The 110,691-nt window shown below is 67.3% G+C and carries 111 protein-coding genes, 1 other RNA gene and 1 riboswitch (2 of these 113 cut by a window edge); of the genes, 53 read left to right on the top strand and 59 right to left on the bottom strand.

The annotated features are described in order from the left end of the window. The 5 genes in view from ROZ00_15080 to ROZ00_15060 are tightly spaced (at most 9 nt apart) and all read right to left on the bottom strand, a layout consistent with a single transcriptional unit that may run on beyond the window. A protein-coding gene (locus ROZ00_15080) for an acyl-CoA dehydrogenase family protein (GenBank protein ID MDT3737550.1) crosses the window boundary here: on the bottom strand, positions 1-472 show its 5' portion. The gene continues 680 nt to the left of window position 1, outside the view; only the first 472 of its 1,152 coding nucleotides appear in the window; the start codon lies at positions 470-472; its stop codon lies off the left edge, out of view. Beyond that, positions 469-2,421, bottom strand: a complete 1,953-nt coding sequence (locus tag ROZ00_15075) for a biotin carboxylase N-terminal domain-containing protein (protein ID MDT3737549.1) — start codon at positions 2,419-2,421, stop codon at positions 469-471. Before ROZ00_15075 ends, ROZ00_15080 begins: the two co-directional genes overlap by 4 nt. Before the next feature lies 1 nt (position 2,422). After that, the gene (locus ROZ00_15070; GenBank protein MDT3737548.1) at positions 2,423-3,571 is read right to left on the bottom strand and encodes an acyl-CoA dehydrogenase family protein; all 1,149 of its coding nucleotides are present in this window, start codon (positions 3,569-3,571) and stop codon (positions 2,423-2,425) included. 9 nt (positions 3,572-3,580) lie between these two features. After that, positions 3,581-5,200 (bottom strand): acyl-CoA carboxylase subunit beta, encoded by a 1,620-nt coding sequence (locus ROZ00_15065; GenBank protein MDT3737547.1) that lies wholly within the window; start codon positions 5,198-5,200, stop codon positions 3,581-3,583. After that, the gene (locus ROZ00_15060) at positions 5,200-6,066 is read right to left on the bottom strand and encodes an SDR family oxidoreductase (GenBank protein MDT3737546.1); all 867 of its coding nucleotides are present in this window, start codon (positions 6,064-6,066) and stop codon (positions 5,200-5,202) included. Before ROZ00_15060 ends, ROZ00_15065 begins: the two co-directional genes overlap by 1 nt. 149 nt (positions 6,067-6,215) lie before the next feature. Between ROZ00_15060 and ROZ00_15055 the strand changes: the two genes are divergently transcribed. Together ROZ00_15055 and ROZ00_15050 are read left to right on the top strand one after the other, a co-directional pair. Further along, a complete protein-coding gene (locus ROZ00_15055) occupies positions 6,216-7,223 on the top strand; it encodes a hypothetical protein (protein ID MDT3737545.1) in 1,008 nt (335 codons plus the stop codon). Next, positions 7,220-7,771: a histidine phosphatase family protein gene (locus ROZ00_15050; GenBank protein ID MDT3737544.1), complete on the top strand. Its 552-nt coding sequence runs from the start codon at positions 7,220-7,222 to the stop codon at positions 7,769-7,771. The genes ROZ00_15055 and ROZ00_15050 overlap by 4 nt, the downstream gene beginning before the upstream one ends. Before the next feature lie 4 nt (positions 7,772-7,775). Here ROZ00_15050 and ROZ00_15045 read toward each other — a convergent pair whose 3' ends face one another. The 3 genes from ROZ00_15045 to ROZ00_15035 all read right to left on the bottom strand — a co-directional run bounded on the left by ROZ00_15045 (position 7,776) and on the right by ROZ00_15035 (position 10,382). Beyond that, a complete protein-coding gene (locus ROZ00_15045; GenBank protein ID MDT3737543.1) occupies positions 7,776-8,597 on the bottom strand; it encodes a nitroreductase family protein in 822 nt (273 codons plus the stop codon). A 78-nt stretch (positions 8,598-8,675) separates the two neighbouring features. Beyond that, positions 8,676-9,431, bottom strand: a complete 756-nt coding sequence (locus ROZ00_15040) for a helix-turn-helix transcriptional regulator (protein MDT3737542.1) — start codon at positions 9,429-9,431, stop codon at positions 8,676-8,678. A gap of 78 nt (positions 9,432-9,509) precedes the next feature. After that, positions 9,510-10,382 carry a dienelactone hydrolase family protein gene (locus tag ROZ00_15035; GenBank protein MDT3737541.1) on the bottom strand — a complete coding sequence of 291 codons (873 nt, stop codon included), beginning with the start codon at positions 10,380-10,382 and terminating at the stop codon, positions 9,510-9,512. Between the two features lie 85 nt (positions 10,383-10,467). On the opposite strand from ROZ00_15035, the gene ROZ00_15030 reads away from it, so the two are divergent. The 3 genes from ROZ00_15030 to senA are packed head-to-tail and all read left to right on the top strand — an operon-like array spanning position 10,468 to position 13,231. Further along, complete coding sequence (locus ROZ00_15030) at positions 10,468-11,046, top strand: peroxidase-related enzyme (protein MDT3737540.1); 579 nt, start codon at positions 10,468-10,470, stop codon at positions 11,044-11,046. A gap of 32 nt (positions 11,047-11,078) precedes the next feature. Then, on the top strand, positions 11,079-12,074 hold the full coding sequence (gene egtD, locus ROZ00_15025) for an L-histidine N(alpha)-methyltransferase (GenBank protein MDT3737539.1): 996 nt from the start codon (positions 11,079-11,081) through the stop codon (positions 12,072-12,074). Next, positions 12,071-13,231 carry a selenoneine synthase SenA gene (gene senA, locus ROZ00_15020; GenBank protein MDT3737538.1) on the top strand — a complete coding sequence of 387 codons (1,161 nt, stop codon included), beginning with the start codon at positions 12,071-12,073 and terminating at the stop codon, positions 13,229-13,231. Before egtD ends, senA begins: the two co-directional genes overlap by 4 nt. A gap of 1 nt (position 13,232) precedes the next feature. Here the strand turns inward: senA and ROZ00_15015 are convergent, their stop codons facing one another. Genes ROZ00_15015 through ROZ00_14965 form a run of 11 tightly spaced genes read right to left on the bottom strand, consistent with a single transcriptional unit; the run spans position 13,233 to position 21,474 of the window. Further along, a complete protein-coding gene (locus tag ROZ00_15015) occupies positions 13,233-14,693 on the bottom strand; it encodes a 1-acyl-sn-glycerol-3-phosphate acyltransferase (protein MDT3737537.1) in 1,461 nt (486 codons plus the stop codon). A gap of 14 nt (positions 14,694-14,707) precedes the next feature. Then, positions 14,708-16,192, bottom strand: a complete 1,485-nt coding sequence (gene rng, locus ROZ00_15010; protein MDT3737536.1) for a ribonuclease G — start codon at positions 16,190-16,192, stop codon at positions 14,708-14,710. 13 nt (positions 16,193-16,205) lie between these two features. Next, positions 16,206-16,667: a CZB domain-containing protein gene (locus ROZ00_15005; protein ID MDT3737535.1), complete on the bottom strand. Its 462-nt coding sequence runs from the start codon at positions 16,665-16,667 to the stop codon at positions 16,206-16,208. A 17-nt stretch (positions 16,668-16,684) separates the two neighbouring features. Continuing rightward, positions 16,685-17,302, bottom strand: coding sequence for a Maf family protein (locus tag ROZ00_15000; GenBank protein MDT3737534.1), 618 nt, complete (start codon positions 17,300-17,302; stop codon positions 16,685-16,687). Then, positions 17,299-17,769, bottom strand: a complete 471-nt coding sequence (gene rlmH / locus ROZ00_14995) for a 23S rRNA (pseudouridine(1915)-N(3))-methyltransferase RlmH (protein ID MDT3737533.1) — start codon at positions 17,767-17,769, stop codon at positions 17,299-17,301. The genes ROZ00_15000 and rlmH overlap by 4 nt, the downstream gene beginning before the upstream one ends. Next, on the bottom strand, positions 17,769-18,125 hold the full coding sequence (gene rsfS / locus ROZ00_14990; GenBank protein MDT3737532.1) for a ribosome silencing factor: 357 nt from the start codon (positions 18,123-18,125) through the stop codon (positions 17,769-17,771). Before rsfS ends, rlmH begins: the two co-directional genes overlap by 1 nt. A gap of 1 nt (position 18,126) precedes the next feature. Beyond that, entirely contained in the window at positions 18,127-18,777 is a 651-nt protein-coding gene (gene nadD / locus ROZ00_14985) for a nicotinate-nucleotide adenylyltransferase (protein ID MDT3737531.1), read from the bottom strand. Next, positions 18,770-19,552 (bottom strand): BPSS1780 family membrane protein, encoded by a 783-nt coding sequence (locus ROZ00_14980; GenBank protein ID MDT3737530.1) that lies wholly within the window; start codon positions 19,550-19,552, stop codon positions 18,770-18,772. The genes nadD and ROZ00_14980 overlap by 8 nt, the downstream gene beginning before the upstream one ends. Before the next feature lie 43 nt (positions 19,553-19,595). After that, positions 19,596-20,354 carry a BPSS1780 family membrane protein gene (locus ROZ00_14975; protein MDT3737529.1) on the bottom strand — a complete coding sequence of 253 codons (759 nt, stop codon included), beginning with the start codon at positions 20,352-20,354 and terminating at the stop codon, positions 19,596-19,598. Positions 20,355-20,385: 31 nt separating this feature from the next. Then, positions 20,386-20,718 (bottom strand): DUF2782 domain-containing protein, encoded by a 333-nt coding sequence (locus ROZ00_14970; protein MDT3737528.1) that lies wholly within the window; start codon positions 20,716-20,718, stop codon positions 20,386-20,388. A 33-nt stretch (positions 20,719-20,751) separates the two neighbouring features. Beyond that, positions 20,752-21,474 (bottom strand): TIGR00730 family Rossman fold protein, encoded by a 723-nt coding sequence (locus tag ROZ00_14965; GenBank protein MDT3737527.1) that lies wholly within the window; start codon positions 21,472-21,474, stop codon positions 20,752-20,754. 34 nt (positions 21,475-21,508) lie between these two features. Between ROZ00_14965 and polA the strand changes: the two genes are divergently transcribed. Beyond that, positions 21,509-24,220 (top strand): DNA polymerase I, encoded by a 2,712-nt coding sequence (gene polA / locus ROZ00_14960; GenBank protein ID MDT3737526.1) that lies wholly within the window; start codon positions 21,509-21,511, stop codon positions 24,218-24,220. Here the strand turns inward: polA and ROZ00_14955 are convergent. From ROZ00_14955 to ROZ00_14895, 13 genes are all read right to left on the bottom strand, one after another. Beyond that, on the bottom strand, positions 24,217-24,975 hold the full coding sequence (locus tag ROZ00_14955) for a Mut7-C RNAse domain-containing protein (protein MDT3737525.1): 759 nt from the start codon (positions 24,973-24,975) through the stop codon (positions 24,217-24,219). The genes polA and ROZ00_14955 overlap by 4 nt on opposite strands. A gap of 23 nt (positions 24,976-24,998) precedes the next feature. Beyond that, entirely contained in the window at positions 24,999-25,880 is an 882-nt protein-coding gene (rfbA, locus tag ROZ00_14950; protein ID MDT3737524.1) for a glucose-1-phosphate thymidylyltransferase RfbA, read from the bottom strand. Between the two features lie 4 nt (positions 25,881-25,884). After that, positions 25,885-26,943, bottom strand: coding sequence for a dTDP-glucose 4,6-dehydratase (gene rfbB, locus ROZ00_14945; GenBank protein MDT3737523.1), 1,059 nt, complete (start codon positions 26,941-26,943; stop codon positions 25,885-25,887). After that, positions 26,940-27,929, bottom strand: a complete 990-nt coding sequence (rfbD, locus tag ROZ00_14940) for a dTDP-4-dehydrorhamnose reductase (protein ID MDT3737522.1) — start codon at positions 27,927-27,929, stop codon at positions 26,940-26,942. Before rfbD ends, rfbB begins: the two co-directional genes overlap by 4 nt. After that, positions 27,926-28,471 (bottom strand): dTDP-4-dehydrorhamnose 3,5-epimerase, encoded by a 546-nt coding sequence (gene rfbC / locus ROZ00_14935; GenBank protein MDT3737521.1) that lies wholly within the window; start codon positions 28,469-28,471, stop codon positions 27,926-27,928. Before rfbC ends, rfbD begins: the two co-directional genes overlap by 4 nt. Positions 28,472-28,482: 11 nt before the next feature. Next, entirely contained in the window at positions 28,483-29,040 is a 558-nt protein-coding gene (gene cobC / locus ROZ00_14930) for an alpha-ribazole phosphatase (GenBank protein ID MDT3737520.1), read from the bottom strand. Further along, complete coding sequence (locus tag ROZ00_14925) at positions 29,025-29,792, bottom strand: adenosylcobinamide-GDP ribazoletransferase (protein ID MDT3737519.1); 768 nt, start codon at positions 29,790-29,792, stop codon at positions 29,025-29,027. Before ROZ00_14925 ends, cobC begins: the two co-directional genes overlap by 16 nt. Next, complete coding sequence (gene cobT / locus ROZ00_14920; GenBank protein ID MDT3737518.1) at positions 29,773-30,843, bottom strand: nicotinate-nucleotide--dimethylbenzimidazole phosphoribosyltransferase; 1,071 nt, start codon at positions 30,841-30,843, stop codon at positions 29,773-29,775. Before cobT ends, ROZ00_14925 begins: the two co-directional genes overlap by 20 nt. A 13-nt stretch (positions 30,844-30,856) precedes the next feature. Then, a complete protein-coding gene (gene cobU / locus ROZ00_14915; protein MDT3737517.1) occupies positions 30,857-31,360 on the bottom strand; it encodes a bifunctional adenosylcobinamide kinase/adenosylcobinamide-phosphate guanylyltransferase in 504 nt (167 codons plus the stop codon). Further along, positions 31,357-32,865: a cobyric acid synthase gene (locus ROZ00_14910; protein MDT3737516.1), complete on the bottom strand. Its 1,509-nt coding sequence runs from the start codon at positions 32,863-32,865 to the stop codon at positions 31,357-31,359. The genes cobU and ROZ00_14910 overlap by 4 nt, the downstream gene beginning before the upstream one ends. A gap of 948 nt (positions 32,866-33,813) precedes the next feature. Continuing rightward, positions 33,814-34,584 carry an ABC transporter ATP-binding protein gene (locus ROZ00_14905; protein MDT3737515.1) on the bottom strand — a complete coding sequence of 257 codons (771 nt, stop codon included), beginning with the start codon at positions 34,582-34,584 and terminating at the stop codon, positions 33,814-33,816. Continuing rightward, the gene (locus tag ROZ00_14900; GenBank protein ID MDT3737514.1) at positions 34,581-35,573 is read right to left on the bottom strand and encodes an iron ABC transporter permease; all 993 of its coding nucleotides are present in this window, start codon (positions 35,571-35,573) and stop codon (positions 34,581-34,583) included. Before ROZ00_14900 ends, ROZ00_14905 begins: the two co-directional genes overlap by 4 nt. Positions 35,574-35,585: 12 nt before the next feature. Continuing rightward, positions 35,586-37,550 (bottom strand): TonB-dependent receptor, encoded by a 1,965-nt coding sequence (locus ROZ00_14895; protein ID MDT3737513.1) that lies wholly within the window; start codon positions 37,548-37,550, stop codon positions 35,586-35,588. A 127-nt stretch (positions 37,551-37,677) separates the two neighbouring features. Then, positions 37,678-37,887, bottom strand: a riboswitch (cobalamin riboswitch). A gap of 143 nt (positions 37,888-38,030) precedes the next feature. On the opposite strand from ROZ00_14895, the gene ROZ00_14890 reads away from it, so the two are divergent. From ROZ00_14890 to ROZ00_14870, 5 genes are all read left to right on the top strand, one after another. Further along, entirely contained in the window at positions 38,031-38,225 is a 195-nt protein-coding gene (locus ROZ00_14890; protein MDT3737512.1) for a hypothetical protein, read from the top strand. After that, complete coding sequence (locus ROZ00_14885) at positions 38,222-38,533, top strand: cell division protein ZapA (protein ID MDT3737511.1); 312 nt, start codon at positions 38,222-38,224, stop codon at positions 38,531-38,533. The genes ROZ00_14890 and ROZ00_14885 overlap by 4 nt, the downstream gene beginning before the upstream one ends. Positions 38,534-38,565: 32 nt before the next feature. Continuing rightward, positions 38,566-38,745, top strand: a non-coding RNA gene (gene ssrS, locus ROZ00_14880) — 6S RNA. 50 nt (positions 38,746-38,795) lie between these two features. Continuing rightward, complete coding sequence (locus tag ROZ00_14875; GenBank protein MDT3737510.1) at positions 38,796-39,251, top strand: EVE domain-containing protein; 456 nt, start codon at positions 38,796-38,798, stop codon at positions 39,249-39,251. Continuing rightward, a complete protein-coding gene (locus ROZ00_14870; protein ID MDT3737509.1) occupies positions 39,248-40,048 on the top strand; it encodes a sulfite exporter TauE/SafE family protein in 801 nt (266 codons plus the stop codon). The genes ROZ00_14875 and ROZ00_14870 overlap by 4 nt, the downstream gene beginning before the upstream one ends. A gap of 7 nt (positions 40,049-40,055) precedes the next feature. Here the strand turns inward: ROZ00_14870 and ROZ00_14865 are convergent, their stop codons facing one another. Together ROZ00_14865 and ROZ00_14860 are read right to left on the bottom strand one after the other, a co-directional pair. Then, positions 40,056-40,514, bottom strand: coding sequence for a DsrE family protein (locus ROZ00_14865; GenBank protein ID MDT3737508.1), 459 nt, complete (start codon positions 40,512-40,514; stop codon positions 40,056-40,058). Between the two features lie 37 nt (positions 40,515-40,551). Then, positions 40,552-40,977 carry a hypothetical protein gene (locus ROZ00_14860; GenBank protein MDT3737507.1) on the bottom strand — a complete coding sequence of 142 codons (426 nt, stop codon included), beginning with the start codon at positions 40,975-40,977 and terminating at the stop codon, positions 40,552-40,554. A gap of 158 nt (positions 40,978-41,135) precedes the next feature. On the opposite strand from ROZ00_14860, the gene ROZ00_14855 reads away from it, so the two are divergent. Next, on the top strand, positions 41,136-41,675 hold the full coding sequence (locus ROZ00_14855; GenBank protein ID MDT3737506.1) for an RNA polymerase sigma factor: 540 nt from the start codon (positions 41,136-41,138) through the stop codon (positions 41,673-41,675). Further along, on the top strand, positions 41,672-42,370 hold the full coding sequence (locus ROZ00_14850; GenBank protein MDT3737505.1) for a DsrE family protein: 699 nt from the start codon (positions 41,672-41,674) through the stop codon (positions 42,368-42,370). The genes ROZ00_14855 and ROZ00_14850 overlap by 4 nt, the downstream gene beginning before the upstream one ends. Here ROZ00_14850 and ROZ00_14845 read toward each other — a convergent pair. The 5 genes from ROZ00_14845 to ROZ00_14825 form a co-directional block, all read right to left on the bottom strand. After that, positions 42,355-42,519 (bottom strand): hypothetical protein, encoded by a 165-nt coding sequence (locus ROZ00_14845; protein ID MDT3737504.1) that lies wholly within the window; start codon positions 42,517-42,519, stop codon positions 42,355-42,357. The genes ROZ00_14850 and ROZ00_14845 overlap by 16 nt on opposite strands. 114 nt (positions 42,520-42,633) lie before the next feature. Next, a complete protein-coding gene (locus ROZ00_14840; GenBank protein ID MDT3737503.1) occupies positions 42,634-44,136 on the bottom strand; it encodes a malonyl-CoA synthase in 1,503 nt (500 codons plus the stop codon). Then, complete coding sequence (locus ROZ00_14835) at positions 44,133-45,434, bottom strand: malonyl-CoA decarboxylase (protein ID MDT3737502.1); 1,302 nt, start codon at positions 45,432-45,434, stop codon at positions 44,133-44,135. Before ROZ00_14835 ends, ROZ00_14840 begins: the two co-directional genes overlap by 4 nt. 8 nt (positions 45,435-45,442) lie before the next feature. Next, positions 45,443-46,228 carry an enoyl-CoA hydratase-related protein gene (locus ROZ00_14830; protein ID MDT3737501.1) on the bottom strand — a complete coding sequence of 262 codons (786 nt, stop codon included), beginning with the start codon at positions 46,226-46,228 and terminating at the stop codon, positions 45,443-45,445. Next, a complete protein-coding gene (locus tag ROZ00_14825) occupies positions 46,221-46,889 on the bottom strand; it encodes a GntR family transcriptional regulator (GenBank protein ID MDT3737500.1) in 669 nt (222 codons plus the stop codon). The genes ROZ00_14830 and ROZ00_14825 overlap by 8 nt, the downstream gene beginning before the upstream one ends. A gap of 163 nt (positions 46,890-47,052) precedes the next feature. Here ROZ00_14825 and scpA point away from each other — a divergent pair, with 163 nt between their 5' ends. The 7 genes from scpA (at position 47,053) to ROZ00_14790 (ending at position 58,073) form a co-directional block, all read left to right on the top strand. Beyond that, entirely contained in the window at positions 47,053-49,209 is a 2,157-nt protein-coding gene (scpA, locus tag ROZ00_14820) for a methylmalonyl-CoA mutase (protein MDT3737499.1), read from the top strand. 145 nt (positions 49,210-49,354) lie between these two features. Beyond that, on the top strand, positions 49,355-50,365 hold the full coding sequence (gene meaB, locus ROZ00_14815) for a methylmalonyl Co-A mutase-associated GTPase MeaB (protein MDT3737498.1): 1,011 nt from the start codon (positions 49,355-49,357) through the stop codon (positions 50,363-50,365). A gap of 17 nt (positions 50,366-50,382) precedes the next feature. Further along, entirely contained in the window at positions 50,383-51,915 is a 1,533-nt protein-coding gene (locus tag ROZ00_14810) for an acyl-CoA carboxylase subunit beta (protein MDT3737497.1), read from the top strand. Positions 51,916-51,932: 17 nt separating this feature from the next. Beyond that, positions 51,933-53,918: an acetyl-CoA carboxylase biotin carboxylase subunit gene (gene accC / locus ROZ00_14805; GenBank protein ID MDT3737496.1), complete on the top strand. Its 1,986-nt coding sequence runs from the start codon at positions 51,933-51,935 to the stop codon at positions 53,916-53,918. Positions 53,919-53,989: 71 nt separating this feature from the next. Further along, a complete protein-coding gene (locus ROZ00_14800) occupies positions 53,990-55,117 on the top strand; it encodes an alanine--glyoxylate aminotransferase family protein (GenBank protein ID MDT3737495.1) in 1,128 nt (375 codons plus the stop codon). 4 nt (positions 55,118-55,121) lie between these two features. Beyond that, positions 55,122-55,769: a VOC family protein gene (locus ROZ00_14795; protein MDT3737494.1), complete on the top strand. Its 648-nt coding sequence runs from the start codon at positions 55,122-55,124 to the stop codon at positions 55,767-55,769. 66 nt (positions 55,770-55,835) lie between these two features. Next, positions 55,836-58,073, top strand: coding sequence for an EAL domain-containing protein (locus tag ROZ00_14790; protein MDT3737493.1), 2,238 nt, complete (start codon positions 55,836-55,838; stop codon positions 58,071-58,073). Here the strand turns inward: ROZ00_14790 and ROZ00_14785 are convergent. After that, complete coding sequence (locus ROZ00_14785; GenBank protein MDT3737492.1) at positions 58,060-58,452, bottom strand: hypothetical protein; 393 nt, start codon at positions 58,450-58,452, stop codon at positions 58,060-58,062. The genes ROZ00_14790 and ROZ00_14785 overlap by 14 nt on opposite strands. A gap of 14 nt (positions 58,453-58,466) precedes the next feature. Beyond that, the gene (locus ROZ00_14780; protein ID MDT3737491.1) at positions 58,467-58,940 is read right to left on the bottom strand and encodes a VOC family protein; all 474 of its coding nucleotides are present in this window, start codon (positions 58,938-58,940) and stop codon (positions 58,467-58,469) included. Between the two features lie 72 nt (positions 58,941-59,012). Between ROZ00_14780 and pyrF the strand changes: the two genes are divergently transcribed. The 7 genes from pyrF to ROZ00_14745 all read left to right on the top strand — a co-directional run bounded on the left by pyrF (position 59,013) and on the right by ROZ00_14745 (position 67,393). Further along, on the top strand, positions 59,013-59,840 hold the full coding sequence (gene pyrF / locus ROZ00_14775) for an orotidine-5'-phosphate decarboxylase (protein MDT3737490.1): 828 nt from the start codon (positions 59,013-59,015) through the stop codon (positions 59,838-59,840). Continuing rightward, positions 59,815-60,207, top strand: coding sequence for a hydrogenase expression/formation C-terminal domain-containing protein (locus tag ROZ00_14770; GenBank protein ID MDT3737489.1), 393 nt, complete (start codon positions 59,815-59,817; stop codon positions 60,205-60,207). The genes pyrF and ROZ00_14770 overlap by 26 nt, the downstream gene beginning before the upstream one ends. Positions 60,208-60,264: 57 nt before the next feature. Further along, positions 60,265-61,359 (top strand): hydrogenase small subunit, encoded by a 1,095-nt coding sequence (locus tag ROZ00_14765; GenBank protein MDT3737488.1) that lies wholly within the window; start codon positions 60,265-60,267, stop codon positions 61,357-61,359. Further along, complete coding sequence (locus ROZ00_14760) at positions 61,356-62,015, top strand: hypothetical protein (GenBank protein ID MDT3737487.1); 660 nt, start codon at positions 61,356-61,358, stop codon at positions 62,013-62,015. Before ROZ00_14765 ends, ROZ00_14760 begins: the two co-directional genes overlap by 4 nt. Beyond that, complete coding sequence (locus ROZ00_14755) at positions 62,012-63,283, top strand: (Fe-S)-binding protein (protein MDT3737486.1); 1,272 nt, start codon at positions 62,012-62,014, stop codon at positions 63,281-63,283. Before ROZ00_14760 ends, ROZ00_14755 begins: the two co-directional genes overlap by 4 nt. Then, entirely contained in the window at positions 63,276-65,039 is a 1,764-nt protein-coding gene (locus ROZ00_14750; protein ID MDT3737485.1) for a nickel-dependent hydrogenase large subunit, read from the top strand. The genes ROZ00_14755 and ROZ00_14750 overlap by 8 nt, the downstream gene beginning before the upstream one ends. 269 nt (positions 65,040-65,308) lie before the next feature. Continuing rightward, positions 65,309-67,393 carry an ATP-binding protein gene (locus ROZ00_14745; GenBank protein MDT3737484.1) on the top strand — a complete coding sequence of 695 codons (2,085 nt, stop codon included), beginning with the start codon at positions 65,309-65,311 and terminating at the stop codon, positions 67,391-67,393. Positions 67,394-67,603: 210 nt separating this feature from the next. Here ROZ00_14745 and lgt read toward each other — a convergent pair whose 3' ends face one another. Then, complete coding sequence (gene lgt / locus ROZ00_14740; protein MDT3737483.1) at positions 67,604-68,395, bottom strand: prolipoprotein diacylglyceryl transferase; 792 nt, start codon at positions 68,393-68,395, stop codon at positions 67,604-67,606. Between the two features lie 77 nt (positions 68,396-68,472). On the opposite strand from lgt, the gene ROZ00_14735 reads away from it, so the two are divergent. The 13 genes from ROZ00_14735 (at position 68,473) to ROZ00_14675 (ending at position 80,364) form a co-directional block, all read left to right on the top strand. Beyond that, the gene (locus ROZ00_14735) at positions 68,473-68,754 is read left to right on the top strand and encodes a hypothetical protein (protein MDT3737482.1); all 282 of its coding nucleotides are present in this window, start codon (positions 68,473-68,475) and stop codon (positions 68,752-68,754) included. 5 nt (positions 68,755-68,759) lie between these two features. Further along, positions 68,760-69,050 (top strand): type II toxin-antitoxin system RelE/ParE family toxin, encoded by a 291-nt coding sequence (locus tag ROZ00_14730; protein MDT3737481.1) that lies wholly within the window; start codon positions 68,760-68,762, stop codon positions 69,048-69,050. 49 nt (positions 69,051-69,099) lie between these two features. After that, positions 69,100-70,953 carry a dihydroxy-acid dehydratase gene (ilvD, locus tag ROZ00_14725; GenBank protein ID MDT3737480.1) on the top strand — a complete coding sequence of 618 codons (1,854 nt, stop codon included), beginning with the start codon at positions 69,100-69,102 and terminating at the stop codon, positions 70,951-70,953. A 4-nt stretch (positions 70,954-70,957) separates the two neighbouring features. Next, entirely contained in the window at positions 70,958-72,052 is a 1,095-nt protein-coding gene (locus ROZ00_14720; protein MDT3737479.1) for a saccharopine dehydrogenase NADP-binding domain-containing protein, read from the top strand. Next, a complete protein-coding gene (locus ROZ00_14715; protein MDT3737478.1) occupies positions 72,052-72,519 on the top strand; it encodes a DUF2269 domain-containing protein in 468 nt (155 codons plus the stop codon). The genes ROZ00_14720 and ROZ00_14715 overlap by 1 nt, the downstream gene beginning before the upstream one ends. A gap of 4 nt (positions 72,520-72,523) precedes the next feature. Further along, positions 72,524-72,952: a hypothetical protein gene (locus ROZ00_14710; protein ID MDT3737477.1), complete on the top strand. Its 429-nt coding sequence runs from the start codon at positions 72,524-72,526 to the stop codon at positions 72,950-72,952. A gap of 66 nt (positions 72,953-73,018) precedes the next feature. Continuing rightward, positions 73,019-75,061 (top strand): thioredoxin domain-containing protein, encoded by a 2,043-nt coding sequence (locus ROZ00_14705; GenBank protein ID MDT3737476.1) that lies wholly within the window; start codon positions 73,019-73,021, stop codon positions 75,059-75,061. Positions 75,062-75,105: 44 nt separating this feature from the next. Further along, entirely contained in the window at positions 75,106-75,417 is a 312-nt protein-coding gene (locus tag ROZ00_14700; GenBank protein MDT3737475.1) for a c-type cytochrome, read from the top strand. Between the two features lie 123 nt (positions 75,418-75,540). After that, a complete protein-coding gene (locus tag ROZ00_14695) occupies positions 75,541-76,845 on the top strand; it encodes a branched-chain amino acid ABC transporter substrate-binding protein (protein MDT3737474.1) in 1,305 nt (434 codons plus the stop codon). Between the two features lie 60 nt (positions 76,846-76,905). Then, complete coding sequence (locus ROZ00_14690; GenBank protein MDT3737473.1) at positions 76,906-77,829, top strand: branched-chain amino acid ABC transporter permease; 924 nt, start codon at positions 76,906-76,908, stop codon at positions 77,827-77,829. Then, a complete protein-coding gene (locus ROZ00_14685; protein MDT3737472.1) occupies positions 77,826-78,887 on the top strand; it encodes an ABC transporter ATP-binding protein in 1,062 nt (353 codons plus the stop codon). The genes ROZ00_14690 and ROZ00_14685 overlap by 4 nt, the downstream gene beginning before the upstream one ends. Continuing rightward, positions 78,884-79,654 carry an ABC transporter ATP-binding protein gene (locus ROZ00_14680; GenBank protein ID MDT3737471.1) on the top strand — a complete coding sequence of 257 codons (771 nt, stop codon included), beginning with the start codon at positions 78,884-78,886 and terminating at the stop codon, positions 79,652-79,654. Before ROZ00_14685 ends, ROZ00_14680 begins: the two co-directional genes overlap by 4 nt. Further along, positions 79,651-80,364, top strand: a complete 714-nt coding sequence (locus ROZ00_14675; protein MDT3737470.1) for an ABC transporter ATP-binding protein — start codon at positions 79,651-79,653, stop codon at positions 80,362-80,364. The genes ROZ00_14680 and ROZ00_14675 overlap by 4 nt, the downstream gene beginning before the upstream one ends. A 7-nt stretch (positions 80,365-80,371) precedes the next feature. Here the strand turns inward: ROZ00_14675 and ROZ00_14670 are convergent, their stop codons facing one another. Beyond that, entirely contained in the window at positions 80,372-80,809 is a 438-nt protein-coding gene (locus ROZ00_14670; GenBank protein MDT3737469.1) for an Rrf2 family transcriptional regulator, read from the bottom strand. Positions 80,810-80,915: 106 nt separating this feature from the next. Between ROZ00_14670 and ROZ00_14665 the strand changes: the two genes are divergently transcribed. The 3 genes from ROZ00_14665 to ROZ00_14655 are packed head-to-tail and all read left to right on the top strand — an operon-like array spanning position 80,916 to position 82,586. Continuing rightward, on the top strand, positions 80,916-81,239 hold the full coding sequence (locus ROZ00_14665; GenBank protein ID MDT3737468.1) for a metal-sulfur cluster assembly factor: 324 nt from the start codon (positions 80,916-80,918) through the stop codon (positions 81,237-81,239). A 34-nt stretch (positions 81,240-81,273) separates the two neighbouring features. Beyond that, positions 81,274-81,516: a DUF2249 domain-containing protein gene (locus tag ROZ00_14660; protein ID MDT3737467.1), complete on the top strand. Its 243-nt coding sequence runs from the start codon at positions 81,274-81,276 to the stop codon at positions 81,514-81,516. Positions 81,517-81,521: 5 nt separating this feature from the next. After that, a complete protein-coding gene (locus tag ROZ00_14655) occupies positions 81,522-82,586 on the top strand; it encodes a hypothetical protein (GenBank protein ID MDT3737466.1) in 1,065 nt (354 codons plus the stop codon). Here the strand turns inward: ROZ00_14655 and ROZ00_14650 are convergent. Both ROZ00_14650 and ROZ00_14645 read right to left on the bottom strand, forming a co-directional pair. Further along, complete coding sequence (locus ROZ00_14650) at positions 82,579-83,718, bottom strand: HDOD domain-containing protein (protein MDT3737465.1); 1,140 nt, start codon at positions 83,716-83,718, stop codon at positions 82,579-82,581. The two genes, ROZ00_14655 and ROZ00_14650, sit on opposite strands and share 8 nt — an antisense overlap. Further along, positions 83,715-84,743 carry a CDP-6-deoxy-delta-3,4-glucoseen reductase gene (locus tag ROZ00_14645; GenBank protein MDT3737464.1) on the bottom strand — a complete coding sequence of 343 codons (1,029 nt, stop codon included), beginning with the start codon at positions 84,741-84,743 and terminating at the stop codon, positions 83,715-83,717. The genes ROZ00_14650 and ROZ00_14645 overlap by 4 nt, the downstream gene beginning before the upstream one ends. A gap of 42 nt (positions 84,744-84,785) precedes the next feature. Here ROZ00_14645 and ROZ00_14640 point away from each other — a divergent pair, with 42 nt between their 5' ends. From ROZ00_14640 to ROZ00_14630, 3 genes are read left to right on the top strand one after another with little or no spacing between them, the layout of a single operon-like run. Beyond that, positions 84,786-85,664 (top strand): SDR family oxidoreductase, encoded by an 879-nt coding sequence (locus ROZ00_14640; protein ID MDT3737463.1) that lies wholly within the window; start codon positions 84,786-84,788, stop codon positions 85,662-85,664. A 1-nt stretch (position 85,665) separates the two neighbouring features. After that, positions 85,666-86,079, top strand: a complete 414-nt coding sequence (locus tag ROZ00_14635; GenBank protein MDT3737462.1) for a CopD family protein — start codon at positions 85,666-85,668, stop codon at positions 86,077-86,079. After that, positions 86,079-87,236 carry a THUMP domain-containing protein gene (locus ROZ00_14630; protein MDT3737461.1) on the top strand — a complete coding sequence of 386 codons (1,158 nt, stop codon included), beginning with the start codon at positions 86,079-86,081 and terminating at the stop codon, positions 87,234-87,236. Before ROZ00_14635 ends, ROZ00_14630 begins: the two co-directional genes overlap by 1 nt. On the opposite strand, the gene ROZ00_14625 is transcribed toward ROZ00_14630, so the two are convergent. Next, positions 87,233-88,369 (bottom strand): PilT/PilU family type 4a pilus ATPase, encoded by a 1,137-nt coding sequence (locus tag ROZ00_14625; GenBank protein ID MDT3737460.1) that lies wholly within the window; start codon positions 88,367-88,369, stop codon positions 87,233-87,235. The two genes, ROZ00_14630 and ROZ00_14625, sit on opposite strands and share 4 nt — an antisense overlap. Positions 88,370-88,442: 73 nt before the next feature. Further along, positions 88,443-89,486 carry a type IV pilus twitching motility protein PilT gene (locus ROZ00_14620; GenBank protein ID MDT3737459.1) on the bottom strand — a complete coding sequence of 348 codons (1,044 nt, stop codon included), beginning with the start codon at positions 89,484-89,486 and terminating at the stop codon, positions 88,443-88,445. Positions 89,487-89,565: 79 nt separating this feature from the next. Here ROZ00_14620 and ROZ00_14615 point away from each other — a divergent pair, with 79 nt between their 5' ends. Genes ROZ00_14615 through ROZ00_14600 form a run of 4 tightly spaced genes read left to right on the top strand, consistent with a single transcriptional unit; the run spans position 89,566 to position 91,945 of the window. Then, on the top strand, positions 89,566-90,255 hold the full coding sequence (locus ROZ00_14615) for a YggS family pyridoxal phosphate-dependent enzyme (protein ID MDT3737458.1): 690 nt from the start codon (positions 89,566-89,568) through the stop codon (positions 90,253-90,255). Continuing rightward, on the top strand, positions 90,252-91,064 hold the full coding sequence (gene proC / locus ROZ00_14610; GenBank protein ID MDT3737457.1) for a pyrroline-5-carboxylate reductase: 813 nt from the start codon (positions 90,252-90,254) through the stop codon (positions 91,062-91,064). The genes ROZ00_14615 and proC overlap by 4 nt, the downstream gene beginning before the upstream one ends. Before the next feature lie 3 nt (positions 91,065-91,067). Then, positions 91,068-91,643: a YggT family protein gene (locus ROZ00_14605; protein ID MDT3737456.1), complete on the top strand. Its 576-nt coding sequence runs from the start codon at positions 91,068-91,070 to the stop codon at positions 91,641-91,643. Next, positions 91,640-91,945 (top strand): DUF167 family protein, encoded by a 306-nt coding sequence (locus tag ROZ00_14600; GenBank protein ID MDT3737455.1) that lies wholly within the window; start codon positions 91,640-91,642, stop codon positions 91,943-91,945. Before ROZ00_14605 ends, ROZ00_14600 begins: the two co-directional genes overlap by 4 nt. Here the strand turns inward: ROZ00_14600 and ROZ00_14595 are convergent. The 11 genes from ROZ00_14595 to ROZ00_14545 form a co-directional block, all read right to left on the bottom strand. Continuing rightward, positions 91,942-93,222 carry a dihydroorotase gene (locus tag ROZ00_14595; GenBank protein MDT3737454.1) on the bottom strand — a complete coding sequence of 427 codons (1,281 nt, stop codon included), beginning with the start codon at positions 93,220-93,222 and terminating at the stop codon, positions 91,942-91,944. The two genes, ROZ00_14600 and ROZ00_14595, sit on opposite strands and share 4 nt — an antisense overlap. A gap of 4 nt (positions 93,223-93,226) precedes the next feature. Next, the gene (locus ROZ00_14590) at positions 93,227-94,186 is read right to left on the bottom strand and encodes an aspartate carbamoyltransferase catalytic subunit (protein ID MDT3737453.1); all 960 of its coding nucleotides are present in this window, start codon (positions 94,184-94,186) and stop codon (positions 93,227-93,229) included. Further along, the gene (pyrR, locus tag ROZ00_14585; GenBank protein ID MDT3737452.1) at positions 94,179-94,673 is read right to left on the bottom strand and encodes a bifunctional pyr operon transcriptional regulator/uracil phosphoribosyltransferase PyrR; all 495 of its coding nucleotides are present in this window, start codon (positions 94,671-94,673) and stop codon (positions 94,179-94,181) included. Before pyrR ends, ROZ00_14590 begins: the two co-directional genes overlap by 8 nt. Continuing rightward, a complete protein-coding gene (gene ruvX / locus ROZ00_14580) occupies positions 94,660-95,127 on the bottom strand; it encodes a Holliday junction resolvase RuvX (GenBank protein ID MDT3737451.1) in 468 nt (155 codons plus the stop codon). Before ruvX ends, pyrR begins: the two co-directional genes overlap by 14 nt. A gap of 34 nt (positions 95,128-95,161) precedes the next feature. After that, positions 95,162-95,764 carry a YqgE/AlgH family protein gene (locus ROZ00_14575; protein ID MDT3737450.1) on the bottom strand — a complete coding sequence of 201 codons (603 nt, stop codon included), beginning with the start codon at positions 95,762-95,764 and terminating at the stop codon, positions 95,162-95,164. Positions 95,765-95,776: 12 nt separating this feature from the next. Next, complete coding sequence (locus ROZ00_14570; GenBank protein MDT3737449.1) at positions 95,777-101,356, bottom strand: Hpt domain-containing protein; 5,580 nt, start codon at positions 101,354-101,356, stop codon at positions 95,777-95,779. A 24-nt stretch (positions 101,357-101,380) separates the two neighbouring features. After that, positions 101,381-103,534, bottom strand: coding sequence for a methyl-accepting chemotaxis protein (locus ROZ00_14565; protein ID MDT3737448.1), 2,154 nt, complete (start codon positions 103,532-103,534; stop codon positions 101,381-101,383). 50 nt (positions 103,535-103,584) lie between these two features. Continuing rightward, positions 103,585-104,103, bottom strand: coding sequence for a chemotaxis protein CheW (locus tag ROZ00_14560; protein MDT3737447.1), 519 nt, complete (start codon positions 104,101-104,103; stop codon positions 103,585-103,587). A gap of 14 nt (positions 104,104-104,117) precedes the next feature. Further along, positions 104,118-104,483: a response regulator gene (locus ROZ00_14555; protein MDT3737446.1), complete on the bottom strand. Its 366-nt coding sequence runs from the start codon at positions 104,481-104,483 to the stop codon at positions 104,118-104,120. A 25-nt stretch (positions 104,484-104,508) separates the two neighbouring features. Next, on the bottom strand, positions 104,509-104,871 hold the full coding sequence (locus tag ROZ00_14550) for a response regulator (protein ID MDT3737445.1): 363 nt from the start codon (positions 104,869-104,871) through the stop codon (positions 104,509-104,511). Positions 104,872-105,041: 170 nt separating this feature from the next. Continuing rightward, positions 105,042-105,224, bottom strand: coding sequence for a rubredoxin (locus ROZ00_14545; GenBank protein MDT3737444.1), 183 nt, complete (start codon positions 105,222-105,224; stop codon positions 105,042-105,044). 70 nt (positions 105,225-105,294) lie between these two features. Between ROZ00_14545 and ROZ00_14540 the strand changes: the two genes are divergently transcribed. Next, on the top strand, positions 105,295-106,128 hold the full coding sequence (locus ROZ00_14540; GenBank protein MDT3737443.1) for a hydroxymethylpyrimidine/phosphomethylpyrimidine kinase: 834 nt from the start codon (positions 105,295-105,297) through the stop codon (positions 106,126-106,128). Continuing rightward, complete coding sequence (gene thiE / locus ROZ00_14535; GenBank protein MDT3737442.1) at positions 106,118-106,762, top strand: thiamine phosphate synthase; 645 nt, start codon at positions 106,118-106,120, stop codon at positions 106,760-106,762. Before ROZ00_14540 ends, thiE begins: the two co-directional genes overlap by 11 nt. Here thiE and ROZ00_14530 read toward each other — a convergent pair. Continuing rightward, positions 106,737-110,435, bottom strand: coding sequence for a CheR family methyltransferase (locus ROZ00_14530; GenBank protein MDT3737441.1), 3,699 nt, complete (start codon positions 110,433-110,435; stop codon positions 106,737-106,739). The genes thiE and ROZ00_14530 overlap by 26 nt on opposite strands. Positions 110,436-110,633: 198 nt before the next feature. Here ROZ00_14530 and hemL point away from each other — a divergent pair, with 198 nt between their 5' ends. Further along, positions 110,634-110,691, top strand: the 5' portion of a protein-coding gene (gene hemL, locus ROZ00_14525) for a glutamate-1-semialdehyde 2,1-aminomutase (protein ID MDT3737440.1). It continues 1,223 nt past the right edge of the window; only the first 58 of its 1,281 coding nucleotides appear in the window; the start codon lies at positions 110,634-110,636; its stop codon lies off the right edge, out of view.

Below are 110,691 nucleotides of genomic sequence, written 5' to 3'. Positions count from 1 at the left end.
CGTTCACCACGTAATGATCGCCGTCGCGGCGCGCGGTCGTGGAAAGCTGCGCGACGTCGGAGCCGGCGCCCGGTTCGGTGACGGCCAGCGCGCTGATCTTCTCGCCGGCGAGCACGCCGGGAATCACGCGCGCCTTGAGTTCATGGGTGCCGCCCGCCACCAGCGGCGGCAGGCCGATGGTATGGCTCATCAGGCTGGCGCAGGTGCCGCCGCTGCCGGAGCGGCCCATCTCCTCGGCGAGGATGAGGCGGTAGAAATGGTCGGCCGGCGTGCCGCCGTATTCCTCGGGGAAGCCGACGCCGAGCAGGCCCGCCGCGGCGGCCTTGCCGTAGAGTTCGCGCGGGAAGCCGCCGGCCTCGTCCCACCCGGCGGCGTGCGGCAGGATTTCGCGCTCGACGAAGCGGCGCACCGTGGCGCGGAAGGCCGCGTGGTCGGCGGTGTAGTGGCGGGGGTTGGGTTGCGTCAGCATCATGCCGCCTCGACGCGCGCCAGCAGTTTCCCCGGCGCCACCTGCTCGCCGACCGCGCAAGTCAGTTCCGCCAGCACGCCGTCGCAGGGCGCGGCGAGGGTGTGTTCCATCTTCATCGACTCCAGCACGATGAGGCCCTGGCCGCGCGTCACTCTGGCGCCGGCCTCGGCCAGCACGGCGACGACGCGGCCGTTCATGGGCGGCGTGATGCGGCCGCTGCCGGCCGCGGTTTCGCGTGCCTGCGCCGGCTGCATGGTGAGGTCGGTGACGACGGCCTGCGCGCCGTCGACTTCCAGGTGCAGGCGGCCTTCCGAATCGAAGGCGTGGCGCACCGCGAGCTGCAGGCCGGCGAAGGCGATGCGCCAGGTTTCGCCGGTGCAGTCGATCAGTTCAATCTCGTTGCGCGCATCGCCGACGGCGGCCTCGAAGCGGCTATCGCCTAGAGAAGTCAGTCGCAGCGATGCGGCGCGCTCGCCCAGCCCGAGCGTGAAATGCGTCGTCGCGCTGCCGCTGGAGCGCCAGAAGGCCAGCTCCGGTTGCGGCAGGCGGGCGGCGCTCGTCTGCGCGAAGACCAGCGCGGCGGCGGCGAGCAGCTCGCTGCGCGGGTCGGCATCCGCCTGCGGCGTGAAGTGGGCGGCGATGAAGTCGGTGGTGGCGCCGCGGGCCGTGAACTCCGGATGCTCGAGGCAGCCGACGAGGAAGGCCTTGTTGGTGGTAACGCCGAGCGCCATGGTGTCGCGCAGGGCGGCGATGAGCTTCTGTTGCGCCTCCTCGCGCGTTTCGCCGCGGGCGATGATCTTCGCCAGCAGCGGGTCGTAGTGGGAGGTGATCTCCGTGCCGCTGTCGACGCCGGCGTCGACGCGCACGCCGGCGGGCGCCTGCCAGCGCAGCAGCGTGCCGGTCTGCGGGATGAAGCCGGCGTCGGGGTTCTCGGCGTAGAGCCGCGCCTCGATGGCGTGGCCGTCGAGGCGCACGTCCGCTTGCGACAACGGCAGCGGTTCGCCGGCGGCGACGCGCAGCTGCAGGTCGACGAGATCCAGCCCGGTGACCAGCTCCGTCACCGGATGCTCGACCTGCAGGCGGGTGTTCATCTCCATGAAGACGAAATCGCCTTCGGCCAGCAGGAACTCGATGGTGCCGGCGCCGACGTAGCCGATCGCCTTCGCCGCCCGCACGGCGGCCTCGCCCATGCGGGCGCGCAGTTCCGGGCTTACTGCCGGAGAGGGCGCCTCCTCGATGACTTTCTGGTGGCGGCGCTGGATGGAGCAGTCGCGCTCGCCGAGGTGGACGACGTTGCCTTGCGTGTCGGCGAAGACCTGGACCTCGACGTGGCGCGGCGCCGTCAGCGCGTATTCGAGGATCAGCTCGCCCGAGCCGAAGGCCGACTGCGCCTCGGAGCGCGCCGAGGCGAGCGCCGCCGGCAAGTCGGCGAAGGCCGTCACGCGGCGCATGCCGCGCCCGCCGCCGCCGGCCGCCGCCTTGATCATCAGCGGCAGGCCGATCTTCTCCGCCTCCCGGATCAGCGTGGCGTCGGACTGGTCGCTGCCGTCATATCCCGGGATGCAGGGCACGCCGGCCTCGCGCATGCGGCGCTTGGCCGCGGCCTTGTTGCCCATCAGGCGGATGGCCTCGGCCGGCGGGCCGATGAAGACGAGGCCGGCCGCGGCGCAGGCCGCGGCGAACTCGGCGTTCTCGGAGAGGAAGCCGTAGCCCGGATGCACGGCCTGCGCGCCGGTGGCCTTGGCGGCGGCGATGATCCGCTCGATGTTCAGGTAGGACTCGCGCGGCGGCGCGGCGCCGATCTCATGGGCCTCGTCGGCGAGGCGCGCGTGCAGGGCGTGGCGGTCGGCGGCCGACACGACGGCCACCGTGCGCAGCCCGCGCGCGCGGCAGCTGCGGATGACGCGGCAGGCGATCTCGCCGCGGTTGGCGATGAGGACCTTGGTGAACATCTCAGCGCCGCGGCAGCGTGCCCATGTACTTCGCGATGATGCCGAGCATCACCTCGTCGGCGCCGCCGCCGATGGAGGAGAGGCGGATGTCGCGGAACAGGCGCGAGACGCTGCTCTCCCAGACGTAGCCCATGCCGCCCCAGAACTGCAGACAGGAATCGGCGACCTCGCGGCCGAGGCGGCCGACCTTCAGCTTGGCCATCGAGGCGAGCATCGTCACGTCCTCGCCGGCCACCAGCTTGGTCGCGGCGTCGTGCACCAGCGCGCGCAGGGCCTCGATCTCGGTCTTCAGCTCGGCGAGGCGGAAGTGCACGTACTGGTTGTCGAGGATGGACTGGCCGAAGGCCTGGCGCTCCTTGGTATAGGCGACGGTCTCGCGCAGGATGCGGTCGAGCGCCGTCCACTGCGCGGCGGCGAACAGGCGCTCCTCCTGGAACTGCTGCATCTGGTAGGTGAAGCCCATGCCCTCCTCGCCGATGCGGTAGCGCTGCGGCACGCGCACCTCGTCGAAGTAGAGCTGCGCCGTGTCGGAGGACCACATGCCGAGCTTCTTCAGCTTCTTCGCCACGGAGACGCCCTTCGATTTCATCGGCACGCAGATCAGCGTCTTGTTCTTGTGCGCGGCGCCCTCGGAGGTGTTGGCGAGCAGGCAGATCCAGTCGGACTGGGTGCCGCTGGTGATCCACATCTTGGTGCCGGTGATGACGTAGTCGTCGCCGTCCTTTTTGGCGAAGGTCCTGATCGAGGCGACGTCGGAGCCGGCGCCCGGCTCGGAGACGCCGATGCTGCAGACGAGGTCGCCGGCGATGGTCGGCGCGAGGAATTCGCGGCGCAGTTCGTCGGAGCCGAAGCGCGCCAGCGCCGGCGTGGCCATGTCGGTCTGCACGCCGATGGCCATCGGCACGCCGCCGCAGCGCACGTTGCCGAGCGCCTCGCCGAAGGCGAGCTGGAAAGAGTAGTCGAGGCCCATGCCGCCGTATTCCTGCGGCTTGTTGATGCCGAGGAAGCCGGCATCGCCCATCTTCTTGAAGAGTTCGTGGGCCGGGAAGATTTCCGCCGCCTCCCACGCGTCGACGTGGGGATTGATCTCGGTCTCGATGAACTTCTTCACCGAACGCTGGAGTTCCTGGTGTTCCTGGGTGTACAGCATGGTCGCTCCTTAATGTCGGGCCACGGCGAACTGCACCGGGCGCAGCGCGCGCGCATCGGCCTCGCGGCAGATGGAGAGCACGTAGGCCAGCACCTTGCGCGTGTCGCGCGGATCGATGATGCCGTCGTCGAGCAGCCGGCCGCTGGTGTAGTAGGCGGACGACTGCCGGTCGAAGGTGTCGACGATCTGTTTTTCCAGCGCGTCGAGCTGGGCGGTGTCCACGTCACCTCCGCCGCGCTTCAATTTGGCCTCCATCACCAGGCGCATGGTCATGGCCGCCTGCTCGCCGCCCATCACCGCCGTCTTCGCGTTGGGCCAGGAGAAGGCGAAGCGCGGGCCGTAGGCGCGGCCGCACATGCCGTAGTTGCCGGCGCCGAAGCTGGCGCCGATGTGCAGGGTGATCTGCGGCACCGTGGCGTTGGCCACGGCCTGGATCATCTTGGCGCCGTGCTTGATCATGCCGGCCTGCTCGCTGGCCTTGCCGACGATGTAGCCGGTGGTGTTCTGCAAATAAATGATCGGCGTGCCGGACTGGCAGCAGGCCTGGATGAAGTGCGAGGCCTTGGTGGCGCCGGCCGGGTCGATCGGGCCGTTGTTGCCGATGAGGCCGACCGCGTGGCCGTCGAGCACGGCGTGGCCGCACACCGTCGGCACGCCGTAGCCGGGCTTGAAGTCGAGGAAGTCGGAGCCGTCGACGAGGCGGGCGATGACTTCGCGCACGTCGTAGGGCTTCTTCGTGTCGAGCGGCACCAGGCCGAGCAGCTCGTCGATGTCGCGCCGTGGCGCACGGACTGACTTTTGCTCCGGGCGCAGGTCGCGGTTCCAGTCGAGCTTGGCCAGCACCTCGCGGGCGAGGCGGATGCCGTCGGCGTCGTCCTCGGCGAGGTATTCGCACAGGCCGGAAGTGCCGGCGTGCATCTCGGCGCCGCCGAGTTCCTCTTCGGAAGCATCTTCGCCGGTGGCGGCCTTGAGCAGCGCCGTGCCGGCGAGGAAGGCTTTCGCCCGGCCGCGCACCATCACCACATAGTCCGACATGCCGGGCATGTAGGCGCCGCCGGCGGTGGAGGAGCCATGCACCACCGTCACCACCGGGATGCCTGAAGCGGAAAGGCGCGTCAGGCCGCAGAACAGGCCGCCGCCGTGGATGAAGTCCTCGACGCGGTACTTGAGCAGGTTGGCGCCGGCGGACTCCACCAGATGCAGGAAGGGCAGCTTGTTCTCCTTGGCGATTTCCAGCACGCGCAGGATCTTCTCCAGGCCCATCGGCTGGATGGCGCCGGCGTCGATGCCGGAATCCGAGGCGGCGACCATGCAGCGCACGCCGGAGACGTAGCCGATGCCGGCGACGAGGCCGCCGCCGGGCACGGTCTTCGCCGGATCGGGATTGTCCATGCACCAGCCGGCGACGGTGGCGAGCTCGAGGAAGGGCGAGCCGGCGTCGAGCGCGCGCGCCACGCGCTCGCGCGGCAGCAGCTGGCCGCGCTTGTCGAAGACGGGTTTCGCCTTCGCCGAGGCGTCGCGCACGCGCTGCTCGAGCGCGCGGAAGTCGGCGATGAGCGCCAACCAGGCCGCGCGGTTGGCGGCGCAGGCGGGCGAGGCGGTGTCGATCGCGCTTTCGAGGATAGGCATTACTCGTCCACCATGAACTTCGGCGGCGCATACAGCGGGAAGCCGTTGTAGGGCTTCGAGCGCTTGTGCGCCACCAGCTTCCAGGTCGGCCGCGCGTTGAGCACGCCGCCGTCGATGCGGAGGGTGGTGCCGGTGATGAAGGAGGCGGCCTCCGAGAGCAGGAAGACGATGGCGGCGGCGACCTCGGATTCGGTGCCGAAGCGGCGCAGCGGCACCTTGTGCTTGAGCGTCGCGGCGAGCTGCTGGAATTCCTCGGGGTAGGTCTCGAAGCCGGATGAGGCGATCCAGCCCGGCGCGACGGCGTTCACGCGCACGCCGGAGACGGCCCATTCGCAGGCGGCGGTCTCGGTGAAGTTCACCATGCCGGCACGCGCCGCGCCGGAATGGCCCATGCCGGGCATGCCGCCCCACATGTCGGCGCTCATGTTGACGATGGCGCCGCCGTTGGCCTCCATGCAGCGCCGGTAGCACTCGCGCGCCATGAGGAAGCCGCCGGTGAGGTTGGTGCGCACCACGGCGTCCCAGCCCTTCAGCGAGATGTCGCGCAGCGGCGCGGGGAACTGGCCGCCGGCGTTGTTCACCAGGCCGTCGATGCGACTGTGCGCGGCAAGGACGGCATCGACGGTGGCGCAGACCTGCGCCTCGTCGCGGATGTCGCAGGCGTGGAAGGTGGCGGCACCGCCGGCGTCGGCGATCTCGCGCTGCACGGCCTCGAGCTTCTCGGGCTTGCGGCCGACCAGCGCGACGCGGGCGCCGAGGGCGGCGAGCTCGTGGGCGGTACAGCGGCCGATGCCGCTGCCGCCGCCGGTGACGACGACGCTCTGGCCGGCGAACAGGCCGGCGCGGAAAACCGAACGGTAGTGCATGGAATCTCCCGAGGCCGGCGCAGCCGAAAACACACGCCAACCAAGCAGTTGCTTGGTTGGATTATGGCCGGGCGCGGCGCCGAGCGCAAGCGCCTTGCGCACCCCCCTGCCCGGGCATAGACTGGAGCGCCCCGACGGAGACCCCGACAATGAAAAAATTCATCCTGATCCTGGCCGCCTGCGCCGGCCCGGCAGTGACGGCCCCGGCCTTTGCCGGCGGCTCCAACTACGGCATCGTCCCCGGCGCCCTGCCGCAGGTGCAGGGCAAGGTGACCGAATGGCCGGTGCCGACGCCGAAGTTCGCGCGCGACCCGGCGCCCGGGCCGGACGGCAACATCTACATCGCGGTGATGAGCGGCAACCGCATCGCCCGCTTCGACACGAAGACGAAGACCTTCAAGGAGTGGGACCTGCCCGACGGTGCGCGGCCGCACGGCCTGCTGGTCGACGCCGAGGGCATCGTCTGGTACACCGGCAACGGCAACGGGTCGATCGGCCGCCTCGACCCGAAGACCGGCACCGTCATTTCCCATCGCGCGCCCTCGGGCGGCGACCCGCACACGCTGGTCATCGACGAAACGGGAGGAAAAGCGGGAACCATCTGGTTCACCGTGCAGAACGGCCAGCGCATCGGCCGCCTCGACCGCGCCACGGGCAAGATCGCCGAGTACAAGACCTCGGGCAATCCCTACGGCCTGGCCATCGACAAGACCGGCGCCGTCTGGTTCTGCCGCATCGGCGAGGAGAGCCTCGGCCGCCTCGATCCGGCCACCGGCCAGATCACGCACCTCGACACCGGCAGCGGCTCGCGCCCGCGCCGCATCGCCACGGCGCCGGACGGCATGCTCTGGGTGACGCTCTACGGCAACGGCAAGCTGATCCGGGTCGATCCGCAGGCGCGCAAGATCGTCAAGGAATACGCCATGCCGGCCGGCCGCGGCGGCGGCCCCTACGCGGTGACGGTGGACGGCGCGGGGCGCGTCTGGGCCAACGAGATCGACACCGACACGGTGGCGCTGCTCGATCCGAAGACGGAGTCGTTCCGCGTCATCGCCCTGCCCTCGAAGAACACCGGCATCCGCAAGGCCATCGTCGACGCGCAGGGCCGCTACTGGTACATGGGCTCGCACAACGGAAGACTGGGAGTGATCGAATGAAACGCCTGTTCCTCGCCGCGCTGCTCGCGCTCGCCCCCCTCGCCCGCGCCGACGACGCCGTCTGGGCGCAGCTGAAGGCCGGCGGCAACGTGCTGCTGATCCGCCACGCCGCCACCGAGCCGGGACTGGGCGACCCGCCGAACTTCTTCCTCGGCGACTGCAGGACGCAGCGCAACCTGTCGGAGGCGGGGCGCGAGGAGGCGCGCCGCGTCGGCCGCGCCCTGAAATGGCGCGCGGTGGCCGTGAGCGAGGTGCGCGCCTCGCAGTGGTGCCGCACGCTGGAGACGGCCGAGCTGGCCTTCGGCCATCCGCCGGTGCCGTGGGAGGCGCTCAACTCGCTGCACAAGGACCCCGACCGCGAGGCCGAGCGCACGCGCGCCGTGGCGGCGCTGATCGCAACCGTGCGGCCGCCGCAGAACGTCGCGCTGGTGACGCACAACTTCAACATCCGCGCCCTGACGGGCGTCTCGCCGTCGACGGCGGAGATCATCGTCGTGCGCGGCGAGGGCGGCAAGGTGGTGGTGGTGGGGCGCCTGCCGGCGCCGTAGAGGATTACTCCAGCTTGCCGGAGGGGTTCGGCGCCGCCGTGGTGAAGGCGTCCTTCCACGGGCCGAGCTTCTCGTCGCAGTCCTCCCAGTCCTCCATCTTCTCGACGCCGCGGTACATGGCGAAGGGGCGCAGGCGCTCGACGTAGTAGTCGATCTGCGCCTGCGGGCGGAACTTCTCCGGCTGGTAGCGGTTCCAGTGCAGCACCTGCGGCAGCGGCCGCCGGTAGCGCAGCGAGACGTCCCTCTGCGGATAGCCGATGGGGATGGTGCCGACCGCCTCCATGAACGCGGGATAGCCGAGCAGCGCCGACAGTTCGCGGTTGGTGGTGGCCTCGCCGCCGCCGGAGAGCCAGGCCGAGGTGAGGCCCATGGCGGTGACGCCGAGCTGCAGGTTCTGGATGGCGGCGCCGAGCGAGACGAGGTGGATCTTCTCGTTGTTGGCGGCGTACTCCTCGACGAACTCCGGCGAGGTGCCCTGCGGGAAGCAGGCCTTCCAGCGCGGGTCGCCGACGACGACGACGATCGCCACGGTGTGCGCCATGTAGGTCTTCTTCACCGCCGGGAAGCCCTTGGCGTGGTCGATCAGGCGCTGCGACTGGCGCATGAAGACCTCGAAGACCTGCTCCTTCATGGCGGGATCGTCGACGACGATGAAGTCCCACGGCTGCGAGTTGGCGCCGCTCGGCGCCCAGCGGCCGCAGTCGACGATCTTCTCCAGCACGTCGCGGCCGACGTGGCGGCCCTTCTCGAAGGCGCGCACGCTGCGGCGGCGGCGCACCACTTCCATCAGCGCCTCGTAGTCGAGGCCGGCGAGGGGTTCGTTCATGCGGGCATCCTCCGGAACAGGTTCGCCGCCAGCTTACCCGCGCGGGGGCGGGTGCGCCGTCCCCCGCGATAGGGACATTCAGTGCCCCTGCGGCAGCAGGGCGAGGGAGAACAGCTCGCGCTGGCCGCACACGCCGAGCTTGGCGTAGGCGCGCTTGCGATAGGTAAGCACGCTCTGCAGGCCGATGCCGAGGTCGGCGGCGATGCCCTCCGAGGTCATTCCGGACAGCACGCGCGCGGCGACGGCGAGTTCGCGGCGGCTCAGGCCGCGCTGCAGCTGCATGAGGCGGGCGCCGAGGGCATCGACGCGGCCGGCGGATCCGGCGCCGGCCGCCTGCGCCTGCAGGCGGTCGTGCTTGACGCAGCAGGCGGCCAGCAGGGAGGCGTGCTCCTGCACCCTTGCCGCCTCGCCGTCGGTGAAGGGGCCGTGCTCGCGGTTGCGGTAGAGGTTGAGCGCGTAGCCGCCGCCGGCGTCGGCGCACAGCACGCTGAGGCGGTCGACCAGCCGCGCGGCGTCGTAGCAGTAATGGCGGTAGTCGGCCCCCGGCACCTGTTCGCGGCGCAGGCGGCGCACCAGGGCGCCGGCGGGCGGACGCGTAAGCGCCTCGCGGTTGGGATCGAGGGCATGGAAGCGGTCGAGGTAGGCGCGCTGGGCCTCCTGGGCGAAGCGCCAGCGCGGCCGCGACGCCGTGCACACCAGACGGATGCATCCGTCGCTGCCGTAGCGCAGCAGGGAAACGTGGTCGGTCGGGGCAAGGCCGTCGAGGGCGCCATAGAGGCGCTCGCGGAAGCCCGCCGTGCCGAGGTCGGCAATCAGTCCTTCGAGAGGGTGCATGGGCCGGCTCGCTTCGGCGCCTGCGCGGCGCCATGGTTGGGACGCGCCATCTTACCGCGCCCGCGCCGGTCCCGACGCTCAGACGCCGTACGTGCGGAACCACTCGCGCATGCGCTTCCAGCCGTCCTCGGCATGCTCCTTGCGGTAGCTCGGCCGGTAGTCGGCATGGAAGGCGTGCGGCGCGTCGTCGTAGACGTGGATCATCGACTTGCCGCCGGCGGCCTTCAGCCTGTCCTGCATGTCCCAGACGGTGTCGAGCGGAATGCCCGCGTCGGCGCCGCCGTAGAGGCCGAGCACCGGCGCCTTGAGGCCGGCGGCGAGGTCCATCGGGTGCTTCGGCGTGAGCGCACCCGCCTGGCCGACCAGGCGGCCGTACCAGGCGACGCCGGCCTTCACCTGCGGGTTGTGCGCGGCGTACAGCCAGACGATGCGGCCGCCCCAGCAGAAGCCGGTGATGCCGAGGCGCGCCGTGTCGCCGCCGCTGACTTTCGCCCAGGCGACGCAGGCGTCGAGGTCGCTCATCACCTGCGCGTCGGGCACCTTGGCGACGATGCCGGTGAGGATCTCCTGAATGTTGCCGAGCTTGCGCGGGTCGCCGTGGCGGGCGAAGAGCTCCGGCGCGATGGCCTGGTAGCCGAGCTTGGCGAGGCGCCGGCAGGTGTCGGCGATGTATTCGTGCACGCCGAAGATCTCGGAGACGACGAGGATCACCGGGAAGTTGCCGCCCGAGGCCGGCTGGGCGCGGTAGGCGACCATCTCGCCGTCGTGAACCTTGACCTTGACCTCGCCGGCGACGAGGCCCTGCGTGTCGGTCGTGATCGCGGTCTGCGCCATCACCGGCTGCACGGCCAGCGCGAAGCCGGCGCCGAGCGCGGTGACGAGGAAGCCGCGGCGGCTGAAGGGAATTTCGGGGACGAGGCTGTCGAAGTCGGCGGCTGTTTGTCCGCTCATGTTTGTGTGTTCCTGTCGGGGCGGGGTGCGGCGAGACGTTAAAATACCGCGATCCGCCGAATTCTTCAAGCCTAAAGGAACAGTCATGAGCGCTCCGATCAGCCGCTACCCCGTGCCCGAACTGAAGGACATCCCCGAGGACATCCGCACCCGCATCCTGGCGGTGCAGGAAAAGTCCGGCTTCGTGCCGAACGTCTTCCTCGCGCTGGCGCACCGGCCGGACGAGTTCCGCGCCTTCTTCGCCTACCACGATGCGCTGATGGAGAAGGAAGGCGGCCTCAGCAAGGCCGAGCGCGAGATGATCGTCGTCGCCACGTCGAACGCCAACCAGTGCCAGTACTGCGTGGTGGCGCACGGGGCGATCCTGCGCATCCGCGCCAGGAACCCGCTCGTCGCCGACCAGGTGGCGGTGAACTACCGCAAGGCCGACATCACGCCGAAGCAGAAGGCGATGCTGGATTTCGCCATGAAGGTCTGCCTGCGCTCGGGCGAGATCAACGACACGGACTTCGAGACGCTGCGCGGCCACGGCTTCACGGACGAGGACATCTGGGACATCGGCGGCATCTCGGCCTTCTTCGGCCTCTCCAACCGCATGGCCAACCTGACGAACATGCGGCCGAACGACGAGTTCTACCTGCTCGGCAGGCTGCCGAAGAAATAGCGCTCCGGCAGGGGACGGTTTATCCTGAGCGGATGGACAGTCCCGGACCCGACCGCCTCCAGCCCTTCCGCTTCGCCGACCTGCGGCGCGGCGGCGGGGATGCGGCAGCCGAGCTGCTGGCCGGCCTGCTCGCCGTACGCGCCGCGATCCCGCCGAAATACTTCTACGACGCGCTCGGTTCGCGCCTGTTCGCGGCAATCTGCTGCCTGCCCGAGTACGCCCTGACGCGCAGCGAGGCGCGCCTGTTCGCCGAGCGGGGCGGGGAGATCGCCGATGCGGCGGGGCGCGGCCGGCTGCTGATCGACCTCGGCGCCGGCGACTGCGGCAAGGCGGCCGGCCTGTTTCCGCTGCTGGCACCGGCCGGCTACGCGGCGCTCGACATCTCGGCGGATTTCCTGCGCGAGGCGCTCGGCCGCCTGCGCCAGCGCTTCCCCGGCCTGCCGATCGCCGGCGCGGCAATCGACTTCACGCACAGCCTCGACCTGCCGGAAGACCTGCTGGCGCCGGCCGCCGCGCCGCGGCTGTGGTTCTACCCCGGCTCGTCCATCGGCAATTTCTCGCCCGCCGCGGCGCGCGGCTTCCTGGCGCGCATCGCCCGCGCCTGCAGCGCGACCGCTCCCGGCGGCGCCCTGCTGATCGGCGTCGACCTCGTCAAGGACAAGGCCGTGCTCGACGCCGCCTACGACGATGCGCTGGGCGTCACCGCCGCCTTCAACCTGAACGTGCTGAACCATGCGAACCGCCTGCTGCCGGCGGATTTCGACGTCGCCGACTGGCGCCACGTCGCCTTCTTCGACGCCGCGACGAGCCGCGTCGAGATGCACCTGGAAGCGCGCCGCGAGGTGGCCGTGAAGCTGGCCGGACAGATGCGCCGCTTCGCCGCCGGCGAACGCATCCACACCGAGGATTCGTACAAGTGGACGCCGGAAGGGTTCGCCGTGCTGCTCGAAGAAGCCGGCCTGCCGAAGCAGCGCCGGTGGCTGGACGAAGCAGGCGGCTTCGCGCTGTTTTTGGCGGAGCCGGCATGAGCCGGCAGCTCTCGAAAGCCGCGCTGCATGCCGCGCTCGACGAGAGCCGCGCGCGCCTGCTGGCGATCTACGCCGACTTGCCGCCGGCGCTGTGGCAGTCGGTGCCCTACCTGAAGATCATCAACCCGCCGCGCTGGGAGGTCGGCCACGTCGCCTGGTTCGCCGAGCGCTGGTGCCTGCGCCGCCGGAACCACGGCTTCACCCATTCGCGCTTCCTGCACGACCCCGACCGCTGGTACGACTCGAGCCGCGTCGCCCACGAGGCGCGCTGGACGCTCGACCTGCCCAGCCTGGCGGCGACGCGCGGCTACCTGGCCGGCGTGCTCGACGCCTGCCACGCCGCGCTCGACAGGGAGGGCGCCGATCCGTATTTCTTCCAGCTGGCGCTGTACCACGAGGACATGCACTGCGAGGCGCTGTACTACACGCTGCAGACGCTCGGCCTGGCGCCGTCCGCGAAGGTGCGCACGCGCCGCGGCCCGCCGTCCCTGCCCCCCGGCGAGGAGCTGTCCTTCCCCGGCGGCGGGACCGAGGTCGGCAGCCGCCGCGACGCCGGCTTCGTCTTCGACAACGAGAAGTGGGCGCACACGGTGGAACTGGCGCCCTTCGCCATCGACGCGCGGCCGGTGAGCAACGAGGATTACCTGGCCTTCGTCGAGGACGGCGGCTACGAGCGGGCGGAATGGTGGAGCGAGGCAGGCCGGCAGTGGCTGGCCGAGACCGGCCGCCGCGCGCCGCGCTACTGGCGCCGCGGCGCGCACGGCTGGGAGCGGCGCGTCTTCGACGCCTGGCAGCCGCTCGCGCCGGAGGAGCCGGTGCTCCACGTCAGCGCCTTCGAGGCCGAGGCCTGGTGCCGCCGCGCCGGCCGGCGCCTGCCGACGGAGGCCGAGTGGGAGTGCGCAACGCGGAGCGCCGACGCGGCTTTCCTGCCCTGGGGCCATGCCTGGCTGTGGACGGCCAGCCCCTTCGCGCCCTACGCCGGCTTTTCGCCGGACGCCTACGCGGACTATTCGCAGCCCTGGTTCCACACGCACCGCGTCGTGCGCGGCGGCTCCTTCGCCACGCCCGCCCGCCTGCTCGATCCGGCCTTCCGCAATTTCTACGAGCCGCACCGCGACGACATCTTCGTCGGCTTCCTCAGCGCGCGGGATCTTTGATTCAGGAAACGGCCGGCGCCGAGGCGGCCTGCTCGACGGGGATCGCGTGTGCGACCTCGCCGGCGAAATGGGCGACGGAGTTGGCGTAGTAGGCGAGCACCGGCAGGTTCTCCGGCACGGCGCGGAAGAGGCCGTCGCGTTCCTCGACGATGCGGCGCAGGGTCAGCATGCGCAGGCCGACGCCGATGGCGTAGTCGCGGTCGTGGCGCGGGATGTAGATGTGGGCGCCGTGCGCCTCCCAGTCGCGCAGCAGGTCGCAGGCCGCCGACTTGATCTCCAGTTCCGACAGCGCCCGCGCGGCATCCCGGCCGAACACCTGGGCCACCAGCGCCACCGGCACCACCGGGATCACCCCGCCGATGGCCCGCATCAGGTAGCGTCCCAGTGCCTCGACCTCGCGTCGCCGGGCCTCGTCGTCGAGCGCGGGGAAATCCACGCCGTGCAGGGCGACGTAGCGCCGCATGGAAACCGGGCTGCCGAAGTTCACGCAGGCGTAGCCGAAGCGGTGCCAGTTGCCGGTCAGCATCTGCCACAGGTTGCGCGCAATGAAAGTCAGTGTCGTCGACACGGCGCCCAGCATGCCGCGCCGCCGCCGCTCGCCCAGCTTGAGCAGCTGGCTGCGGTCCTCCAGCACGCGGTCGTAGTTGAGGCCGACGGGAATGAAGACCAGGTCGCGCTCGCCGTCCGGGCGGAAGGACTTCACCATGTAGTCGAGCAGGCCGAAGCGCGGCTGCCGCAGGGCGCCGTCGACGGTGAGGCCGCCCTCGGGAAACAGCGCCTGCGGCACGCCGGCCTCGGTGGCCATGCTGACGTAGCGCGCCAGCACGGTGCGGTAGAGCGGGTCGCCGGAGTTGCGCCGCACGAAGAAGGCGCCCATCGAGCGGATCAGCGCCTGCAGCGGCCACACCCGCGCCCATTCGCCGACGGCATAGGACAGCGCCGCCTGCTCGGCGGCGAGGAAGGCCACCAGCACGTAGTCCATGTTGCTGCGGTGGTTCATGACGAAGACCACGGTGGACTTGGGGTCCACCGCCGCCAGGCCGGCCTCGTCGGCGTAGCCGAGGCGCACGCGGTAGAGGCTGCGCGCGACGCTCTTCGCCAGCCAGTAGCCGATGCGGAAGTAGAGGTAGGCGTTGAAGGAGGGCACGATCTCGCGCGCGTAGCGGTCGATGCGGCGGCGCACGTCGACGAGCGGTTCGCCGCTCTCCTTCGCGTGCGCCTCGGCGGCGGCCTGGATGCGCGGGTCGTGGAAGAGGCGGTCGATCAGCACCTCGCGCCGGGTCAGCTTGAACGAGGGCAGCTCGATCCTCAGGCGGGTGTTGAGCTCCTCGATGACTGCGTTGATGCGGCGGCGGAAGAACCAGCGCATGCCCGGCGCCAGCAGCAGCACGCCGGCGGCCCAGGCGGCGAGCAGCGCCAGGATGACGAACAGCCACAGCGGGACACTGATGCTGGCGTCCATGCCTCCTCCAGGCGTCACATCAGGACGATGTCGAACTGCTCCTGAGTGTAGCCCGATTCCGCCTGCAGGGAAATCGGCTTGCCGATGAAGTCGGAGAGCATGGCGAGCGAGCCGGACTCCTCCTCGAGGAAGAGGTCGATCACGGCGGGCGCGGCCAGCACGCGGTACTCGCGGGCGTTGAACTGGCGCGCCTCGCGCAGCAGCTCGCGCAGCACCTCGTAGCACATGGTGCGCGCGGTCTTCACCTCGCCGCGGCCGCCGCAGGTCGGGCAGGGCTCGCACAGCACGTGGGCGAGCGACTCGCGCGTGCGCTTCCTCGTCATCTCGACCAGACCGAGCGCGGTGAAGCCGTTCACCGACATGCGCGTGTGGTCGCGCGAGAGCGCCTTGTTGAGTTCGGCCAGCACGGCGGCCTTGTGCTCCTCGCTCTCCATGTCGATGAAGTCGAGGATGATGATGCCGCCGAGGTTGCGCAGCCGCAGCTGGCGCGCGATGGTCTGCGCCGCCTCGAGGTTGGTCTTGAAGATGGTGTCGTCGAAGTTGCGCAGGCCGACGAAGCCGCCGGTGTTGACGTCGATGGTGGTCATCGCCTCGGTCTGGTCGATGATCAGGTAGCCGCCGGACTTGAGGTCGACGCGGCGCGCCAGCGCCTTCTGGATTTCGTCCTCGACGCCGTGCAGGTCGAACAGCGGCCGCTCGCCGGTGTAGTGCTTGAACAGCGGCATCAGCTGCGGCATGTATTCCTGCGCGAAGGCCGTCAGCTTCTGGAAGTTCTCGCGCGAGTCGATGACGATATACGCGGTCTCCGGCGTCACCAGGTCGCGCAGCAGGCGCTGGCCGAGGGTSAGGTCCTGGTAGAGCAGCGCCGGCGGGCGGGCGGCCACGGCGGCGTTCTTCGCCTCGGCCCACATCTTGCGCAGGTAGGCGATGTCGTTGGCCAGCTCCTCGTCGCTGGCCTTCTCGGCCATGGTGCGCACGATGAAGCCGCCGGCCTCGTCGGCGGGCACCAGCTGCTGCAGCTTCTCGCGCAGCTGTTCGCGCTCGGCCTCGCCCTCGATGCGCTGGGAGATGCCGATGTGCTTCTCCTGCGGCAGGTAGACGAGCAGGCGGCCGGCGATGCTGATCTGGGTGGACAGGCGCGCGCCCTTGGTGCCGATCGGGTCCTTGAGCACCTGGACGATGAGGTTCTGCCCCTCGGAGAGGATCTTCTCGATCGGCTTCGGCCCGTCGCCGCCGTTGCCGCTGCCGTTGCCGCCGTGTCCGTTCTGGCGCTGCTCCCAGATGTCGGCGACGTGCAGGAAGGCGGTGCGCTCGAGGCCGATGTCGATGAAGGCCGACTGCATGCCGGGCAGCACGCGCACGACGCGGCCGAGGTAGACGTTGCCGACGAGGCCGCGCGAGGCGGTGCGCTCGATGTGGAGTTCCTGCACGATGCCGCCCTGCATGAGGGCGACGCGGGTTTCCTGCGGCGTGAAGTTGACCAGAAATTCCTCGCTCATGGCGAGGAGTGTATCAGGCCCCCGCGTTCAATCGCACATACAACTTGGCGAGCAGGCGCTTGACCTGTTCGGAGGCGCGCACGTAGTCGCCGTACTGCAGCAGGCGCATCGCCTCGTCCTTCTTGCCCGCCTGGGCAGTCTCGAGCACCCGTCCGGCGCACTGGTGGAAAAGGGCATGCTGTCCCTTCATCTCGCCGAAGGTGTCGATGGTGCCGAAGCGCTCGCCGCCGGTGCCGTAGATCCACTTGCCGAGCGGGCACTGGTCGTCGCGGCAGACCGTCTCGACCTTGAGGTCCTCGCTGCTGGTGCCCTGGATGTAGTTCTCCAGCCGCGACTTCCACTTGATGTGGGCTTCGATGGCCGTCATGAAGTTCAGGCCCGCCACCTCCATCGAGGCGTCGGCCGGCGGCGGAGGGGGCGCCGCCTCGTCCGCCTTTTGCCCCATCATGCGCTTGAACCAGTCGAGTGCGCTCATGGTGATGCCCTTCTTTGTTATATGGGATAACCGAAGCGTCGCAGAAGAAGGGCCGTCTCGTAAAGGGGTAAACCCATGATGCCGGTATAGGAGCCCTTTATCTCCTCGATGAAAACCGCGGCGCGCCCCTGGATGCCGTAGGCGCCGGCCTTGTCGAGCGGCTCGCCGCTGGCGACGTAGCGCTTGATCTCGTCCTGCCCGAGGCTGCGGAAACGCACCTCGCTGGCATTGAGCAGGTGTTCGGTATGGCCATCGTATGACAGCGCCACCGCCGTCAGCACGCGGTGGGTGCGTCCGGACAGGCGCTGCAGGATCGCCACCGCGTCGGCCTCGTGCTCCGGCTTGCCGATCACGCTGCCGTCGATTTCCACCGTCGTGTCGGCGGCCAGCACCGGATGCGGGATCAGGTGGCGCTCGCGGATGCGGCGCACGCCGGCCTGCGCCTTGGCCAGGGTGACGCGCACGACGTAATCCTCCGGCGTCTCGTCCGGCAGCACCGCTTCGTCGACGTCGGGATCCTCGCGCGGCACGCCGCGGAACATCAGCAGTTCGAAGCGCACGCCGATCTGCGACAGCAGTTCGCGCCGGCGCGGGCTGCGGGAGGCCAGATAGATGCGTGGTTCCAGGGTGATCATTCGCGATGGTAGGGGTGATTCTTCAACAGGCTGGTCGCGCGATACAGCGCTTCGGCCAGCACCACGCGCGCCAGGGCGTGCGGCAGCGTCAGGCTGGACAGGCGCAGGGTCTCGGCGGACGCGGCCTTGAGATCGGCGGCCAGGCCGTCCGGTCCGCCGATGACGAAGGCGACGTCCTCGCCGCCTTCCATCCACTGGCGCAGTCTTCCGGCAAGCTGCTGCGTCGACAGATCGGCGCCGCGCTCGTCGAGGATCACCAGGCGGCAGCGCCCCGGCAGCGCGGCGCGGATGCGGCCGGCCTCGGCGGCCATCAGCGCCTCGGCGGGCTTGCCGCCGCTGCGCGGCTCGGCCTTGATCTCCTTCAGTTCGAGCGGCAGTTCGCGCGGCATGCGCCTGGCGAACTCCGCAAATGCCTCCTCCGCCCAGGACGGCATGCGCGTGCCGACGGCCACGACCGCCAGCTTCATCAGCCGGCCGCCGCGCTCTTCTTGCGCGCGGCGGGCGTGACGGACCAGAGTTCTTCCAGGTTGTAGTAGCTGCGCACCGCCGGCTGCATGATGTGCACGACGATGTCGCCGAGATCGACGACGATCCAGTCGCCGCTCTCCTCCCCCTCCATGCCGATGACGCGGCCGCCGGCCGCCAGCACCTTGTCCTGCACGCTGCGTGCGAGCGACTTGGTCTGCCGCGCCGAGTCGGCGCTGGCGATGATGATGCGGTCGAAGAGGGAAGATATCTTTGTGGTGTTGATGACTTCGATGTCGCGCGCCTTGATGTCCTCCAGCGCACTGACGGCGACCTTCTGCAGTTTCCTGACGTCCATTCTAATTCCGGTAAAGCTGTTGCTGGTCAATATACTCCCGCACGGGATCGGGAAGCAAATAGCGGACGCTCGACCCGGCGGCCAGCTGCGCGCGCAGCAGCGAGGCGGAAATCGACAGCGGCGTCATGGAAAACCCGACGACCCTGCCGGCCGGCGCCGTACGCAGGACGGCGGCATCGCTGCCGAACCGGTCGGCGCCGGCCTTCGACAGTTCGGCCGGCCATTCGTCCGGCGAGAGGACGAAGCCCGGGCGCGTCGCCACGCCGATGTGGGCCAGTTCGAAGAGCTCGCGCCAGCGGTGCCAGGTGGGCAGGCCGAGGAAGGCATCGGCGCCCATCAGCACCACGAGCGGACGGTCAGCCTGCCCGGCGCGCAGGCGCTCCAGCGTCGTCACGGTGTAGCTGGGCTCGTCCGAGGTCGCCTCGGCATCGTCGACCGCAAAGGCCGGATTGCCCGCCACGGCGCGGCGCACCATCTCGAGGCGATGCGCCGCGGCCACGTGCGGCACGGCCCGGTGCGGCGGCCGGCCGGCGGGAATCCAGCGCACTTCGGCCAGGCCGAGCATCTCGCGCGCCTCCTCGGCCAGGCGCAGGTGGCCGTAATGCACCGGATCGAAGGTGCCGCCGATCAGGCCGAGGGGCGCCTCATGCATCGGCCGTCTCGACCAGGGCGACGAAGACGTCGCGATAGCTCACGTAGAAACTGGCGAACAGCGTCGGCACGAAGACGAAGAGCAGCGGCAGGGACATGGCGACCGCCACCATTTTCGCCAGCGGTGCGGAAGTCGCGCCGGCAATGCCGAGCACGATGCCCGGCAGGATGGCGCTGATGAACGCCACGCCGAGGCCATAGACCAGGAAGGGGCGCCAGTTGCGGGCGCAGGCGACGAAGCTGAAGAACAGCGCCTTGCCGGCGGGCAGGTCGTTCCAGGCGGCCAGCATGGGCGCGAACCAGAAGGCCATGAGCACGGGCACCATCAGGACCAGGGTCACCTGCAGGGCGACGACCAGACGGTCGCTTTCCAGCAGGTCGTCGGGCGGCGGTTGCCCGGCCATCATGATGCCCAGCAGGGCCCCGCCGTCGACCAGGGCGCTGCCCGCGAACACCGCCAGCGAGCCGAGCAGGTAGGCCGCGCCGAGGATGAGCAGGGTGTTGCGATTCCTGCCGAAGCCGGAGAACAGCAGCCCGAACCCGTTCTCGGTCTCGCGCTCGAGGGCCCGGCAGCCGTTCATGACGCCGACCGACAGCGCCGGCACGCACAGCGGCGCGAGGACCACGCCGAGCAGCGGCACGAGATTGAGGAACACCAGGGTGAGCCAGTAGCCGAAGACCAGGAAGGTCAGCAGGGCGGGATTGGTCCGGAACAGGCGAAAGCCCTCGACGATCCAGTTCCAGCCGCGGATGGCGGGGAGTCGGCGGGCTTGCATTCAGCGGGGGGCGCCGCGGCGGAAGGCGGCGGCTATGCGGCGATTATTCGAAGATCTCCACATACGACGCATAGGTCGATCCCATCATCACCGGCACCATCACCAGCATGCCGAGGCCGAAGGGAATCATCGCGATCATGCAGAGCACGAACAGGATCACGCCATAGACGAGGAAGGGCACGATGTTCTTCAGGCAGGCGAAGAAGCTCGCCTTCATGGCCTCCAGCGGCGCGACGTTGTGGAACACCACCAGCGCGGGGGCGAACCAGACGGCCATCGCCAGCGGCACCATCAGCGCCAGCATGACCAGCAGGGCGAGGAAGAATCCGCCCGCGACCATGCCGACGCCGGGTCCGCGCCCCATCAGGCCGCCGGTCACGGCGGCGCCGCCGCTGATGAGAAAGACCAGCACGGTGATGGCGATGACGCCGATCATGTAGAACACGCCGACCAGGATGAGGTTGGTGGTGTTCTGCTTGAAGCCGGCGAACAAATGGTCGATGCCGAAATCCCCGCCCCCGGAGAGCGACCTGCAGCCGAGCAGGATGCCGCCGGCGAAGACCGGCACCAGGAACTGGGCCGCCAGGCTGCCGACGACCGGGATGAAGCTCAGGACGATGAAGATCACCATCAGGATGACGGCGATGGCGATCCACATGCCGGGATTCTTGGTGAACAGCTGCCAGCCCTGCTTGAGCCATTCGATGCCGCGGCCGGCGTCGACGCTGCGGCCGGCGGGATCGAACGCCCGGCCGCCCTGCTCGCCGCCGCCCTGCACGAGAAACGGGTTCTGTTCGCTCATCGCTGCCTCCCCTGGTGGTTGCTGCCCGGAATCAGAACGTTCCGATCACCCACATCGGCACGCGCAGGCCGGAGTCCATCGATTCCTGGCGCGTCATGCGGCCGTCGCCCTTGTCGTCGACGAGGTAATAGGGCACGCCGTGCGGCGGCGTCACCTTGATCATGTAGAGGCGGCCGTTGATGCGGAATTCCTCGACCTTGTCTTCGCCGCGCCGGATGATGGTCACCTGCGGCTCGAGCGCCGGATCCGGCTGGTAGCCCGGCGGGGGCGGCGGGGGCTCGGGGACCGGCTGCAAGGCAGGGCGGTCCTGCGCCACGGCAGGCAGCGCGAGGGCAAACAGACAGGAAATCAGCAGGCGGCGCATGGCTTTGTCCTAATTGGGGTCGGGGCGATTGTATCAGAGGTTCAGTAGCAGCTCGTGCTCGTGCGGGAGGGGTCCGAAGCCCCGTCCTTCATAGTGCTTGAAGATGGCGTCGACGACCTGCTCCGGCTCGTCGATGGCCTGTATCAGGTCGAGGTCTTCGGCGGCGATCATGCCTTCCGAAACCAGGCGCTCGCGGAACCAGTCGAGCAGCCCCTGCCAGTAGGCGGCGTTCATCAGGATGAGCGGGAAGCGCCGGCTCTTGCCGGTCTGGATCAGGGTGAGCGCTTCCATCAGCTCGTCGAGCGTGCCGAAGCCGCCCGGCAGCACGACGTAGGCGGCGGCGAACTTGACGAACATCACCTTGCGCGCGAAGAAGTGGCGGAAGGTGAGCGAGATGTTCTGGTAGGCGTTGCTCTGCTGTTCCTGCGGCAGCTGGATGTTGAGGCCGACGCTGGCGCTCTTGCCGTCGAATGCGCCCTTGCTGGCCGCCTCCATGACGCCGGGGCCGCCGCCGGTGATCACCGAGAAGCCGGCGTCGGAGAGCAGGCGCGCCACCGTCTCCGCCTGCTGGTAGTAGGGGTGGCCGGGGCCGATGCGCGCGCTGCCGAAGATGGAGACGGCCGGCCGGATCGGCGCAAGGCGCTCGGTCGCCTCGACGAACTCTGACATAATGCCGAACATGCGCCACGACTCGCGTGCCGTCGGCGAGGCGTCGATCTGCGGCGAGGCGAGATTGCGAAGTTTTTCCTGGGTCATTTTTCTGGTTTCCTGAAGCGGCGCCGAATCCATTATGCCGACATTGCTGCTGGTTGACGGCTCCTCGTACCTGTACCGCGCCTTCCACGCCATGCCCGATCTGCGCAACAAGGCGGGGGAGCCGACGGGCGCGGTGTACGGGGTCATCAACATGCTACGCCGCCTGGATAGCGACTTCAAGGCGGACTACCGCGCCTGCATTTTCGACGCCAAGGGCAAGACCTTCCGCGACGACCTCTACCCCGAATACAAGGCGCAGCGCCCGCCGATGCCCGACGACCTCGCCAGCCAGATCGAGCCGCTGCACGCGTGCATCCGCGCCCAGGGCTGGCCGCTGCTCGCCATCGAAGGCGTCGAGGCCGACGACGTCATCGGCACGCTGGCGCGCGAAGCCAGCCGCCAGGGCATCGAGTGCATCGTGTCCACCGGCGACAAGGACCTTGCGCAGCTGGTCAATCCGCACGTGCGGCTGGTGAACACCATGAGCAACGAGGTGCTCGACGAGGCCGGCGTGCTGGCCAAGTTCGGCGTCGCACCCTCGCAGATCGTCGACTACTTCGCGCTGGTCGGCGACAGCGTGGACAACGTGCCGGGCGTGGACAAGGTCGGGCCGAAGACGGCGGCGAAGTGGCTGCAGGAATACGGCAGCCTCGACGGCATCGTCGCCCATGCCGACGAGATCGGCGGCAAGGTCGGCGAGAACCTGCGCCGGCACCTCGACTTCCTGCCGCTCGGGAAGAAGCTCGTCACCGTCGTCTGCGACCTCGATCTGCCGGTGCGCGTCGCCGACCTCGCCCCGCAGCCGCCCGACAAGGACAAGCTCGCCGAGCTCTTCGCGCGGCTGGAGTTCAAGACCTGGCTGCGCGAAGTCCAAGCTGGAAGCGCCGCCGAATCCCCGGCGCCCGCCGCCGCGCCCGACCTGCAGCCGCCCGGCGCACACCGCACGCGCTACGAGACGATCCTCGACTGGGCGCAGCTCGACGCCTGGCTGAAGAAGCTCGAGGCGGCGCCCTTCGCCGCCTTCGACACCGAGACCACCAGCCTCGACCCGATGCTGGCGCGCCTGGTCGGGATGTCCTTCGCCGTCGCGGAGGGCGAGGCCGCCTACCTGCCGCTCGCCCACCGCTATGCCGGCGTGCCGCAGCAACTGACTTTCGACGAGGCGCTGGAAAAACTGAAGCCCTGGCTGGAATCGCCGCGCCACGCCAAGGTCGGCCAGAACCTCAAGTACGACATGCACGTGCTGGCCAACCACGGCATCCGGCTGGCCGGCGTGGCGCACGACACCCTGCTCGAATCCTACGTCGTCGAGTCCGACAAGAGCCACGACATGGACTCGCTCTCGGCGCGCCATCTCGGCATCGCGACCATCAAGTACGACGAGGTCACCGGCAAGGGCGCCGGGCGCATCGGCTTCGACCAGGTCGACATCGAACGCGCCGCCGAATACGCCGCCGAGGACGCCGACATCACGCTGCGCCTGCACGGGGCGCTGCATCCGCGCCTCGCCGAGGCGCCGCGCCTGGAGGCGCTCTACCGCGACATCGAAGTGCCGGTGATGCAAATCCTCTTCCGCATGGAAAGGAACGGCGTGCTGGTGGATGCCCCGCTGCTGGAGCGGCAGGGCCAGGAGCTCGGCCTGCGCATGATGGAGATCGAGGCGCAGGCGCACGCGGCGGCGAAGCAGCCCTTCAACCTGAACTCGCCCAAGCAGATCCAGGAGATCCTCTTCGAGCGCGAGAAGCTGCCGGTGCTGAAGAAGACGCCCTCCGGCGCGCCGTCCACCGACGAAGAGGTGCTGGAGCAACTGGCGCTCGACTACCCGCTGCCGAAGCTGATCCTCGACTACCGCAGCCTGGCCAAGCTGAAGAGCACCTACGCCGACAAGCTGCCGAAATCCGTGGACCCCGCCACCGGCCGCGTGCACACCAATTATTCCCAGGCCGTGGCGGTGACCGGACGGCTGGCCAGCTCCGACCCCAACCTGCAGAACATCCCCATCCGCACCGAAGAAGGCCGGCGCATCCGCCAGGCCTTCGTCGCGCCGCCGGGATCGAAGCTCGTCTCCGCCGACTATTCGCAGATCGAGCTGCGCATCATGGCCCATCTCTCAGGGGACAAGGGGCTGCTCGACGCCTTCGCCGCCGGCGAAGACATCCACCGCGCCACTGCCGCCGAGGTGTTCGGCACCACGCCGGCGGAGGTGACGAGCGAGCAGCGCCGCTACGCCAAGGTGATCAACTTCGGCCTCATCTACGGCATGTCGGCCTTCGGCCTGGCGCGCCAGCTCGGCCTCGAGCGCGGCGCGGCGCAGGCCTACATCGACCGCTACTTCGCGCGCTATCCCGGCGTGGCGAACTACATGGAGTCGACGCGGCTGCTGGCGCGCGAGCGCGGCTACGTCGAGACGGTATTCGGCCGCCGCCTCTGGCTGCCGGAGATAAGGTCAGCCGCCCCGGCACGGCGCCAGGCCGCCGAGCGCGCCGCCATCAACGCGCCGATGCAGGGCACCGCCGCCGACATCATCAAGCTGGCGATGATCGCCGTGCAGCGCTGGCTGGATGAAACCCGCCTGGCCTCGCTGCTCATCCTGCAGGTGCACGACGAACTGGTGCTGGAAGTGCCGGAAGCGGAGCTCGACGCCGTGAGAAGCGATCTGCCCAGGCTGATGGCCGGCGTGGCGCAGCTCTCCGTGCCGCTGCTGGCCGAGGTCGGCGTCGGCGCAAACTGGGACGAGGCGCACTAGGGCCTGTTCGCGCGACACGGCAACGCAGCCGCATCGACCAGCTCCCGCATGCGCTGCCAGTGCGAGCCTTCCCAGTAGACGCGGCCGCAGGCGTCGCAAGTCGTGAAGCGTTCGTAGCGCTCCCGCACCAGCGGCGGCAACTGCTCGAGCACCGCGGCCTTGTCGATGTCGCGCAGCGGCTTGTTGCATTCCAGGCAGAGCGTGAAGGGGCGCAGGCTGCCGACGAGGTCGAGGCGGGCGAGGATCTCCCTGAACTGCTGCGAAGGCTTGAGGGCGTGCACGTAGCAGCCGTGGGTCAGCTCGCGCAGCTTGAGCAGCTCGCGGTCGCGCGTCAGGACGATGCGGCCTTCGTGCGTGGCGAGCGCGACGATCTCGCGGTCGTCGAAGTCGTTGCGGTAGAGGGTGTCGAAGCCGGCCATGCGCAGCAGGTGGGCGAGCCCGCCGAGGTGCGCATCGGCGACGAAGCGCGTCTCGCGCAGCGGCCGCCCGCGCAGGCGCAGCAGGGGCGTGACGTCGAGCGACTCGAACTTCGGGTAGACGGCGACGCGGTCGCCGTCGGCGAGCAGGCGGTCGAAACCGACCGATTCGCCGTTGACCAGGATCAACTCGACTTCCGTATGGGGGACGCCCAGCGCCTCGATCATGTGCTTGACGGTGGCGGCGCGGGCGCAGGGCGCAGCAAACTCCCGCTTGCGCCGCTCGGGCGCGAGGAAGTCGTTCAGCTCCTCGTAGAAGCGGAAGGTCGCGGTGACCATCGCGTGCCGGCGGGCGGCGCGGCTCAGCCTTCCTCGAGCACGCTCAGCAGGTAGCGCCCGTAGCCGCTGTTGTGCAGCGGCTCGGCCAGGCGGCGCAGCTGGGCGGCGTCGATGTAGCCCATGCGGAAGGCAATCTCTTCGGGGGCGGCGATCTTCAGGCCCTGGCGCTTCTCGATGGTCTGCACGAAGTGCGAGGCCTCGATGAGGGATTCGTGGGTGCCGGTGTCGAGCCAGGCGTGGCCGCGTCCCATCATCACGACGTTGAGCTCGCCCAGTTCCAGGTAGCGGCGGTTGACGTCGGTGATCTCCAGCTCGCCGCGCGGCGAGGGCTTGAGGTTCGCGGCGATGTCGCAGACCTTCTCGTCGTAGAAATACAGGCCGGTGACGGCGTAGCGCGAGCGCGGCTTGTGCGGCTTTTCCTCGATGCTCACGGCGCGGCCGTCGGCGCCGAATTCGACGACGCCGTAGCGCTGCGGGTCGTGCACCGGATAGGCGAAGACCGAGGCGCCTTGCGTGCGCGCCGCCGCACCCTGCAGGTCGTCCGCGAGATCGTGGCCGTGGAAGATGTTGTCGCCGAGCACCAGCGCGCTGGGCGCGCCGCCGATGAAGTCGCGGCCGATGAGGAAGGCCTGGGCGAGGCCTTCCGGCTTCGGCTGCACTGCGTAGGAGAGCGACAGGCCCCAGCTCCTGCCGTCGCCGAGCAGCTGCTCGAAGCGCGGCAGGTCCTGCGGCGTCGAGATGATCAGGATGTCGCGGATGCCCGAGAGCATCAGGGTCGACAGCGGATAGTAGATCATCGGCTTGTCGTAGATGGGCAGCATCTGCTTCGACACCGCCAGCGTCACCGGGTAGAGCCGGGTGCCCGAGCCGCCGGCGAGGATGATGCCCTTGCGTTTTTGTGTCATGGCGTCAGTCCGAATAGTGTTGCGCGACCCAGTCGCGATAGGCGCCGCTGGTGACGCGGCTCGTCCACGCCGTGTTGTCGAGGTACCAGCGCACCGTCTTCTCGATGCCGGATTCGAAACTCTCCGCCGGCCGCCAGCCGAGCTCGCGCTCGAGCTTGTCGGCGTTCATGGCGTAGCGGCGGTCGTGGCCAGGCCGGTCCTTGACGTAGTTGACGAGCTTCTCGTGCGGCGTCACCGGCGAGTCCGGGTGCAGCTGGTCGAGCAAGGCGCACAGCGTCTTCACCACGGCGAGGTTGGTCATCTCGGCGCGGCCGCCGACATTGTAGGTCTCGCCGGGGCGGCCCTTCGCCAGCACGGCGCGGATGGCCGCGCAGTGGTCGCCGACGTAGAGCCAGTCGCGCACGTTGAGGCCGTCGCCGTAGATGGGCAGCGGCTTGCCGGCGACGGCATTGTGGATGATGAGCGGGATCAGCTTCTCCGGGAACTGGTAGGGGCCGTAGTTGTTCGAGCAGTTGGTGGTCAGCGTCGGCAGGCCGTAGGTGTGGTGGTAGGCGCGCACCAGATGGTCGGAGGCCGCTTTCGAGGCCGAGTAGGGGCTGTTCGGCTGGTAGGGATGCGTCTCGGCGAAGGCCGGATCGTCCATGCCGAGCGAGCCGTACACCTCGTCGGTCGACACGTGCAGGAAACGGAAGGCGGCTTTCGCCTCGCCGGTCAGCGCCGACCAGTGGGCGCGCGCCGCCTCGAGCAGGGTGAAGGTGCCGTTGATGTTGGTCTGGATGAACTCGGCCGGGCCGTGGATGGAGCGGTCGACGTGGCTCTCGGCGGCGAAGTGCACGATGGCGCGCGGCGCGTGGCGCTTGAGCAGATCCCCCACCAACTCGGCGTCGTTGATGTCGCCCTGCACGAAGTCGTGACGCGCATCATTGCGCAGGCCGGCAAGGTTCTCCGGATTGCCGGCGTAGGTGAGCTTGTCGAGGTTGATGACCGGCTCGCCGGTCTCGCGCAGCCAGTCCAGAACGAAATTGCTACCTATGAATCCGGCGCCGCCGGTGACCAAAATCATTGCGGGATTTCCTCGAGGCAGAGTTGCAGGCAGTCGCGCCAATCGGGCAGGACGAGGCCGAAGCGGGCGCGGAAGGCGCCGGTGTCCAGGCGCGAGTTGGCCGGGCGCGGCGCGGGCAGCGGGTACTCGGCGGTCGTGATCGGCGTCACCGTTTTCACGCGCAGTCCTTGCCGGCCTTCGACGATGGCGGAGGCGAAGCCGTGCCAGCTCGTCTCGCCGGCGGCGGTAAGGTGGTGCACGCCGCTGTCGAATGTGCCGCTGCTGCGTTCCTGCATCGCCTGGCGCAGGGCGTGCGCCGTCGCCTCGGCGATGAGCCGCGCCCAGGTCGGGGCGCCGATCTGGTCGGCGACGATGCGCAGCTCCTCGCGCTCGGCGGCCAGGCGCAGGATGGTGCGCAGGAAGTTGGCCCCGCGCGCGGCGTACACCCAGCTGGTGCGGAAGATCAGGTGGTCGGCGCCGGAAACCTGCACGCCGACTTCTCCCGCGAGCTTGCTGCGGCCGTAGGCGCCGAGCGGCCCGGTCGGGTCGGTCTCGACGTAGGGCGCGGCCTTGGCGCCGTCGTAGACGTAGTCGGTCGAATAATGGATCAGCAAGGCGCCGCGCCGCGCCGCCTCCTGCGCCAGCAGCGCAGGCGCGGCGGCGTTGACGGCGTTGGCCTGCTCCGGCTCGCTCTCGGCCTTGTCGACGGCGGTGTAGGCGGCGGCGTTGACGATGACGTCGGGCCGCAGCTCGTCCAGCATGCGGCGCACAGCGGCGGCATCGGCGAGATCCAGCCCGGCATGGTCAAACGCGGCAACGCGGCCAAGCGGCAGCAGGGTGCGCGCGAGCTCCCAACCGACCTGGCCGTTTTTTCCTGTCAGCAGGATGACTGGAGCACCTTCCCCCCGCCCCCCTTCCCGAGGAAGGGGGTGACGGTCGTTCGCGGGCTGCGCCCGCTCCATCCTGTTGGCTGCACCCCCTTGGGGCGGCCCGGCGGGGGCGCTCACGGGAACAGCTCCGCCACGGCGAAGGGCAGGCCGTTAACGTCCTTGGCGGAGAGCGTCGGCGCGCCCGTCAGCGGCCAGGGGATCGCCAGCTCGGCATCGTTCCAGAGGATGCAGCGCTCGTGCTCCGGCGCGTAGTAGTCGGTGGTCTTGTAGAGGAAATCCGCCGATTCGGAAACGACGAGGAAGCCGTGGGCCAGGCCCGGCGGCACCCAGAACATGCGCTGGTTGGCGTCCGACAGCTCGACGCAGGCCACCTTGCCGAAGGTGGGCGAACTGCGGCGGATGTCCACGGCGACGTCGAACACCGTGCCGCTCGCCACGCGCACCAGCTTGCCCTGCGGCTGCCGCAGCTGGTAGTGAAGCCCGCGCAGCACGCCGCGGGCGGAGCGGGAATGGTTGTCCTGCACGAACTCGGCGCGGATGCCGGCCGCCTCGGCCAGCACGCGCTTGTTGTAGCTCTCGAGGAAGAAGCCGCGCGCGTCGCCGAAGACCTTCGGCTCGATGATCAGGGCGTCGTGGATTTCGGTTTGGATGACCTTCATGGGCCGCTATTTTACTTGCGGTTTAGATACTCGACCCGAATATCCTTTTTCCCGAGGTTCACCTTGCTGACGGCGCCGAACTCGAAGACGAGGCGCGGCCAGCGCCGCGGCGGCACTTCCAGCCAGTGGGCGAAGAGCACGCGCAGCACGCCGCCGTGGGTGACGACCGCGGCGGCCGGCGCTTCGCCCGCGCGCAGCTCGTCGAGGAAGTCCAGGGTCCGCGCCAGCATTTCCGCCGCCGATTCGCCGCCGGGCGGGGCGAAGTTGAGGATGTCGGCGACCCAGGCGTCGAAGGCGGCCTTGTCGATCTCGTCCCAGCGGCGCATCTCCCACTCGCCGAAATGCATCTCGACCAGACGTTCGTCGACGGCCGGCGCCGGAGAAAGATGCTCGGCCACGCTGCGGCAGCGCAGGAGCGGGCTGGTGTAGACCGGGATGCCGGCCGGCAGCATGCCGCGCAGGCGCGCCGCCTCCGCGCCGGCGTCGCCGGCGAGGCCGATGTCGCTGCGGCCGTAGCAGGTGCCCTCGGGCACGGCCGGCTCGGGATGGCGGATCAGGAAAAGTTCCATGCGACCGCGAGGATACCCACATAGATCGCCAGCTCGGAAAGCTGCTGCGTGGCGCCGAGGCAGTCGCCGGTGTAGCCGCCGATGCGCTTGACGAAATGGCGCGCGGCGAGAAAGGTCGTCAGGGCCGCCAACAGCAAGCCGGCAAGCGCCGCCTCCCACGGTAGCAGGGCCAGCGGCGCCAGGCCGAACAACGCGGCTACCCCGAGGCTGCCCGCGCCCATGCGCACCGCCAGCGGCTTGGCGCGCGCAGAGTCGTCGTCGCGCACGTAGTCGAGGGAGAAGATGAGCAGCGTGGAAAAGAAGCGCGAGGCGGCGTGGCCGGCGACGAGGGCCGGCGCAATCCACTCGTCGGGCAGCTCGTAGAGGGCGTTGAACTTCGCCAGCAGCATCAGCGCCACGGCGAGGGCGCCGTAGCTGCCGATGCGCGAGTCCTTCATGATCGCCAGCACCTGCGGCTTCGTCCAGCCGCCGCCGAAGCCGTCGACCGTATCCGACAGGCCGTCCTCGTGGAAGGCGCCCGTGACGAGCAGGGTCGCCGCCATGCTGAAGAGCAGGGCGATCGACACCGGCAGGACGAAGGCGACGAGAAGGAAAGTCAGTCCCCCCAGCACGCCGACCAGGATGCCGACCAGCGGGAAGTAGCGCGCCGCGCGGTCGAGCGCCTCCTGCGAGTGGCCGACCCAGGCCGGCACCGGCAGGCGCGTGAAGAAGCGCACGGCACCGAAGAAAGCTTCAGCTTCCTGTCGCAGCATCCGCCTGCTCGCTCTTTTCGCTCACGCCCGCCGACTCGAAGCTGGCCATCTCGTTCAGGAAGGCGCAGGCGGCGCGCACCAGCGGCCAGGCCAGCGCGGCGCCGGTGCCCTCGCCCAGGCGCAGGTCCATGTCGAGCAGCGGCCGCGCACCGAGGTGCTCGAGCTGCAGGCGGTGGCCGCGCTCCTGCGAGCGGTGCGAGAAGACGCAGTACTGCAGCGCCGCCGGATGCTGCGTCGCCGCCACCAGCAGGGCCGAAGTGACGATGAAGCCGTCGATGAGCAGCAGCATCTTCCGCTCGGCGGCGGCGAGCATGCCGCCGGCCAGCATGGCAATCTCGAAGCCGCCGAAGTGCGCCAGCACGGATGATGGCGTGTAGTCGCCGCGATAGCCGTCGGCGGCCTGCTGCAGCAAAGTCAGCTTGCGCGCCACGCCGGCATCGTCCAGCCCGGTGCCGCGCCCGACGCAATCCTCCAGCGGAATTCCGGCCATGAAAGACGTGATGAGCGAGGCCGAGGCGGTGTTGCCGATGCCCATCTCGCCGAAGCCGATGACGTTGCAGCCGCGCGCGTGGAGGCCGGCGACGAGCTGCGCGCCGCGCGCCGTCGCCGTCTCGCATTCTTCCGCCGTCATGGCCGGGCCTTCCAGGTAGCTCGCCGTGCCGCAGGGACTGACTTTGGCGTCGACCAGGTTTTCGCGCGGGCCGAACGCGTGGTTCACGCCGGCGTCGGCGACCACCAGCCCGATTCCGTTGGCGCGGGCGAAGACGTTGATGGCGGCGCCGCCGGCGAGGAAGTTCTCCACCATCTGCCAGGTGACGTCCTGCGGGAAAGCGGAAATGCCCGCATTCGCCGCGCCGTGGTCGCCGGCGCAGACGAGGATGTGCGGCGCGCGCAGTTCGGGCGTCAGCGTCTGCTGGATGAGGCCGAGCTGCAGGGCGAGCGCCTCCAGGCGGCCGAGCGCGCCGAGCGGCTTGGTCTTGCCGTCGATCCTGGCCTGCAGCGCGGGGCGCAGGGCGTCGTCGGGTGCGGCGATATTGAATTTCATCTTCATCCTTCCGGAAATTTCATGGTGACTTGAGGGTCAGCGGCAGCCCGGCGGCGACGAAGGTCGCGCGCTCGCAGGCGGCGGCGAGGTCCTGGTTGAGCCGCCCCGCCTCGTCGCGGAAGCGGCGCGTCTCCTCGCCGAGCGGCACGATGCCGAGGCCGATCTCGTTGGCGACGAACAGCACTTCGCCGGGCAGCTGCGGCAGCGCGTCGAGCAGCGCGCGGCGCTCGGCCTCGAATGCGCCGCCGATGACGTTCATCAGCCACAGCGTCAGGCAGTCGACGATCACGCAGCGCCCCGCCGCCGCTTCCGCGCGCAGCGCGGCGGCGAGCGCGCACGGCGCCTCGACCACGCGCCAGTCCGCCGGCCGCGCCGCACGATGGTGGGCGATGCGCTCGGCCATCTCGGCGTCGCCGGCCGAACCGGTGACGATCACCGTCACCGGCAGGCCGGATGCCGCCGCCCGCTTCTGCGCATAGGCGCTCTTGCCGGAGCGGGCGCCGCCGAGGATCAATTCTTTCATCGCCGCATCCTATCCTGAAATGCCGGCACGACCGCCCCGAAAGTTCGCTCAAGCCAGGCCGCATCGAGATGCGCCTCCAGCGCATCGGCCAGGCGCTCGAGGGCCTGCTCGCGCACTGCGGCGAGATCGAAGGGGGCCGCTTCCGCATGGCCGGCCCAGTCCAGCAACGCCCGCAGCGCCGCCGGCCGGTCGAAGAGGCCGTGCAGGTAGGTGGCGAGGATGCTGCCGTCCTCGGACAGCGCACCGTCGCTGCGGCCGTCGTCCAACTGCAGCGCAGGCCGCGACAGCGCCGGGCCCTCGCTCACGCCCAGGTGGATCTCGTAGCCGGCGGCTTCCGGCGCGCCGGGCAGATTCAGCGTGCCGGCGACGTTGGCCAGGCGTTTCTCCGGCGCCAGCGTCGTCTCGAAGTCGAGCAGGCCCAGCCCTTCGGCGCTGCCCGCCTCGCCCTCCAGCCCCAGCGGATCGTGCACCGCGCGGCCGAGCATCTGCATGCCGCCGCAGATACCCACCACCCTGCCGCCGTAGCGCAGGTGGCGCAGGAGCGCCGCCGCCCAGCCCTGCGCACGCAGCCAGGCGAGGTCGGCGCGCACGTTCTTGCTGCCGGGCAGGACGATCAGGTCGGCGGCGGGAATCGCCTCGCCGGGGCCGACGAAGCGGAAGTCCACCTCGGCATGCAGGCGCAGCGCATCGCAGTCGGTGGCGTTCGAGATGCGCGGCAGCGCGGGCGCGACGACGCGCAACCGCGCGTCGGTCTTGCCGGCGCGCTCGCGGGGCAAGGCATCCTCGGCGTCGAGGTGCAGGCCGTGCAAATAGGGCAGCACGCCGAGCACCGGCTTGCCGGTGCGTTCCTGCAGCCAGCGCAGGCCCGGTTCGAGCAGGGAAAGGTCGCCGCGGAAGCGGTTGATGACGAAGCCCTGCACGCGCGCCCGCTCCGATTCGGAGAGCAGTTCCAGCGTGCCGACGAGGTGGGCGAAGACGCCGCCGCGGTCGATGTCGGCGACGAGGATCACCGGGCAGTCGACCGCCTCGGCGAAGCCCATGTTGGCGATGTCGCGGTCGCGCAGGTTGATCTCGGCCGGGCTGCCGGCGCCCTCGACGACGAGGCAGTCGTACTGCCGCGACAGGCGCTCCCAGGAGGCCAGCACCGCCTCCATCGCGCGCGGCTTGTAGAGGTGGTAGGCGCGGGCGTCGAGGTCGGCGGCGACGCGGCCGTTGAGGATCACCTGCGCGGCGCGGTCGCTGGTCGGCTTGAGCAGCACCGGGTTGAAATCGCTGTGCGGCGCCAGCCCCGCCGCCTGCGCCTGCAGGGCCTGGGCGCGGCCGATCTCGCCGCCGTCGACGGTCACCGCCGAGTTGAGGGCCATGTTCTGCGGCTTGAACGGCGCCACGCGCACGCCGCGCCGCAGAAGCAGGCGGCAGAGGCCGGCGACCAGCACGCTCTTGCCGGCGTCCGAGGTGCAGCCCTGCACCATGAGGGCGAGGGGTTTCGGCGTAGAATCGCTCATCGCCTTTCCCCCGCTCTGCAATGCGCCTCCCGCGGCTTCTGCTCGCCCCGCTTCTCGCCGCTCTGTTCGCCCCGCTGGCGCACGCCGAGCCGGAGATGCGCCTCACCCAGCCTGCGCGGCGCATCGTCAGCCTGTCGCCGCACATCACCGAGAACCTGTTCGCCATCGGCGCCGGCAACCGCGTCGTCGGCACGGTCGAGTTCAGCAACTACCCAGAAGAGGCGAAGAAGATCCGGCAGATCGGCAGCTACGAGAAGATCGACCTCGAGGCGGTGGCGGCGCTGCGGCCCGACCTCGTCGTCGCCTGGGAATCCGGCAACATCGCCTCGCATGTCGCCAAGCTGAAGGCCATCGGCCTCAACGTCGTGGTGACGGAGGCGCGGCGCATCGAGGACGTGCCGGCCGACCTGGAGCGCCTCGGCGCCCTCTCCGGCGCCGGCACCGGGGCACGCGCGGCGGCGGCGAAGTTCCGCGACCGACTGGCGGCGCTGCGCGCGCGCTACGAGGGCAGGCCAACGGTGCGCGTCTTCTACCAGGTGTGGAACCAGCCGCTGATGACCGTCGGCGGCGGCCAGATCATCTCCGACGCGATCCGCCTGTGCGGCGGCGAGAACGTCTTCGCCGCGCTCAAGCCGATGGCGGCGGCGGTGACGGTCGAAGCCGTGCTGGCCGCCGACCCGGAGGCCATCGTCGCCAGCGGCATGGGCGACGCGCGGCCCGAGTGGCTGGACGAATGGCGCCGCTGGCCGGCACTCTCCGCGGTCGCCCGCGACAACCTCTTTTTCGTTCATCCCGACCACCTGCAGCRCCACRCGCCKSKCWYYYWYRMMSRYMTMGAKSKGYWKWRSMAGCACCTCGAGACGGCGCGTTCGCGTCGCATACCGTAGGTCGGGCTTCAGCCCGGCAACGTCGGCCGAAGTCGGCCTGAAGGCCGGCCTGCGAACCGGCCTACGCAGGCACGAAATGGCGTCCGGTTCCATCCGGAATCTCCCGCAGCGGATAACCGTACAGGCGCGACAGCGACTCGGCGGTGAGCACCGCCGCCACCGGCCCTTCCAGCGTGCGGCCCTCGCCGAACAGCAGCAGGGCGCGGTCGGCGTGGCGCAGGGCCAGGTTGATGTCGTGCAGCACCATGACGATGCCGACGCCGTCCTCGCGCGCGCGCCGCGACAACAGTTCGAGCACGGCGATCTGGTGGTTGAGGTCGAGGTGGGCGAGCGGCTCGTCGAGCAGGTAGAGGCGCGGCTGCTGCGCCAGCAGCGCGGCGATGGCCAGGCGCTGCCGCTCGCCGCCCGAGAGCGTGTGCACCTCGCGGCTGCCCAGTCCGGCGAGGTCCACCGCCGCCAGCGCCTCGCGCGCGAGGCGCTCGTCTTCCTTCCCTTCCCAGTGCCAGCGGCCAAGGTGCGGATGGCGGCCGATCAGCGCCGTCTCCAGCACGGTCGACTGGAAGGCGTCGAGATGGCCCTGCGGCAGCAGGCCGCGCAGCTGGGCGGCGCGGCGGGCGTCCAGCGCGGCATAGTCCTCGCCGCAGAGGGCAATCGTGCCGGCCTCGGCCTCGCGCAGGCCGGCCAGCGTCGTCAGCAGCGTCGTCTTGCCGGTGCCGTTGCGGCCGAGGATGGCCAGGCGCTCGCCGGCGGCCAGGTCGAAGCCGAGCCCGGCGGCGACGCGCACGCTGCCGATGTTGACGTCGAGGTCGCGGACGGAAAGCAAAGCCGTCATGCCGCGCTCCCGCGCGGACTGCGCGTCAATAAATACAGGAACACCGGCACGCCGATCAGCGCGGTCAGCACGCCGACCGGCAGCTGCTGCGGCGCGACGATGGTGCGCGCCAGGGTGTCGGCCAGCGTGAGCAGCGCGCCGCCGGCCAGCGCCGCCGCCGGCAGCAGCACGCGCTGGTCGTTGCCGACGGACAGCCGCACCAGGTGCGGCACGATGAGGCCGACGAAGCCGACCGAGCCGGTGGTCGTCACCGCCGCCGCGGTGGCCAGCGCCGCCAGCACGTAGACGCCGCCGCGCAGCCGCGCCACCGGCACGCCGAGGGCGCGCGCCGTGAGGTCGCCGCGCGCCAGCAGGTTGAGGTCGCGCGAGAAGGGCAGCGCGGCAAGGAGCCCCAGCGCCAGCATGGCGAGCGCCGGCCAGAACGACGCGGCATGCGACAGGTCGCCCATCAGCCAGAACAGCATGCCGCGCAGCTTGTTCTCCGGCGCGATGGAAAGGATCAGCGCCACCGCCGCGCCGCAGCCGGCGGCCACGATGACGCCGGTCAGCAAGAGCCGCGTCTGCGTCCACGAGCCGTCGCCGCGCGCCAGGCCGAACACCAGCAGCGTGGCGGCCAGCGCGCCGGCGAAGGCGCCGCCGTTGACCAGCAGCAGCGGCAGGCCGAGCAGCATGGCGCCGAGCGCGCCGACCGAAGCGCCGCCGGAGATGCCGAGCACGTAGGGATCGGCCAGGGGATTGCGCAGCAGCACCTGCATCAGGGCGCCGGCGAGCGCCAGCAGGCCGCCGCAGGCGAAGGCGGCCAGGGCGCGCGGCAGGCGCAGCTCGCGCACCACTTCCGCCGCCACGCCGGCGGTGTCGCCGAGCAGGGCGCGGCCGACGTCGGCCGCGGACACCGGCAGGCTGCCCGCCGCCAGCGCGACGGCCAGGCTCGCCAGCCCGACCAGGGCCAGGAGCAGGATCACCAGCAGGGCGCGGCGGCGTGTCGGCACGGCTGACTTTTCCTATTTGAAGTCGTAACGCGCGCTCAAGTGGAAACTGCGCCCGTCGGCCGGATAGTAGTAATGGTCGACGATCCAGGGCGAGTAGCCGGCATACGGCGCATAGCGCTTGTCCAGGGCATTGAGCAGCCGCGCGGTCACGGTCCACGGCTTCAGGTTCCAGGCGGCCTGCAGGTCCAGCGTCGTATAACCGGACAGCGTTCCCCGCACGTTGCTGAAGTCGCCGCTGTAGCGGCGCGACCCGACGTGGTTCGCCACGGCGGTGTAGATGCCCGCCCGGCCGGCGTCCCAGGTGAGTTGCAGGGTGAGCTTGTCGCGCGGCACCAGCGGGACGCGCTGGCCGTCGTAGGGACCGTCGCGGAACTCGGCATCGGTGTGGGCGTAGGCCAGCTTCGCCTTGAGCCGCCCGGCGATGCGCCAGTCGAGCTCGGCCTCGAGGCCCTGGCGGCGGGTCGCATCGAAGTTGACGTTGGCGCCGAGCGCACCGTCGTAGCCGATTTCGTCCTTCAGCTGCATGCGATAGAGCGCGGCGCGCGCCTGCACCGGCCCGAGGCTGGCGCTGCCGCCGATCTCGCCGATGCGGCCGTGCTGCGGGCGCAGGTCGCCGGCGAAGGCGGGGTTGCCGGTGAGCGGGTTGAAGCTGAACAGCTCGTCGGTGTTGGCGAAGCGGAAGGTGGTGCCGAGCTTGCCGTAGGCGCGCCAGCCCTGGCCGGCGTAGCTGGCGCCCAGATCCCAGGCATTGCGCCGCCGCACGGCGCTGCCGTCCATCGCCGGCGAGAACCATGGCGCATAGGCGTCCTGGTGGGCGCTTTGATCCATGCGCTGGCTGCGCCCGCCGAGCGTGACCGCCCAGGCGTCGGTCAGGTTGGTGGTGTTCTGGAAGTAGGCGGCGGTGCTGGTCTGCGATGCGCTCTGGCGCGGCGCCGTCGTGTAGCGCGCGTCGACATCGCCGTCGTAGTGGTCGAGGCCGAGCACGGTCTCGCTGGCCAGGCCGCCGAGGCCGTGGCGCCAGCGCAGCCGCGGGGTGAACGACAGCATGTCCTTGGCGCGATCGGAGCGGCTGCCGAAGGAGACGTAGTCGGCGTGCTGGTCTTCCCGCTCGGCGGAGAGTTCCGCCTCCAGCGTCAGCGCATCGGTCAGCGGCAGCTTGACGCCGGGGCGCAGGCGATGGCCGTCGCGCTTCTGCCAGTCGTCGGGCGAGGCACTCGAACGCGGATCGGCGCGCCAGGCGGCGCGGGTCAGGTAGCCGGGCAGGCCCGAGGAGTCCTTGTAGGCGGCCCAGTCGACGAAGACCTCGCCGGCGCCGACATAGAAGCCGACGCGGCCGGACAGCGCCTGCTGGTCCTGCTGGCTGTTGCGCCGCCAGCCGTCGGTCTCGGCGTGATGGGCGAAGACGTTGAAGTAGCCGCGCTCGTTGCCGGCGGCGCCGTGGGCGTCGAGCCCGCGGTGGCCGAAGCTGCCCGCCGTGGCCGTCACCGCCGCGCGCGGACGGCCGGACTTGTCGGTGACGATGTTGATGACGCCGCCGCTGGCGCGGTCGCCGTAGAGGACGCTGCCGGCGCCGCGGACGATCTCGATGCGCTGGATGCTCTCGAGCGGAACCGCCGACCAGCTGATGGAGCCCATGTCGATGGGGTTGAGGCGCTGGCCGTCGACCAGGATCAGGGTGTTGCTGGCGGCGGTGTCGCCGAAGCCGCGCAGGTCGACGCTGGCATCGACGCCGAGGCTGCCGTAGAGGGTGCGCACGTCGACGCCGGCATGGTTGCGCAGGACGGCGGGCAGGTCGAAGGCGGGCGTGTTGCGGATGTCCTCGCGCGTGATGACGCTGATGTTGGCCGGCACGCGCGGATCGGCTTCGGCGAAGCGGGTGGCGCTGACGATCACCGTCGCCTCGTCGGCGGCGGCATGGCTGGAAGGGTGGAACAGGGCGGCGATGGCAAGCGCCGCGGCTCGATGCCTGAAGTGCATGTGGAGGGCTCCCTCAAGTCCGGCCTGCGTCCCCGCTGCCGGACAGTGTCGATAAAACGGAACGCGAGAGGGAGCCGGATCGGAGCGGGCAGGACCCGGAGCCGGCGGCCGCACCCCCGCGGCGATTCCGAACTGGTCCGTTCTAGGCCGGTATCCGGGCTCGCGAGTCTTGATCCGCCGCCTTCCCGGGCATTCACCCAGTGGCTATGTGTGGCGGACCCGCACTCGCTTACCGTTGCGGGGGCAGCCGAGGCATTGCCGGCAGGGCCGGCGCACCTCGTTCCCGTTTAACCCGCCGGCGGAGGGCCGGCAGAGCACCTGGAACAGGATGCCGCGTGGCAAAAAACCACACGGCGCGACGGATTATAGCGGGAAAAAATCAAAGTCAGTCCCCGCAGGACGGCGCCAGCGTCACAAATAACATTCAGAATTGCCTGTTATTGCTTGACGTGAAACTGCTTTTTTTGTTAGTTTGTCGCGATGGACCGGGAACTCTTCGCCCTCGAGGAACGCATCGAGCAATTCATCACGCTGTGCCAGAACCTGCGCACGGAAAATCAGGAATTGCGCACGCGGGTGGCCGGCCTCGAAGTCGAGCGCAACCGCCTCAATGAAAAGATCGAGACGGCCTGCACCCGCCTGGAGTCCCTCATGGAGCGGATGCCGGAGCAATGAGCAAGAAGGAAGCCAATACGCTCGACATCGTCCTGATGGGCCGCGAATACCGCGTCGCCTGCCCGCCGGATGAACGCGAAGCCCTGCAGACCGCCGTCGCCTTCGTCGACGAGAAGATGCGCGAAATCGGCGAAAAGACCAAGTCCACCGGCGAGCGGCTCGCCGTCATGACGGCCCTCAACCTTGCCCACGAACTGCTCTCCATCAAGCTGCCCGGCGGCTTTGACATGCAGGAGTTCCGGCGTAGAATCGCTTCCATGCAGGCGCGGCTCGACGAAGCGATGGCCAGCCAGGAACAGTTGTTCTAGCAGCCCCCGCGCCGCCGATCCGGCGCCCCCGAATTCCCCTGCAGTGTTCGCCAAGGTCATACATTCCTTGAACCAATGACTTGGCATAGGCCGCGGACCACAGCGTCACTTTTGTGAGCGTCCCATCGTCGGACGCACCTGCGGTGACCGGAAAGCGGCCGCTCTGGACCTCAGGTTCAGGATGCCGGCCTAGCGGCACAGGCGGGGGATCCTTCAAAAAGCGCGGAGCTTTCCGCGCTTTGTTTTTTGCAGGACGCGGCCCATGCGCTACTGGCTGATGAAATCCGAACCCGAGGCCTACGGCATCGACGACCTCGCCCGCGACAAGGCGACCGCCTGGTGGGGCGTGCGCAACTACCAGGCGCGCAACTTCATGCGCGACCAGATGCGGCTCGGCGACCGCGGCTTCTTCTACCATTCCAATTGTGCCGAGCCGGGCATCGTCGGCATCGTCGAGGTGTGCAAGCTGGCCTACCCCGACGCCACCCAGTTCGACCGCAAGCACAAGTACTTCGACCCGAAATCCTCGCCGGACGACCCGCGCTGGCTGAACGTGGACGTCAAGCTGGTGAAGAAGACGCCGCTCGTCGGCCTCGCCGAACTGCGCCGCCACAAGGAACTCGCCCACATGCGCGTGCTGGCGAAGGGCAACCGCCTGTCGATCACGCCGGTCGACCCGGCGGAATGGAAGTTCATCACGGAAAAGCTGATGAAATGAACTGGTGGTGGCTCGCCTACCCGCTGCTCGGCTGCTTTGCCGGCTTCATCGCCGGGCTGTTCGGCGTCGGCGGCGGCCTGACCATCGTGCCGCTGCTGTTCATGCTCTTCGCCGCGCAAGGCTTCCCGGCCGAGCACGTCATGCACCTCGCGCTCGGCACCTCGATGGCGACCATCGTCGTCACCTCGGTTTCCAGCATGCGCGCCCACCACGGCCACGGCGCCGTGCGCTGGGAGATCGTGCGGGCGATGGCGCCGGGACTCGTTCTCGGCACGCTGGGCGGCTCGCTCTTCGCCAGCCTGGTGCCGACGCGGCCGCTGGCCTTCGCCTTCACCGCCATCGTCTACTACGCCTCGGTGCAGATGGTGCTCGACTTCAAGCCGAAGCCGACGCGCACCCTGCCGCGCGCGGCCTGGATGTTCATCGTCGGCACCGCCGTCGGCATCGTCTCCAGCCTGGTCGCCGCCGGCGGCGGCTTCCTCTCGATCCCCTACATGGTCTGGCACAACGTGACGATCCACCACGCCGTGGGCACCTCGGCGGCGCTCGGCTTCCCCATCGCCGTGGCGGGGACGATCGGCTACATCGCGTCGGGATGGAACGCGACGAACGTGCCGCCCTTCAGCCTCGGTTATGTCTACCTGCCGGCCTTCATCGGCGTCTCCGCGATGACCATGCTCATCGCGCCGCTCGGCGCGAAGACGGCGCACCGGCTGCCGGTCAAGCAGCTGAAGCGCGCCTTCGGCGGCTTCCTCGCGCTATTGGCGACCAAGATGCTGCACGGCCTGATCGCCTAGGACACCCTCACGGCTTCAGGTAGGCGAAGCCTTCCTGCGCCTGCAGCCGGCCGATCTCCGCCACGCCGGAAGGCACGATCTTCGCCTCCGGATGCACCTTGCTCTTGTCGATCTTGCGCCCCTTCAGGGTGAATTCGCAGACGCGGAAGTCGACGCCCTTCATGACGAGGTCGTCCACCGCGGCGTCGTAGGGATTGCCGTTCTTGTCCTTGGCGCCCTCGAGCAGGAAGTCGATCCCCTTGTAATGGGTGACCACGACGATTTTCGCTTTCGGATCGACGGCAAGGTGGTTGCGGATGTTGCGCAGGCCGTCGCTGGCCTGCTCCAATCCACCGTTGATGTGGTAGATGACCTTGTTGGCATCCGCGCTCTTGCCGGCCGTGCCGCCGCCGGAGGCGCAGGCCACGGCGGCGAAAAGGATCAGAAAGGCGGACAGGGCCCGCTGCAGCAGATTGGCGCTTTTCATTGCGATTCCTTTCGTTGGCGTGTCGTTTTCGCTGCGGCTATGGCCGCACCACCGTCCAGCCCTGCTTGCTCTTTTCGACGATCTCGATGACGCCGGCCGGCACATAGGCAATCTTCGGGTGCATGTCGGCCCTGGTGAGCTTCTGGCCCTTCATGGTGTTCTCGCACATCCGCACGTCGGCGCCTTCCGCCAGCGCGTCGTCAACGCGGTTGGCGATCGTCGAGTCGAACTTGAGCATGCCGGAACCGAGCCCGAAGACGACCACTTCGACCTGCACCTTGTCCTTGCCATAGGCGGCCTGGACGTTCTTGACGACATTCAGCGCCTGGTTCCAGGTTTTCGGGTTGTCGTCGCTGACCTGGATCACGACGCCCGGCCTGGCCGGTTCGGCCAGCGCGGCGGATGCACCCAGCGCAAGGAGTGCGCCCGAAAACACGAGTTGAAAGAATGTCCTGCGAATCATGATGGCTCCTCTCTATTGGAAAATGCGCCGTCAATGGTTGTTCTGGAATCCGGCGGCGGCACAAGGTAAGACGCGCCGCCGGCCGGGTTTATTCCGTGCGCCGGCCATGGAATAAAACCGGCGCGCAACGCGTCATAATGTGACGGGAGGAAAAACCGATGAAATGGTTGCAGACGCGGGCGCAGCGCGAGTTGACCGAAAAGATCGAGGCCAGCCGCGGCCGCCTCTATCGCGTTGCCTTCGCCTGGTGCCACGATGCCCCCCTCGCCGACGACCTGGCGCAGGAGGCCTTGGCGCGCGGCCTGGCCAGGACCGATCAGTTGCGCGATGCCGAAAGGCTGTCGAGCTGGCTGTTCTCGATCCTCCATCGCTGCTGGGTCGACCACCTGCGCGGCCGACGCGAGGACCTGGACGAGGAGGCGCTCGCCGAGATGCCTTCCGACCTGCCCGGACCGGAGGGTTACGCCGAGCAGCAGGAAACGGTCAACCGGGTGCGGGCCGCCATTGCGGCGCTGCCGCTCGGACAGCGCCAGGTCGTGACCCTGGTCGACCTGGAGGAGTTTTCCTATGCGGATGTCGCGGCCATTCTTTCGATACCGATCGGCACCGTGATGAGCCGGCTGTGCCGCGCGCGCGAGGCGCTGCGCGCGCTGCTGGAGCCGGCTGCGGCGCAGCCGCGCCTGAGGAGCGTGAAATGAGCGAAGCAAGAAGGGACTTTTCCGACGAGCGGCTGAACGCCTTCGTCGACAACGAACTCGGCAGCGAGGAGCGCGAGGAGATCCTCGCCGCCATCGCCGAGGACGCCGAACTGAGCCAGCGCCTCTGTGCGCTGCGCGCCAGCAAGGAGCTGGTGCGCCACGCTTACAGCCATGTTCCGGCCTATTCCCGCAAGCGGGGTCGCCGCGTTTCCCTGTGGAGCGGCGCGCTGGCCGCCGGCCTGGCGCTGGTGGCGGGCGTGCTGATCGGCTGGCAGGGACATCGCGTCTCCGTCTCGCCCGGCGAGCCGGCACTGGCCTGGATGGGCGGCCTGTTCGCGCCCCAGCCGACGCGCGTGCTGCTGCATCTGGACAGCTCGCAAGCCGAGCGCATGGAGGAGGCGCTGGACATGGCAGAGGCCTATCTGGCCAAGGCCGGCCATGCCCGGGTGGAACTGGTGGTCAACAATTCCGGCCTCGACCTGCTGCGGCAGGAGGCCACGCCCCACGCCGCGCGCATTGCCGCCCTCGCCGCACGCCACGACATGCTGGCGTTCGTCGCCTGCGGCAACGCCATCGCGCGTTACCGCAGCGCCGGGCTGGATGTCACGCTGGTACCGGAAGCAAGGGTGGAGCGCACCGCCGTCGAGCACATCGTCGACCGCGTGCGCCAGGGCTGGACTTATCTGAAGATCTGAACGGGGTGGGACGGGTTCGGATCGACGGGATCGGCCGCAAAGCCGATGCCGGAAAAGGCCGTAACCAGGCAGAGGGCCACGAAGGCCAGCAGCACCTTGGCCTTGTGCTTCCACGGGCTGTCCGGCTGGTTCAAATTGTCTCGACGCATCGCCTCGCTCCTCTATCTGGCTGAAACTCCACGCTCTTTGGCGCGGATTCGGCAACAATACACCCCGCCGAACGGCAGGCACAACGAATTATTTGATGCCTGAATCAAAACGCATCAGCCGGCGAAACGTTGACGCAGCAGGCTCTTCTGCACCTTGCCCATGGCGTTGCGCGGCAGGTCGTCGACGAAAAACACGGCCTTCGGCACCTTGAAGCCGGCGATGCGGCCCTTCAGCTCGGCGATGATGCCCTCGGCGGCGAGGCCGGCGCCATCCCGGCCGCGCACCACCACGGCGGTGACCGCCTCGCCGAAGTCCGGATGCGGCAGGCCGATCACGGCGGACTCCGCCACGCCGGGCAGGGCGTCGATGGCCTCCTCGATCTCCTTCGGGTAGACGTTCAGCCCGCCGGTAATGATGAGGTCCTTGCTGCGGCCGATGATGGCGAGGTAGCCGTCGGCGTCGAAGCGGCCCAGGTCGCCGGTGCGAAAGTACCCGTCCGGCGTGAATTCCACCTGCGTCTTCTCCGGCATCTGCCAGTAGCCGGCGAAGACGTTCTCGCCGCGCACCTGGATGTGGCCGATCTCGCCGGCCGGCAACGGCTGGTCGGCGTCGTCGACGACGCGCACCTCGGTGCCCGGCAGGGGAAAGCCGACCGTGCCGCCGCGCCGCTCGCCCTCGAGCGGGTTGGAAGTGAACATGCCGCCCTCGGTCATGCCGTAGCGCTCGAGGAGGGTGCGGCCGGTGCGTTCGCGGAATTCATTGAAGGTCTCCGGCAGCAGCGGCGCCGAGCCGGAGATGAACAGGCGCATGTGCGACACGGCTTCGCGCGTCAGCCCCCTCTCCTGCAGCAGCCGCACGTAGTAGGTCGGCACGCCCATGAACACCGTCGCCGCCTGCATCAGGCGCAGCGCGCGCGCCGCGTCGAACTTCGGCTCGAACAGCATCGGACTGCCGTTGAGCAGCGCGCAGTGCGTGGCGACGAAGAGGCCGTGCACATGGAAGGTCGGCAGCATGTGCAGCAGCACGTCGCCCGGGCGGAAGCCCCAGTATTCGTGCAGCACCCGCGCGTTGGCGGCCAGGTTGCGGTGGGTCAGCATCGCCCCCTTCGAGCGGCCGGTGGTGCCGGAGGTGTACACGATGGCGGCAAGGTCGTTGTCGGCCCGCTCGACGGTGGCGAAGTGCGCCGGCATCTGCGCCGCCGCCGCCGCCAGGCTGCCCTCGCCGCGCGCGCCGAGGTCATGCACCAGCGGCAGGCGGCAGGCCCAGGCCAGCTCCTGCGCCTCCTCCAGCCGCTCGGGCGCGCAGACGAACAGTCCGGGCCGGGCGTCGTCGAGGAAATACGCCACCTCGCTGCGCGTGTAGGCCGGATTCAGCGGCAGGAAGACGCAGCCGGCGCGCAGGCAGCCGAGGTAGAGCAGCAGCGCCTCGGCGGATTTCTCCACCTGGGCGGCGACGCGGTCGCCCGGCTTCAGCCCCGCTTCGACCAGCAGGGCGCCGTAGCGTGCGGACTGACTTTCCAGTTCGGCGTAGCTCAGGCGCCGGCCGTCGGGCAGGATCAGGCAGGGCGCCCCGCCCTCGGCCGGGAAGCGCGAGGCCAGCAGGCCGTACAGGTTCATGCCTTCGCCAGCCGGCGGATGGCGGCCGTGGCGGCGATGCGGTCCTCGCCGACGAAGGCTTCCACGTTCCGCTCGATCTCGTCGGGATCGTAGAGATAGTTCACCATCAGGCCGCAGGACTGCTTGAATCCCTTGACAGAGGTATCCGCCAGGTAGTCGATGCGCTCGATGCGGGCGCCGTTGCCGAGATGGAAGCGCGCCACCGGGTCGAAGGGGCGGCCGTTCTGGCGGACGGTGTAGAGATAGCGCGCCGCCAGCCGCTCCAGCGGGTCGCGCAGGCGGCGCGCTGCCTCCTTGTCCTTCGCCCACTCGCCCGACTGCAGCTGGGCCAGCGTCAGGCCGAGGCCCTCGAGGGCCTCCGGCGCGCGCTTCAGCCAGGCGCAGAATTGCGGCAGCGGCGACAGCGTGGCGAAGGTCTTCAGCTGCGGGAAATCGCGCTTCAGGTCGTCGATGACGCGCTTCAGCAGGAAGTTGCCGAACGTCACGCCGCGCAGGCCGGCCTGGGTGTTGGAGATGGAGTAGAAGATCGCCGTGTCGGCGCGCTCGGTCTCGAGCACCGGGGCGTGCTCGTCGAGCAGCGCCTGGATGTTGCCGGAGAGTTCCCTGGTCAGCGCCACCTCGACGAAGATCAGCGGCTCGGCCGGCATGCGCGGATGGAAGAAGGCGTACAGGCGGCGGTCGGAACCGAGCCGGTTGCGCAGGTCGCTCCAGGAGCGGATCTCGTGCACCGCCTCGTACTGGATCAGCTTCTCCAGCAGCGAGGCGGGGGAATTCCAGGTGATGCGCTGCAATTCGAGGAAACCGACGTCGAACCAGGCGGTCAGGCGCGACTCCAGCTCGCGGTCGAGCACGGCCAGCTCCTCGTCCTTGTCGAGGAAGCGCAGCAGGTCGGCGCGCAGGTCGACGAGGAACTTCACCCCCTGCGGCAGGGCGTTGAACTGGGTCAGGATGCGGATGCGCGAGGAGCGCAGCGCGGCGCGCAGGTCGGCTTCGGCGTCCCACTGGCCGGGCGTGCCGGCCGCGGCCTGATAGGCACGGTGCGCGGCATCCACCTTCGCCGGATCGGGACCGAAGTCGAGGGCGATGCGCCGCAGGAACGCGTGGCGGCCGGCGTCGTCGAGGCCGAGGTAGGTCTCGCCCAGCTTCGCCGCCCGGCCGCGCGCGGCGACCTCGCCGCCGGTGCCGGCGGCGCATTCCTGCAATTGCCGGCGCAATTGCGCCAGCAGCTTCGGCGTCATGGCCTGGCGCCCCGGCTTGCCGCCGACGAGGGATTTGACGCGCCCGAGAATGCCTTCCATGCCGCCTCCTATTTGCCGCGGAACAGTGGCGCGCGCTTTTCGAAGAAGGCGGAAAGGCCCTCGCGATAGTCCTCGCTGTCGAGGAAGGCGAAGCTGGCCTTCAGCTCCTCCGAAGTCAGTCCCTGCGGCACGGCGGTGAGGCGGCGCACCAGCTTCTTGTGCATGCGCGCGGCCAGCGGCGCGCCGGCGGCGATGCGGCGGGCGGCGGCATAGGCCTCCTCCGCCACCAGTTCATCGTCGACGACGCGGGTGACCAGGCCTTTTTCATAGGCCTCGTCGGCGCCGAGGATGCGGCCTTCGAGCAGGATCTCCAGCGCCACGGCCGGGCCGGCCAGCGCCAGCAGTCCGGTCAGTTCGCCCGGCGCCATGGAGAAGCCGAGCTTGTTGATCGGCGCGCCGAAGCGCGCCGAGCGGCCGCAGATGCGCAGGTCGCACTGGCCGGCGATCTCCAGGCCGCCGCCGATGCAGGCGCCGTGGATCAGGGCCACCGTCGGATGCAGGCAGTCGCGCACGGCGCCCAGCGCCTGCGCCACCCACTCCTCGTGGTAGACCAGGGCGCGCTCCAGCGTGTCGCGCAGGGTGAGGAACTCCTCGAGGTCGCCGCCGGCGGCGAAGGCCTTCTCGCCGGCGCCGCGCAGCACGACGCAGCGCAGGCTCTCGTCGGCGGAGAGCTCCTCCATGACGACGCGCAGGCGCCGCCACATCGAGGCGTTGACGGCGTTGAGCTTGGCCGGGTTGTTCAGCGTGACGGTGGCGACGACGCCGTCGCGCGCGACGAGAATCTCTTCAGGCATGGGCTTTGGCGGCATGCATTTTCGCCAGGGCGGCGCGGCCGGACAACAAATGGGAATGCATCAGCGCTTCTGCCGAGGCGGCATCGCGCTCGCGGATGGCGGCGAGGATGTGGCGGTGCTCCTCCAGCGACTGTTTCAGGCGCCCTTCCAGCCGCAGCGAATCGCGCCGCGTGAGCTTGAGCACCTTGCGCAGGTCGTCGATGACCTGCTTCAGCCAGCGGTTGCCGGAGAGCATCTGCAGTGCCTCGTGGAATTCCTGGTTCACCTCGAAGAAGCCGTTGACGTCGCCCTTCGCCGCCTGGCGCTCGAGCTTCTCGTGCAGGGCTTCGAGGCGCTTCAGGTCGGCGGCCGTGGCCTTCTGCGTCGCCTCGAAGGCGCAGCGCCCCTCGAGGAGAGCCATCAGCGGAAAGATGTCGTCGAGGTCGCGCTCGGCCAGCTCGGTGACGTAGCAGCCGCGGCGCGGCTTCAACGTGACCAGGCCTTCCGAAGCCAGCACCTTGAGCGCCTCGCGCAGGGGCGTGCGGCTGATGCCGTACTGCTCGGCCAGGGCCTGCTCGTCGACCCAGGCGCCCGGCTGCAGCTCGTGCGAGAAGATGCGCTGGCGCAGGCGTTCGGCGACCTCCAGATAGAGAGCGGGTTGGGCAATGCTGCTTGGGCTCATTGCTTAATTTGTCGTCCTGGCGATTGTCTTGGCCACTATTGCATTCATAATTATGGATACAGTATTATGCTATCCGATGGATGTCAAGCCTGCGGCTGTATTCCGCCCCTGGACGGGACTATCCTGCCGAACACGCCGGCCCTAGCCAATGAAAGGCCCTGCCATGTCTGACAAGCTGCCCGATTCCTCCAACCTCGCCGCCTGGGAAAAGGCCGCCGCCAAGTCGGCGCCGAACGGCGACGTCGCCGCCCTCAACTGGGTCACGCCGGAAGGCATCACCGTCAAGCCGCTGTATACGAAGCGCGACGCCGAGGGCCTGCCTTACTCAGACACGCTGCCCGGCCTCGAGCCCTTCCTGCGCGGCCCGCAGGCCACCATGTACACCGTGCGGCCGTGGACCATCCGCCAGTACGCCGGCTTCTCCACCGCCGAGGAATCCAACGCCTTCTACAAGCGCGCGCTGGCCGGCGGCGGCCAGGGCATCTCGGTGGCCTTCGACCTCGCCACCCACCGCGGCTACGATTCCGACCACCCGCGCGTCACCGGCGACGTCGGCAAGGCCGGCGTGGCGATCGATTCCGTCGAGGACATGAAGATCCTCTTCGACGGCATCCCGCTCGACAAGATTTCCGTCTCCATGACCATGAACGGCGCCGTGCTGCCGGTGCTGGCCGGCTACATCGTCGCCGCCGAGGAGCAGGGGGTGAGCCAGGAGAAGCTCTCCGGCACCATCCAGAACGACATCCTCAAGGAGTTCATGGTCCGCAACACCTACATCTATCCGCCGGCGCCGTCGATGCGCATCATCGCCGACATCATCGAGTACACGGCGACGCACATGCCGAAGTTCAACTCGATCTCGATCTCCGGTTACCACATGCAGGAGGCCGGCGCGACGCAGGCCCTCGAACTCGCCTTCACGCTCGCCGACGGCAAGGAGTACGTGAAGACGGCGCTCGCCAAGGGCCTCGACGTCGACGCCTTCGCCGGGCGATTGAGCTTCTTCTTCGCCATCGGCATGAACTTCTATCTCGAAGTCGCCAAGCTGCGCGCGGCGCGCCTGCTCTGGTGGCGCATCATGAAGCGCTTCAACCCCAAGAGCGCCAAATCGATGATGCTGCGCACCCACTGCCAGACCTCCGGCTGGTCGCTCACCGAGCAGGACCCCTACAACAACGTCGTGCGCACGGCCATCGAGGCGATGGCCGCGGTGTTCGGCGGCACGCAGTCGCTGCACACCAACTCGCTCGACGAAGCCATCGCCCTGCCCACCGACTTCTCGGCACGCATCGCCCGCAACACCCAGCTCATCATCCAGGAGGAGACGCACATCACCAGCGTGGTCGACCCTTGGGCGGGCAGCTACATGATGGAGAAGCTGACGCAGGACATGGCCGACCAGGCCTGGGCCATCATCGAGGAAGTCGAAGCCATGGGCGGCATGACCAAGGCCGTCGAATCCGGCTGGGCCAAGTTGAAGATCGAGCAGTGCGCCGCCGAGAAGCAGGCGCGCATCGACTCGGGCAAGGACGTCATCGTCGGCGTGAACAAGTACCGCCTCGACAAGGAAGACCCGGTGGATATCCGCGAGATCGACAACAGCGCCGTGCGCGAGGCGCAGATCGCGCGGCTGAAGAAGATCCGCGCGGCGCGCGATGGTGCGGCCGTGCAGAAGGCGCTCGATGCCCTCACCGACGCCGCGAAGACCGGGAAAGGCAACGTGCTCGACCTCGCCGTCAAGGCGGTGCGCCTGCGCGCCACCGTCGGCGAGATCTCCGACGCGCTGGAAAAGGAATGGGGCCGCTTCCGCGCCACCAACCAGGCCATCTCCGGCGTGTACGGCGCCGCCTTCGAGCACGACTGGGAATGGCAGGAGATCAAGCAGGACATCGAGGCCTTCGCCGCGGCGGAAGGAAGGCGCCCACGCGTCATGGTCGCCAAGCTCGGCCAGGACGGCCACGACCGCGGCGCGAAAGTCGTCGCCACGGCGCTCGCCGACCTCGGCTTCGACATCGACATCGGCCCGCTCTTCCAGACGCCGGAGGAAGCCGCGCGCCAGGCCATCGAGAACGACTGCCACGCCATCGGCGTGTCGACGCTGGCCGCCGGCCACAAGACGCTGGTGCCGGCGCTGGTCAAGGCGCTTAAGGACCAGGGCGCGGAAGACATCATCGTCTTCGTCGGCGGCGTGATTCCCGCGCAGGATTACGATTTCCTGAACAAGGCGGGCGCCGCCGGCATCTTCGGGCCGGGCACGCCGATCCCGGCCTGCGCGAAGCAGGTGCTGGCCGCCATCCGCAAGGCGCATGCTGCCGCATGATCGTCGAGCGACACAAACGCCTCACCGTATTCACCTCCCCCTTTGAAAAAGGGGGATCGAGGGGGATTTTTTCGGCGGCCGCGCCATACCAGCCGCTTATAAATCCCCCCCAGCCCCCCTTTGTCAAAGGGGGGAGAGAAACGCGATGAATCAACCAGCGCGGGAATTCCATGCGTTGGAAGCTACCGACCGCGAGCTGGTCGACGGCGTGCTCGCGCGCCAGCCGCGCGCGCTGGCGAAGGCCATCACGCTGATCGAGTCGACGCGGCGCGACCATCAGGCGCGGGCGGAACAGGTACTGGCGGCCCTGTTGCCGCACACCGGCAAGGCGATCCGCGTCGGCATTTCCGGCGCGCCGGGCGCCGGCAAGTCCACCTTCATCGAGGCCCTCGGCCTGCACCTCATCGGGAAGGGCCACCGCGTCGCCGTGCTGGCGGTCGATCCCTCCAGCACGCTCTCCGGCGGCTCCATCCTCGGCGACAAGACGCGCATGGAGAAGCTGTCGACCCATCCCAACGCCTTCATCCGCCCCTCGCCTTCGGGCGGCTCGCTCGGCGGCGTGGCGGAGAAGACGCGCGAGGCGATGCTGGTGTGCGAGGCGGCCGGCTTCGACGTCATCGTCGTCGAGACGGTCGGCGTCGGCCAGAGCGAGACCACCGTCGCCGGCATGGTGGACGCCTTCGTCCTGCTGCAGTTGCCGAATGCCGGCGACGACCTGCAGGCGATCAAGAAGGGCATCGTCGAACTCGCCGACCTGGTCGTCATCAACAAGGCGGACATCGACCCGAAGGCGGCGCAGTTCGCGAAACATCAGTTCGAGAACGCGCTCAGCCTGCTGCGTTCGACCTCCGCCCGCTGGCGGCCGAAGGTGCTGACCCTCAGCGCGCAGACCGGCGCGGGCGTCGCCGCCTTCTGGCAGGAAATCGAAAGGCATCGCAAGACCCTCGAGGCGAGCGGCGAGCTGGCGCAGAAACGCCGGCGCCAGGCCCTCGACTGGATGTGGACCCTGATCGACGCCGAGCTGCGCAGCCGCTTCAGGCACCACGAAGGCGTGAAACAGGATCTGGAAAAAGTCAGTCGCGCCGTCACGGCGGGCAGCATCACCCCGGCCGCGGCGGCGCACCGCCTGCTCGGCCACCTGCAGGATAAAGATTAGTTTCCACCGGAGGCTCTATGCACGACATCATCCGACAGCTGGACGAAAAGCGCGCCGCGGCCCGCCTGGGCGGCGGCCAGAAGCGCATCGACGCGCAGCACGGCAAGGGCAAGCTCACCGCGCGCGAGCGCCTCGAGCTCTTGCTCGATCCCGATTCCTTCGAGGAATGGGACATGTTCAAGGAGCACCGCTGCACCGACTTCGGCATGGAGAAGCAGACGGTGCCGGGCGACGGCGTGGTGACCGGCTACGGCACCGTCAACGGCCGCCTGGTCTTCGTCTTCAGCCAGGACTTCACGGTGTTCGGCGGCGCGCTGTCGGAAGCGCACGCCGAGAAGATCTGCAAGGTGATGGACCACGCCATGAAGGCCGGCGCGCCGGTGATCGGGCTGAACGACTCGGGCGGCGCGCGCATCCAGGAGGGCGTCGCCTCGCTCGGCGGCTACGCCGACGTGTTCCAGAGGAACGTGCTGGCCTCCGGCGTCGTGCCGCAGATCTCCATGATCATGGGCCCCTGCGCCGGCGGCGCGGTGTACAGCCCGGCCATGACCGACTTCATCTTCATGGTGAAGGACTCCTCCTACATGTTCGTCACCGGCCCGGAGGTGGTGAAGACGGTGACGCACGAGGAGGTCACCGCCGAGGAACTCGGCGGCGCGGTGACGCACAACACCAAATCGGGCGTCGCCGACCTCGCATTCGAGAACGACGTCGAGGCGCTGATGATGCTGCGCCGGCTGGTCTCCTTCCTGCCCTCGAACAACCGCGAAAAGCCGCCGGTGGTGCCGACCGAGGACCCCTCCGAGCGCATCGAGATGTCGCTCGACACCCTGGTGCCGGACAACCCGAACAAGCCCTACGACATCAAGGAACTCATCGTGAAGACGGTGGACGAGGGCGACTTCTTCGAGCTGCAGCCGGACTACGCCAAGAACATCGTGATCGGCTTCGGCCGCATGGCGGGACAGACAGTGGGCATCGTCGCCAACCAGCCGCTGGTGCTGGCCGGCTGCCTCGACATCAAGAGCTCGATCAAGGGCGCGCGCTTCGTGCGTTTCTGCGACGCCTTCAACATCCCGGTGGTGACCTTCGTCGACGTGCCCGGCTTCATGCCCGGCACGGCGCAGGAATACGGCGGCATCATCAAGCACGGGGCGAAGCTGCTCTACGCCTACGCCGAGTGCACCGTGCCCAAGGTGACGGTGATCACGCGCAAGGCCTACGGCGGCGCCTACGACGTGATGTCGTCGAAACACCTGCGCGGCGACGTGAACTTCGCCTGGCCCTCGGCCGAGATCGCCGTGATGGGGCCGAAGGGCGCGGTGGAGATCATCTTCCGCGAGGAGAAAAACGACCCGGCCAAGCTCGCCGCGCGCGAAAAGGAATACAAGGAGAAGTTCGCCAACCCCTTCGTCGCCGGCCACCGCGGCTTCATCGACGACGTCATCATGCCGCACGAGACGAGGAAGCGCATCTGCCGCTCGCTGGCGATGCTGAAGGAAAAGAAACTGGAAAACCCGTGGCGCAAGCACGGCAACATTCCGCTCTGAGCCGGGGAGAGAAAAACATGTTCAAGAAGATACTGATCGCAAACAGGGGTGAGATCGCCTGCCGCGTCATCAAGACCGCGCGCAAGATGGGCATCGCCACCGTCGCCGTGTATTCCGAGGCGGACAAGGACTCGCGCCACGTCGAGCTGGCCGACGAGGCCGTCTGCATCGGCCCGCCGCCCTCGAAGGAGTCCTACCTCGTCGCCGACAGGATCATCGCCGCCTGCAGGCAGACCGGCGCCCAGGCGGTGCACCCCGGCTACGGCTTCCTTTCCGAGAACGAGGCCTTCGCCAAGCGGCTGGAGGAGGAGGGCATCGTCTTCATCGGGCCGAAGCACTATTCCATCGCCGCCATGGGCGACAAGATCGCCTCGAAGAAGCTGGCGCTGGAAGCCAAGGTCAACACCATCCCCGGCTACAACGAGGCCATCGACACGCCGGAGCAGGCGGTCGAGATCGCGAAGAAGATCGGCTACCCGGTGATGATCAAGGCCTCCGCCGGCGGCGGCGGCAAGGGCCTGCGCGTCGCCTTCAACGACAAGGAGGCGCACGAGGGCTTCTCCTCCTGCCGCAACGAGGCGAAGAATGCCTTCGGCGACGACCGCGTCTTCATCGAGAAATTCGTAGAGGAGCCGCGCCACATCGAGATCCAGCTGATCGGCGACGCCCACGGCAACTGCGTCTACCTGAACGAGCGCGAGTGCTCGATCCAGCGCCGCCACCAGAAGGTCATCGAGGAGGCGCCCAGCCCCTTCCTCGACGAGAAGACGCGCAAGGCCATGGGCGAGCAGGCGGTGGCGCTGGCCAAGGCGGTGAAGTACCAGTCGGCCGGCACGGTGGAGTTCGTCGTCGGCAAGGACAAGAGCTTCTACTTCCTCGAGATGAACACCCGCCTGCAGGTCGAGCACCCGGTCACCGAGTGCATCACCGGCCTCGACCTCGTCGAGCTGATGATCCGTGTCGCCGCCGGCGAGAAGCTGCCCTTCGCGCAGAAGGACGTCAAGCTGAACGGCTGGGCGATGGAGTGCCGCATCAACGCCGAGGACCCGTTCCGCAACTTCCTGCCGTCGACCGGGCGCCTCGTCCGCTACATCCCGCCGGCGGAGAACGGCGGCGTGCGCGTCGACACCGGCGTCTACGAGGGCGGCGAGATCTCGATGTACTACGACTCGATGATCGCCAAGCTGATCGTGCACGGCGCCACGCGCGACCAGGCCGTCGCCAAGATGCGCGACGCCCTCAACGCCTTCGTCATCCGCGGCGTCTCCTCGAACATCGCCTTCCAGTCGGCGCTGATGCAGCACCCGCGCTTCCAGTCCGGCAAGTTCAACACCGGCTTCATCGCCGAGGAATTCCCCAAGGGCTTTTCCGCCGAGAGCCTGGTGCACGAGGACCCGCTGCTGCTGGCGGCGGTGGCGGCCTTCGCGCGGCGGCGCTACATCGACCGCGCCATCCGCACCAGCGGCCAGCTGCGCGGCCACGAGCGCAAGGTCGGCAACGAGTGGACGGTGCTGATGGGCGGGAAGAAGTACGACCTCACGCTGACGCCGACCGGCGGCGGCTACACGGTCGCCCACGACGGCCAGAGCTGCGAGCTGCGCTCGAACTGGCGCCTGGGCGAGCCGATCTTCCGCGGCACCTGGAACAACGAGCCGGTCTGCCTGCAGCTCGAGCGCCTCGGCCTGAAGTACCGCGTCACCCACTGGGGCACCCAGGCCGACATGATGGTGATGACCGGCCGCGCCGCCGAACTGCTCGCCCTGATGCCGGAGAAGCCGAAGCCCGACCTGTCGAAGTTCCTGCTCTCGCCGATGCCGGGCCTGCTCACCGATCTTTCCCTGAAACCGGGGCAGGAGATCAAGGCCGGCGAAAAGCTGGCGGTGATCGAGGCCATGAAGATGGAGAACATCCTCAAGGCCGACCAGGACTGCGTCGTCGCCGAAGTGATGGCGAAGAAGGGCGACAGCCTGGCCGTCGACCAGCCGATCGTGCGCTTCGCCTGAACGCTTCCGCTGCAGGCGCATGCGCCTGCAGCGTGTTAAGCTGCGCGCCGACTGAACTTCAGGAGTCCGCAGTGTCCAGCCCGTTGCCGCAGGCAGCCCCCCGGGGGCTGCACGAGTATTCGGTCGTCTACACCGACCGCGCCCTCAACCACATGTCGCCCGCCTTCCAGGGCGTCATGCGCGACATCTCCGCCATCCTCAAGGAAGCCTACCGCGCCCATTCCGCCATCGTCGTGCCCGGCGGCGGCACCTACGGCATGGAAGCGGTGGCGCGCCAGTTCGCCGGCGGGCGCAAGTGCCTGGTGATCCGCAACGGCTGGTTCAGCTACCGCTGGAGCCAGATCTTCGAGATGGGGCGCATTCCTGCGGAGGAGATCGTGCTGAAGGCGCGCCCGGCCGCGGCCGGGCCCAAGGCGGCCTTCGCGCCGCCGCCGATCGACGAAGTGACGGCGGCCATCCGCGCGCAGAAGCCGGGCCTGGTGTTCGCCCCGCACGTCGAAACCGCCTCCGGCATGATCCTGCCCGACGGCTACCTGGACGCGGTGGCCGGCGCGGTGCGCGAGGTCGACGGCCTGTTCGTGCTCGACTGCATCGCCTCCGGCGCGATGTGGGTGGACATGGAAGCGCGCGGCGTGGACATCCTGATCAGCGCGCCGCAGAAGGGCTGGAGCGGACCGTCCTGCTCCGCGCTGGTGATGCTCAACGCAAGGGCGCGGGAACGGATCGACGCCACCGCCAGCACCAGCTTCGCCGCCGACCTGCGCAAGTGGCTGCAGATCATGGAAACCTACGAAGGCGGCGGCCACGCCTACCACGCCACGATGCCGACCGACGCCCTGGCGGCCGTCGCCCGCGCCATGCAGGAGACGCGCGCATGGGGCTTCGCGTGGGCGCGCGACGCGCAGGCCGAGCTCGGCGCCCGCGTGCGCGCCCTGCTGGAAGCCCGCGGCTTCGCGAGCGTCGCCGCAACGGGCTTCCAGGCGCCCGGCGTGGTGGTCAGCTACACCGACGACCCGGACATCCACAACGCGAAGAAATTCATCGCCCAGGGTCTGCAGACGGCGGCCGGCGTGCCGCTGATGTGCGACGAGCCGGCGGATTTCCGCAGCTTCCGCGTCGGCCTGTTCGGACTCGACAAGCTGCAGCACATCGACCGCAGCGTGCAGCGCCTCGCCGACGCCCTCGACCGGATGGCCTGAGCCGGTGCAGGCCGCCATCGACCATCTCGTCGTCGCCGCGACCGACCTCGACGCCGGCACGGCCTGGCTGGAAGCGCATCTCGGCGTGGCGCTGGCGCCGGGCGGCCGGCATGCCGCCATGGGCACGCACAACCGGCTGCTGAAGCTCGGCCCGCGTCTCTATCTTGAATTGATTGCCGTCGATCCGGCTGCGTCGCAGCCGGCACGCGCCCGCTGGTTCGGCCTCGACGATGCCGGGCTGCGCGCACGCATCGGCGAACGTCCGCGCCTGATCCACTGGGTGGCGCGCTGCGACGACATCGCCGCCGCGGCAGCCGCCTGCCCCGAGCCGCCGGGCGACATCCTCGACCTTGCGCGCGGCGACTTCCGCTGGCGCATCACCGTTCCCGCCGACGGCCGCCTGCCCGGCGACGGGCTGATTCCCAGCCTCATCCAGTGGCATTCGCCCACGCATCCGGCGGACAAGCTGCCGGACCGCGGCTGCGGCCTGATGAAGCTGGAAGGCTTCCATCCCGAACCGAAGCGCATCCAGGCTTCCCTCTCGGCGCTTGGCCTGGACAAGGCGCTGGCGCTCTTCCCGGCGGAGGCGGGCGAGAGGCCCGGCCTGGCGGCCTACCTCAGGACGCCGGGCGGCCTGCGGGAAATCGACTAAGCTGCGCGTTGCGGGTTAAAGTACCCGACGAAACCGTTGTACGGGTAGCTTAGCCCGCATGCGCACATGGACACCTCTGGCCAACCGAACACCGCTGCTGCCGCGTCTTCCGAAGAAGCGCAGCTGGTGCTGGAATACCGCGCCATTCTCGAGAACGCCTCGGTCGCCATCCTGTTTACGCGGCAGAGCAAGGTGCTGCATTGCAATGCCCGCTTCGCCGAGATGTTCGGCTGGTCGTCGCCCGAGGAGCTCCAGGGACAGCCCGGCTCGGTTTTCTGGCTGAGCCTCGAGGACTATGCGGAGGTCGGGCGCAACGCGGGCCCGGTGCTGGCCGCCGGGCAGGCCTTCGAGGTGGAGCGCCCGATGCGGCGCAAGGACGGCAGCACCTTTCTTTGCCACATCGTTGCCAAGGCGGTCAATCCGGCCGCCACGACGGAGGGCACGATCTGGATCGGGGAGGACGTCACCGATCGCAGACGGGCCGAAGAGACCACGCGGCAGCTCATGCTGCAACAGCAGGCGATCCTGGAGAACGCCTCCGTCGGCATCCTGTTCACCCAGGAAGGGAGCATCCGGCATTGCAATGCGCGCATGGAACAGATGTTCGGCTGGGGTCCGGGCGAACTGATCGGCCAGTCGGCGCGCGTCTTTTTTGCCAGCGATGAAGACTATGGCCTGTTCGGGCAGGAAGCCGGGCCTGTCCTGCTGTCCGGCAACCAGCTCGACGTCGAATGGGCCAACGTCCGCAAGGACGGCTCGCGCCTCTGGTGCCGCATCCTGGCGCGCGCCGTCGTTCCCGGGGATGCCAGCCAGGGCACCATCTGGACGACGGAAGACGTCTCGGCCCGCCGCGAGGCGCAGCTGGCACTCATGCAGGCCCACGAGGAGCTGGAAAACCGGGTTGCGGAACGGACCGCGGAACTGGCCGAGACCAACCTGCGCCTGCAGGAGGAGGTCGCCGAGCGGGAGCAGGCCGAGGAACGCGTGTTGCACCTGGCCAACCATGACGCGCTGACCGGTTTGCCCAACCGGCGCCTGCTGATCGACCGGCTGGGCCAGGCCCTCGCGCTGGCGCACCGCGAAAACCATCAGGTCGCGGTGCTGTTCATGGACCTGGATCGCTTCAAGACCATCAACGACTCGCTCGGCCACATGACGGGGGACGCCCTCCTGCAGAACGTTGCGCGCCGCCTTTCCGAGACCTTGCGCGAGGGCGACACCGTCTCGCGGCTGGGCGGCGACGAATTCGTCGTCGTGCTGCCCAGCCTGGACCAGCCCAAGGCTGCCGAGAAGGTCGCGCTCAAGCTTGTCGATGCCCTGGCGCCGCCCATCGATCTCGGCGGCCAGGAGCTCAGGGTGTCGGCCAGCATCGGCATCAGCCTCTTTCCGGAAGACGGCCACGATACGGAAACCCTGCTGCGGAATGCCGACTCGGCCATGTATCACGCCAAGGACATGGGCAGGAACAATTACCAGTTCTTCATGGAGCAGATGAACATTGCGGCGGCGGAGCGCCTGCGCCTGGAGAACGACCTGCACCGGGCGCTGGAGCGGCAGGAGTTCGAGCTGCATTTCCAGCCGCGCGTGTCCGTGGCGAACGGGCAGGCCTGCGGCATCGAGGCGCTCATCCGCTGGCGCCACCCGGAACGCGGCCTTGTCCTCCCCGAGCACTTCATCCCGGTCGCGGAAGACACCGGGATGATTGTCCCGATAGGCGAGTGGGTCATCGATGAAGCCTGCCGGCAGGGAACCGCCTGGTGCGCCGCCGGCTTGCCGCAGATACCGGTGGCGGTCAATCTCTCGCCCCGGCAGTTCCGCCAATCGAATCTGGTCGACACCGTGGCGCGCGCGCTCGACCGGCATGGCTGGCCGTGCAATCTGCTCGAACTGGAGATCACCGAGGGCGTGCTGATGCAGCAGACCTCGGAGACCCTCAAGACGCTGGAAGCGCTGAACCGGCTGGGCGTCGGGCTGGCCATCGACGATTTCGGCACGGGCTACTCCAGCCTGAGCTATCTCAAGCGCTTCCCCGTGGACTTCCTGAAGATCGATCAGTCGTTCGTCCGCGACATCGCGGTCGATCCGGACGACGCCACCATCGTGACCGCCATCATCGGCCTGGCCCACAGCCTCGGGCTGACGGTCGTCGCGGAAGGCGTCGAAAACGCCAGCCAGCTGGACTTCATCCGGGATGCCGGCTGCGACGAGGCGCAGGGCTACCATATCGGCCGCCCGATGCCGGCCGGGCAGCTGGCGGCATGGATGCTGGCAAACCGCTCGCCCGGTCCCCTCAGAAACGCTTGAAGCGCATGGCCAGGCGGTTATGGACGTCCTTCGGCATGTCGCCGAGCGACAGGTTGATGCCGAGCGTGCTCTTGGGCGCCACCTCGACGCGGCTATAACCCTTGGTGCCGATGCGCTCGACGTAGATCGTCGCGCCGTCGCCCATGGTGCCGCCGCCTTCGACCAGCATGTAGCCCTCGTTCGCGTTCTGGCCGGTCACCTTGATGCCGAGCTCCTTGAGCAGCTCGGGCAGCGCCGCCCAGACCTGTTCGAACGGCGCGGCGTAGCTGGCAGTGACGCCGGTGCCGCGGTCGGCGCGCGAATCGGACACCGTCGAGCAGCCGGCAAAAGTCAGTCCCGCCAGCACGGCGATCCCTCCCAGAAACAGCCTCCTCCTCATGTCTTCTCCTTTTTTCAAGCGAGTTTGGAAAACGCTTCGACCACTTCCGGCGGCGCCTGCACCAGTTCGATCAGCACGCCTTCGCCGGCGATGGGAAACTCCTCGCTGGCCTTCGGGTGCAGGAAGCAGATGTCGTAGCCGGCGGCGCCCTTGCGGATGCCGCCCGGGGCGAAGCGCACGCCCTGCGCCGTCAGCCATTCCATGGCCTTCGGCAGGTCGTCCACCCACAGGCCGACGTGGTTGAGCGGCGTGGCATGCACGGCGGGCTTCTTCTCCGCGTCGAGCGGCTGCATCAGGTCCACCTCGACCTTGAAGGGGCCGCTGCCCATGGCGCAGATGTCCTCGTCGACGTTTTCCCGCTCGCTGACGAAGTTGCCGGTGACCGTCAGTCCCAGCTTGTCCACCCACAGCGTCTTCAGCCGCTCCTTGGAGGGGCCGCCGATGGCGATCTGCTGGATGCCGAGCACTCGGAAAGGTCGCACAGTCATGATGTCTCCCGCAAAAAAGGCATTTTACTTTGAGCGGGCACGCAGAAGTGCCGCCAAGATTACAATAGCCGCATGGATTTCAAGACCACCCTCCAGGCCGCCTGGGCGCGCAACGACTCCCTGCTCTGCGTCGGCCTCGACCCCGACCCGGCGAAATTCCCCGCCGCCCTCAAGGGCCGCAGCGACGCCATCCTCGAATTCTGCAAGGCCATCGCCGACGCCACGGCCGACCTCGCCTGCGCCTTCAAGCCGCAGATCGCCTACTTCGCGGCGAACCGCGCCGAGGACCAGCTCGAGGCGCTGATCCGCCACATCCACGACAGGCATCCCGGCATCCCGGTCATCCTCGACGCCAAGCGCGGCGACATCGGCGCCACCGCCGAGCAGTACGCGCGCGAAGCCTTCGAGCGCTACGGCGCCGACGCGCTCACCGTCAATCCCTACATGGGCTTCGACTCCATTGAACCTTATCTGGCCTGGAAGGAGCGCGGCGTCGTCATCCTCTGCCGCACCTCGAACGCCGGCGGCTCCGACCTGCAGTTCCTCGAGACGGGCGGAAGAAAGCTCTACCAGCACGTCGCCGAACTGGTGGCGACGAAATGGAACGCCGGCGGCCAGTGCGCGCTGGTGGTCGGCGCCACCTTCCCGGCCGAGCTGGCCGAAGTGCGCCGCCTCGTCGGCGACATGCCGCTGCTGGTGCCGGGCATCGGCGCCCAGGGCGGCGACGTCGAGGCAACAGTCAGTGCCGGCAGGACGGCGTCCGGCACCGGCCTCATGATCAATTCCTCGCGCGCCATCCTCTACGCCGGCACGGACAAAAATGCAGACGAAAACTACGCCGCCGCCGCGCGCCAGGTCGCGCTGGAGACCCGCGATGCCATCAACCGATACCGGCGCTGAGCACGGCAACGCGCTGCCGATCCTCAACGAGGTCCGCCACGCCCTCGCGCGGCTGCTCGAGTCGGGCGAGACGACGGTGATCGACCTCGGCGCCCTGCCGATGGGCCCGCAGGACGAGGCCGAGCTGCTCGCCGCGCTGGGCGAAGGCGAGGTCGAGGCGACGATCAACGCCGGCGGCCCGAGCAGCGTGCGCGAGACGGCCTTCCACGGCGTCTGGCTGCTGACCCACCGCAACGAGGCCGGCGAGACGCTGGCGCGCTTCGTCGAAATCGCCTTCGTGCCCGAGCTGCTGATGAGCCAGACCGAGGACGTCGCCGATTCCGCCGCCGCGCTGGCAAAAAAACTGGAGCAGGCGCAGAATAGTTGAACGCTGAAGTGACGGCCACCCCCCGGCAGCCGTCGATGCATTCCCAGGGAGGGCATCATGGCGTTCGACGGACCGACCATCGCCGAGACCCTGCGACGGCAAGGCATCAGCCGCCGCGGCTTCCTCAAGTTCTGCGCCACCACCGCTTCGCTGATGGCGCTGCCGCCCTCGATGGTGCCGGCCATCGCCGCGGCGCTGGAAAAAGCCCGCCGGCCCTCGGTGATCTGGCTCTCCTTCCAGGAATGCACCGGCTGCACCGAATCGCTCACCCGCTCGCACACGCCCTCGATCGAGGGACTGATCCTCGAACAGATCTCGCTCGACTACCACCACACCCTGCAGGCCGCCTCCGGTGAGGCCGCCGAGGCCGCGCGCGAGGCGGCCATGCGCGAGAACCACGGCAAATATCTTCTTGTCGTGGACGGCTCGATCCCGCTCGGCAATGCCGGCTACTCGACCATCGCCGGCGTCAGCAACCTCGACATGCTGAAGGAGACCGCCGCCGGCGCCGCGGCGGTGATCGCGGTGGGCAGTTGCGCGGCCTACGGCGGCCTGCCCGCCGCGCTGCCGAACCCGACCGGCGCCGTGCCGGTCTCGGCGATCGTCAAGGACAAGCCGGTGATGAACGTGCCCGGCTGCCCGCCGATCCCGGTGGTGATCACCGGCGTGCTGGCGCATTTCCTCACCTTCGCCACTCTGCCGGAGCTCGATGCGCAGGGCCGGCCCAAGGTGTTCTACGGCGAGAGCATCCACGACCGCTGCTACCGCCGCCCCTTCTACGACCAGGGCAAGTTCGCCGAGACCTTCGACGACGAGGGCGCGCGCAAGGGCTGGTGCCTGTTCAAGCTCGGCTGCAAGGGGCCGGTCACCTACAACGCCTGCGCCACCACCAAATGGAACCAGGGCGTGAGCTTCCCGATCCAGTCCGGCCACGGCTGCATCGGCTGCTCGGAGCCGGGCTTCTGGGACATGGGGCCGCTCTACAAGCCGCTGTCGATGCCCATCGCGCCGGTGCAGATGATGGTCGGCGCGGCGGCGGCCGGCGGCGCCATCGCCGGCGCCGCCATGGCGATGCGCAACCGCGCGGCGAAGAAGTCGGCGCAAGCGGCGCATCAGAAGGTGACGGTCGACGACCTGGAGAAAGCCAAATGAGCGCGCTTGAACTGCTCACCTGGGCGCGCGGGCCGGGGCTGTCGATCGCGCTGGCCGTCTGCGCCTTCGGCATCCTGCTGCGCCTGTTCGAGATCTTCGGCCTCGGCCGCAAGGCGGACCTCTCCAAACCGCGCGAGCACAGTCCCGGCAGCGGCTGGCGCACCATCGTCAGCCGCTCGCTGCCGCCGCCGGGCATGATGAAGCGCGCGCCGGTCACCTACATCGGCGGCTACGTCTTCCACCTCGGCTTCGCCGTCACGCTGTTCTTCTTCGTGCCGCACATCGAACTGGTGCGCGGCCTGTTCGGCATCAGCTGGCCCGGGCTGCCGACGCAGGTGATCGACATCGCCGCCGTGGCGGCCCTCCTCGCCCTGATCGCGGTGCTGGCGAGCCGGCTCGCCAATCCGGTGAAGCGCTTCCTCTCCGGCTTCCAGGACTACCTCGCCTGGCTGCTCACCTTCCTGCCGCTGGCGACGGGCTACCTTGCCTTCCACCACCTGCTCATCGACTACACGCTGGCGCTGGCCCTGCACATCCTCTCGGTCGAGCTGCTGCTGGTGGCGCTGCCCTTCACCAAGCTCTTCCACACCGTCAGCGTCTTCGTCTCGCGCTGGTACAACGGCGACATCTTCGGCCGCAAAGGAGTGGCGTCATGAGCGCAACGTTCGAACGCGGCATGAACGCCTTCAAGGAAGTGCTCGACGCGCCCGTCGCCAGCTTCTTCTCGAGTTGCGTGCATTGCGGCCTGTGCGCCGAGGCCTGCCTGTTCTACACCGAGACCGGCGACCCGAAGTACACGCCGATCCACAAGCTGGAGCCGCTGCGCCGCGCCTGGCAGCAGGAGTACACCCTGCTCGGCAGGCTGGCGAAGCTGGTCGGCCTGGCGAAGCCCGTCACCGACGCCGAGCTGGCCGAGTGGAGCCCGCTGGTCTACGACTCCTGCACCCTGTGCGGCCGCTGCTCGATGGTCTGCCCGGTCGGCAACGACATCGCCTACATGGTGCGCAAGATGCGAGAGGGCATGACAGCCGCCGGCCACGCGCCGGAAGGCCTGGTCACCGCCACCAAGCGCGCCATCCAGAGCGGCAGCCCGGCCGGCGTGAAGTGGGCCACGGTGGAAGCGACGATCAAGCGCGTGCAGAAGGAGTTCGGCTTCGAGGTGCCGGTGAACCGCGAGAATGCCGACTACCTGGTGCTGATGTCGTCGTGGGAGATCCTCAACTACCCGGAATACCTCGGCGCCGTCGGCCGCATCCTCAACCGGGCCGGCGCGACATGGACGCTGGCCGACCACGCCTACGAGGCCACCAACAGCGGCATCCAGATCGGCGCCTCCGACCTCGCCCGCGAGCTGGTCGGCCGCATCGTCGGCGCCGCCGAGCAGCTCAAGGTGAAATGCGTCATCAGCCCGGAATGCGGCCATGCCTACAGCGCCATCCGCTGGGAGGGGCCGAACCTGATGGGCCGGCCCTTCGGCTTCGAGGTGAAGCACATCCTCGAGGTGCTCGACGACCTGCGCCGCGCCGGCAAGCTGAAGCTGAAGGGCACGCTCGACCAGCCGCTCACCTACCACGACCCCTGCCAGATCTCGCGCCGCGGCGGCGTGTACGAACAACCGCGCACGCTGCTCAACCAGCTCGCGCCGCAGTTCCGCGAGATGAAGGAGACCGGCACCATGAACTGGTGCTGCGGCGGCGGGGGCGGCGTCTCCGCCAACGAGCGCGCCGAGCCGCTGCGACTGACTTCCTTCAAGCGCAAGAAGGCGCAGATCGAGGAACTCGGCGTGAAGACCATGGTGACGGCCTGCGCCAACTGCCGCGTCGTCATGGAGGAGGCGCTGGAGCACTACCACATGGACATCGAGATGCTCGGCCTCACCGAGCTGGTCGCCGAGCACCTCGACGAGGAAGACAAACATGTCTGAACGCCTGGTCATCGACCCGATCACCCGCATCGAGGGCCACCTGCGCATCGAGGCGCAGATGAAGGACGGCGCCATCGAGGCGGCCTACTCCTCCGGCACCATGGTGCGCGGCATCGAGGTCATCCTGCGCGGGCGCGACCCGCGCGACGCCTGGGCCTTCGCCCAGCGCATCTGCGGCGTGTGCACCTTGGTGCATGCCATCGCCTCGGTGCGCGCCGTCGAGGACGCGCTGAAGATCCGCATCCCGCCCAACGCCGAGCTGCTCCGCAACCTGATGATCGGCGCCCAGTACATCCACGACCACGTCATGCATTTCTACCACCTGCACGCGCTCGACTGGGTGGACGTGGTCTCCGCGCTGAAGGCCGACCCGAAGGCCACCGCCGCGCTGGCGCAGTCGCTGTCGAAGTACGCGAAGTCCTCGCCCGGCTATTTCGCCGACGTGCAGGCGAAACTGAAGAAGCAGGTCGACAGCGGCCAGCTCGGCCTCTTCCGCAACGGCTACTGGGGCCATCCCGCCTACAAGCTGCCGCCGGAAGCCAACCTGATGGCGGTGGCGCACTACCTCGACGCGCTCGCCTGGCAGCGCGAGGTGGTGGCGCTGCACACGATCCTCGGCGGCAAGAACCCGCACCCGAATTTCGTCGTCGGCGGCGTGCCGGTCGCCATCAGCATCTGGCCGGACCACCCCGGCCGGGGCAAGGGGCCGCACTACCGCGGCGGCCAGGGCGGCACCGCGCTCGACGTCACCGGCCTGCAGCGCATCCAGTCGGTGATCCAGTCGATGCGCGAGTTCGTCGACCAGGTCTACGTGCCCGACACGCTGGCCATCGCCGGCTTCTACAAGGATTGGTTCAAGCAGGGCGAGGGGCTGGGCAACTTCATGACCTTCGGCGACCTGCCCTCGAAAGGCATGAATGATCCCTCGGGCTTTTTCTTCCCGCGCGGCGCCATCCTCAACCGCGACCTGTCGAAGGTGCACGAGGTCGACCTCAATGCCGAGGACCAGGTGCAGGAATACGTCGCGCATTCCTGGTACGACTACGCCGGCGGCAAGACGAAGGGCCTGCATCCCTACCAGGGCGAGACGAAGCTCAACTACAGCGGCCCCAAGCCGCCCTTCCAGCAGCTGCCGGTGGAGCAGGCCTACTCCTGGCTGAAGTCGCCGCGCTGGAAAGGCAGCGCGATGGAAGTCGGCCCGCTGGCGCGCGTGCTGATGCTCTACGCCACGGGCCACGCGCCGACGAAGGAACTGGTCGGCGCCACGCTGAAGCAACTCGATCTCCCCGTGCAGGCGCTGTTCTCGTCGCTCGGCCGCACGGCGGCGCGCACGCTGGAAACCAAGCTGCTGGTCGACGCCATGCAGGGCTGGTACGACCAGCTCGTCGCCAACATCAAGGGCGGCGACGTCGACACCTTCAACGAAACCCTGTGGGAGCCGTCATCGTGGCCGAAGAGCGCCAAGGGCGTCGGCTTCATGGAAGCGCCGCGCGGCGGCCTCGCCCACTGGATCGTCATCGAGAACGAGAAGATCGCCAACTACCAGTGCGTCGTGCCGAGCACCTGGAACGCCGGCCCGCGCGACCCCGACGGCAAGCCCGGCGCCTACGAAGCCGCGCTCGCCGGCCACGCCATCCACGACCCCAAGCAGCCCCTCGAAGTGCTGCGCACCATCCACAGCTTCGATCCGTGCCTCGCCTGCGCGGTGCATCTCACCGACGAAGAAGGCGAGGGGTTCGAGGTCAAGGTGGTTTGAACGCTGCGGTAGGATCCGACGCGCTGTCCGTTCACGGATACATCGAAGGTCGCATTCGGCCAAGAGCAGGCATTGTCCACTCTCCTCATAAGTAGCCATTCCATCATGCAAAGGGCATTGCTGATACCCAGAATCGGCGGCATACTTCCTTCGCTTAACCCCACTTATTGAGATCGTGACGCAATTCTTTCCGTCATGACGCAATTTTTCCCCGTCACTTGGTCGGTCCGCCTCACATTAGCTGCTATCGAACGGGAGCCGTGAATGCTATGACAAAAGGACAACGCATAACGATCTTTCTTGGCACGATGCTCCTCCTCGGGATCGTCTATTGGCTTAATCGAAGCCCAATAATCGCGATGGGCGACCGGGCGGTCGTGGTGTTTTCCGCCTTAGTGATGCTTTCATTTGTCACCCTTCTCGCAGAACACTACTTTACTCGTCCGACCGATGTAGTAGCCTCAGCTATCTCTGTATTGCTGCTCATATCGCCCGTTCATCCGATCCTTGCCGAAACTGGCGGGTGGTACTGGGCACTGTGGTCATACAGCGCTGTGTTTCTGATTCTCTCTCTATTGTCACTATTGCTGCTAGATCAGAATCGATCTGCGTCCGCGACCACAAACAGGGTTTCCAAGGCGCTCTACACGATCTCTATTACGCTCGGAAATGGCCGTCTTATTTGGTTTTCCGTCTTTGTTGTGACCGCACTGTTCTATGTGGACAACCAATCGACGCTATTCGTTATTCTGTTGATCTACGCGGGTGTGCTCCTTGCCGTTGATCCGGCCAAGGTCCTACGTCTATTTCGTCTTCCCGCAGCAAGACCCGAAGATGTTGTTGCAGAGATATTCAGTGTTCAATCGGACAGCGCGTTTCTGGCCCGCACGTTTCCCGACTCTCCTTCTACTAAGCGTTTCGACCTCGTCGGGTTTTCCTCCAAGGCGGTAAAAGAAGGGGCGTGGATTACCGGCTTAGTCCTTGATACATACCAACTGAATCAACAACGATGGCTCAGGATTCTGACAAGCAACACATTCGCCGAACTAAGCGAGAAAACAACAAAACCCGAGCAAATAATGGATGCCGCAGTTTACAAACTCGAACCCAAGGAAGATATTCAGTTGCTTCAAACGTTGGTTGGCACGCTAAGCGAGGGATCCGATATACAAAAAATAAAATTCGAGTATGCCTTCCAAGTACCAGTCGAGGAAGGAGAGTTGGTTGAAGTTGAAACTCGCAATCTCCGAGTGTTGTATCAAGTCGTAGAGGGAATTACGGAGACCGAGCGACTCGAGTCACGGGACGAAGCAGGAATGATAGTTGGGGAGGCGGTCCAACTGGGAGTCTGGAACCCTGCCACTAGACGTTTTGATAGATTCGGTTGGGTTCCAGTCATGAACTCCCCTGTTGTAAAGGCAAGTCCCGTTGAGGTGCCGGAGCCACAGGCGAATGAATACAAAATTGGCAATGTGCCAGGAACTCGATTTCCAGTTTTCATTGATCTTGAATCTGCAGTAACACACCACCTTGCAATATTGGGTGTTACTGGGTCTGGGAAATCGGTCTTTGCGCGAAACTTGGTTCGCCAGATTGCGGACCACGGCACCAAAGTAATATGCGTCGACTTCACCAACGAGTACAGCCAGCGACTTGTCGATATTGTTGGAGGAACCCTGGTCGACGATAAGACCGGCTCGGATCTCTTTGCGGCGATTGACCAGATAGGCACCCAACTGGATGAGTTTGCTAATAAGAGAGACAAGGCCCTAATCGCAAGGTGCGAACAAACCTTAAATCAGGGCTTTCGGCACGCGATAGAAGCATTTGTCGGTGACGACCGAAAGGCAGTTTTATTTGAACTGCCTGACGTAACGAATTCCACAGGTATCCTTGAGTTTACGAAGTGGTTCTTTAAGACACTATTTCAATTGGCCAAGGAGAAAGCATTTCAAGGAAGAAGAATTTGTGTGGTTCTCGAGGAGGCTCACACAGTAGTCCCCGAATGGAATTTTCTAGGTGTCGAAGATAAGCGGTCGAGTACAGTCGTCAACAGCATCAGTCAAATCGCCCTACAAGGACGAAAATACGGTGTTGGATTTATGGTTATCGCGCAACGTACTGCCAACGTGTCAAAGACGGTACTGACTCAATGTAATTCGGTAGTCGCGTTCCAGCAGTTCGACAAGACAAGCGCTGATTTTCTTGCCAATCATATGGGACCTGATTACCTTGCGACCCTCACGCGCCTAAAGTCGCGACACGCAATCGCGGTTGGGAAAGCATTTAGCAGCGGTACGCCTATGATCTTTCAAGTTCCAGAAATTAACGAGCCAAACGAAAACGTCAGCTAACACGGCGCCCTTAAATCGGCGCTGAAGCGTCACGGCAGCAGAACTTGGGCGTTGAATGACTGCTGTTATATACAGCCGACTGACTGCTCGGGGTCAATAGCTTCCGCTAACCTGCATCCTCGCCGTATCACAGCGACTGACTTTCCCTGCGGGCCTGATTCTGCTTGGATGCGCTTTACAGATTGACGATGCAATCGCCAATCCGTAAAGCTACTTGGACGCAGCTTTCTTCGCCCAGACCAGCATCGCCACGCCGGCGGCGATCATCGGCAGTGACAGCCACTGGCCCATGCTGATCGTGTAGCTGAGGCCGAAGATGCCGGCGTCGGGCTCGCGGAAGAATTCGGCGACGAAGCGCACCGCGCCGTAGCCGATGAGGAACACCGCCGACACCGCGCCCAGTGCGCGCGGCTTCGCAGAGAACCACCACAGCACGGCGAAGAATACGACGCCCTCGAGGAAGGCCTGGTACAGCTGGGAGGGGTGGCGCGCGATGGCGTCGACGTGCGGGAACACCATCGCCCAGGGCAGCGCGGGATCGGCGGCGCGCCCCCACAGCTCGCCGTTGATGAAGTTGCCGAGGCGGCCGAAGCCGAGCCCGGGCGGCACCAGCGGCGCGATGAAGTCCATCACCGCGAACCAGGCGAGCTTCTTCTTGCGCGCATACAAAGTCAGTGCCGCCAGCACGCCGAGGAAGCCGCCGTGGAAGCTCATGCCGCCCTTCCAGACGGCGAGGATCTCCAGCGGGTTGGCGAGGTAGTGCGCCGGCTCGTAGAACAGCACCTGCCCGAGCCGCCCGCCGATCACCACGCCGAGCACGCCGTAGAAGAGCAGGTCGTCGATGTCCTTCGCCGTCCACTTCAGGTCGGGCCGGCGCGCGATGCGCCGGCGTCCGAGCATCACAAAGGCGACGAAGCCGGCGAGGTACATCAGCCCGTACCAGCGCACCGAGAGCGGGCCGAGGGAGAAGGCGATGGGGTCGATGTGGGGATAGGTGAGCATGGCGTGGATGATAAGGGCAAATTGACGCCTCGCCGCCGAGGTGATACTTTCGTATTACCTGATTTTCCGGAGCTGCCATGACCGTCACGACCACCATCAAGCTCCCCGACGACCTGAAAGAGCGCGTCGCCTCCGCCGCCGCCGCCAGCGGCAAGACGCCGCATGCCTGGATGGTGGAAGCCATCGAAGCCCAGGCGGCGCTTGCGCAGCGCCGGCAGGATTTCGTCGCCTCGGCGCTGAAGGCGGAGCAGGAAGTGGCCGAATACGGGCTGGTCTATGACGCCGACGAGGTGTTCAGCTACATCCTGGCCAAGGCCGAGGGCAAGCGCGCGGCCAAACCCAAGCCGCGCAAGCGCTAGCCGCCTTGACCCGCCTCGTTTTGGCGCCGGGTGCGCTACGCGACATTGAACGCCTGACCGATTTCCTCGTCGAACAGGATACACCTGCCGCAGGGGCCACGGCGCGGATATTGACCGAAGGCCTCGGCATCCTGAAGCAGCACCCGCTCATCGGGCGCGAAGCCGAAGCCGGCTTGCGCGAGCTGGTCATTTCGAGGGGTCGCAGCGGCTATGTGGCCCTCTACCGCTTCGATGTCGCCGCGGATACGGCGCTCGTCCTGGCCATCCGGCACCAGCGGGAAGGCGGTTACGCCTGACCAGGCGGTAAAATAGGCACTAGATCATCTGAACCCCCGGAGTCACGCCATGCCCGAATACCGTTCCCGCACTTCCACCCACGGCCGCAACATGGCCGGCGCGCGCGCGCTGTGGCGCGCCACCGGCATCAAGGAAGGCGATTTCGGCAAGCCGATCATCGCCGTGGTGAATTCGTTCACGCAGTTCGTGCCGGGCCACGTGCACCTGAAGGACATGGGCCAGCTCGTCGCGCGCCAGATCGAGGCGGCCGGCGGCATCGCCAAGGAGTTCAACACCATCGCCGTCGACGACGGCATCGCCATGGGCCACGGCGGCATGCTGTATTCGCTGCCCTCGCGCGAGCTGATCGCCGATTCCGTCGAGTACATGGTGAACGCCCACACGGCGGATGCCATGGTGTGCATCTCCAACTGCGACAAGATCACCCCGGGCATGCTGATGGCGGCGCTGCGCCTGAACATCCCGGCGGTGTTCGTCTCCGGCGGGCCGATGGAGGCGGGCAAGGTGAAGTGGCACGGCGAGTACCGCATGGTCGACCTGATCGACGCCATGATCGAGGCGGCGGATTCGCACAACACCGACGAGGAAGTGAACGCCATGGAGCGCTCGGCCTGCCCGACCTGCGGCTCCTGCTCGGGCATGTTCACCGCCAACTCGATGAACTGCCTGACCGAGGCGCTGGGCCTGGCGCTGCCCGGCAACGGGTCGCTGCTCGCCACCCACGCCGACCGCGAGAAGCTCTTCGTCAAGGCCGGCCGCCTGATCGTCGACCTGGCCAAGCGCTACTACGAGCAGAACGACGTTTCGGTGCTGCCGCGCTCGATCGCCAGCTTCAAGGCCTTCGAAAACGCCATCGCCCTCGACATTTCCATGGGCGGCTCGACCAACACCGTGCTGCACCTGCTGGCCGCGGCGCAGGAGGCCGGCGTGAATTTCACCATGGCCGACATCGACCGCATGTCGCGCCGCGTGCCCTGCCTGGCCAAGGTGGCGCCGGCGACGCAGAAGTACCACATGGAGGACGTGCATCGCGCCGGCGGCATCATGGCCATCCTCGGCGAGCTCGACCGCGCCGGACTCCTCAACCTCAACTGCCCGACGGTGCTGTATCCGACGCTGGGCGAGGCGCTCGACTGCTGCGACGTGAAGCGCAATGCCGACCCCAAGGTGCACGAGTTCTACCGCGCCGCGCCAGGCGGCGTGCCGACGCAGACGGCCTTCTCGCAGAGCCGCCGCTTCCCGAAGCTCGACCTCGACCGCGCCAACGGCTGCATCCGCGACAAGGCGCACGCCTATTCGCAGGACGGCGGCCTGGCGGTGCTCTTCGGCAACATCGCCGAAAAGGGCTGCATCGTGAAGACGGCGGGCGTCGACGAATCGATCCTGAAATTCACCGGCCGCGCCCGCGTCTGCGAATCGCAGGAGGAGGCGGTGGAGAAGATCCTCGCCGGCAAGATCGTCGCCGGCGACGTCGTCGTCGTGCGCTACGAGGGACCGAAGGGCGGCCCCGGCATGCAGGAGATGCTCTACCCGACCTCGTACATCAAGTCGATGGGGCTGGGCAAGGAATGCGCCCTGCTCACCGACGGCCGCTTCTCCGGCGGCACCTCGGGACTCTCCATCGGCCATGCCTCGCCCGAGGCGGCGGCCGGCGGCGCCATTGGTCTGGTCGAGGAGGGCGACACCATCGAGATCGACATCCCCCATCGGCGCATCCACCTCGCCGTGGAAAAGTCAGTCCTGGCGGCACGGCGCAAGGCCATGGAAGCGAAGGGCGAGAAAGCCTGGAAGCCGGCCAAGCGCGAGCGCACGGTGTCGGCCGCGCTGCTGGCCTACGCCGCGATGACCACCAGCGCCGACACGGGCGCGGTGCGCGACGTGGCGCAACTCGCCAAGCGCTGACGCGTTGCGCCATCGCGTTCTGGTCCTCGGCGGCTACGGCAACTTCGGCCAGCCGATCTGCCGCGCCCTGGCGCAGGATGCCGACATCGAGCTGCTGGTCGGCGGGCGCAGCACTGACCGGGCAACCGCCTTCGCCGGCACGCTCGGTGCCCGCGGGCTGGCCGTCGATGCGCATGCGGCGGATCTGGCCGCGCAGCTGAAATCGCAGGACATCGCCACGCTCATCCACACCGCCGGCCCCTTCCAGGGCCAGGACTACGCCGTAGCGGAGGCCTGCATCGCCGCCGGCTGCAACTACCTCGACCTCGCCGACGGGCGCGATTTCGTCGCCGGCATCGGCGCGCTCGACGAACGGGCACGGGCCGCCGGCGTGCTGGCGACGAGCGGCGCCAGTTCGGTGCCGGCGTTGTCGGCGGCGGTCGTCGACCATTTCCTGCCCGAGTTCGCCGAACTGCACGAAATCCGCCACGGCATCAGCTCGGGTGCGAAGACGCCCGGCCTGGCGACGATGCAGGCGGTGTTCGGCTACTGCGGCAAGCCCTTCGACCGCTTCGAGGACGGCGCCTGGACGACGACCCACGGCTGGCTCGACCTGCAGCGCCGCCGTTACGTTGATCCTGTCGGCGCGCGCTGGCTGGGCAGTTGCGACGTGCCCGACCTGGAACTGTTTCCGTTGCGCTATGCCGGCGTGAAGAGCGTCGTCTTCCATGCCGGCGTCGGCAACCCGGCCTCGCATCTCGCCACCTGGGCGCTGGCCGGCCTCGTGCGCAAGGGCTGGCTGAAGAGCCTGTTGCCGCTGGCCCGTCCGCTCTGGCACCTGAGCCGCTGGCTGGAACCGCTCGGCACGAAACTGAGCGCCATGCACGTCGCGCTGAAGGGCAGCGGCCGCGACGGCAAGCCGCTCGAGCGCCGCTGGCAGCTGGTCGCCTACGACAACCACGGACCGCAGATCCCCTGCGGCGCGGCCATCGCGCTGGCGCGCAAGCTGGCGCGGGGCGAGGTTGCGCGGAAAGGCGCGACGCCCTGCGTCGGCCTGCTGACGCTGGAGGAATACCTCGGCGCGCTCTCGCACCTGAAGCTCAAGCAGGTCCTGCAGTGATGGAATTCCTCTGGCTGAAATGGCTGCACATCCTCAGCGCCACGCTGCTGTTCGGCACCGGCCTCGGCACGGCCTTCTACAAATGGAGCGTCGACCGCTCCGGCGACGTGCGCGCCATCGCGGCGGTGATGCCGCGCGTGGTCCTCGCCGACTGGCTGTTCACCGCCACCACCGTCGTCATCCAGCCGCTGACCGGCCTGCGCATGGCGCAGCTCGCCGGCTACCCGCTGACCAGCGGCTGGGTGGCCTGGTCGCTGGGACTCTACGTGCTGGCCGGGCTGTGCTGGCTGCCGGTGGTGTGGCTGCAGCTGCGCATGCGCGACATGGCGCTGCGGGCCGCAGCGGAGGGCGCGGCGCTGCCGCCGCGCTATCATCGCTACGCGCGCATCTGGTTCGTGCTGGGCATTCCGGCCTTCACGGCGTTGATGGTGGTGTTTTATTTGATGGTGTTTCGTCCCGCAGGCTGAGGCCATGAACGAAAGCGAATTCGAACAGCTGTATGCCGGCCGGCTGTGGAGCCTGCTGTCCTGGCAGCAACTCAGCGACTTCTGGGCGCGCATCGACCGCGATGCCGGCTGGTACCTGTACGCGGTGGGCGAGCCATTACCCACGGCGCCGGCCTCAACGCAGGAAGTCGAGCGCTTCATCGCCGAAACCGACGCGCTGCTGCGCAAGGAACACCATCACGACTACTGCGGCATCGTCTACGCCGACGACCTCGAATCGCCGCGCCTGGTGAAGATCTACGACCCGAACAACCTCGGCTCCTCCTGCGGCACCGGCAAGCACCCGCACCCGCCGGGCTGGATCATGAGCCGCGTGCTGCCGGTCGAGCTGGAACGCCCCGGCCCCCTGCCGGAATCCCGCAAGCGCTGGTGGCGCGCCTTGTTCGCTGGCTGAATCTCCGGCTTGCCCTTCGGCCGGCCCCGGCCCATAATTCCGACAAAATTACTCGGAAATAACCCCATGCCCAACAGACTCGCCGGCGAGACCTCGCCCTATTTGCAGCAACACGCGGAAAACCCTGTGGATTGGCACCCTTGGGGTGAGGAAGCGCTCACCCTCGCGAAGCGGGAAGGCCGGCCGATCCTGCTGTCCATCGGCTATTCCGCCTGCCACTGGTGCCATGTCATGGCCCACGAATCCTTCGAGGATGCGGAGGTGGCGGCGGTGATGAACCGCCTGTTCGTGAACATCAAGGTGGATCGCGAAGAGCGGCCGGACCTCGACCAGATCTACCAGACCGCCCAGCAAATGCTGACCGGCCGCACCGGCGGCTGGCCGCTGACGATGTTCCTGACGCCGGACGGCGCGCCCTTTTTCGGCGGCACCTATTTCCCCAAGGCGCCGCGCTACGGCCTGCCCGGCTTCCCCGACCTGTGCCAGCGCGTGGCGGAGGCCTGGCGCGACAAGCGCGCCGACATCGAACAGCAGAATGGCGAACTGCTCAAGGCGCTGGCATCCGGCGCCGCCGCCCGGCCCTCGAGCGGCGCCCTGTCGGCCGCCCCTCTGCAGCTGGCCGTCGAACGCGCCGCGCAATCCTACGATCCGCACTTCGGCGGCTTCGGCGGCGCGCCGAAGTTCCCGCATCCGGCCGACCTGGAACTGCTGCTGCGCCGCCATGCCGCAACCGGCGAGGCGCGCTGCGGCGAGATGGCGCTCACCACGCTGCGGCGCATGGCCGAGGGCGGCATTTACGACCAACTCGGCGGCGGCTTCTGCCGCTACAGCGTGGACGAGCGCTGGGCCATCCCGCATTTCGAGAAGATGCTCTACGACAACGGACCGCTGCTGCGCCTGTATGCGGATGCCTGGCGGGTGTCGGGGGACGCGATGTTCAAGCGCGTCGCCGAGGAAACCGCCGCCTGGGTCGTGCGCGAGATGCAGTCGCCGGAGGGCGGCTACTACTCCTCGCTCGATGCCGACTCCGAGCACGAGGAGGGCAAGTTCTACGTCTGGTCGCGCGAAGAAGTCAGTCGCTGCACCACGGCGGAGGAATACGCCGTGGTCGCCGCGCACTACGGCCTGGAACGGCCGGCGAACTTCGAGGGCGCGCACTGGCATCTGCTCGTCGCGCTCCCGCTCGCCGAGGTCGCCGCATCGCTCGGCAGGCCGCTCGACGAGTGTGAGCGCCTGCTCCAGTCGGCGCGCGAGAAGCTGTTCGCGGCGCGCGAGCGGCGCATCCGCCCGGGCCGCGACGAGAAGATCCTGGTGAGCTGGAATGCGCTGATGATCGAGGGCATGGCCCATGCCGGCCGCGTCTGCTCTCGCTCCGACTGGCTGGCCTCGGCGCGCCGCGCGCTGGATTTCATCCGCAGGGAGATGTGGAAGGACGGCCGCCTGCTCGCCACGTACAAGGACGGGCGCGCCCACCTGAATGCCTATCTCGACGACTACGCCTACCTGCTCAAGGCCGTGCTGGAGCTGCTGCAGGCGGAATTCGATGCGGAGTTGCTGGCCTTCGCCGAAGCGCTGAGCGAGACCCTGCTCGCGCATTTCGAGGATGCGTCGGGCGGCTTCTGGTTCACCAGCCACGACCACGAAGCGCTGATCCACCGCGTCAAGACGGGACACGACAGCGCCATGCCCTCGGGCAACGGCGCGGCCGCCTTTGCCTTGCAGCGCCTGGGGCATGTGACCGGCGCAACGCGATTTCTGGAGGCCGCGGACCGGACCCTGCGTCTTTACTATCCCGACATGGAGCGCCAGCCCGGGGGCTTTGCCACCCTGCTGGCCGCGCTGGACGAGGCGATTGTCCCTCCTGCCGTCGTTGTTTTGCGCGGACCCCATGCCCAACTCACTGAGTGGACAAAGAAAATATCCGAGCGCTATTGGCCCTGGACGCTGACGCTGGGGCTGCCGGCACAGGCCGGCCAGCTGCCGCCCGCTCTGGACAAGCCGCTGAAGGAGGGTGTCAACGCCTGGGTCTGCTCGGGCGTTAAATGTCTTGAGCCGATCGACGATTTCTCTTGTCTGGAACGGGTTTGCAAGTCCCCGGAATTGATTTAGAGTATCGGCGCATTTTCCAACCACGCCTAAGAGGAATTAGTTCAATGAAACTGCTGAAAACGCTGCTGCTCGCCGGCGCCGGCCTGCTGATCGCCGGCCAGGCCTCCGCTGACGAAGCCCTGGCGAAAGCCAAAAACTGCATGAGCTGCCACGCCGTCGACAAGAAAGTCGTCGGCCCGTCCTACAAGGACGTCGCCAAGAAATACGCCGGCAACGCCGGCGCCGCCGCCACCCTGGAAGCCAAGGTGAAGAAGGGCGGCTCGGGCGTGTGGGGCACGGTGCCGATGCCGCCGAACCCGGCCGTCTCCGACGCCGACATCAAGAAGCTGGTGGCCTGGGTTCTCGCCACCAAGTAACTGGCGTCTGCCGCACAAAAAGGCCAGCCCGCGGGCTGGCCTTTTTATTGACATCGCCCCATGCGCCCAGCACAATCCCCGCGCATTCACCCGCAAAAAAGAATTCAAATTTTTCTGGAGACGATGACCATGCGATTCCACGCCAAGACGATCAGCCTCGCTGTCGCTTCCGCCTTTGTCGTGTTCGGCTGCGGCAAGGAAGCGCCGCCCCCGCCGCCGAAGGCCGAGCAGCCCGCCGCGCCGCCGGCCAAGCCGACGGTCACCGTGAAAATCGGCCACGTCTCGCCGCTGACCGGCCCGCAGGCCCACCTCGGCAAGGACAACGAGAACGGCGCGCGCCTCGCCATCGAGGAAGCCAACGCCAAGAAGCTGGAAATCGGCGGCGCCGTGGTGACCTTCGATCTGCTCGGCGAAGACGACCAGGCCGATCCCAAGCAGGGAACGACGGTGGCGCAGAAACTGATCGACGCCAAGGTGAATGGCGTCGTCGGCCACCTCAACTCCGGCACCACCATCCCGGCCTCCAAGCTCTATGCCGACGCCGGCATCCCGCAGGTCTCGCCTTCGGCGACCAACCCGAAATACACGCAGCAGGGCTTCAAGACCGCCTATCGCGTGATGGCCAACGACGAGCAGCAGGGCAAGGTGCTGGGCGATTACGCCACCCACCAGCTGGCCGCCAAGAAGATCGCCATCATCGACGACCGCACGGCCTACGGCCAGGGCGTCGCCGACGAGTTCGAGAAGGCCGCCAAGGCCGGCGGCGCCACCATCGTCGCGCGCGAGTTCACCAACGACAAGGCCACCGACTTCGCCGCCATCCTCACCAAGATCAAGTCGAAGAAGCCGGACATCGTCATGTACGGCGGCATGGACGCCCAGGCCGGCCCGATGGCGCAGCAGTTGAAGAAGCTCGGCATCAAGTCCAGGATGCTGTTCGCCGACGGCGGCTGCACCACCGAATTCCACAAGCTGTCCGGCGACGCCGGCGAGGGACACTACTGCTCGCTGCCGGGACTGCCGCTGGACAAGATGCCGGGCGGCCCCGCCTTCAAGGAGAAGTACGCCAAGCGCTTCAACGTCGACATCCAGCTGTATGCGCCCTACGCCTACGACGCGGCCAGCGTCATGATCGACGCCATGAAGCGCGCCAACTCGGTGGAGCCGGCGAAATATCTGGCCGAACTGCCGAAGACCAACCTCGACGGCGTCACCGCCAGGATCACCTTCGACGAGAAGGGCGACGTCAAGGATGCGGCGATCACGCTGTACCAGGCCAAGGGCGGCAAGTGGGAGGCGCTGGAGAGCATCGGCGGCGGCGCGCCGGCACCGGCGCAACCCGCCGCCATGGAAGGCATGGGCGGCATGACTGCTGCGCCCGCACCCGCGGCAGCGCCTGCAGCCGCAGCACCCGCCGAGAAGAAGTAAGCAGCATCTTTGTCAGGCAGACGGCACCTTCGGGTGCCGTTTGTTTGTAGACTGGGCGCGATGGACACCTTCATCCAGCAGATCATCAACGGGCTCGTTCTCGGCAGCATCTACGCCCTCGTCGCGCTCGGCTACACGATGGTCTACGGCATCCTCGGCCTGATCAACTTCGCCCATGGCGAGGTGGTGATGATCGGCGCCCTCACCGCCCTCACCGTCATCAAGCTGCTGGCCGACAGCGGCCTGCCGGGCATCGTCGTCGTGCTGATCGGCATGCTGGCGGCGATTCCGGTATGCATGGCGCTCGGCTTTACCATCGAGCGCGTCGCCTACCGCCCCTTGCGCAACGCACCCCGGCTCGCCCCGCTCATCACCGCCATCGGCGTCTCCATCGTGCTGCAGCAGCTGGCGATGATCTTCTGGGGCCGCAGCTACCATGCCTTCCCGCCGATCCTGCCGACCACGGGGCGCGACATCGGCGGCGCCCACATCACCGACCTGCAGATCGTCATCGTGCTGCTGGCGGCGGCGATCATGGCCGGCCTGATGCTGCTGGTGAACAAAACGCGGCTGGGACGCGCCATGCGCGCGACTGCGGAGAACCCGCAGATCGCCGGGCTGATGGGCGTCAACATCAACGTCATCATCTCCGCCACTTTCCTCATCGGCTCGGCGCTGGCGGCGGTGGCCGGCGTGATGGTCAGCGCCAACTATTCGATCGCCCACTACCACATGGGCTTCATCCTCGGCCTGAAGGCGTTCACTGCGGCGGTGCTCGGCGGCATCGGCAACCTGCCCGGCGCCATGCTCGGCGGCGTGCTGCTGGGACTCATCGAATCGCTCGGCGCCGGCTACATCGGCGACCTCACCGGCGGCTTCCTCGGCAGCCATTACCAGGACGTGTTCGCCTTCTTCGTGCTGATCCTGGTGCTGGTCTTCCGGCCTTCCGGCCTGATGGGCGAGAAGGTCTCCGAACGCGCATGAAGACCGACAAACGCAAAGCCCTGCTGGGCATGGTCCTCATCGGCGTGGCGCTCGCCATCCTGCCCTTCATCATCGGCCAGGGCCTCGGCAACGCCTGGGTGCGCGTGCTCGACTTCGCCCTGCTCTACGTCATGCTGGCGCTGGGGCTGAACATCGTCGTCGGCTTCGCCGGCCTGCTCGACCTCGGCTACATCGCCTTCTACGCCGTCGGCGCCTACCTGTACGCCCTGCTTGCCTCGCCGCACTTCGGCATCCACTGGCCGGTGTGGGCGATCCTGCCCCTGGGCGCCCTGGTGGCCGGCATTTTCGGCGTGCTGCTCGGCGCGCCGACGCTCCGGTTGCGCGGCGACTACCTCGCCATCGTCACGCTCGGCTTCGGCGAGATCGTCCGCATCTTCATGAACAACCTCAACGCGCCGATCAACATCACCAACGGCCCGCAGGGCATCAGCCAGATCGATCCGGTGCGCATCGCCGGCGTGCCGCTGTCGAAGACCTTCGAGGCCTTCGGCCTGAGCTTCCCCTCCGTCTATCTCTACTACTACCTGTTCCTGGCGCTGACCCTGCTCGTCGTCTTCGTATCCATCCGCCTCGAGGATTCGCGCATCGGCCGCGCCTGGGTGGCGATCCGCGAGGACGAGATCGCCGCCAAGGCCTGCGGCATCGACACGCGCAACGTCAAGCTGCTCGCCTTCGCCATGGGCGCCACCTTCGGCGGGGTGGCCGGCGGCCTCTTCGCCGGCTTCCAGGAGTTCGTCAGCCCGGAGAGCTTCGGCCTGATGGAATCGATCATGGTGCTGTGCATGGTGGTGCTCGGCGGCATGGGCCACATCCCCGGCGTCATCCTCGGTGGGCTGCTGCTGGCGATCCTGCCCGAGGCGCTGCGCCACGGCGCCGTGCCGATGCAGCAGGCGGCCTTCGGCAAGGTGCTGCTCGATCCGGAGTCGCTGCGCATGCTGCTGTTCGGCCTGGCGCTGATCGCCGTCATGTTGTATCGCCCGGCCGGGTTGTGGCCGGAGGCGCGCAGGAAGCGGGAATTCTCGGAGAAGGCGAAGTGAGCGAGGCCCTGCTCGACGCCCAGACGATCGGCAAGAGTTTCGGCGGCGTGCGCGCGCTGCACGAGGTTTCGCTCTCCATCCGCCGCGGCGAGATCTACGGCCTGATCGGCCCCAACGGCGCCGGCAAGACCACCTTCTTCAACGTCCTCACCGGACTCTACTCGGCGGACCGCGGCCAGTTCGTCTTCGACGGCGCGCCGCTGAACATCTCGGCACCGCACGAGGTGGCCGCCGCCGGCATCGCCCGCACCTTCCAGAACATCCGCCTGTTCGCCAACATGACGGCGCTGGAGAACGTCATGGTCGGCCGCCACCTGCGCACCTCGGCCGGCGTCGTCGGCGCCGTGCTGCGCGATCGCGCCACGCGGGACGAGGAAGCGGCCATCGCGCAGCGCGCCCACGAGCTGCTCAAGTACGTCGGCATCCACCGCCACAGCAACATCCTGGCGCGCCACATGGCCTACGGCGACCAGCGCCGGCTGGAGATCGCGCGAGCACTGGCCACCGAGCCGAAGCTGCTGGCGCTCGACGAACCGGCTGCCGGGATGAACGCGACGGAAACGGAATCCCTGAAAAGCCTGATCGAGGCGCTGCGCGCCGACGGCCTGACGATCCTGCTCATCGAGCACGACGTCAAGCTGGTGATGGGGCTGTGCGACCGCGTCGCCGTGCTCGACTACGGCGAGAAGATCGCCGAGGGCGTGCCGGCCGAGGTGCAGCGCGACCCGAAGGTGATCGAGGCCTACCTGGGCGGGGCCGTGGCATGAGCACGCCCATTCTGGAAGTGCGCGACCTGCACGTTTCCTACGGCGGCATCGCCGCCGTCAAGGGCATCGGCTTCGAAGTGGCGGCGGGCGAAATGGTCTGCCTGATCGGCGCCAACGGCGCCGGCAAGACCACCACGCTGAAGGCCCTGGCGCGGCTGCTGCCGGCGCAGGGCGCCATCCATTACGGCGGCCACAGCCTGCTGCACCGCCCGCCGCATGCATTGATCGGCGAAGGCATGACGCTGGTGCCGGAAGGGCGCGGCGTCTTCGCGCGCCTGACGGTCGCGGAGAATCTCGACATGGGCGCTTATTGCCGCCGCGACCGGGCCGAGATCGCCGCCGACCTGGACCGCGTCTACGGCCTGCTGCCGCGCCTGAAGGAACGGGCCGGGCAGCTTGCCGGCACTTTGTCGGGCGGCGAGCAGCAGATGCTCGCCATCGGCCGCGCACTCATGAGCCGGCCGAAGCTGCTGCTGCTCGACGAGCCGTCGATGGGCCTGGCGCCGATCATGGTTCAGAAGGTGTTCGAGGTGATCCAGTCGGTCGCCGCCCAGGGGGTGACCATCCTGCTCGTCGAGCAGAACGCCCGGCTGGCGCTGTCGGTGGCCTCGCGCGGCTATGTCATGGAAAGCGGCACCATCACCCTCAGCGATACGGGACCGGCGCTGCTCGCCAACCCGAAGGTGCGCGAAGCCTATCTCGGGGAGTGAGCCCGCCTTATTTGACTTGGTGGAGTATCCGCGCGAGGCGCGGCGCCGGACGCAGCAGGTCGGCCAGCGTATGGCGGTCGAGCTCGGCGAAGAAGGCGTCCGCCGCCTTCTTGAACACCCCCTTCAGCAGGCAGGCCGGCGCAATGTTGCACTCGCTGCTCTCGGCATCGAAGCATTCGACCAGCGCCAGCGTCTCCTCGGTGCCGCGCACCACCTCGCCGACGACGATGTCCTCGGGCGCCATGGCCAGGCGCAGGCCGCCGCCCTTGCCGCGCAGCGTCTCGACATAACCCTGGCGCGCCAGGAAATGCACCACCTTCATGAGGTGGTTTTCCGAGATACCATAGGCGGCTGCGATCTCGCCGATGGTGACGAGCTCGTCGCGCCGCACGCCGAGATACATCAGGACGCGCAGGGTGTAGTCGGAGAAGGTGGTCAGTCTCATGGTCGGTCCCGGGCGATTCTAAAAGATGTATGGCACATGTTGATTATCCCGGAAACGGGTGGTATATTGAAGATGTATCTTCGGTACTGCTTATAAGGAATCCATGATGGCAGATCAGACAACCAACATGCCGACGGAAGAGGCGATCCGCGCCGCCCTGCGCAACGTGATCGACCCGGAAGTGGGCATGAACGTCGTCGACCTCGGCCTCGTCTATGGCATCGAGATCGCGCCCGACCGGGTGCGCGTCGCCATGACCATGACGACGCCGGCCTGCCCCATGGGCTCCATGATCACCGAGGATGCACGCGAGGCGATTCGCGACATCGCGCCGGACGGCGCCGACATCGTCGTCGACCTGGTCTGGGATCCCCCCTGGAGCTCGGAGCTGATGTCGGAAAACGCCAAGCGACATTTCGGCTGGTCCTAAGCCGAGCCATCCCAATCCAGACAGGAGAACCAACATGACCACCGCAACTGCAGAAACCACCGTCGACGTGCGCAACATCGTGCCGCGCGAACGCCATCCGATGATCTTCGACGCCTTCCGCAGGCTCGGCGTCGGCGAAGCCTTCCAGCTGGTGAACGACCACGACCCGAAGCCGCTCTATTACCAGTTCCAGGCCGAACTCGGTCCCGTCTTCAAGTGGGATTATCTCGAAACCGGCCCGGAAGTCTGGAAGGTCCGCATCGCCAAGGCCGCCTGAGCAGCATGGCAGACGTCCGGCCGCCCTGGCGCATTCCGCTGCTGATCCTCGGCTTCGCCAGCCTCATCATCGGGGTGGGCGCCGGACTGCTGCGCCTGGGCTGGGCGGTGCCGCGACCGGCGGCCGACCTCGCCGCGTTCCACGGCCCGCTCATGGTGAGCGGCTTTTTCGGCACGGTGATCAGCCTGGAGCGCGCCGTGGCGCTGGCGCGGCGCTGGGCCTATCTCGGCCCCCTGGCGGCCGGCGCCGGCGGGCTGGCGCTGATTCTCGGCGCGCCGCTTGAAGTCGCGCAGCTGCTGCTCGCGCTGGGCAGCGCTGTGCTGCTGGCGGGCTCGGTGTCGGTGTTCCAGCGCCAGCGCGCCCTGTTCACCTTCACGCTGGCCGCCGGCGCCGGCTGCTGGCTCATCGGCAACCTGCTCTGGCTCGCCGGCTTTTCCGTTTATGAAGTGGTGCCGTGGTGGGCCGGCTTCCTCGTGCTGACCATCGCCGGAGAACGGCTCGAACTGTCGCGCTTCCTGCCGCCCTCGCCGACGGCGCAGCGCGTCTTCATCGCCGTGCTGGCGGGACTGACTTTCGGCATGGCGTTCGAGGCACACCTGTTCGGCGCCGCGCTCCTGGCGCTGTCGCTGTGGCTGCTGCGCCAGGACATCGCCCGGCGCACGGTGAAGGACAAGGGGCTGACGCGCTTCATCGCCGTCTGCCTGCTTTCGGGCTATGCCTGGCTGCTGCTCGCCGGCGCGATCATGCTCGGTGCGGGACTGGCACCGGGCAGCGCGGCCTACGACGCGGCGCTGCATGCCTTGATGCTCGGTTTCGTCTTCTCGATGGTGTTCGGCCACGCGCCGATCATCTTCCCGGCGGTGCTGCGCGTGGCGGTGCCCTACCATCCGCTGTTCTACGCGCCGCTGGCGCTGCTGCATCTTTCGCTGGCCGTGCGGCTGGCGGGAGACGCCGCCGCCTCCTTCGAGTGGCGCAGCATGGGAGGGCTTCTCAACGCCGTGGCGCTGGCCGCCTTCATCCTGAACACCGTCGCCGCCGTGGTCCGCGGCAAGCTGGGGAAAACTAACTGAGCTGCAGGCTGTCGGCGAAGGACAGCGCCTCGAACTGGGCGCGGTTGACCGTTTCCGGGTCCAGCTGCAACTCGGCGGCCTGCGCGGCATACCGGGCGTAATCGGCCTGTTCGCTCGCCTGGGCGAGGGCCAGGAAGGGCGCATACGGCCCGCTGCCGGAAATCAGCGCATCGTTGATGGTGTCGGGCAGGTGCATGTCGGCCAGCGCGGTTTCCATGAGCACGCCGAGCAGGATGTCGAGCAGCGAGAAGGCGCCGGTGATGAACAGGTTGTCGAGCTCGCTCTTGTCCACGTATCCCGCCGCCGTCAACTCCATGAAGCGGCCGCGCGCGATGGCCGCCTGCATCAGTGCCGGCGCGGCCGCGTCCTTGCTGGAGGTGACCAGGAGCAGCGACAGCCATTTGTTCAGCTTGTCGTAGCCGAGCATGGTGACGGCGTGGCGGAAGGACTGGATTTCCACGGTGAGGCCGAAGCCGGCGGAATTGATGTAGCGCAGCAGCTTCACCGAGAGGGCGACGTCCTGCTTCAGGGCTGCCTCGATCTCCTTGATGTCGGCGTTGGCCCGCACCAGGTTGAGCAGGCGGATGGTCTGCGCCTGGTTCGGGTTGAGCTTCTTCGCCGGCGTCACGCCCCTCAGGAAGAACCAGCCGGCCGCGCCGCCGAAGCCCTTGTGGATGCAGGCGTCGAACTGGGCGTTGTCGAGCAGGCCCTTGGCAAGCAGCAGCCCGGGCGCGCCGGCGATGTTTGCCGTGGCATCGGCCAGGATGAAGCGGAAATCGGCGCCGGCCGGCAGCGCCATGCCGGCGCTGAAGCCATCCAGGCACATCGACACGCCAGCCTGCTGCAGCCTTTGCATCAGCTCGAGGGTCGCCGGATTGCCCAGTGCGCCGGCAGGGATTTCGATCATGGCGTTTTGCGGCACCTGCCAGTCGAGCAGTCCCGCGTCCGGTGTGACGCCGCCCAGGCTGACGAACACCGTACGTGCTGCAGGCCAGGCCTCGGCCAGGCGGTTCAGCTCACCCGCAATCTGCGCGCAGGCACTCGCCCCTGGCGGCGCCTGGACGATGAGCCGGGTCGCGGTGATGGCGCGGCTGCGGTTGAGCACCGGCTCGCGGCTGATGAGGATAGTCATGGGTTTACGGATTCCGCTGCGAAAGTAAAGGCATCGGCAAAAAAGTCCTCTTTCTTTAGGCCGCAATGGCCAATCAGATCCTGCCGCGCCGCTTCGATCATGGCCGGCGCACCGCAAGCATAGACCTGATGTCCGGAAAGGTCGGGGAAATCGGCCATGACCGCCCGATGCACCAGGCCGGTACGGCCCTGCCACGTATCACCCGCTGGCGGTTCCGACAGCACCGGTACGTAGCGGAAGCCGTCACGGCTGGCCGCCCAGCCCTCCGCCAGTTCATGCAGGTAGAGGCCGGCCCGGTCGCGGGCGCCCCAGTAGAGCACCATCGACCGGGCCGGTTTCTGATGAAAGGCATGCTCGACGAGGGCCTTGATCGGGGCGAATCCGGTGCCGCCGGCCAGCAGGATGGCCGGCTTGGCGCTGTCCTCGCGCAGGAAGAAGTCGCCATGCGGCCCCTCGAGGCGCAGGATGTCGCGCTCCTTCATCGTTTCGAACACCTGGGTGGTGAAATGCCCGCCCGGCACATGGCGCACGTGCAACTCCAGGCACTCGTCGGCATCCGGCGCATTGGCGATGGAAAAGCTGCGTCGGCGGCCGTCCTTCAGCAGGATATCGATGTACTGGCCTGCGAGGAATTGCAGGCGCTCATTGGCGGGCAGCTTGAGCTGCAGCAGCATCACGTCGGGTGCCAGGCGCGCCAGCTTCTGCACGCGGCAGGGTAGCTTCTTCACCGGAATGTCGCGCACGGCGCCCACCTCGCGCGATTCGATGACGAGATCGGACAGCGGCCGCGCGCAGCAGAACAGGGCATAGCCCATGGCCAGCTCCGCCTCGCTCAGCGCGCCCTCGGTGTACAGGCCGCGATCCACCTCGCCGGACACCACGCGCCCCTTGCAGGCGCCGCAGGCGCCGTTGCGGCAGCCATAGGGCAGATGGATGCCGGCTTCCAGCGCCGCGCGCAAAAGGGTGTTGCCGGGCTCGACGTCGAACTGGTGCCCGCTGGGCTCGATCGTGATGCGATGGGACATGACTGAAGGGGGAATCCGTTGGCTGGCTGTTAAAATGCGCGGGTGCAACGATTGCTCATCATTGGCTGCGGCGACGTCGCGCGGCGCGCCCTCCCCTGGCTGGTCAAGCATTACCGCGTGTATGCCGCGGTCCGCTCGGATGCGCGCCATCTCGAATTGCGAGCCCTGGGCGTCACGCCGCTGCGCGCCGATCTGGACAAGCCGCACTCGCTGAGACGTCTGGCCGGCATCGGCAACCTGATCCTGCACTTCGCGCCGCCGCAGGAAACCGGCCTGGTGGATAGGCGAACCCAGATGCTGCTTGCCGCGCTGTCGACCGGAAAAATTCTACCACGCCGCCTCGTCTACATCAGCACCAGCGGGGTCTATGGCGATTGCGGCGGGGCCTGGGTTTCCGAGACGCGTCCGGTGCACCCGCAGACGGGGCGGGCACGCCGCCGCGTCGATGCGGAGATGCGGCTGCGCCGTTTCGGCCGCAAGCGCCGCGTCGCCGTCTCCATCCTGCGCGCGCCGGGCATCTATGCCGGCGACCGCCTGCCGCTGGCCCGGCTCGAGCGCGGCCTGCCGCTGCTGCAGGAAAACGACGACATCTACACCAACCACATTCATGCCGACGATCTGGCCGCCATCGCGCAGACGGCGCTTTCACGAGGCCGGGCCGGGCGGATATACAATGCCTCGGACGATTCAGTGCTGAAGATGGGCGAGTATTTCGATTTGATCGCCGACCGGTTCGGCCTTCCGCGCGCACCGCGACTGCCGCGGGTCGAGGTCGAGCGGCGCCTGTCTCCCGCGATGCTGTCCTTCATGGGGGAGTCGCGCCGGCTGTCGAACCGGCGCATCAAGCGCGAGCTGGGCGTGAAGCTGGCGTATCCCGACGTCGCCGCCGCGCTGGGCGACTTGTTGCCGGAGGCTGTCTGACATGCTGTGGATCAAGTGGCTGCATATCGTTTTCATGGTGACCTGGTTCGCCGGCCTGTTCTATCTGCCGCGCCTGTTCGTCTACCACGCCATGAGCGAGGATGCGCCGAGCCGGGAGCGCTTCAAGATCATGGAGCGCAAGCTCTATTACGGCATCATGACGCCCGGCGCCGTCATCACCGTCGCGCTCGGCCTGTGGCTGTGGCTGGGCTACGGGCCGTGGGGCTACTGGATCCACGCCAAGTTCGCGCTGGTGCTGGTGCTGATCGCCTATCACCTTTATTGCGGCAGGCTGTTGAAGGACTTCGCGGCGGACCGCAATTCGAAAAGCCATGTCTGGTTCCGCTGGTTCAATGAATTCCCGGTGCTGATCCTCTTCATCGCCGTCTGGCTGGTGCTGTTCAAGCCGTTCTGATGGAGAAATTCTTCGCCACCTGCCCGCGCGGGCTCGAAGCGCAACTGGCCGGGGAGCTGAGTGCGGCCGGCGCCAGCCGGACCGAGGCCGTCCCTGGCGGGGTCGGCTTCGCCGGCAACTGGGAAACCTGCTACCGCGCCAACCTGTGGAGCCGCATCGCCACGCGCATCCTCTGGCGCGTCGCCCACGGCCCCTACAAGCGCGAAGAGGACATCTACCGGCTGGCGCACGACGTGCCCTGGCACGCGCATTTCTCGGTGCGCCGGACACTGCGCGTTTACATGACGGCCATCCGCAGCCCGCTGAGGAGCATCGACTTCATCACCCTGCGCATCAAGGATGCCGTATGCGACCGTTTCCGCGCGGAAACCGGCGAACGGCCCAGTGTGGATACCGCCGAACCCAACGTCCGCATCCACGCCTTCCTCACCGATAGCGAGGCGACGCTCTACCTCGACACCTCGGGCGAACCGCTCTACAAGCGCGGCTACAAATACGCCTCGGTCGAGGCGCCTTTGAAGGAAAATCTGGCTGCCGGCATCCTGCAACTGGCGGGCTGGCAACCGGGCTCGCCGCTGCTCGATCCGATGTGCGGCTCGGGCACCTTCCTGCTCGAGGCGGCCCTGATGGCCCACGACATCGCGCCGGGATTGGCGCGCAAGTTCGGTTTTTTCCGCCTGGACAACTTCGATGCGGCGCTCTGGCAGAAGCTCCTGACGGAAGCGGAGGGGCGCAGGAAGCCGGTCGTGCCGCAGCCTATCTTCGGCAGCGACATCAGCCAGGACCAGGTCGAGCGGGCGCGGCAGAATCTGGCGGCGGCCGGGATGCATGAGTGCGTGCGCCTGGAGTGCGCCGACATGCTGGTGCGCGCGGCGCCGGCGCCGGAAGGCGTGCTCGTTGCCAACCCGCCCTATGGGGTGCGTCTGGAGGAAGCGGAGCGGCTGGCGGCGTTCTATCCGAAGCTGGGCGACGCCCTCAAGCAGCGTTTCGCCGGCTGGCGCTGCTATTTCATCTCCGCCGACCCGCAGTTGCCGAAGCTGATCGGCCTGAAGGCCTCGAAGCGAACGCCGCTGTTCAACGGCGCGCTGGAATGCCGGCTGCTGGAATACAGGATCATCGCCGGCCAGATGCGCCGGCAAAAACCGTCCGGGCGCTAGACGATATCGAGGTGCTGGATGCCGGCGGCGAGGTCGCGGTCCTTCGCTTCCTTGCCGTGCAGCTTGATGGTCAGGCGCAGGTCGTTCACCGAATCCGCGTTGCGCAAGGCATCCTCGTAGCTGATCTTGCCGGCCTCGTAGAGATCGAAGAGGGACTGGTCGAAGGTCTGCATGCCGAGCTCGCGCGACTTCTTCATGATCTCCTTGATTTCGTGCACTTCCCCCTTGAAGATGAGGTCGGAGATGAGCGGCGAATTGAGCATGATCTCGAACGCCGCCGCGCGACCCTTGCCGTCTCTCATCGGGATCAACCGCTGCGACACGAAGGCGCGCACGTTGAGGGAAAGGTCCATCAGCAGCTGCTGGCGGCGCTCTTCGGGAAAGAAGTTGATGATGCGGTCGAGGGCCTGGTTGGTGCTGTTGGCGTGAAGCGTGGCCATGCACAGGTGGCCGGTTTCGGCAAAGGCAATGGCGTGGTCCATCGTGTCCCGATCGCGGATCTCGCCCATCAGGATGACATCCGGCGCCTGGCGCAGGGTGTTCTTCAGCGCCGCATCCCAGGAATCGGTGTCGATGCCGACTTCGCGCTGCGTGACGATGCACTTCTTGTGATCGTGCACGTATTCGATCGGGTCCTCGATCGTGATGATATGGCCGTAGCTGTTGTCGTTGCGGTAGTCCACCATCGCCGCAAGGGAGGTCGATTTGCCGGTACCCGTGCCGCCGACCAGGATGACCAGGCCGCGCTTGGTCATGGAGACGTCCTTGAGCACCGGCGGCAGCTGCAGGCTTTCGAAGGTCGGTATGGTTGTGGCGATGGTGCGCAGCACGACGCCGATGCGCGCCTGCTGCACGAAGGCGTTCACGCGGAAGCGGCCGATGCCGGCAGGGCTGATGGCGAAATTGCACTCCTTGGTGGATTCGAACTCGGCCGCCTGCTTGTCGTTCATGATGGCGCGCGCCAGTTCGGCCGTATGCTGCGGCGTCAGGCTCTGGTTCGATTGCGGCGTGATCTTGCCGTCAACCTTGATGGCAGGCGGGAAGCCGGCGGTAATGAAAAGATCCGAACCCTTCTTCTGCGCCATGAGGCGCAGCAGGTCGTACATGAATTTGAGTGCCTGGTCTCTTTCCATAATGCACCTCTGTCGTAGGTCGGCCTTCAGGCCGACGTTGGCGGCCGAGTCGGGCTGAAGCCCGAGCTACGGCTCAGCCGGCGAAGTTATCCTTATTCGCTGCCTTGGTCCTCGCCTCGGCGGCGGACACGATGTTGCGGCGGACGAGGTCGGCCAGGTTCTGGTCCAGCGTCTGCATGCCCAAGGCCTGGCCGGTCTGGATGGCCGAATACATCTGGGCGATCTTGGCTTCGCGAATCAGGTTGCGGATGGCCGGCGTGCCGATCATGATCTCATGGGCGGCGACACGGCCGGAGCCGTCCTTGGTCTTCAGCAGGGTCTGCGATATGACTGCACGCAGCGATTCCGAGAGCATCGCCCGCACCATTTCCTTTTCAGCCGCAGGGAAGACGTCGATGACGCGGTCGATGGTCTTGGCGGCCGAGCTGGTATGCAGGGTGCCGAACACCAGGTGGCCGGTTTCCGCCGCGGTCAGCGCCAGGCGGATCGTCTCGAGGTCGCGCATCTCGCCCACCAGGATGACGTCCGGGTCTTCGCGCAGGGCGCTGCGCAGGGCGTTGTTGAAGGACAGGGTGTGCGGGCCCACTTCGCGCTGGTTGATCAGGCATTTCTTCGATTCATGCACGAATTCGATCGGGTCCTCGACGGTCAGGATATGGCCGTGCTCGTTCTCGTTGATGTAGTTGACCATCGCCGCCAGGGTGGTCGACTTGCCCGAGCCGGTCGGCCCGGTGACCAGCACCACGCCACGCGGATACTCGGAAATCTCCTGGAAGATCTTCGGGCAGTTCAGCTCTTCCAGCGACAGCACCTTCGAGGGAATGGTCCGGAACACGGCGCCGGCGCCGCGGTGCTGGACGAAGGCGTTCACGCGGAAGCGCGCCAGGTTGGGAATGGCAAAAGAGAAGTCGCACTCCAGGTTTTCCTCGTAGTGCTTGCGCTGGCCGTCGTTCATGATGTCGTACACCATGCTGTGCACGTCCTTGTGCTCCATCGGCGGCAGGTTGATGCGCCGCACGTCGCCATGCACGCGGATCATGGGCGGCAAGCCCGCGGAAAGGTGCAGGTCGGAAGCCTTGTTCTTGACGGAGAAGGCCAGCAGTTCGGTGATGTCCATTATGCGGTTCCGTGGCGCCAAATATCGGAAATTGGGGCGATGGCGCGATGATATACTTGCCCCGATTTTTCAGGGCATTATGACAACAATTTCCGCCAACTTGCAAGCTGTCAGGGCGCGCATCGCCGCAGCGGCGGAATTGGCAGGACGAGCGGTCGAGGACATACGTCTGCTGGCGGTCAGCAAGACCTTCCCGCCGGAACGGGTCCGCGAGGCGGCATCCGCAGGGCAGCGGGCTTTCGGCGAGAACTACGTGCAGGAAGGCCTCGCCAAGATCGGTGCATTGGGCGATCTCGGCCTGGAATGGCATTTCATCGGCCCCTTGCAGAGCAACAAGACCCGTCCGGTCGCCGAGCAGTTCGCCTGGGTTCACGGCATCGACCGGCTGAAGATCGCCGAGCGGCTGTCGTCGGCGCGCGGCGCGGCGCGGCCGCCCCTGCAGGTCTGCATCCAGGTGAATGTCAGCGGCGAAGCCAGCAAGGGCGGAGTCAGTCCCCACGACACGGCGGCGCTGGCGCATGCCGTGGCTGGGCTGCCCAGCCTCAAGTTGCGCGGCCTGATGGCGATTCCCGAACCGACCGACGACATGACACTGGCGCGGCAGCGCTTTGCCGCATTGCGCGAATTGCGCGATGCGCTCAACCGGGAGGGGCTGGCCCTGGACACGCTGTCGATGGGCATGTCGCACGATCTGGAGGCCGCCATCCTGGAAGGCGCCACGATCGTGCGGGTCGGCTCGGCCATCTTTGGAGAGAGGCACTACGCATGAAACTCACCTTTATCGGCGGCGGCAACATGGCCAACGCCCTCATCGGCGGCCTGCTCAAGCAGGGACTCCCCTCCTCTGACATCACGGTCGTCGAGCCCCTCGCGGAAAACCGCGAGCGGCTGATCGATGCGTTCGGCATTGCCTGCCGGCCGGCGGCGGATGCGTCGATCCTCGGCAGCAACGTGCTGGTGCTGTCGGTCAAGCCGCAACAGATGCGCGAGGCCCTGGCACCCCTCGCAGGCAAGCTGGCGAACCAGCTCGTCATCAGCATCGCCGCCGGGATGCGCCTTGCGGACATCTCGCGCTGGCTGGGAGGCCATGCGAAGCTGGTGCGGACCATGCCGAATACGCCGGCCCTGATCGGCGCCGGCATCACAGGCCTCTATGCCGATCCGTCCATCGACGGGGAGGCGCGTCGCCAGGCCGAGCTGATCCTCGGTGCCGTAGGCAAGACAGTATGGATCGCCGACGAGGCCTTGATGGACGCCGTCACCGCAGTGTCCGCCAGCGGTCCGGCCTATGTTTTCTATTTCATCGAGGCGCTGCGAGATGCAGCCTGCGCCCTGGGGTTTTCGGAGGAACAGGCGCGGCAACTGGCCATCGAAACCGTCGTCGGTGCCGCCGCGCTGGCGGCCAACAGCACGGAGGATGTCGCCGTGCTCCGGCAGCGCGTCACCTCGAAGGGCGGCACCACCGAGGCCGCGCTGAATTCGCTGAATGCGGACGACTTCAAGGCGGCCATCCTGCGGGCCGTCAAGGCGGCCGATGCCCGCGGCCGCGAACTGGGCGATTTGTTGGGCAAGGACTGAACCATGCTGACCAACCTTCTGCTGCTGATTCTCGAGGCCGTCGCCGGCTTCTTCGTCTTTCTTCTGCTGATCCGCTTTTACATGCAATGGCTGCGGGTCTCCTTCCGCAACCAGCTCGGTCACTTCGTCGTGACGGTTACGGACTGGCTGGTGCGGCCCGCCCGGCGGATCATTCCAGGGCTGCTCGGGCTCGACATGCCGAGCCTGGTCGGCGCACTCGTCCTGCACAGCGGCTACTTGTCGATTGCCTTCTGGCTGAAGCGCTTTTCCTTCGGCGCCCATGCCGGCATTGCCGTTCCCGTCATTTTCGCCATCGCGGTCGTGGAACTGCTGCGTTTTTCGGTCTACCTCCTCATCGGCGTCGTCCTGATCTCCGCCGTGCTGTCCTGGGTCAACCCGCATGCGCCGATAGCGCCGCTGTTCAACAGCCTGGCGCGCCCCTTCCTGCGGCCTTTCCAGCGCCTGATCCCGCCGATCGCCCAGGTGGATCTGTCGCCGCTGGTGCTCCTGCTGGCCCTGCAGATCGTGCTGATGCTGCTCGCCTGGATGCGCGTGTTGCTGATTCCGTTCATCGCATGACAGCCGCCTGGGCGCAGCTGGATGCCGCCGGCTGCCTCACCATTCGCCTGCACATTCAGCCGGGCGCAAAGAAAACCGAAATCGCCGGCTTGCATGGCGAAGCGCTGAAGATCCGACTGGCCGCCCCCCCGGTGGACGGCAAGGCCAATACGGCATTGATTGCATTTCTGGCAAAACAGCTGGGTGTGCCAAAGGCACAGGTGGAACTGATCGGCGGCGCGGCTTCGAGAGAAAAACGGCTGCGGATCAATGGCGCCCCTGCCGAGGCGATTGCGAGGTTTCTGTCGCAGGCGGGGAGCTAGCGCCCGCCTTCGAACGCAATGTGTCCGTCGATCAAGGTACAGCGTACGCGGCCAGGCAATGTCAAGCCAAGGAAGGGCGTGTTTTTGCCCTGGCTTTTGAGGGATTCACGCGTCACCGCGAAGCTGCCGCGCGGATCGAACAGGCAAACGTCGGCCGCCGCACCCACGGCTAGGGTCCCGGCCGGGATGCCAAGCACGCGCGCCGCATCGCAGGTGATGCGCGCCAGGGCGGTCCCCAAGGGCAGTTGCATCTCCCCCGCCCATTTCAGGGTCAGGGGCAACAGCAGTTCAAGGCCGGTAGCGCCCGGTTCGGCTTCGCCGAAGGGAACCTGCTTCGCATCGTCGTCGACCGGCGTATGGTCCGAGCAAAGAGCGTTGATCGCGCCCTCGGCGAGTCCGCGCCGCAATGCCTCGCGATCCCTGCCGGCACGCAACGGGGGCACGAGGTGCGCATGCGGATTGAAGTAAGCGATATCGGCGTCCGACAAATGCAGATGGTTGATCGACACGTCGCAGGTAGCGGCAATGCCGCTCAGGCGCGCCGCAATGATCATCTCAAGCGACGCCGCGCTGGAGATGCGCGTAATATGGATGCGCACGCCGGTATCCCGCGCCAATTGCAGGATGGTGGCGATCGCGATGGTCTCGGCGCTGGCCGGAATGCCGGGCAGGCCCAGGCGCGTCGCCACCTCGCCGTCATGTGCCACGCCGTCCTTGCCGAGAAAGGGATCCTGGGCCTGCAGCCAGACGGGGAAGTCGAAAGTGGCTGCATATTGCAAGGCGCGCTGCAGCACTTGGGTATCCACTACCGGCGTGTGTGCCTGGCCGAAGGCAATGCATCCGGCCTCGTGCAGTTCGGCCATTTCCGTCAGCCGCGCGCCGGCCAATCCGATGGTGAGGGCGCCGACCGGATAGACATGTGCAAAACCCGGGTGCCGGGCGCGGTGCTTGAGCATTTCGACCAGGCCCGGCTCGTCCAGAGGGGGGTCGGTGTCGGGCGGGCAGGCCAGGCTGGTGACACCGCCTCCCGCCGCAGCGGCCATTTCGGATTCCAACGTCGCCTTGTATTCAAAGCCGGGTTCGCGCAGACGGGCCGACAAGTCGACCAGTCCGGGGCAGACCACCAGACCCGTCGCATCGATGATGCGGTTGGCAGCAAAGCCTTCAGGCGCCGCACCGACCGCCACAATCCTGCCGGCGGCGATGAACACATCCTTTTGCGCATCGATGCCGCCGGCCGGGTCGATCAGGCGGCCGTTCTTGATATGGATCTTCATCCGCTCACGCTCCCGCCAGCATGCTCATCACCGCCATGCGCACCGCGATGCCGAATGTAACCTGCGGCAAGATGACGGCATGCGGACCGTCGGCAACCGCCGAATCGATCTCCACGCCGCGGTTCATCGGGCCCGGATGCATCACGATGGCATCGGGCCGGGCGCATTGCAGCTTTTCCGCCGTCAGGCCATAGGACTTGAAGAACTCCTGCGGGCTGGGGAGCAACGCCCCCTTCATGCGCTCGTTCTGCAGGCGCAGCATCATCACCACATCGACGTCCTTGAGCCCCTCACGCATGTCGTGGAATACCCGTACGCCGAGCTTCTCGACTTCGCTTGGCAGGAGCGTTTTCGGACCGATCACCCGGACCTCCGGCACGCCCAGCGTAGTCAGGGCATGGATCTGGGAACGGGCCACGCGCGAATGCAGCACGTCGCCGACAATCGCCACCACGAGATCGCTGAAATCCCTTTTGTAATGGCGGATGGTGTACATGTCGAGCAGGCCCTGTGTCGGATGCGCATGGCGCCCGTCGCCGGCGTTGATGACATGAATGTGTTCGAGGCCCATCGCAGCCAGATGCTGGGCAATCATGAAAGGCGCGCCGCTCGAGGCATGGCGCACGACGAACATGTCGGCCTGCATGGCGCTGAGGTTGTCCACCGTGTCGAGCAGGGTCTCCCCCTTGGAGGTCGAGGAGGTGTTGATGTTGAGGTTGATGACATCCGCAGACAGCCGCTTCGCGGCAATCTCGAATGTGGTGCGCGTACGCGTCGAGTTCTCGAAGAACAGGTTGAACACGCTCTTGCCGCGCAGGAGCGGCAGCTTCTTCACCTCGCGTTCGGCCACTTCGGTGAAGGGCGCGGCGGTATCCAGGATGGCGGTCAGGATCTCGCGTGGCAGGCCATCGATGGTCAGCAGGTGCTGCAGCTCCCCGTTTTTCGTGAGTTGAGGATTACGCATCGATCAGCCTCAGGATCAGCCTGTTCCCCTCTCCGCGTTCCAGCTGGAGGTTCTTGCCCGGCTCGACCTGCAGTGTCTCCCCGGTCCAGCGCGGGCAGACCGGCAGTTCGCGGCCGCCCCGGTCGATCAGCACCGCAAGGTCGATCCGTGCCGGGCGGCCATAGTCGAATATCTCGTTCATGGCAGCACGTATGGTGCGGCCGGTATAGAGCACGTCGTCGACGATGACGATCGGCCGCTCTTCAACCTCGAAGGGAATGTCCGAGGACTTGAGCTGGGGATGCAGCCCGCTGCGGCTGAAGTCATCGCGATAGAACGAGACATCGAGGCGGCCGAGGGCCGTTTTAAGGCCGAGGGCAGCATGCAGGCGCTCGGCCACCCAGACTCCGCCGGTATGGATGCCGACCAGGGCCGTGTCGGGGTGCAGGCCCGGGTGCAGGCGTTCGGCAAGCGCCGCACAAAGTCCTTCGGCGTCAGGCAACTGCATCGAAATAACCCTGAAGGATGTGCTGGGCGGCCACCGCGTCAACCCGGCCTTTGCGCGCCTTCCAGTCAAGGCCGGCCTCGCGCAACTCGGCGTCCGCCGACGCCGAGGTGAGCCGTTCGTCGGCTAGCGCCACAGGCAGGCCAAAGCGGCCATGCAACTGGTTGGCAAAGCGGCGGCAACGCGCAGTCATCTCGTGTTCGGCCCCTTCCAATGAAAACGGAATGCCGACCACCAGCAGAGCCGGCTGCCACTCCTCGATAAGCCTGCCTATCGCGGCGAAGCGTGCCTCATTGGTCTCGGCATCGAGGGTGGTCAGGGCGTTGGCCCTCCCGAGCAGGGTTTCGCCGATGGCGACGCCGATGCGTTTCAAGCCGAAATCGAATGCCAGAACCGTACCGCCTTGGGCGGGTCGGGTGGGATGGGAAGGGTGAGGGGAAACCATCAAAAACGGCATTCTACTCCTGAATGCCGCCGGACTCATCGCCCTTTCAAGCATGCCCAGCCACGTCGGACAGGTTGGCCAGATCGAAGCCGAGCAGCTGCATTGCAGCCGGCAGACGTTCTTCAGGTGGCATGCCGAAGATGATCTGGGCGTCAGCCGCCACCGTAAGCCAGGCGTTTTGCGCCAGTTCGTATTCGAGCTGGCCGGCCGCCCAGCCGGCGTAGCCGAGCGAAACGATGAACTCTTCAGGCTCGCCGGCGCTGCCGACGGACTGGAGGATGTCCCGTGAACTGGTCAGGCCCAGCTCGTCATTGACCGGCAGCGTAGCCTGCCATTTGCCGACAGGTCGATGCAGCACGAAGCCGCGGTCGGTCTGGACGGGTCCGCCGAACATCACCGGCAAGCCGGCGAAGTGTCTGGCCTCCAGGGGGATATCGATGCGCTCGAACAGCATCTCCAGCGTCATGTCGAGCGGGCGATTGATGACGATGCCGAGCGCGCCCTGCTCGTTATGCTCGCAGATGTAGGTCAGGGTGCGGGCAAAATTCGGATCGACCATGGCGGGCATGGCGATCAGGAAATGGTGCGTGAGATTGACGTCTTGCTGGACCACGTCGGCATTGTAATCCGCGTCGTCGCCGGCGTCCAAGGCCGGTGTGCGTCAGGCGGCGGTGGTCGCCGTCGCCTGACGGGTGTAACCGGCGATCAGGCCAAGCAACTCATCTTCCTGATAAGGCTTGCCGAGATAGTGATTGACACCGATTTCCTTGGCGTAGTTGCGATGCTTGTCTGCCGTCCGGGAGGTGATCATGATGATCGGTATATCCCTCAGGCGCGCATCGGCCCGTACGTTGCGCGTCAGATCGAAGCCGTCCATGCGCGGCATTTCGATGTCCACCAGCATGACATCGGGCACGACCTCGAGCAGCTGCTCGAGGGCATCGACCCCGTCCTTGGCGGTGAGCACGTGATAACCCTCGCGCGAGAGGAGCCGTCCGGCGATCTTGCGCACCGTGAGAGAGTCGTCCACAACCATCACCGTCGGCAAATGCGGGGCGGCGGGTGCCTCCGGCTGGGGAGCGGCGGGTGCCGCGGCTTGTGCGGACAACGCCCTGACCTCCCGGCTGGCGAGCGCAATCGGGTTGAGGATCAGCACCACTTCGCCGCCCCCCAGCACCGTGGCGCCGGCAATGCCGATCACCCGGGCCAGCTGCGGCCCGATGTTCTTGATGACCACTTCCTGATTGCCGCGCAATTCGTCGACCTGAACCGACACCCGCTGCGTACCGGCCCGCAGCAGCAGCAGTGAATAGCGGCGCTGCTGTTCCGGCATGGAGTGGGTATCGCCCAACAGGCGCGGCAGGAAGTGGTACGGATAACGGTTGCCCAGCCATTCGGCGGCGCCATCTGCACGGATTTTCTCGACCGCCTCCTCCCTGAGTTCCATGACCTGTTCGACCATGACAGACGGGATGGCATACATGCGTCCGCCCACCCGCACGAGCAGCGCCTGCGCCACCGCCAGGGTCAGCGGCAGGTAAATGCGGAAGCGGGCCCCTTTGCCGGGCGTCGAACTGACCTCGATGCGGCCGCCGAGCTGGGCAGTTTCCGCTTTCACCACGTCCATGCCGACGCCGCGGCCAGCGATCTCGGTCAGTTCCTTGGCGGTTGAAAATCCGGGGTGGAAAATGAAGTCCGTCAGTGTGGTTTCGTCCGGGTTCTGGTCCGGCGCCAGCAAACCCTGCTCGACGGCCTTGCTGCGAATGCGCTCGAAATTCAGGCCGGCGCCGTCATCGGCCATTTCGATTACGACTTCATTACCCTCCTGGGAGAGGGTCAGGCTGATTTCCCCGATTTCCGACTTGCCGGCAGCTTGTCGCTGCCCCCCCTCCTCAAGGCCATGGGTAATGGCATTGCGCAGCAGATGCTCGATCGGCCCGGTCATCTTCTCGAGCACCGAGCGGTCGAGTTCGACCTGACCGCCGCGGATGTCGAGGTTGGCCTTCTTGCCCAACTCCTTCGCCGTCAGCCGAACGACGCGATAGAGGCGATCCGCGACGGCATTGAAGGGCACCATGCGCACGCCCATCAACGACTGGGACAGTTCCCGGTTCTGCCGTGCCTGGCTGACAATGGCGGCATCCGCGTGGTCAAGGTTGCGCAGCAGCGCGTGCTGCACGGTGGTGACGTCGTTCACGCTCTCGGCCATCATGCGCGTGATTTCCTGGAAGCGCGTGAAACGGTCGAACTCGAGGGGATCGAACTCGACATGCACTTCGTGGGCCTGGGCCATGCGCGACTGCATCTGGGATTCGGCTTGAATCTCGATCTCGCGCAGCTGGCCGCGCAGGCGGATGACGTTCTCCGTCAGGTCGAGCAGCGAACCGCGCAAGGCGCGCATCTCGCCCTCGATGCGGGAGCGGGCAATGGACATCTCGCCGGCCTCGTTAACCAGCCGGTCGATCAGGTCGGCGCGCACGCGCAGCATGGCGCGTGCAGCGGCGACTTCGGTCTCGATCTCCTCGGCCGTGGCGCGTTCCGGCTGCAACGCACCGCCTGCCGCGGGGGCGGCCTGCGGCTCGGCTTCTTCCTCGACAACGCCTGCCGCCCGTTTCTGCAGGACGTCCAGCAGGAAGTTGGCTCGGTCGAAAGAGGTGTCGAATTCCTCCAGGAATTGCGGCGTTATAGCTTGGGCTGCCAGGGCGTTCTCCAAGCGCGTCTCCATGCTGTGCACCAGTTCGCCCATGCCCATGGCGCCGGCCATGCGGGCGCTGCCCTTCAGCGTGTGCAGCAGCCGCGCCATCGAGCCGGCCACTTCCAGATCCTGCGGATTGGCATGCCAGTTGCGCAATTCGACGCCGATCTCGCGAACGAGGTCTACTGCCTCTTCCAGGAATATCGGCAGCAGTTGTTCGTCGAGGTCGTCCTGCAGTCGCAGCTTGCGCCGTTCGGCAACGGCCTCGGCAGTTTCGGTGACCTCTGCCGCGACTGGCGCGGCGGACGGCGGCGCCTGCTCCTCGACGACAGGCGGGGCTTCCGGGAACAGGGGCACGGCTTTCTCAACGGTCGGCGCGGGCGCGGCCGGGGGCGGCTCTTCGATCAGCACCGGTTCGGCAGGCGCCTCGGAAACCACCTCCTCAGCGGCTTCAGGTTCCACGACGGGAATTTCGAGGACGATCTCTTCCGCCGCCACGGCAGGCTCCGGCTCGAAGGCGGGCACCACGCTCAGCTCGACTGCCGCCGGCTGCGTGGCCATTGCCACTTCATCCAGTTCCGCGGCCAGCCCATCCGCCCCGTGCGGCACACACTGCTCGGCAACCGAGGCAATCATGGCATCGAGGGTGGAAATGGCCGTGCCGAGCAGACCGATCTGTCCGCTATTGCAGGTTTGGCTGCTGCGCGCCAGGCGCAACAAGGCATGTTCAAGCGACAAGGCCAGACGGCTCACCGGATCGATGCCCACCGTGCCGGATATGCCGGCCAGCGTATGCGCCGCGCGCACCATTTCATCCGGCGGCACCTGCGGCGTCAGCTTGAGCGCATTCAAATCCAGGCGCAGTACCGCCAGGTGGCCGCGCGCCTCGCCGACGTACATGTCGTAGAGCGAACGGGAAACGACCAGATCACCCAAGGCGACGGTGTCGTCGGACGGGGGTATTTCGATGACTTCCTCGAGCAGCGACGGCGCCCCGACCTCCTCCGGCAAGCCGAGCGTGATCTCCTCTTCTCTTTCGGGCGCGGCCTCTGCCGGCAGTTCGGCGCTCTCCGGTTCGGCGGCCGGCGCTTCGGTCGACAACACCGGTTCGGCCGGTACTTCACCCGTGATGTCTTCGCCCGACTTGACCCGTTCAGCCAGCGCTACCAGGCCGGCAGCGTCCTTGTGCGTGCCGCCGCCCGCCTCCAGCTGGGCAACCCAATCGGCAAACAGGGCATGCGATTCCTCGATCAGGCGGTACAAGGAAGGCGTGGCGTCCTGTTCCGATTGCAGCCATTTGTTCATCACCTGCTCGATCGCCCAGGCGGTTTCGCCAAGGTCGGTCAATCCGACCATGCGGCCGCTGCCTTTCAGGGTATGAAAGCCGCGACGGATGGTCGTCAGGTATTCGTGGTTGTGCGGTTCGCCGCGGGAGAGTTCGAGATGCTCGCCGATGGTGCCCAGCACCTCGTGCGCTTCCTCCAGGAAGATGGCCAGCAGCTCGGCGTCTATATCCTCGCTTGGCGCCTCCGCCAACCTCAGGGTTTCAGCCGAGGGGGCTGCCATCTCCATCGGCGCCGTCGGTGCCACGCGCGCCATGGCCTCCTCGACATGCCCTGTTGCAGACTCGACAGGGCCCTTGGCCAGGGCTGCCAATGCCGCCTTGGCCTCTTCTTCCAGCTTGACATCCGCCACCAGACTGGCGTCCTGGCGAATGGTCTCAAGATGCTGCTTGAGCTCCGCGCGCACGCCTTCGTCCTGCGGCTTCCCGCGCAGCGTCTCGGCGAGAACTTGCGCCTCGCGCTTCTGCTCCTCCAGTTCGTCCTCGACCGAGGGGGCTGCGGTTTCCGCCATATCTTCTTCAGTCGGCTGCGCCCTGGGCTGCACCGGCCTGAGAATTTCATCCAAGTCGGCAGGGCCGTGCTGCAGGGCCTCTACGAAGAAGCCGAGCCCGGACAGGCTGTGTGCCACCTCCTCGAATTCCTGCTGCTGGGGCAGGGCGTCAGGGTCGGCAAAGGCCTTGATGCGGGCTTCGCAGTCGCGCAGGAGGGCGACCGCCTTGTCCTGGCCCATAATGACCAGCGCTCCCTCGATCTGCTTGAGAGGGCCGTTCAATGCCGACAACTCTTCGCGGCGGCTCGTGTCGCGGAAGAAGGCGTCGAGGGCCTGCTCGATCTGGGCCAGGTTGGTGAGAATCTCCCGCGCCACCTGGCTCATCATGAGCCGCTCCTGGGCGCGCCGCGACATCTCGTCGAGGAGCGGCGCCGACAGGTCAGCCAGCGCCTCGCCGCGCATCAGGGCGGCGAGGCGCCCGATGACAACATCCACCTGCTGCGAAAAATCCGCGCCCAGCTGTTCGTAGTTCTCCAGGGCGTTTTCCGCAAGCAGCAGGGCCGTGGCGATTTCCATCGCCGTCGCATCGCTCTGCTTGAGCGGGTCCTTGCGCAGCCACTGGGCGGCGCCGGCAATGCCGGCCACCAGACGTGCCAGGTGGTCGTTGATCAGTCCGCCGCCCTTGCTGGCCAATGTGACGGCGTTGTCGTGGAACTGCGGCAAGGAGACGGCCGCACCGGCGCAGAATTTGTTCCAGGCTTCCTTTGCCGCAGCCAAGGTGTCGCGCATGGCCAGGAGCACCGGCTTGAGCGGCTCGATATCCGCCGTGGAAGCCGGCACCAGTGTATCGAGACGGTAGACCTCCTTGACCTGCTGCACCTGCGCACCGCCCCCCTTGGCGACGGCGACAAAGTACAGGGCGTCACGCATCAGGCGTTCGGCCACCGTCTTGGAGCCCTCCAGCAATCGGCGCATCTGCAGGTCGATCCGGGCACAGAGCTTCTTGACCTGGAAGTCGACGGGCACCTGGCGTGCCGCCAGGGCGTCGAGCAGCGCGATCGTGACCCACCAGAAGGCGCGTGCGGCGGGAAGGGCCTGGGTGGCCTCGATGGCGGACACGGCCTCGCGCATTTCGGCAACGCCGCCGACGTCGTCGGCATTGCGCAGCCAGCGCAGGAAACCGCGTTCGAATCGCGCCCGCTCCGTCTTCAGCCGCTTGGCCACCTCTCCGGCGGGCAGTTGGGACGAATCGTCGGTTCTCTTGGGCGGGCGCAGGGAAAGATCCGGGAAGAACAGGTCGCTCGATGCGACACGTTCGACCCCTCGGGCGGCCAGCAGATCGCGATAGGTCGCAAGCAGCTTGAGCGGCTGGTTCGGCATCCCGCTCGCTACCTCGTCGAGATAATGGCGGATCGCCGTGATCGCCCTTTGCCCCAGCTCGCCGGCAGCAGGAGTGGCGGCCACCTTCCCGCCCTCGATATCGGACAGCAACTGCTCGATCGTCTCGGAGAACTGCGTTACGCCATCCAGGCCGACAATCGAAAGCGCGCCATGGGCCTGGTGCAGGTGGGTGCGGGCGAACTTGAGTTGGGCGGAATCGCCCGGGTTCTCGGCAAACTTGCCGAGCGCCTCATGGGCACGCCCGAGGGCGAGGTCGATCTCGCCCTTGACCCAGGAGAGCGGACCGAGATCGAGATCGGAGGTGGCAGCCATCGTGTCGCCCGCGCTTCGCCCGCCTTAGACCTTGAAGCCCGACACCGAGCCCTTCAGTTCGACCGCCAGCTCGGCGAGCTGGCCGATCGAAACCGCGGTCTGCTTGGTGCCAACGGTTGTCTGCTCCGTCACCTTCAGGATGCCCTGCATGTTTTGCGCCACGCGCGTCGCGTTCTCGGCCTGCTGCTGGGTGGCGGAGGAAATCGATTCGATCAGGGAGGCCAGGTTGGTCGACACTGAGGAGATTTCCTGCAGCGCCTGACCGGCGGCGTCGGACAGCTTGGCCCCTTCGACCACGCCCCGCGTCGAGTTCTCCATGGCGGATACGGCGTCCTGCGTGTCGGTCTGAATCGTCTTCACGATCGCGGCGATCTGCTTCGTCGCCTCGCCGGAGCGTTCGGCGAGGCGCTGCACTTCTTCCGCAACCACCGTGAAGCCGCGGCCCGCTTCGCCGGCGGAAGCCGCCTGGATGGCGGCATTCAGCGCCAGCACGTTCGTCTGCTCGGTAATGTCGGAAATCAGCTCCACGATCTCGCCGATCTCCTGCGAGGATTCGCCGAGGCGCTTGATCCGCTTCGAGGTTTCCTGGATCTGGTCGCGAATTTCGTTCATGCCCTTGATGGAGTTCTCCACCGCCTCGGCGCCTTTTTGCGCGGCGTCCAGGGAGTGGCGCGCCACCTGGGCGGATTCCATGGCCTCGCTCGACACCTGGTTCATCGATTTCGCCATGTCGAGGACGTTGTCGCCGGCCTGCTTGATCTCGCGCGACTGGCGCTCGGTGGCGACCAGCAGTTCGTTGGAAGTTTTCTGGGCGGCCTCGGAGGCGGCGGCCACGCGGCCGGCGGCATCGTTGATTCGCCGCACCAGCACGCCGAGTTCCTCAATCGTGTAGTTCACCGAGTCGGCAATGGCGCCCGTGATGTCCTCCGTCACCGTGGCGCGCACCGTCAGGTCGCCGTCGGCCAGGTCGCCCATCTCGTTCATCAGCCGCAGAATGGCTTCCTGGCTGGCGTTCTTCGAGGCTTCCGCCTCATGGCGCTGGCGTTCGGCCTGTTCCCGGCGCATGGCCGAGTCGTCGTTGAACACCTTGGCCATCAGGGCCAGGGTAATGACGGCCATCAGGGCGAAAATGGAGATGACCCAGGTATTCGTCGCCCGGCCGGCGATTTCCGCAGCGTAGGCGTTGGACAGGTCGGTGGTCGCCTTGAGCAAGGGAACGCTGTCGCGGAAAATCCGGCTGCCCGCCTGCTTGGCCTGGACGAGGCGCTGCATGTTGCCGAGAATGCCGGCCACGGCCTCCTGGTATTCCTTGAAGGCGCTATCGAGCTCGGTCAGTTTTTCCTTGGTCTCGGCGTCGGCGGCAGGATTGATGCGCATCGCCTCGGATCCCTTGCTCAGGGCACCCAGCACGTCACGGAAGGTGTTCGTGTCCTTGCCCAGCAGGAAGGCCACTTCCGGGTCGATGGCGTCGGCGACCAGCAGGGCGTTGGCGTTTTTTGCCAGGCGCTGGGTCAACATCACCAGCTGGTTGGCGGCAGCGATCTCTCGCGCCGATGCTCCCGTCTGCAGCTTGAGGGCCGCCACCTGCTCGGCCAGCTCCAGCAGCTGGGGATTCTTCGCATTGATGGTCGACACCGATTTGCCGAGTTGCTGCAGGTTCTTCTCCTGCTCCAGCACCTGGGCGGAGTTCTGGTTGGTCTTCTCCCACTCCTCTGTCAGGGCATGCAGGGCGGGCTGCGTGGTATCCGGGCTGGGGGGCACGTTGATCTCGTCGATCGTGCCGCCTTGCGTGACGCGCTCAAGGAGGATGGCGAAGTTGCTGCGGCCCTCCTTCAGTTCGGCGAACGCCGCCGCATTGCCCTGCAGGGCCAGCTGGGCGGACTTGGCGATGGCCTGCGAGAGCATGCGCATTTGCCCGGCCGCAGACGTATAGGCTGCGCCATGCGTGGCAACGCGACTGTCCATCCAGGCCGCCACGGCCACGATGAACATGAAGAACACGAACATACCGCCCAGCAATTGAAGCTGGGTGCCGACCGGCTTGTCGCCTATCCCGGGCAGCTTGAAGCGTCCGCCCCGCACGGCGGCCTGCTGCAGGTTGTCCATGATCGTGCTCTGCGAGGTTTCCGAGGGAGTCTCGCTACTGCCCATTCCGGGGAGCTTGATATTGAATGCCATGCCGATGTCTCCGATGTTCAGCTTCTAGTTGTTGCGGGTGACTTCCCTTTTCACGACAGTCCGATTTCAAGGAACTCCGGCTGTCCGAGCAGGTTCCTCAGGTTCAGCCGCTTCCAAACATTGCCCTGCGGGTCGGCATACTGCTCGCCGACCCACGGCCGCGGATCGGCATCGACCGCACGCGGTTCCATCTGTTCGATGTTGCGCAAACCCAGCGTGCGATTGACCAGCAGCGCGCTATTGATGCCGAATCGTCCACCGACGATCAGCAGGCGGCTGTCGGCATTCTGCGGGGTGATCTCGCCACCCTGGAAAGCCGAGAAATCGACCACGCTGTACAACGTGCCGCGAATGTTGGCGATGCCGCAGAACCAGGGCTGGGTGAGCGGCACGCTGGTCAGGGGCGGCAGTGGCACGATCTCGCCGGAATCGGCCAGGTCGAGCAGCCAGTAGTCCCGGCCGGCCAGCACGCCCAGCAGGGCTCGCGACGTCTGGCCGGCGCGGGCGCTGGTCAGCCGCTGGACCAGGCTTTCCTGAAACTCCCTCAGGCTGAGTTTCTTCTTGGCCATCGGCTGTGGTCGCCTCAGCCCAGCGCGGCGATCTTCTCCAGCAGCACTTTCGGATCGATCGGCTTGACCAGGTAGTCGTTGGCGCCCTGGCGCATGCCCCAGATCTTGTCGGTCTCCTGCCCCTTGCTGGTGCACATGACGACGGGGATGTGCTTGGTCTCTTCCTCGCGCGTGATGGTGCGCGTGGCCTGGTAGCCGTTCATGCCGGGCATGACGACGTCCATGAGGATGAGATCGGGCATCTCGGACTTCGACTTGGCGATGGCCTCCTCGCCGCTCTCGGCGGTGACCACGTTGTAGCCGTTCTTCGCGAGCAGCTCGCTCAGCGCATGGCGCTCGGTGGGGGAGTCGTCGACGATGAGAATTTTCTTGATGGACATAGTCTTACCTCGCTACGAATGCAAACTAGGAAACACGCTGCGGCAAATGCGCAGCGACGGCCTTGAGCAGGCTATCCTTGGTGAAGGGTTTTGTCAGGTACTCGTCGGAACCGACCATGCGACCGCGCGCCCGGTCGAACAGGCCATCCTTTGACGACAGCATGATGACCGGCGTCACGCCGAAGCGCGGATTCTTCTTGATCAGGGCGCAGGTCTGGTAACCGTCGAGACGCGGCATCATGATGTCGCAAAAGACGATATCGGGGTGGTGGTCGGCTATTTTCGCCAGCGCATCGAAACCGTCCTCCGCCAAGACGACTTGGCAGCCGGCCTGCACCAGGAAAATTTCGGCACTGCGGCGGATGGTGTTGCTGTCGTCGATCACCATCACCTTGACGCCGTTGAGATTGGCAGCTTCCCCCACGCTTCTCCGTCCCCTCCTCTAGCAGGCCGCTGAATATCGCTTCGGATATATGACTTGATATATGACTTCGCGGCCGGGCGCCATAACTATAACCTAAAAAACAGCCATTTCCCCGCCAACTTTGACACACTGGCTCAGATTTCAACCAGCTCGAAATCTTCCTTGCGCGCCCCGCATTCCGGGCAGGCCCAGTTCGGCGGCACGTCTTCCCAGCGGGTGCCGGGCGGAATGCCCTCTTCCGGCAAGCCGGCAGCCTCATCGTAGACGAAGCCACAGACCAGGCACATCCAGGTGCGATAGGGAGCAGGGGTCGTCATTAACATTCTCGGTTAGAATCGGGCCAGTCTACCCCATTCGCTTCCGGCCACACCAGCCGACACCCCGCCCATGCCCCAGGACCTGCTGCCACCCATTGTGATGGTGTTCGCCGCTTCCGATCCTTCCGGCGGCGCCGGCCTGCAGGCCGACATCATGACGCTCTCCAGCATGGGTTGCCATCCCCTCTCGGTGCTCACTGCGCTGACGGTGCAGGACTCGGCCGGCGTCGAGGATGCGCTGGCCATCGATGCCGACTGGGTGGCCGACCAGGCGCGCGCACTGCTCGAAGACATGTCCGTTTCGGCCTTCAAGGTCGGCATGCTGGGCAGTGTCGAGAACATCGCCGCCATCGCCGAGATCATCTCCGACTACCCCGACATCCCGCTTGTCCTCGATCCGGTGCTGGCGTCCGGCCGCGGCGACGAGCTGGCCAGCGAAGACATGATCCTCGCCCTGCGCGAACTGCTGCTGCCGCAGACCACCCTGCTGACGCCGAACAGCCTGGAAGCACGCCGGCTGGCTCTCGACGAGAGCAACGACGAGGATGATCCCGGTCTCGACGAGTGCGCCCGGCGACTGGTGGGCGCCGGCGCCGAGTTCGTTCTGATCACCGGCACCCACGAGCACAGCGCCCAGGTCGTCAATTCCCTCTACGGAGAGAACGGCCTGATCCGCGCCGATGCCTGGGAACGCCTGCCCGGCAGTTACCACGGCTCGGGTTGCACCCTGGCCTCGGCCATCGCCGCCAACCTGGCCAACGGCCTGGACATCGCCGAGGCCGTGCGCGACGCCCAGGACTACACCTGGCAGGCGCTCGCCAACGGTTTCCGGCCCGGCATGGGCCAGTATCTGCCCGATCGATTCTTCTGGGCACGCGAATCCGGGCCCGAGGATGAAGCTTAAGGGTCTGTACGCCGTCACCCCGGACCTGGCCGATACCGCCGACCTGCTGCGCCGCGCCGAGCAGGCCGTGCTCGGCGGCGTCTGCCTGGTGCAATACCGTAACAAGCCGGCCGGCGCCGCCCTTCGGCGCGAGCAGGCGCAGGCCCTGCTCGGGCTGTGCCGCCGGCACGGGGTGCCGCTCGTCATCAACGACGATCTGGCATTGGCCCAGGACATCGGCGCCGACGGCGCCCACCTCGGCCGCGAGGACGGCGACCTGGCCGCCGCCCGCGCTGCCCTGGGACCGGGGAAACTGCTCGGCATCTCCTGCTACGACGAGATGGAACGGGCGCGGGAAGCCGGGCGCATCGGCGCCGACTACATCGCCTTCGGCAGCTTCTTCGCCTCGCCGACCAAGCCAGCCGCCGTGCGCGCGCCGCTGACTTTGCTTGCCGAGGCCCGCAACGAACTGGGGCTGCCGGTCTGCGCCATCGGCGGCATCACCCTGCAGAACGCCCCGCAACTGATCGCCGCCGGCGCCGACCTGCTGGCCGTCATCAGCGACCTTTTCGAGGCACCGGACATCGCCGCCAGGGCAGCCGCCTACGCGAAAATCTGGCAGATGCCGCTCACGCCCCGCGTTCGCCCAGCGTGAAGTAAAACGTCGCCCCCTCCTGGGGCCGGCCTTCGGCCCAGATGCGGCCGCCATGCTTGCGCAGTATGCGGTTAACAATGGCCAGGCCGATTCCCTCGCCCTCGAACTCGCTGCCGGAATGCAGCCGCTGGAAATTGCCGAACAGCTTGGCGGCAAACGCCATGTCGAAGCCAACGCCGTTGTCCCTGAAAAAATAGACCGTTTCGCCATCCACGACAGTGCGACCGAATTCGATTCGCGCAAACTGCCGTGTGCGCGTGAACTTCCAGGCGTTGCGCATGAGGTTCTCCAGCACGACGCGCGTCAGGCCGGGATCGGCATGCGCGATCAGGGGCTCGGTGCCCGCGCAGATGAATTCCAGCTGCCGCCCGGGGTCGGCCGCCTGCAGCGCCTGGACGATTTCGCCTGCCTGCTCGCACAGGTCCACCGGCTGACGCTGGAGCACCCAGCGGGAGACCCGCGCCAGCTCGAGCAGATCGTCGATGAGGTCGCCCATGCGCTGCGTCGCCTGGCGAACGCGATTCAGATAGGCATGTCCCCTCTCGTCCAATTGCGCCCCATACTCATCCAGTAACGCGTGGCTGAAGCCGTCTATGGCGCGCAGCGGCGTGCGCAGGTCGTGGGAGACCGAATAACTGAAGGCCTCGAGCTCCCGGTTCGATTGCTCCAGCTCCGCCGTCCGCGCATGGACACGCTCCTCCAGCGAGGCCGCCAGACGACGCGACTCCTCTTCAGCCCGCTTGCGCGCACCCAGGTCGTAGAGCAGCCATACCTCCCCCTGGCTGAAGTGATACATGCTGACTTCCACATGGATCGTCGAGCCGTCCTTACGCTTCACGCGCATCTCGCGCAACAACGCCCCCTCGTCGTCACCGTCCCCCTGCACGAATTGGTTTTGACCGTCCAGCCTGCCTTCAGGGAGGAAGCGGCTGCGCCAATCGTCAGGGGTGTGCATCTCGTTCCGGGAATAGCCCGTCATGACCTCCGCTGCCCGGTTGATGGTGATTTCACCGCCCTGGATCAGGGCGGCGCCGGTCGGCAGATTCTCGACCATCGTCCGGAAGCGCTCCTCGCTTTCCAGCACCTGCTTGAGCAGGGTAATGTCGGTGAAGGTCAGCACCACGCCGGCAATCTTCGAACCATCGTTCACGAACGGCAGCGCGCGCTTGAGGAACCAGCGCCCGGAGCGGGTCTGTACTTCGCCTTCGGCGGGAAGGCCGCTCGCCATGACGCGCCGGACATCCGCAAGCATGGTTTCCTGGTCGCCCAGATGATAGGCAATATGCTCGATCGGACGCCCGACGTCCTGCTGCATCAGGTGGAAGAAATCGGCGATGGCCGTGTTGAACTTGCGGATGCGCAGGTTCTCATCGAGGAAGACGATACCGGTCTGCAGGTTGCCGAGCAGGTTTTCGTGGTCCTGGTTGAGCTGGCGCAGCTCATCGTTCTTGCGCTCGTACTCGGCGTTGACCGAGTACAGCTCCTCGTTGACCGAGTGCAGTTCCTCGTTGGTGCTCTGCAACTCCTCGTTGGACGCCAGCATTTCTTCGTTGGTGGCCTGCAGTTCCTCGTTGCTCGTCTGCAGCTCCTGGATCGTCGCCTGGAGGTCGCTCTTGGTCAGCTGGAGTTCGTACTCCAGATCCGCAATCCGCCGCCGCGATTCGTCGGTCAGCTCGAAGACGCTTTCTCCGGCCGCGGATGAGCGCCAGTCCGCGGCCGGCACGGGGTCCGGGGCTTCCTGCGCCTCGCGAAATCCGATGAAGAAATGGTTGATGCGCGCCTTCTCGTGGGCAATTCGCTCCGCCGTCACGATCAGGGTCTTCGCCTCGCCGCCGACCGTCACCGCCACCCCGGACGTCACGACCGGCCCATCCTGCTTTTGCGCGCGCAGCAGGCTGGTGCTCACCGCCAGGCGCAGGTCGCCATCGATGGCGGCGAAGAGATCGGCGGAGCTCCGCCCGGCCGGCCCCTTCAGGTAGCGGGCAGCATCGCCGAAATAGTGCAATATCTGGCTGTTCTCATCGACCAGCAGGCCCGGCGCCAGATAGCGTCCCAGCAAGGCATCGTAGTCCTCGACCAGAACGCGATCCAGCGTCAGCTTCGAACCCGCCCGGAGCGGCGTCACGGCCTGCCAGTGCGCATCCGCACCCTGCTCGCCGCGGCGGGTGAACATCGGCAGCTTGCCCTCGCCGATCCGGCTGTAGAGCTTGGCCTGCGCGTCGACCACCTCGAATTCTCCGGAGAGAATGCCGGTGCCTTCGCTGGAGCCGAGGAACAGGATTCCCTGCGGTCGCAGCGCAAAGTGGAACAGGGCGATTACCCGCTCCTGTGCCGCCGGCTCCAGGTAGATCAGCATGTTGCGGCAGGTGATCAGGTCGATGTTCGTGAACGGCGGGTCGGACAAGGCGTTGTGGGCGGCGAAAATGACGATCTTGCGCAGTTCCGGGGTGATGCGATAGGCGCCATCGTCGTCCTTCAGGAAGTAGCGCGACAGATATTCGCTGGGCACCCCGGCGATGTGCTTGGCGTCATAACGGCCGAGCGAGGCGAAATCCAGCGAGCGCCGGTGCACATCGGTGGCGAAGACGTTGAGCTTTCCCTTGTAGCCGACCCGCTCCGCCGACTCCTTGAGCAGAATGGCGACCGAATACGCTTCTTCTCCGGTCGCGCAACCTGCGACCCAGGCGCGCACCTGGGGACTGTCCTTGGCGCGTTCGAACAATTTCGGCAGCACCTGCTTGCCCAGCTTGGTGAAGGCGCGGCTGTCGCGGAAGAAGCGCGTCACTCCGATCAGCAGGTCGCGGTACAACGCATCGATTTCCTCCGCATCCTGCTCCAGCAGGTCGGCGTATTCCTTGATGCCAGGGCAGCGGCACAACGCCATGCGCCGCTCGATGCGGCGCCCGACCGTGGTCGGCTTGTACTGCGCAAAGTCGATGCCGAAGTCGCGCCGCAGGAAACCGAAGATCCGCTGCATGGGCGTTTTTTCATCCCCGGCCGTGGCCAGCGGGATTGCACCGTCCAGCTGCAGCAAAGAAAAACGGGCCAGGCTCTCAGGATCGGCCAGCCAGCTGAGGATGGCCTTCGGCATCTCTTCGGGAGCGCCGACAAAATCCGCGATTCCCGTATCCGCCGCGCTCTTCGGCATGCCGTCGAATTGGGCGCTGACCGTGTCCTGCACCAGGACGAGGCCGCCGGCACGGGCAATGTCGCGGATGCCGCGCGAACCGTCGGATCCCGTGCCGGAAAGAATCACGCCGACGCAGCGGTTCGGCGCCTCCTTCGCCAGGGAAGAGAAAAAGATGTCGATCGGCATCGCCGGCAGGTCGGCGCCGCTCGCCGGCTCGACCCGGAATGAGCCGGCCTTCACCGTGATTCTGGATTTGGGCTGGTTCAGATAGACGCGATCCGGCTCGACTCGCGCGCCGTCGCGGACATGCTCGATCTTCAGGGGGGTGTGGCGCGCCAGCAGGTCGTTCATCAGACTCTTGAAGTCCGGTGACAGATGCTGGATCAGCACGAAGGCGATGCCGGTGCCGACCGGCATCGCATCGAAAAACGCCTCGAGCGCCTGCAAGCCGCCGGCCGATGCGCCGATGCCGACCACCATCGGCATATGTCCCTTGGCGGCCTTCGGCAAGGCCTTGCCACGCCGCCTTTCACTTACGTTCATTGCGACCCCAGAAAAATCCTCACCGTTTTACGACCGGATTCTGGGGTCGCCGACATGGTTATATTACTGCATCCACACCCGATGGATTGATTTGTCTCAATATTTACTCCTCGGCGGCCCCTCTGGCGAAGGCGGCAACGGAGAGAATCGGGGATAATTGCCTTATTCCGATATCCCGAAACACCCGGAGCCTGCCGTATGCCCAGCAAGAACGAACAGCTTTTCGCCCGCGCCCAGAAAACCATCCCCGGCGGCG

Origin of the sequence: Denitratisoma sp. (assembly GCA_032027165.1) — a bacterium.
In the GTDB taxonomy this organism is placed as follows: Bacteria; Pseudomonadota; Gammaproteobacteria; order Burkholderiales; family Rhodocyclaceae; genus Desulfobacillus.
The sequence above is the reverse complement of the archived record's forward strand: the minus strand, read 5'-3'. Positions and strand labels throughout refer to the sequence as shown.

What these genes read in the sequence shown, in the direction of transcription:
- ROZ00_15005 (MDT3737535.1), bottom strand. Translation starts at nt 16,667, where the DNA reads ATGAGCGCACTCGACTGGTTCAAGCGCATGATGGGGCAAAAGGCGGAC.
- scpA (MDT3737499.1), top strand. Translation starts at nt 47,053, where the DNA reads ATGTCTGACAAGCTGCCCGATTCCTCCAACCTCGCCGCCTGGGAAAAG.
- nadD (MDT3737531.1), bottom strand. Translation starts at nt 18,777, where the DNA reads ATGCATGAGGCGCCCCTCGGCCTGATCGGCGGCACCTTCGATCCGGTG.
- ROZ00_14715 (MDT3737478.1), top strand. Translation starts at nt 72,052, where the DNA reads ATGGAATTCCTCTGGCTGAAATGGCTGCACATCCTCAGCGCCACGCTG.
- ilvD (MDT3737480.1), top strand. Translation starts at nt 69,100, where the DNA reads ATGCCCGAATACCGTTCCCGCACTTCCACCCACGGCCGCAACATGGCC.
- ROZ00_14650 (MDT3737465.1), bottom strand. Translation starts at nt 83,718, where the DNA reads ATGACTATCCTCATCAGCCGCGAGCCGGTGCTCAACCGCAGCCGCGCC.
- ROZ00_14965 (MDT3737527.1), bottom strand. Translation starts at nt 21,474, where the DNA reads ATGACCCAGGAAAAACTTCGCAATCTCGCCTCGCCGCAGATCGACGCC.
- ROZ00_15000 (MDT3737534.1), bottom strand. Translation starts at nt 17,302, where the DNA reads ATGATCACCCTGGAACCACGCATCTATCTGGCCTCCCGCAGCCCGCGC.
- ROZ00_14780 (MDT3737491.1), bottom strand. Translation starts at nt 58,940, where the DNA reads ATGACTGTGCGACCTTTCCGAGTGCTCGGCATCCAGCAGATCGCCATC.
- ROZ00_14635 (MDT3737462.1), top strand. Translation starts at nt 85,666, where the DNA reads ATGCTGTGGATCAAGTGGCTGCATATCGTTTTCATGGTGACCTGGTTC.
- ROZ00_14705 (MDT3737476.1), top strand. Translation starts at nt 73,019, where the DNA reads ATGCCCAACAGACTCGCCGGCGAGACCTCGCCCTATTTGCAGCAACAC.
- ROZ00_14975 (MDT3737529.1), bottom strand. Translation starts at nt 20,354, where the DNA reads ATGAGCGAACAGAACCCGTTTCTCGTGCAGGGCGGCGGCGAGCAGGGC.
- ROZ00_15065 (MDT3737547.1), bottom strand. Translation starts at nt 5,200, where the DNA reads ATGCCTATCCTCGAAAGCGCGATCGACACCGCCTCGCCCGCCTGCGCC.
- ROZ00_14865 (MDT3737508.1), bottom strand. Translation starts at nt 40,514, where the DNA reads ATGAAAAGCGCCAATCTGCTGCAGCGGGCCCTGTCCGCCTTTCTGATC.
- ROZ00_14760 (MDT3737487.1), top strand. Translation starts at nt 61,356, where the DNA reads ATGAGCGCGCTTGAACTGCTCACCTGGGCGCGCGGGCCGGGGCTGTCG.
- ROZ00_15075 (MDT3737549.1), bottom strand. Translation starts at nt 2,421, where the DNA reads ATGTTCACCAAGGTCCTCATCGCCAACCGCGGCGAGATCGCCTGCCGC.
- ROZ00_14845 (MDT3737504.1), bottom strand. Translation starts at nt 42,519, where the DNA reads ATGCGTCGAGACAATTTGAACCAGCCGGACAGCCCGTGGAAGCACAAG.
- ROZ00_14895 (MDT3737513.1), bottom strand. Translation starts at nt 37,550, where the DNA reads ATGCACTTCAGGCATCGAGCCGCGGCGCTTGCCATCGCCGCCCTGTTC.
- proC (MDT3737457.1), top strand. Translation starts at nt 90,252, where the DNA reads ATGAAACTCACCTTTATCGGCGGCGGCAACATGGCCAACGCCCTCATC.
- ROZ00_14970 (MDT3737528.1), bottom strand. Translation starts at nt 20,718, where the DNA reads ATGCGCCGCCTGCTGATTTCCTGTCTGTTTGCCCTCGCGCTGCCTGCC.
- senA (MDT3737538.1), top strand. Translation starts at nt 12,071, where the DNA reads ATGAGCCGGCAGCTCTCGAAAGCCGCGCTGCATGCCGCGCTCGACGAG.
- ROZ00_14540 (MDT3737443.1), top strand. Translation starts at nt 105,295, where the DNA reads ATGCCCCAGGACCTGCTGCCACCCATTGTGATGGTGTTCGCCGCTTCC.
- ROZ00_14830 (MDT3737501.1), bottom strand. Translation starts at nt 46,228, where the DNA reads ATGCCTGAAGAGATTCTCGTCGCGCGCGACGGCGTCGTCGCCACCGTC.
- ROZ00_14530 (MDT3737441.1), bottom strand. Translation starts at nt 110,435, where the DNA reads ATGAACGTAAGTGAAAGGCGGCGTGGCAAGGCCTTGCCGAAGGCCGCC.
- pyrR (MDT3737452.1), bottom strand. Translation starts at nt 94,673, where the DNA reads ATGCAGTTGCCTGACGCCGAAGGACTTTGTGCGGCGCTTGCCGAACGC.
- ROZ00_14570 (MDT3737449.1), bottom strand. Translation starts at nt 101,356, where the DNA reads ATGGCTGCCACCTCCGATCTCGATCTCGGTCCGCTCTCCTGGGTCAAG.
- ROZ00_14905 (MDT3737515.1), bottom strand. Translation starts at nt 34,584, where the DNA reads ATGACGGCTTTGCTTTCCGTCCGCGACCTCGACGTCAACATCGGCAGC.
- ROZ00_14825 (MDT3737500.1), bottom strand. Translation starts at nt 46,889, where the DNA reads ATGAGCCCAAGCAGCATTGCCCAACCCGCTCTCTATCTGGAGGTCGCC.
- ROZ00_14875 (MDT3737510.1), top strand. Translation starts at nt 38,796, where the DNA reads ATGCGCTACTGGCTGATGAAATCCGAACCCGAGGCCTACGGCATCGAC.
- ROZ00_15035 (MDT3737541.1), bottom strand. Translation starts at nt 10,382, where the DNA reads ATGAGCGGACAAACAGCCGCCGACTTCGACAGCCTCGTCCCCGAAATT.
- ROZ00_14625 (MDT3737460.1), bottom strand. Translation starts at nt 88,369, where the DNA reads ATGGAAAGAGACCAGGCACTCAAATTCATGTACGACCTGCTGCGCCTC.
- ROZ00_15055 (MDT3737545.1), top strand. Translation starts at nt 6,216, where the DNA reads ATGAAAAAATTCATCCTGATCCTGGCCGCCTGCGCCGGCCCGGCAGTG.
- ROZ00_14615 (MDT3737458.1), top strand. Translation starts at nt 89,566, where the DNA reads ATGACAACAATTTCCGCCAACTTGCAAGCTGTCAGGGCGCGCATCGCC.
- ROZ00_14790 (MDT3737493.1), top strand. Translation starts at nt 55,836, where the DNA reads ATGGACACCTCTGGCCAACCGAACACCGCTGCTGCCGCGTCTTCCGAA.
- ROZ00_14670 (MDT3737469.1), bottom strand. Translation starts at nt 80,809, where the DNA reads ATGAGACTGACCACCTTCTCCGACTACACCCTGCGCGTCCTGATGTAT.
- ROZ00_14910 (MDT3737516.1), bottom strand. Translation starts at nt 32,865, where the DNA reads ATGAGCGATTCTACGCCGAAACCCCTCGCCCTCATGGTGCAGGGCTGC.
- ROZ00_15060 (MDT3737546.1), bottom strand. Translation starts at nt 6,066, where the DNA reads ATGCACTACCGTTCGGTTTTCCGCGCCGGCCTGTTCGCCGGCCAGAGC.
- ROZ00_14835 (MDT3737502.1), bottom strand. Translation starts at nt 45,434, where the DNA reads ATGGAAGGCATTCTCGGGCGCGTCAAATCCCTCGTCGGCGGCAAGCCG.
- ROZ00_14605 (MDT3737456.1), top strand. Translation starts at nt 91,068, where the DNA reads ATGCTGACCAACCTTCTGCTGCTGATTCTCGAGGCCGTCGCCGGCTTC.
- ROZ00_14925 (MDT3737519.1), bottom strand. Translation starts at nt 29,792, where the DNA reads ATGCTGCGACAGGAAGCTGAAGCTTTCTTCGGTGCCGTGCGCTTCTTC.
- ROZ00_14885 (MDT3737511.1), top strand. Translation starts at nt 38,222, where the DNA reads ATGAGCAAGAAGGAAGCCAATACGCTCGACATCGTCCTGATGGGCCGC.
- ROZ00_14955 (MDT3737525.1), bottom strand. Translation starts at nt 24,975, where the DNA reads ATGGTCACCGCGACCTTCCGCTTCTACGAGGAGCTGAACGACTTCCTC.
- ROZ00_14655 (MDT3737466.1), top strand. Translation starts at nt 81,522, where the DNA reads ATGGCAGACGTCCGGCCGCCCTGGCGCATTCCGCTGCTGATCCTCGGC.
- ROZ00_14660 (MDT3737467.1), top strand. Translation starts at nt 81,274, where the DNA reads ATGACCACCGCAACTGCAGAAACCACCGTCGACGTGCGCAACATCGTG.
- ROZ00_14840 (MDT3737503.1), bottom strand. Translation starts at nt 44,136, where the DNA reads ATGAACCTGTACGGCCTGCTGGCCTCGCGCTTCCCGGCCGAGGGCGGG.
- rfbA (MDT3737524.1), bottom strand. Translation starts at nt 25,880, where the DNA reads ATGACACAAAAACGCAAGGGCATCATCCTCGCCGGCGGCTCGGGCACC.
- ROZ00_15030 (MDT3737540.1), top strand. Translation starts at nt 10,468, where the DNA reads ATGAGCGCTCCGATCAGCCGCTACCCCGTGCCCGAACTGAAGGACATC.
- ROZ00_14565 (MDT3737448.1), bottom strand. Translation starts at nt 103,534, where the DNA reads ATGGCATTCAATATCAAGCTCCCCGGAATGGGCAGTAGCGAGACTCCC.
- cobT (MDT3737518.1), bottom strand. Translation starts at nt 30,843, where the DNA reads ATGAAGATGAAATTCAATATCGCCGCACCCGACGACGCCCTGCGCCCC.
- ROZ00_14980 (MDT3737530.1), bottom strand. Translation starts at nt 19,552, where the DNA reads ATGCAAGCCCGCCGACTCCCCGCCATCCGCGGCTGGAACTGGATCGTC.
- ROZ00_14665 (MDT3737468.1), top strand. Translation starts at nt 80,916, where the DNA reads ATGGCAGATCAGACAACCAACATGCCGACGGAAGAGGCGATCCGCGCC.
- ROZ00_14645 (MDT3737464.1), bottom strand. Translation starts at nt 84,743, where the DNA reads ATGTCCCATCGCATCACGATCGAGCCCAGCGGGCACCAGTTCGACGTC.
- ROZ00_14750 (MDT3737485.1), top strand. Translation starts at nt 63,276, where the DNA reads ATGTCTGAACGCCTGGTCATCGACCCGATCACCCGCATCGAGGGCCAC.
- ROZ00_14890 (MDT3737512.1), top strand. Translation starts at nt 38,031, where the DNA reads ATGGACCGGGAACTCTTCGCCCTCGAGGAACGCATCGAGCAATTCATC.
- ROZ00_15050 (MDT3737544.1), top strand. Translation starts at nt 7,220, where the DNA reads ATGAAACGCCTGTTCCTCGCCGCGCTGCTCGCGCTCGCCCCCCTCGCC.
- lgt (MDT3737483.1), bottom strand. Translation starts at nt 68,395, where the DNA reads ATGCTCACCTATCCCCACATCGACCCCATCGCCTTCTCCCTCGGCCCG.
- ROZ00_14855 (MDT3737506.1), top strand. Translation starts at nt 41,136, where the DNA reads ATGAAATGGTTGCAGACGCGGGCGCAGCGCGAGTTGACCGAAAAGATC.
- ROZ00_14675 (MDT3737470.1), top strand. Translation starts at nt 79,651, where the DNA reads ATGAGCACGCCCATTCTGGAAGTGCGCGACCTGCACGTTTCCTACGGC.
- rfbB (MDT3737523.1), bottom strand. Translation starts at nt 26,943, where the DNA reads ATGATTTTGGTCACCGGCGGCGCCGGATTCATAGGTAGCAATTTCGTT.
- ruvX (MDT3737451.1), bottom strand. Translation starts at nt 95,127, where the DNA reads ATGCCGTTTTTGATGGTTTCCCCTCACCCTTCCCATCCCACCCGACCC.
- ROZ00_14870 (MDT3737509.1), top strand. Translation starts at nt 39,248, where the DNA reads ATGAACTGGTGGTGGCTCGCCTACCCGCTGCTCGGCTGCTTTGCCGGC.
- ROZ00_14590 (MDT3737453.1), bottom strand. Translation starts at nt 94,186, where the DNA reads ATGCGTAATCCTCAACTCACGAAAAACGGGGAGCTGCAGCACCTGCTG.
- ROZ00_14710 (MDT3737477.1), top strand. Translation starts at nt 72,524, where the DNA reads ATGAACGAAAGCGAATTCGAACAGCTGTATGCCGGCCGGCTGTGGAGC.
- pyrF (MDT3737490.1), top strand. Translation starts at nt 59,013, where the DNA reads ATGGATTTCAAGACCACCCTCCAGGCCGCCTGGGCGCGCAACGACTCC.
- ROZ00_14555 (MDT3737446.1), bottom strand. Translation starts at nt 104,483, where the DNA reads ATGTCCATCAAGAAAATTCTCATCGTCGACGACTCCCCCACCGAGCGC.
- accC (MDT3737496.1), top strand. Translation starts at nt 51,933, where the DNA reads ATGTTCAAGAAGATACTGATCGCAAACAGGGGTGAGATCGCCTGCCGC.
- ROZ00_14595 (MDT3737454.1), bottom strand. Translation starts at nt 93,222, where the DNA reads ATGAAGATCCATATCAAGAACGGCCGCCTGATCGACCCGGCCGGCGGC.
- ROZ00_14600 (MDT3737455.1), top strand. Translation starts at nt 91,640, where the DNA reads ATGACAGCCGCCTGGGCGCAGCTGGATGCCGCCGGCTGCCTCACCATT.
- ROZ00_14695 (MDT3737474.1), top strand. Translation starts at nt 75,541, where the DNA reads ATGACCATGCGATTCCACGCCAAGACGATCAGCCTCGCTGTCGCTTCC.
- ROZ00_14765 (MDT3737488.1), top strand. Translation starts at nt 60,265, where the DNA reads ATGGCGTTCGACGGACCGACCATCGCCGAGACCCTGCGACGGCAAGGC.
- ROZ00_14850 (MDT3737505.1), top strand. Translation starts at nt 41,672, where the DNA reads ATGAGCGAAGCAAGAAGGGACTTTTCCGACGAGCGGCTGAACGCCTTC.
- ROZ00_14620 (MDT3737459.1), bottom strand. Translation starts at nt 89,486, where the DNA reads ATGGACATCACCGAACTGCTGGCCTTCTCCGTCAAGAACAAGGCTTCC.
- rsfS (MDT3737532.1), bottom strand. Translation starts at nt 18,125, where the DNA reads ATGGACGTCAGGAAACTGCAGAAGGTCGCCGTCAGTGCGCTGGAGGAC.
- ROZ00_14700 (MDT3737475.1), top strand. Translation starts at nt 75,106, where the DNA reads ATGAAACTGCTGAAAACGCTGCTGCTCGCCGGCGCCGGCCTGCTGATC.
- thiE (MDT3737442.1), top strand. Translation starts at nt 106,118, where the DNA reads ATGAAGCTTAAGGGTCTGTACGCCGTCACCCCGGACCTGGCCGATACC.
- ROZ00_14630 (MDT3737461.1), top strand. Translation starts at nt 86,079, where the DNA reads ATGGAGAAATTCTTCGCCACCTGCCCGCGCGGGCTCGAAGCGCAACTG.
- ROZ00_15070 (MDT3737548.1), bottom strand. Translation starts at nt 3,571, where the DNA reads ATGCTGTACACCCAGGAACACCAGGAACTCCAGCGTTCGGTGAAGAAG.
- ROZ00_15045 (MDT3737543.1), bottom strand. Translation starts at nt 8,597, where the DNA reads ATGAACGAACCCCTCGCCGGCCTCGACTACGAGGCGCTGATGGAAGTG.
- polA (MDT3737526.1), top strand. Translation starts at nt 21,509, where the DNA reads ATGCCGACATTGCTGCTGGTTGACGGCTCCTCGTACCTGTACCGCGCC.
- ROZ00_14860 (MDT3737507.1), bottom strand. Translation starts at nt 40,977, where the DNA reads ATGATTCGCAGGACATTCTTTCAACTCGTGTTTTCGGGCGCACTCCTT.
- ROZ00_14560 (MDT3737447.1), bottom strand. Translation starts at nt 104,103, where the DNA reads ATGGCCAAGAAGAAACTCAGCCTGAGGGAGTTTCAGGAAAGCCTGGTC.
- ROZ00_14770 (MDT3737489.1), top strand. Translation starts at nt 59,815, where the DNA reads ATGCCATCAACCGATACCGGCGCTGAGCACGGCAACGCGCTGCCGATC.
- cobC (MDT3737520.1), bottom strand. Translation starts at nt 29,040, where the DNA reads ATGGAACTTTTCCTGATCCGCCATCCCGAGCCGGCCGTGCCCGAGGGC.
- meaB (MDT3737498.1), top strand. Translation starts at nt 49,355, where the DNA reads ATGAATCAACCAGCGCGGGAATTCCATGCGTTGGAAGCTACCGACCGC.
- ROZ00_14785 (MDT3737492.1), bottom strand. Translation starts at nt 58,452, where the DNA reads ATGAGGAGGAGGCTGTTTCTGGGAGGGATCGCCGTGCTGGCGGGACTG.
- ROZ00_15040 (MDT3737542.1), bottom strand. Translation starts at nt 9,431, where the DNA reads ATGCACCCTCTCGAAGGACTGATTGCCGACCTCGGCACGGCGGGCTTC.
- ROZ00_15015 (MDT3737537.1), bottom strand. Translation starts at nt 14,693, where the DNA reads ATGGACGCCAGCATCAGTGTCCCGCTGTGGCTGTTCGTCATCCTGGCG.
- rfbC (MDT3737521.1), bottom strand. Translation starts at nt 28,471, where the DNA reads ATGAAGGTCATCCAAACCGAAATCCACGACGCCCTGATCATCGAGCCG.
- ROZ00_14550 (MDT3737445.1), bottom strand. Translation starts at nt 104,871, where the DNA reads ATGGTGATCGACGACAGCAACACCATCCGCCGCAGTGCCGAAATTTTC.
- ROZ00_14690 (MDT3737473.1), top strand. Translation starts at nt 76,906, where the DNA reads ATGGACACCTTCATCCAGCAGATCATCAACGGGCTCGTTCTCGGCAGC.
- ROZ00_14685 (MDT3737472.1), top strand. Translation starts at nt 77,826, where the DNA reads ATGAAGACCGACAAACGCAAAGCCCTGCTGGGCATGGTCCTCATCGGC.
- ROZ00_14745 (MDT3737484.1), top strand. Translation starts at nt 65,309, where the DNA reads ATGACAAAAGGACAACGCATAACGATCTTTCTTGGCACGATGCTCCTC.
- egtD (MDT3737539.1), top strand. Translation starts at nt 11,079, where the DNA reads ATGGACAGTCCCGGACCCGACCGCCTCCAGCCCTTCCGCTTCGCCGAC.
- cobU (MDT3737517.1), bottom strand. Translation starts at nt 31,360, where the DNA reads ATGAAAGAATTGATCCTCGGCGGCGCCCGCTCCGGCAAGAGCGCCTAT.
- ROZ00_14545 (MDT3737444.1), bottom strand. Translation starts at nt 105,224, where the DNA reads ATGACGACCCCTGCTCCCTATCGCACCTGGATGTGCCTGGTCTGTGGC.
- ROZ00_14810 (MDT3737497.1), top strand. Translation starts at nt 50,383, where the DNA reads ATGCACGACATCATCCGACAGCTGGACGAAAAGCGCGCCGCGGCCCGC.
- ROZ00_14755 (MDT3737486.1), top strand. Translation starts at nt 62,012, where the DNA reads ATGAGCGCAACGTTCGAACGCGGCATGAACGCCTTCAAGGAAGTGCTC.
- rlmH (MDT3737533.1), bottom strand. Translation starts at nt 17,769, where the DNA reads ATGAAGCTGGCGGTCGTGGCCGTCGGCACGCGCATGCCGTCCTGGGCG.
- ROZ00_14735 (MDT3737482.1), top strand. Translation starts at nt 68,473, where the DNA reads ATGACCGTCACGACCACCATCAAGCTCCCCGACGACCTGAAAGAGCGC.